Raw genomic sequence first — 115343 nt, 5'->3', positions numbered from 1 at the left:
TGACGCCAGCTTTGCTGGCGGCCATTAATAACGCCGACAGTAAAACTCGCCTAGAAGATCTCTATCTGCCTTATAAGCCTAAGCGTCGTACCAAAGGGCAAATTGCCATCGAAGCGGGTATCGAGCCTTTGGTTGATCAACTATTGCAAGACCGTCAGGCCAATATCGACGCCGTAGCAAGCCAATATATTAATAGTGACGCCGGCTTTAGCGATGCCAAAGCCGTGCTCGATGGCGCGCGCTTTATCTTGATGGAACGCTTTGCCGAAGATGCCGAATTACTGCATAAAGTGCGCCGCCAATTGACCCAGCAGGCACAACTTGAGAGCCGCATGGTCAAGGGTAAGGAGAAAGAGGGCGCCAAGTTTAGAGATTATTTCGAGCACAGTGAAAAGCTGACTCACATCCCCTCGCACCGCGCCTTAGCTATGCTACGTGGGCGTAACGAAGGCGTATTAAGCCTAAGCATGAACGCCGACCCAGACACAGATGGGAAACAAGGCAGTTACTGTGAAGTGATCATTAGCGATCACTTTAACCTTAAACTCGGCGACAGCGACGTTGATCAGTGGCTCAAACAGGTTGTCACTGCGACTTGGCGGATTAAAATTGTCCTGCAGATGGAAACGGAGTTTATTGCTAAGCTGCGTGAGCAGGCCGAAACCGAAGCGATTAATGTGTTTGCCCGTAATTTAGGCGACTTATTGATGGCCGCGCCTGCGGGAGCTAAGTGTACATTAGGGCTAGACCCTGGTCTGCGCACCGGGGTGAAAGTCGCTATCGTCAACAATACCGGCAAGTTGGTCGCTCACTCGACCATCTTCCCACATGCCCCACAAAACCAGTGGGAAAAGTCGATTCGTACCCTGTCTAACCTAGTTAAAATGCACAAGGTAGAGCTGATCGCTATCGGTAACGGTACTGCGTCGCGCGAAACCGACAAACTGGCCGCCGAGCTGATCGCCGCTGTCAAAGCCGATATGCCAACCTTGACCAAAATTATGGTCAGTGAAGCGGGCGCCTCTGTTTATTCGGCTTCTGAATTAGCCGCCGAAGAGTTTCCCGAGCTGGATGTGTCGATCCGTGGTGCGGTGTCTATCGCCCGTCGCCTACAAGATCCTTTGGCTGAGCTGGTTAAAATCGAACCTAAATCGATTGGTGTCGGTCAATATCAGCACGATGTAAGCCAGAGCCAATTGTCACAATCCCTTGAGGCGGTTGTTGAAGACTGTGTTAACGGCGTCGGCGTCGACTTGAATATGGCCTCCATGCCGTTATTGGCGCAGGTGGCAGGGCTTAACAAAACCTTAGCGCGTAACATTGTCGAGTATCGCGATCAGCATGGTCAATTTACTAGCCGTAAGCAGCTGTTAAAAGTGGCTCGCCTAGGGCCTAAAGCCTTCGAGCAGGCCGCCGGATTTTTACGTATTGCCGGTGGCGATAATCCACTCGATGCCAGCGCCGTGCATCCAGAAGCCTATAGCGTTGTCGAGACCATCGCTAAGGCTCAGCAACAGGCGGTTGATGCTTTAGTGGGTAACAGCGAGCTGCTTAAACAGATTGATGCTAGCCGTTTTATTACCCCAGAATTTGGTTTACCGACGTTAAACGATATCTTGAGCGAACTGGAAAAGCCGGGCCGCGACCCCCGTGGTGAGTTTAAAACTGCGGTGTTTAAAGAGGGGGTTGAGCAGGTAAAAGATCTTAAACCAGATATGATCTTAGAAGGCGTGGTGACCAATGTGACTAATTTCGGCGCCTTTGTTGATGTGGGTGTGCATCAAGATGGCCTAGTGCATATTTCATCGTTAACTGACAAGTTTGTCAGCGACCCTCATACAGTGGTGAAGGCTGGTGATGTGGTTAAAGTGAAAGTGATGGAAGTGGATGTGGAGCGTAAACGGATCAGCTTGAGCATGCGACTCGATGAAAAAGCCGCCGACAAGGCGCCGAGCACCCGCCCGAGCAATACCAAAGCTCATAAAGGCAGCCAAGGTAAATCTCCGCAAAAAAGCCAGCATAAATCGTCCCAAGCCCCAGCAAACGCGGCGATGGGCAATGCGTTTGCCGATGCTTTTGCTAAATTGAAAAAGTAATTCTCATTAAACTTTCATCATAAAAACCGAGGCTTAAACGTCTCGGTTTTTTTGTGCCCGTTGATTTGTTAAAACATTGGCGAAACATTTGTCGAACCTATTTGTTACTTTTATGTCAGAGTATTGCCATGTCGGCTTTGGGCCGATGATAAGTGCTCCGTTAGAAGGGCATCAATATTAATGACATTTTGTTTGGGAACGCTATGAGTAACAAAGCGATAACTGCTGGGCCGTTTCGTGCCATTCTCTATTTTGGATTAATTGCCTTAATCATTACCACGTTAAGCCGCATTGGTTTGGGGCTGTGGCAGACCGAACGGGTCGCCGCCGTTGAGGGGTGGTCACACCTACTCATTCAGGGATTGCGAGTCGATATTGCCACCTTGTGTTGGTTGTGGGGCGTGGCGGCCTTAGGCACGGCGCTGTTGAGTGGCGATCATTTTGTTGGCCGTTGCTGGAAACCACTGTTACGAGTCTGGTTGACCTTAGGTTTGTGGTTGCTGATTTTTCTTGAGCTTTCTACCCCCTCTTTTCTTGAAGAGTATGGCGTGCGTCCCAACCGTCTCTTTGTTGAATACCTTATCTACCCTAAAGAAGTGTTGTCGATGCTGTGGACGAGCCGCAAAGGCGAAATTTTCTTAGGCCTGTTAGTGAGCAGTGTCAGTTTGTGGGGCGGCTGGCAACTGAGTGGCCGCTTATTGCGTAATGTGCAATATCCGCGTTGGTTTTGGCGTCCGGTACTGGCAGTACTGGTTATTGCAATCACCCTATTAGGGGCACGTTCGACCTTAGGGCACCGTCCACTTAACCCCGCGATGGTGGCTTTTGCCGATGACCCATTAGTTAACTCCTTAGTGGTTAACTCCGCCTATTCGTTGGTATTTGCTATCGATCAAATGTCCAATGAGGCCAAGGCATCAGCAAGTTACGGTAAACTCGACGAGCAAACCATTATCGATACCATTCGCCGTGAGAGTGGCCGTCCCCTCAGCGCTTTTAGCTCTGATACCTTGCCTAGCGTGACGTATAACCAAGCCAGTTATCAAGGTAAGCCTAAAAACCTAGTGATCATCTTGCAAGAAAGCCTAGGGGCTCGCTTTGTGGGCTATTTAGGTGGATTACCCTTAACTCCCCATATTGATGCCTTAGCTCAAGAGGGTTGGGCCTTTGATAGGCTCTATGCCACCGGAACGCGTTCGGTGCGCGGCATTGAGGCTGTGACTACCGGCTTTACGCCAACACCAGCGCGCTCTGTGGTTAAGCTGAGTAAGAGCCAAACCGACTTTTTTACCATCGCCGATCTCCTGAAATATCATGGTTATGAGACACAATTTATTTATGGCGGCGAGAGCCACTTCGATAATATGAAAAGCTTTTTCTTAGGTAATGGTTTTAGCCATATTGTCGAGGAGAAAAACTATACCGATCCTATGTTTGTCGGTTCATGGGGCGTGTCAGATGAAGATTTGATGCATCGGGCTAATCAAGAGTTCGAGCAGTTTCACCAGCAGGGCAAGCCGTTCTTTAGTTTGGTGTTTAGCTCGAGTAATCACGAACCATTTGAGTTTCCCGATGACCGCATCGAACTGTACGAGCAACCTAAGCAGACGCGCAACAATACCGCTAAATATGCCGACTTTGCCATTGGTGAGTTCTTTAAGTTGGCCAAGCAGTCCAGTTACTGGCAAGACACCCTGTTTGTGGTGGTCGCCGATCATGAAAGCCGCGTGGGTGGTGGGGCGTTAGTGCCAATCTCTCATTTTCGTATTCCGGCGGTGATTGTGGGCGAGGGCATTGCGCCTAAGCGTGATAGTCGAGTGGTTAGCCAGATTGATCTGGCACCGACCTTGTTGTCACTTATGGGAGTTTCGGCCAGTTATCCTATGTTGGGCCAAGATCTCACCTTAGCCGCCCCCAATTGGCCGGGACGCGCCTTGATGCAATACGATAAAAATATGGCGTATTTGCGTGGCGATGATGTGGTGATCTTGCAACCCGATCGCGCCCCAAGTGGCTATATTTATGATTTTGAAAATAAAAAGCTTGTCCATAATGAGCAAAGTGATGAGATGAAACAGGCTGCGCTCTCTTGGGCGTTATGGGGCAGTTTGGCTTATCAAAAGCAGTTTTATCAAACTCCGCCCCAAACTCATGAGCCAATTACCCCCACCTCACCTGTATCTGCGGCGGTGCAAGCGCCCTAATAACAGTGCGACTGACTCGAGTAAAATTTGCCCGTGTCGCTAGATGCGGGTTTTTTATGGATGTTATTTAGCTTGAATGAGAGGAGGAACTAGATATAAGTCGACAAGCCGGGTTCACTTTGGGGGAGTGTTTGGGTTTGATAAAAGCTGGCAATGTGAGCCGAGACACTTTGATAAAACGCCGGCGCCTCATTCGTCAGGCGATGAGTGCTTTTTGTGACTGCAGTGGGATGCGAGAGTTGCACATTGCGAATATCGCTGCGCGCCAGTGCCGGTTTAAACAGTAATGGTCGTAACAGCGCCGCGGTATTGGGACGTTGTTGCTGTTGTTGCTGTTTACCTTCATGTTGCTGCTGCCCATCGCCACCTTGCTGCTTGGGCTGCACTTTTTCATTTAGCTTAGATTGAATATGGGTCTGATCGGCAGCACGTTCATTTTGGGGGGTAAACGGGCGCTCTTCATTGCTGCGTGCTAGCTGAGGTGCGGGGACTATGGGGGGACGTTGGTGGTTTTCTACCCGCGCGCTATCGGTGGCAACATTGGTTGTCGCGATAGGTACTTGGGGATAGTTGGTCACCACTAACATTTGATAGACTCCAGCTGTAATGGCTAAATAGTAAACATTTCCCGTCAATAGTTAAAGAGATTGTTACTTTATGTTATCAAGCCAGCTCAGCACGCCGTCAGCAAAGGGCGCTGGATGAGATAAAAACGGTGCATGAGCCGCTTTGGGTAAGATCAGATCTTCGATGCGGGGCGACCCCTTGGGCAGTAAGGGGGGCACTCGACGCGATACCAATCCATCTAAGCGCCCCCACACTCGCAGCCATGGCAAATCTAATGTTGCCACAGCTTGGCGTAAGTCGACGCTGCTCAACATCTGTAGCCCCTGTTTGAGGGCAAGCGCATCGGGCAAAGGTTTAGCCATGACTAAGTCGCGAAGTTGCTTGATATCTTGCTTGGCCGTGGCGCTGCCCATGGCTTGGATGGCTAAAAATCGGTCGACTAGCTTAGCTAAGTCTTGCTCGAGCTGACTGGCAAACTGGGCCAGCACCTGTGGAGCAATGCCGGGCCAAGCTTCACTGTCACGCGCCATAAAGCAGGGGGAAGAAGCTATGGTCAATAAGGCGATGACCCGTGCGGGGTAGCGTATGGCGGCTCGTGTGGCAATCAGCCCCCCCAGTGACCAACCTGCCCAGATGGCTTGCGTGGGTACTTGGGCGGCAATGGCATCGACCCAAGAGTCGATGTCGCCCGCTAAAGGGGCGCTGTCGCCAAAGCCTGGCAGGTCGACATAATGCACGCAGTAATTCTGAAAAATGGGGTGTAACGGCTGAAATACCGCGTTGTTAACGCCCCAGCCATGCAGCATGACGATAGGCGTACCTTGACCTATAGTTTGAATATGCAAGGATTGCTGACTCACAATATGCCCTCATTATTACCAAAATTACTTCGCCCACTGCTATTGCGCCGCGTCATCGCCACGTGCCAGCAATTATTGGCGACTAGTTTACCCAATCGCTGTTTGATGTGCCATCAGACAGTGGCAGCCCCTTACCGGGGGATCTGCGCCTGCTGCCTAGAGATAAGCTTGTACCAAACGCCAACGTGCTTAGGTTGTGGCCGAGCGTTATTGCTACAAAGTTGCTATTGCGGTGCATGTCAGCATAGCCAGCCGTTAGTGGTCATAGCACCGGCCAGTTATCATCAGGGGCTCGGGGATCTGGTGGCGGGCATTAAATACCGCGCCGAATTAGCGGCGCTCGATATGTTAGTGCTGTCCTTGGTTGAGCGGATTAAGCAATTACAACGCTTGGGATTAATACGCTTGCCTCAGGCGATGATTGCGGTGCCGCTGCATCCAAACCGTTTACGTCAGCGAGGCTTTAATCAGGCATGGTTAATTGCCGATACCCTTAGCCGCCAACTAGGGATCCCCTTGCTCGATAACGTGTTGGTGCGCCGGGTCGATACTCGTCCGCAAGCAGGTTTAACTGGTAAACAAAGGCGGCGTAATCTTGCCGATGCCTTTGTGTTAACGGAGCCGATTAATTATCAGCGTATCGCCCTGATCGATGATGTGGTTACCACTGGCACTACGGTGCAATCGATAGCCGAGCTGTTTGCCGCTCACTATATTCACCTGCAAGTGTGGTGCCTCGCAAGAGCCGAAGCCCCAGGGTTACTCGAGTGAGTGCATACGTGTTGGCTTACTGTGTAGTGGCAAAGATATCCTATCGCCTCATCTAACGGCGTGACGCGAGATCTCGACCGTTTGATAATGAGATAGTACCTATCAGCGGCATAAAAAAGGGCGCTGCAACAGCAGGCGCCCCTATGTATAGCTAGGTAAGCTTATCGCTTACGCTGTCTTATCTTCGGTGTATTTGTCCATGATTAACGCACAAGCGGCATCGCCAGTAATGTTGAGCGAGGTTCTGATCATGTCGAATACTCTATCTAAGGCAAACAGTAGTGGTAGGCCGTCGATAGGAATGCCTGCGGCCAGTAATACGGCAACCACTAAGAACGAAGGCCCCGGCACACCGGCTTGACCAATCGCCCCCAGCGTCGAGGTGAAGACAATCGCTGCATAGGCGGTCAGCGACAGGTCGATGCCATACATCTGCGCAAAAAACATCGCCACTAGGCCGTAATAGATAGCATTACCACTCATGTTAATCGTGGCGCCTAATGGCAGCACGAAAGAGGCAGTCGCCTTAGAGACCTTAAGCTCTTGCTCACAGGTTTCCATGTTGACCGGCAGCGTTGCCATCGATGACGCGGTCGAGAGTGCCATCACCTGAGGTTTTTTCATTGCGCTAATAAATTGTTTGGCACTGACCCGAGAAAACAGCTGCACTAGTAGTGGGAAAAACACAAACCCAAACAGCAAGATAGCCACGACAAATACCGCAAATAACTTAAACACCACTTCTAGGGCATCGAAACCAAAGGTGCCGACCGAATCTGCCATCAGGCCAAATACCCCGATAGGTGCGATGATCATCACGCAGTTAATCATCCACACGAACGCATCGACTATGGTGTTAAGCACGCTCAAAATCGGTTTAGCGCCATCGCCCTTGACCTTCGTCAGTGCAATGCCGAAGAAGATGCTAAAGACCAATATTTGTAAGATGTTGCCGCCAGTGAGCGACTCAAATACATTGGTTGGGATCATGCCTATAAAGGTATCCATCACTCCCGGCAGTGCGCCATGCTCTTCGGTGACGGCCATCAGCTTACCACTGCTATGAGCGGTGAAGTCGACGCCTTGGCCGGGCTTAAACAGGTTTCCCATCACTAAGGCTAAGCTAACCGCTGCACCCGAAGTGAGAATAAAGAAGCCAAATGTGCCGACACCGATTTTACCTGCCGACGGGCTGTCGCCGAGACTGGCGGCGCCAGAAATAATGGAAACTAAGACTAGAGGTATCACTAACATTTTGATGAGGTGAATAAAGATGGTGCCTAACGGCGCAAAAATGCTCGCGTCTTCGCCCATTAAAAAGCCGACGATCGCGCCGATAAACATGGCGATCACGACCTGTACGCCGATATTACGCATGAATTGATTAGTTTTATTTGCCACTGTGGCCTCGTTTTTATCGTTATGTTGGTGAATCGATTGGGTGTAAGTAAAGCCAGCCAAGCTTTACCGCGGGAGCAGAGTCTAGCATTAGAGTCGTCATCGGGCTGTGAAATATTTCTCGGCTTGGTGAGTAAATAGCCAAACTTGACTTCAAATTAGATGTTTATTATTAAAAGTGCAATTTTAACGGGGTTAAATTGATGATTGTTCAAAATGGTGGCTATATTTAGCCCCGCGATTGATAAATCCATGATGTTGCAGGTTATGTGCGCGATATGGTGCCAATGGTATGCGCGGAGCGATATTGCTAAGGGTGAATAAATTACACGACTTACCGCGATAAAAGGTCATAAAAATGGCTCCAAGGGGAGCCATTTTTGAATCAGAGCAATGGGTTTAGGCTTTAGGGCCCGCTTGTTTTATTGCATCCGAGACATGGTATTTTATGAAATTGGCGGCAAACTCTTCGGCTAACTGCTGAGCATAACGGTTATATTCCACCGGATCTGACCAGGTATTAACGGGATTAAGCAGTTGGGTGTCGACCCCTGACACCGCGACGGGCACATCGAGGTTGAGTTTATCGATATGCTGGGTGTCGACCTCTTTTAGTTCACCGCTGACGATGGCGTCAATGATGGCGCGTGTGGTGGGGATGTCGAAACGTTTACCCACGCCGTGTGGGCCGCCAGTCCAACCTGTATTAACAAGGTAAACTTGGCTGCCAAATGATTCGATACGCTTCATCAACAGCTCGGCATACACGCCCGCTGGACGAGGGAAGAACGGCGCCCCAAAACAGGTGGAGAAGGTGGATTGAATCGCCGACGTCGAGCCCATTTCGGTAGAGCCGACTTTAGCGGTATAGCCCGACAAAAAGTGATAAGCGGCTTGCTCTTTGCTCAGCTTAGACACTGGCGGTAATACCCCTGAGACGTCACAGGTGAGAAACACCACGGCATCTGGCTCGGCGCCACAGTTGTCTACTTTGCGCTGGGCAATATGCTCCAATGGATAAGCGGCGCGGCTGTTTTCGGTTAGCTCGGTATTGTTGTAATCGGGTACGCGTTGCTCGTCTAACATGACGTTTTCAAGCACGGTACCAAAACGGATAGCATCCCAAATGACTGGCTCATTTTTCTGACTAAGATCGATACATTTGGCGTAGCAACCGCCTTCGATATTAAAGACCCCGCCAGGTGCCCAGCCGTGTTCGTCATCGCCGATGAGGAAACGCTTAGGATCGGCCGATAAGGTGGTTTTGCCGGTACCTGATAGTCCAAAAAACAGCGTGGTGTCGCCATCGACGCCGACATTGGCCGAGCAGTGCATCGGCAGTACGCCTTTGGCGGGTAAGAGGAAGTTTTGCACCGAGAACATCGATTTTTTCATTTCACCGGCATATTTAAGTCCGGCTAATAGCACTTTGCGATCGGCAAAGTTGATAATAACCGTCGCATCAGAATGGGTGCCATCACGCTCGGGGTCGCATTCGAATCCTGGCGCGTTCATGATCTGCCATACTGGTTTGTTCGCGGCGTTGAACTGCTCTGGGACGATAAACAGGTTACGAGCAAACAGTTGATGCCATGCGGTTTCGGTGGTGACATTGATCGGTTGGTAATACTGAGGATCGGCGCCCACTTCCAGCTCAGACACAAAGGTTTCTTTATCTGACAAATAGTGGCTGACACGTTCCCAAAGGGCGTTAAAGTCGTCCATCGCGAACGGTTTGTTCACCGAGCCCCAGTCGATCTCATTTTCACTACTGGCTTCTTTAACAATAAAACGGTCGTTAGGTGAGCGTCCTGTGCGTTCGCCCGTTTTCGCCACTAAAGCACCATTGGCCGTGAGTACGCCTTCGCCACGTGCCAGTGCAAACTCAACAAGTTGCGCCGTTGAGGGGTTTTTATGAGTTTGCTTAGATCCATCCGCCATCAGTAAGGTCTCCATCTTTCTTTAGTTGGGTTGAGTGTGCCGATCTGTGCCTGCTTGTTGTTAATTTGTTGCTACTTATGGTTGTAGGCGGTCGATTGTAGCTTATGTGTAAATAAATGTGTGAGTAACATCGCGAAATAGACAAAAAAAAGGGCGCCTTGCGGCGCCCTATTAAAAATCGTGTTAGGTAACAGTCAGTTTACTGCTGAATGTCAGAGTGCTGTGCATTGCTAAACAAGGCTTCAATATCGATAGAATCGAAGCTGTAGTTGCTGTTGCAGAACTCGCAGCCCATCTCTATTTTACCTTGTTCTGCCAAGATAGCGTCTAACTCCTCACGAGGAATAGTGCGTAATGCTTGGCCGCTGCGTTCGCGCGAGCAGGTGCAGCGGAAAGTCACATCGATAGGGTCGAACAGGCGCACCTCTTCTTGGTGATACAAGCGATGTAATACCTCGGTGGCTTCGAGTTCAAACAGCTCTTCGGCTTTAACTGTGTTAGTTAGTTGCTCAAGGTGTTCAAAATCTTGATTGTTTTCACTATCACCTGGCAGCACTTGCAGTAAAATGCCCGCGGCTTGTTTACCATCGGCAAATAAGCGGATAGCGGTTGGCAGCTGTTCTGACTGGTCAAAATAAAGCTCTAAACATTCGGCCAGGGTCGGACGTTCTAAGGCCACAACGCCTTGGTAACGCTCGCCATTAGCAGGGGTGAGCGTGATAACCATATGGCCTGTACCCATCAAGGTGGCGAGAGTGGCATCATCGGCTAAGTCACCATCCCAGCGTGCGACGCCGCGTAATTGCTGCAGGTTATTGCCGTTAACAACGGCCAGTGATACCGGGCCATTACCTTGTACTTGCACGCTAATATCACCATCGAGCTTGAGTGTGGCAGTGAGCAGTGATGTCGCCGCCATCAACTCGCCGAGCAGCGTTTGAATCGCTTTCGGGTAGTCGTGAGCAGATAATACCTCTTGGTAACTCTTCTCTAGTTGAACGACTTGACCACGCACATCGGCGTTGTCAAATAGGTAGCGGTTTAATGTATCTTTACTCATTTCAATCTCACAGTTAGCTTGCTTTAAAGCGTATTAGTTGACGGCGTTGCTTTTTATCCGGTTTGGTATCTGGAGCCGGATTATTCAGCACATTTAAGCGCCTCGCTTCGGCGTAAGTCTCGCGTTTGGCGATACTCTCAGGCGTCTCTTCATATAAGGTTTGGGCGATCACCGCCTGTTGGCGTTGTTCGGATATCTTGTTAATAATGACTTCTTTTTCGTCATAGCCCTGACGAATTCTGACCATAGCTCCCACTTCGGCCATTTTGCTCGATTTGGTGCGTTGGCCATTATAGTGTACCTTGCCGCCATTGATCATCTCTTTGGCGATGGCTCGAGTCTTGTAAAATCGCGCCGCCCATAACCATTTATCCAGTCGGACTGAAATTTGCGGTTCAGATGCCATGGTTATAGTGTCTCCATCTAGGTAGAACAATAGATTGTGGTGCATAAAGATGGGCGAGTTCACATGCTGGATAATAACTCTCATCCTAAACAGGATGATAGGCTAATATAGCGACTCACTTCACACCCTTTATTGGTGCGTAAAGTTAGCATAATTAGCCTTTATAGGCTAATTTAGCCACTGTTATGGGCTTGTTGCCAAATGCTGTGTAGGTTAGCATGAGTCACGAACATAAATTATCATAATCAGAACAGAGACCTGCATCGAGGGTCCGTATAATATGGATTTATTAGACAAAGTAATATCTAAGGCGAATGATATCCCCCATAAGCCGCTGAGCACGGCCGTGTTTTGGCTGGGTATGATCATCGCTATCTATCTCTTGGCGCATATCTCATGGAAGTTAGTGCCAGTTTCCCAGTCGCCACTGACATGGCAACCCACGCCGACGAATATTTCTACTTCATCTAGTTTGATTAATATCTCAAACTTGGAAAAGTTAGCCCTTTTTGGTCAATTAGATGCCAACGCCAATAAGCCCAGTGTGGCACCTGTCGAAGAGAAAATTACCGATGCGCCAAAAACCTCGTTATCTATTCAGCTAACGGGTGTCGTGGCGTCAACCTCTGAACAAAAAGGTTTGGCGGTAATAGAGTCTGCTGGCAGTCAAAATACCTATAGTTTAGGTGACAAGATTAAAGGCACTTCGGCCTCGCTGAAAGAGGTGTATGCCGACCGTATTATTATTTCAAACAGTGGTCGCTACGAAACGCTGATGCTTGATGGGCTCAAATATGATGCGCCAAGTGAGGCCAATCAACAGTTACAGCAAGCGAAACGAGATCGCAATGTGCGTCAGGTGGATCAGCGCGATAACCAAGCGGTAGCGCAAGAGTTACAGGAGTCGCGCGATGAGCTGTTAGCCGATCCGAGTAAATTGACCGATTACTTAGCCATTTCGCCCGTCAATCGCGATGGCGAACTGCAAGGCTATCGTCTTAACCCAGGTAAGGATAGGGCGTTATTTGAACAGGCGGGATTGAAAGCTAACGATTTAGTCAAATCAATGAACGGTTACGATGTGACTGACATGAGCCAGGCACTGGAAGTGATGGCGCAGTTGCCCGAATTGACCGAGATCTCTTTGATGATAGAAAGAGAAGGTCAATTGGTTGAGATCATGTTTAGTTTGCCGCAATAAAAAAGGGTTTAGGGGAAGTCATTAAATGAATAATAAGAATATTCGCCGCAATCTCATCGCGGGTGTTGTCATGGGGGCGTCGTTATTGGCGCCTTCGCTCGCATGGTCTGAGCAATATGCGGCTAATTTCAAGGGCACAGACATTCAAGAATTTATCAATATTGTTGGTAAAAACTTGAATCGTACCATCATCGTTGACCCAACCGTGCGCGGCAAAATTAACGTTCGCAGTTATGATTTACTCGATGATGAGCAATATTATCAATTCTTTCTTAATGTGTTGCAGGTCTATGGTTATGCTGTCGTCGAGATGGACAATAACATCATCAAAGTCATTAAAGATAAAGATGCCAAGACCTCGGCGATTCGCGTAGCCGACGACGCTAGGCCAGGCCTAGGCGACGAAATGGTCACCCGCATTGTGGCTCTGTATAACACGGAAGCGAAACAACTAGCGCCCCTGCTGCGCCAGCTTAACGATAACGCCGGCGGCGGTAACGTTGTTAACTATGACCCTTCTAACGTATTGATGATCTCTGGCCGCGCCGCCGTGGTCAACAAACTGGTCGAGATAGTGCGCCGCGTCGATAAACAAGGTGATACCGAAGTGCAAGTGGTGGCACTAGAATATGCCTCAGCGGGTGAGATGGTGCGGATTATCGACACCCTTTATCGCTCGACCGCTAACCAGTCACAGCTGCCAGGCCAAGCTCCTAAAGTGGTTGCCGATGAGCGTACCAACGCCGTGCTGGTCAGTGGCGACGAAAAGAGCCGCCTACGAGTAGTGAGTCTCATCAGAAAACTCGATGCCGAGCAAGCCACCACTGGCAATACCAAGGTGCGTTATTTGCGTTATGCCAAGGCGGAAGACTTAGTCGAAGTCTTGACTGGTTTTGCCGAGCAACTTGCCAGCGCACAAGATGGTGGAGCGCAGCCCCAAGGTGGGCGTAGCAAGCGTCGCAACGAAATTAATATCATGGCCCATACCGACACTAACGCCTTGGTGATCAGCGCCGAACCCGATCAGATGCGCACCATTGAGAGTGTGATTAATCAGCTGGATATTCGCCGCGCTCAAGTATTGGTGGAAGCTATTATTGTTGAAGTCGCCGAAGGTGACGATGTTGGCTTTGGTATTCAATGGGCAACCGAAGCGGGTGGCGGTACCCAGTTTAATAATTTGGGCCCCACCATAGGGGAAATTGGCGCCGGGATCTGGCAAGCACGAGAGCAAGATGGCACTAAAGTGTGTACCGAAAATGGCACTTGTACAGAGAATCCCGCGAGTCAAGGAGACATCACCTTACTCGCCCAAGCACTAGGCAAGGTCAATGGTATGGCATGGGGCGTGGCTATGGGCGACTTTGGTGCGCTGATCCAAGCGGTATCGAGTGATACCAAGTCAAACGTACTGGCGACGCCATCTATTACCACCTTAGATAACCAAGAAGCATCGTTTATCGTCGGTGATGAAGTGCCGATTTTAACGGGCAGCCAAAACTCCAGTAACGGTAACAGTAATCCCTTCCAAACGGTTGAACGTAAAGAAGTGGGGGTCAAGCTTAAAGTGGTGCCACAAATTAACGAAGGCAGCACAGTGAAGCTGACCATCGAGCAGGAAGTGTCGGGCATTAACGGTAAAACCGGTGTCGATGTGACTTTTGCTACGCGCCGTTTAACCACCACTGTGATGGCCGATTCGGGTCAAATTGTCGTGCTAGGTGGCTTGATCAATGAAGAGGTGCAAGAGAGCGTACAGAAGGTGCCTTTCCTAGGGGATATCCCCATCATTGGTCACCTGTTTAAGTCATCATCAAGCGGTAAGAAAAAGAAAAACCTGATGGTATTTATTAAGCCGACCATTATCCGTGACGGCATTACTATGGAAGGCATTTCAGGGCGTAAGTATAACTACTTCCGTGCCTTACAACTTGAGCAGCAACAGCGTGGCGTTAACTTAATGCCCAATAGCGATGTGCCAGTATTGGAAGAGTGGAATCAAGAAGATTACCTGCCACCAGAGGTGAATGACGTCTTGCAACGTTACAAAGACCGCAAAGGGTTAGAGATGCAGATGCGTGAAACCGATCCTGCACTTAAACAGATTTCTGACAACAAACAGCAAGATGCCGCCGATGAGTGATCTGCAAGCCGCTCAACATGATGAGCTAGCCCAAGTATCGAGTGAACTTGGGTTGGTCTCAGAGGCCGAATCCGATGAGGTGTTTCACTCCAACAGCCGCGAGCGTCTGCCATTTGCATTTGCGCATCGTTTTCAACTGCTATTAGCCAAAGGCGATGATGAGCGATTAACCCTGTATCATACCGAGAGCACGCCGCTTGAGGCGATGTTAGAGGTGCGCCGGTATGCGGGACAAGAGCTCGCATTGTCGACATTAGCGCCAAATGTATTTGAAGCTAAGTTAACTCAGGTCTATCAAGCCAACTCATCAGAGGCGCAGCAGCTGATGGAAGATATTGGCAACGAGATGGATCTGTTTACTCTTGCCGAAGAGCTGCCACAAACCGAAGATCTGCTCGAAGGCGATGATGATGCGCCCATTATTAAGTTGATTAATGCCCTGCTATCGGAGGCCATTAAAGAGGAAGCATCCGATATCCATATCGAGACCTACGAGAAGCAACTGGTGGTGCGTTTTCGCGTCGACGGTGTGCTCAAAGAGGTGCTCAAACCCAATCGTAAGCTCTCGTCACTGCTGGTATCACGTATTAAGGTGATGGCACGTTTAGACATTGCCGAGAAGCGAGTGCCGCAAGATGGGCGTATCTCGCTACGTATTGCGGGTCGTGCGGTGGATGTGCGAGTGTCGACCATGCCATCAAGCCATGGTGAGCGTGTAGTGATGCGTCTGCTGGATAAAAACGCTGGCAACCTTGACCTTAAACAGCTCGGCATGACAGATGCTATCCGGCATCAATTTGATGAGCTTATCCGTAAGCCTCACGGCATTATCTTGGTCACGGGCCCGACTGGTTCGGGTAAGAGTACCACTCTGTATGCCGGCTTGACCGAAATTAACTCTATCGACACCAATATCTTAACGGTCGAAGATCCCATCGAATATGAACTCGCGGGCATAGGCCAGACGCAGGTGAATACTAAGGTGGATATGACCTTCGCCCGCGGTCTGCGCGCCATTTTACGTCAAGATCCTGATGTGGTGATGATAGGTGAGATCCGTGATCTTGAAACTGCGCAAATTGCCGTGCAAGCCTCGTTGACTGGTCACATGGTGATCTCCACGCTGCACACGAATACGGCCTCGGGTGCCATCACGCGTTTGCAAGATATGGGCGTTGAGCCTTTCCTCGTCTCCTCGAGTCTGCTTGGGGTGTTAGCCCAGCGATTGATCCGCACCTTGTGCCCTAAGTGTAAGATTGAGCACGTGCCCGATCAGCGTGAACGCGAACTGCTGGGGATTAGCACCGACGATCCACGCACTATCTATCGTGCCAAGGGGTGCGCCGCTTGTGGCCATAATGGTTATCGTGGCCGCACGGGGATCCATGAACTCCTGCTGGTGGATGATAAAATTCGTGAGCTTATTCATAGCGGCCGCGGCGAATTGGCGATTGAAAAATATATTCGCCAATCGATACCCAGTATTCGTCACGATGGCATGAGTAAAGTGCTTAGCGGCATCACCACCTTAGAAGAAGTGCTGCGCGTCACTCGCGAGGAGTAAGCCATGCCCGCATATGAGTACAAGGCGTTAAATGCCCAAGGCAAACAGCAAAAAGGGGTGGTGGAAGCCGATACCGCCCGCCATGCCCGAGGTCAGCTTCGCGAATTGCGCTTAATGCCACTGGAGATCACCCCTGTGGTCGACAAGGAAGCCAAGGCCAAACGCCAAGGTTTTAGCTTTAAGCGCGGTATTTCGGTGGCAGAGTTAGCCCTGATCACTCGCCAAATTGCGACTTTAGTTGCCGCCGGTTTACCTGTGGAAGAGGCGTTGAAGGCCGTTGGTCAGCAGTGTGAAAAGGATCGCCTCGCCAGTATGGTGATGGCAGTGCGCTCACGGGTGGTTGAAGGCTACAGTCTGGCCGACTCCATGGCCGAATTCCCGCATATTTTTGATGATCTTTATCGCGCCATGGTGGCATCGGGTGAAAAGTCAGGTCACCTCGAAGTGGTGCTTAACCGCTTGGCCGATTACACCGAGCGCCGTCAACAGCTGAAAAGCAAAATGACCCAAGCGATGATCTATCCTGTTGTGCTGACCGTGGTGGCCATTAGCGTCATTGCTATCTTGCTTGCTGCTGTCGTGCCTCAGGTGGTGGGGCAGTTTGAGCACATGGGGCAAGAGCTACCATGGACTACGCAATTTTTGATCGCCGCATCTGACTTTATCCGTGATTACGGTCTGTTAGTTGTTGGGGTCGTTGTGATGTTAGCCTTTGGTGCCAAGCAACTGTTGAAAAGTGCAGCCAATCGCATGGCCTTCGATAGTGCCCTGCTGAAAATGCCGGTGATCGGTCGTGTTAGCAAGGGGCTCAATACGGCGCGATTTGCGCGTACCTTAAGTATTTTAACGGCCAGCTCAGTACCACTGCTCGATGCGATGCGCATCGCCAGTGAGGTGTTGATAAACGTCAGAGTGAGAGCCGCAGTGGAACAAGCCACTGCACGAGTGCGCGAGGGGACCAGTCTTGGGGCTGCGCTGGCTAACACTAAACTTTTTCCGCCTATGATGCTCTATATGATCACCTCAGGCGAAAAAAGTGGTCAGCTCGAACAGATGCTCGAGCGCGCTGCCGATAACCAAGACCGTGAATTCGAGTCGAACGTGAATATTGCCTTGGGGGTATTTGAACCCTTATTAGTGGTCAGCATGGCAGCCGTGGTGCTGTTTATCGTACTGGCGATTCTGCAGCCGATATTAGAACTTAACAACATGATTAGTGGTTGATGCCTCAAGCATCTCCCTAGCGCGGCAGCCTAACCTTTTCCTGTTAGGCATTTTTTATAGAGGATCTATTAATGCAAGTAAGAAACAAGCAACAAGGCTTTACCCTGTTAGAAGTGATGGTGGTTATCGTAATTTTGGGGATCCTTGCCTCTATGGTGGTACCTAACTTGATGGGTAACAAAGATAAGGCCGACCTGCAAAAAGCGGTGTCGGATATTGTGGCGCTGGAAAATGCATTAGATATGTACCGTTTGGACAACAGCATCTATCCCACGACCGAGCAGGGGTTAGAAGCCTTAATCCAAAAGCCAACCATTTCACCAGAGCCACGTAATTACCGTGAAGGGGGGTATGTTAAACGCTTACCACAAGATCCATGGCGTAATGAATACCTGTTATTGAGTCCAGGTGAACAAGGCAAAATCGATATCTTCAGTGCCGGCCCAGATGGGCAAGTGGGGACTGAAGATGATGTCGGTAGCTGGAATCTACAAGATTTCCAATAAGCCGAGCGAAGAGTGATGAGCCTCTTGCGCCAACGCGGGTTTACCCTGATGGAAGTGTTGCTGGTGGTGTTACTGATGGGGCTCGCGGCCTCCGCGGTGACCTTAACCATGCAGGGCACCGACCAGCAGCAGGCGCTCGATCGAGTGGCGCGGCAATTTATGGCGTCAACCGAGTTAGTGCTCGATGAAACTGTGCTCAGTGGCCATTTTATCGGTATCGTTATCGAAAAAGACCGTTATGAGTTTGTGGTTTATGACGAGGGTAAGTGGCATCCGCTACAGCAAGACCGCTTGCTGGCGGCGCGCGAGATGCAACAGGGGGTGCAGCTTGACCTGATACTCGATGGTTTACCCCTGTCTCAAGAAGATGAAGAGCAAGACTCATGGTTCGACGAGCCGCTTATCGAGCCGTCCGCCGAGGATAAAAAGAAGCATCCAGAGCCGCAGGTGATGCTGTTTCCCAGTGGCGAGATGAGCGCCTTCGAATTGACCTTTATCAGTGAAGATGCCATGGGAAATGAGTTAGAAACTGTGGTTGTGGGCGATGTGTTAGGGCGATTAAGGTTGGGAAGAGACAATGAACTCGATAATTGATTGCCCCACTTTGGGCTCTATATTCCTATCTTGTCATTTAGCGGGCACTGCTGGGTATAAGCATGAGAGTTAATCAGCAAGGGATGACATTGCTAGAGGTGATTGTCGCCTTGGCGGTGTTTGCCGTCGCTGCAGTGTCGATCACTAAGAGCCTAGGCGAGCAGATCGCCAACATGCCCATTTTAGAAGAGCGCACTCTGGCGCAGTGGGTCGCCAGTAACCAGATGGTCGAGGCCAAGCTAGTGGCCGGCGGCAGCGATTTAGGCAAAAAAGAGGGCCAAGTCGAACTGGCCGATAAGACCTGGTATTGGCGTAAAGAGGTGGTTAAAACCACCGATGATAACTTTCGGCTGATCCGCATCAGTGTCAGTGACGATGAGCGCTACACTCGCACCATAGCCCAGGTGAACAGTTATGTACTTAAAGCATCATAAATTCAATCAGGGTTTTACCCTGTTAGAGATGCTGGTGGCCATAGGTATTTTTGCCATGTTGGGCTTAGCGGCTAACTCTGTGCTCAATACCGTGATGAAAAATGATATTGCCACCGAGGAGTTTGCCACTAAGTTAAAATCCTTACAGCAAGGGTTTGGCGTTCTCGAGCGAGATTTTGGCCAGATGGTGGCACGCACCCCAAGGTTGCTCGAAGGTGGGCGGGGTAGCACTGTGATACAAACGGGCAGCGACTTATTTGACTCAGAATCAGAAGCGATAGTGTTTTATCGTATTGGTTGGCTCAACCCCGACGGCCTATTGCCTAGAGGTAGCCTGCAGTCGGTGGCCTATGTGGTGCAAGATAATAAGTTAGAGCGCTGGTATTTTCCCTATCCAGAGCCTGAGTTTGGCGCAGAGCCGACTAAAAGCTTAGTGATGGACAAGGTGTTATCGGTGGAATACTCCTTCTTTGTCGAAGACAGTTGGCAGCGAAAAATTGAGGCCACGACTCTGCCCAAGGCCATCGCCATGGCGGTTGAAGTGGAAGGGCTGGGGAAAATACAGCGGAAGTTTTTACTGCCGCTAGGCGCGCAGCCCAGCAGCAGTAGCAATGATGCTGACGATAACGACAGTAATAAGGGTAACGATAGCGGCGCCAATGATAACGACAATAATGCCGATGAAGATGACAATAACAACGACCCGGACCGAGGGCTGTAAGGGTGAATAAGCTGGCGCAAAAGCAGCGCGGAGTCGCCCTGATCGTGGTATTGCTGATCGTGGCGATGATCGCCATTATCGCCACCAATATTAATGGCCGTAGCCAGATAATGGTGCGGCGGACCATCAATTTAGCCCAATATGATCAGGCTTATTGGTACGCACTTTCGGCCGAAGAGTTAGCCAAAAAGGTGCTGCAACAAGATTTAGACGACGCCGACGAAGGTAAGATCCACAGGCAGCAGTATTGGGCGCAAGCGGACGTGGTATTGCCAGTGGAGCAAGGAGAGATAGCCGGGCGTATTAGCGATATGCAGGCCTGTTTTAACGTGAATGCGTTATCGATGCAGACTAAAGAGGTTGAGAATGGTCAACCCAAATTGCCATTGCCTGCACAGCAGTTTAAAGGGTTATTAGTGGCCTTGGGCATGGATGATTTTGCCGCCGAGCGTTTGGCGCATACGGTGAAAGATTATATTGACGAGGATAGTGTCGCCAGCCCATTTGGCGCCGAAGATGCCGATTATGAATCACGCACCGTGCCTTATCGCGCCGCGAACACCTTAATGAGTCATCGCAGCGAGCTGCGCGCGGTCATCGGGGTGAGCCAAGAGGTGTACCTTAAGCTGGCACCTTATGTATGCGCTATCCCAGGTTACGATCGACAGGTATTGAATGTTAATACCATTGAGCTTGAGCATGCGGCGTTATTGGCAGGCATGTTCGACAATAAAATTAGTGTTGGCGAAGCAGAAAGTATTATTAATCAGCGCCCAAGTGATGGCTACGACACTATTGAAGACTTTTGGGCCAATGGCTCAATCGCCAGTTTGCGTGGTGAAGAGAATTTAGCGTCCAGTTTTAGCCTAAAGAGCCAATATTTTTTATTGCAAGCTGGCGCCAAAGTCGACAGTGCCACTTTTCGTATGGAAAGCGTGTTGCAAGTGGCCGGAAATAATCAGTTAGCTGTGTTGACGCGCCAATATGGTGGTCAACGATAACGGCCCGGCGGGGCGGTAACCCGCAGTGGTTAACAGGCCTAATACCCATAATGAATGCGATTGAGATAATACAAGTTTATTTTGCGCAACTTAATGAGACTTGTGGAGAACGACATTGAGTGAACGATTATTTATCCGCTTAGGAAGAAGCCAAGATCAGCGCTGTACTTGGCTAGTGTGGTCCGAGCAAGAGCAAGAGATCATCGCTTCGGGTGACCTGCCCGATGCCCATGCCTTGTCGAGCCTAACCGAACGAGCGGGTAACCGTCCGGTCGATATCTTAGTGCCCGCCTCGGCGATCACGCTCACCTCGGTGCGCTTACCAGAGAAAGGCCAGCGTCAGGCGATTAAAGCTTTGCCGTTTATGTTAGAAGAAAACTTGGCCGAAAATGTCGATAAACTGCATTTTGTCACCGGCCCGCGTGATGGCGAGTCCCTCAGTGTTGCGGTTGTTGCCCATGAACAGATGCAAAATTGGTTATCTTGGTTAAGCGAGGCAGGCATTAAAGCGCGCCAAATTGTGCCTGACTGTTTAGCCTTGCCACTGCAGGAGTGTCAGTGGGCGGCCATGCAATTTGGTTCCGATTATCTGCTGCGCACCGGCGCTGGCCATGGTGCCTGTCTGGATGCCACTTGGTTTAACGCCACGCTGCCTCAATTTGTCGCCAAAGCGGCTGACAACACCACGGCGAGCGCCCCGCTCACGGTGGCTGGTTATAGTGAGCTGAATATCGATGGTGCCCAGGTACAGCCCCAGCCGCTGGATCTGCCGATGTTAGTGCTGGCCAAAGGTATTTTACATGCGCCGCTCAATTTACTTTCAGGCATTTACACCCCTAAACGTGAGTACGGCAAACACCTGTTGCTGTGGCGTAATAGTGCCATAGTGATCGCCATCGCCTTGGTGTTGGCCTTAGTGAATAAAGGGCTCTCCATTCATCAGATGAACGTCGAGCGTGAGCAGTTACAAGCGCAAAGTAGCGCGATATTCAAGCAAGTGGTGGGCAGCTCGCGGGTGGTCAATATTCGCTCACAGATGGACAGTAAATTACGTAGTCTGCAAGGTTCGGGCGATGGCACCGTCTTCTTTACTATGCTCGACGGCTTATCGACTGCATTTGCAAAGGTGCCGCAATTAAAGCCCACTAGCTTGCGTTTCGACAGTGGTCGTAATGAGTTACGCATGCAAATATCAGCCAAGAGTTATGCGCAAATTGAAGAGTTCAAAAGCCTCATCGCCAAGCAATTTACTGTTGATTCTGGTGCAATGAACAGCGGTGAAGATGAAGTCACCAGCACGTTAACTCTAAGGAGTAAGTAAGATGGATAACCTTAAGACGTGGTGGAACGGATTAATTTTACGAGAGCAACAGTTGGTTGCCACCTGTGGTGTGGTCTTGGTGCTTGGCGTGCTCTATTGGGGACTTTGGACGCCAATAAGTGATGCCGAGCGAGATGCTGAGCGCGCATTGCAAGCTCAACAAGCCACGTTAACTTACGTAAAACAGACCGCCAATAAGATAGTGGCACTGCAGAGTGCTGGTGGCGATAAAGGCTATTCGGGCAGTTTGAGTGCCACTGTGACTCAGACCGCCAAACGTTACGGCTTAGCCATCACGCGTATGCAGCCACAAGGGCAAAAAATTCAGGTATGGATGGACGAAGTGCCATTTAACAGCTTGCTCAGCTATTTGAGCGATCTGGTGCAGCAGCAAGGGTTATCACTGGACAGCATCGATTTGGCGCAAGCGGATACCCCAGGTTTAATTAAAGTGCGCCGCATCCAATTCTCTCAGTAAACAAGGTTTTAAGGTGTTGTAGTGAGTCTAGTGAAAAAGATATTTATAGGTGTGATCTTATATTGTGGCTTTATGCTTGCCCTGTTTCCGGCCAGTGTGGCTTTGCAGCTGGCGCCGTTGCCTCAAGGGATCAGTGTCAGCGGGGTGTCGGGCACCATTTGGTCGGGCAAGGCCAGTTTAGTGGCGTTGCAACAGCGCCAACTTGAGTCGGTGCAATGGCAATTAAGCCCGTGGGGACTGTTGTCCGGCAAGGCCAATATCGATTTTGCCATTGGCAGCCGAGCGACGGCGGTTAACGGTAAAGGCCAAGTGTCTTTGGCTATGTCTGGGATCAATGCCCAAGGGCTGCGTTTTGAAGCGCCAAGCGCTTTTCTTATCGGTAAGACCCGCCTACCGTTTCGAGCCGAAGTGGATGGTCACTTTAGTTTAATCGTGCAGCAGCTGGAACAAGGCTTACCTTGGTGTGAGCAGCTTAACGGCAAGTTGTTTGTGCAGCAGTTGCAGGTGAATAACCAGTTTGGCAAATATCCGCTAGGCAATATTGAGCTGGGGTTAAGCTGTGTGGATGGCAATATTCAATTAGCCACCGATGAGACCATGAATGCGCTTGGGCTTACAGGTAATGCGTTACTTAAAGACAATAAGCAGATCACGCTGAGTGCTAAGATAAAAGAGACGCCCGCACAACCTGAAGATCTCAAGCAGGCGCTAAGTTTCTTAGGTAAACGTGACAGCCAAGGGTATTATCCGATTAGCTTTCAAGGGCGCATCCCAGGGATCTAGCGCTCATGGGTCAATAAAAAAGCACCTTAGGGTGCTTTTTTGATCGTCTATGGGTTTTTAGCGATTAGCCATCTTGGTCAGCACGCGCTGACGATAGTCTAATAAGCTAAACACGCCAAACAGCAACACGGCGCCATAGTCGACCTTACCCAGCGGCAACAAGGGGCTAAATAGGCGATGAAAAATCAGTAGCTGCACGCAATGCATCACCACTGTGAGCAATAATAACAGTGATAGCAGTTGGCTTATTGCACCGTCTATTGGCATCAGCAGGTTATACAGCATCAGCAACCAGGTGCACAAAGTGATGGCTTTACCCGCTAAAATCAATGCTTTCATTATGCGTCGCTCACCTCAGGCTGATACTGGTATAGACGGTAGATCACTTGTCCGGCTTTTTTTTCTTTTAGCTGTACCCAGTCGCTAGGCACAGTGAGGGCGCTTAACTCGCTTTCGGTTTCGACATAAATTTGCGCATTATTATTCAGCCATTGGTGCTCACTGAGTCGCGTAATGGTCTGTTGGGCTAACCCTTTGCGAAATGGCGGGTCGATAAAAATAATATCAAACCCTTGGCTCGGCGCTTGTTGCAGTAGCGCAAGCGTATCGCCCTGCACGACTTCGGCGCAGTCACATTTGAGAGTGTGCAAATTTTGTTGTAGTTGCTTTGCGGCACTCGTTTGTAACTCAAACACTCTAGCGTAGGCAGCGTAGCGTGATAGTGACTCTAAGCACAGCGCACCACTTCCACCAAAGCAGTCGAGTACCCGAGCACCTGCAATATCGCCCGATAACCAGTTAAATAAGGTTTCTCGTACCCTGTCTGTCGTGGGACGCAATCCCTCAAGATCGTGAATGGGTAAACGTCGTGAACGCCATTGGCCTGCAATAATGCGTACTTGCCCACTTAAGGGTTTATTTTTAGCCATCTTATACCTGTCAATTTACGGATAGCTTTAGCGATGATTTGGCCTCACCGGAGAAAGTGATAGACTGTGACGCTAAATTGAAGTGGCCATTTTAACGCAAAGCAGTTAAAAATGGTGAAAAGCCGCCGACATTAGCTAAAAATGCCGCACTTTGCTGCGTATTTGGACTCGCTATCTGGTTATAATAACGAGCACAAAACGACTTCATACCGAATTTTAAATCAGTTAGTTGAGTACTGGTATTACCCATGGCAAAAAAAGGTTTTTTTTCTTGGTTCCGTAAAGACAAATCGAAAGAGGATGTCGCGGCACCCGAAGCAGAAGTAACATCTCAAGTTGAAGCTGAGGCGACACAGCCCGAAGCCGAGCGCATCGAAGCTGATCGCCTTGCTGCAGAGCAGGCTGAACTCGCTCGCATCGAAGCCGAGCGCATCGCTGCCGAGCAGGCTGAAGAGGCGCGTATTGAAGCCGAGCGCATTGAAGCAGAACAAATTGCACAGGCATTAGCCGCCGAGCAGGCAGAACTTGCTCGTATCGAAGCTGAGCGTATTTTGGCCGAGCAACAGGCGCGTTTAGCCGCCGAGCAGGCAGAACTTGCCCGTATCGAAGCTGCGCGCATTGAGGCCGAGCAACAGGCGCGTTTAGCCGCCGAGCAGGCAGAACTTGCCCGTATCGAAGCTGCGCGCATTGAGGCCGAGCAACAGGCGCGTTTAGTTGCCGAGCAGGCAGAACTTGCCCGTATCGAAGCTGCGCGCATTGAGGCCGAGCAAGAGGCGCGTTTAGTCGCCGAGCAGGCAGAACTTGCCCGTATCGAAGCTGCGCGCATTGAGGCCGAGCAAGAGGCGCGTTTAGTCGCCGAGCAGGCAGAACTTGCCGGCATCGAAGCTGCGCGCATTGAGGCCGAGCAAGCCGCTCCCGTCGCAGATGGACCCGAGCAGCAACCTGAACCGCAACAAAAACCGACCAAAGAGGGCTTTTTTGCCCGCCTTAAGCGTGGTTTGAAGCGCACCAGTGAAAATATCGGTAGTGGGTTTGTCGGCCTGTTCAAAGGCAAAAAGATCGATGACGAGTTGTTTGAAGAACTTGAAGAGCAGCTATTGATCGCCGATGTCGGGGTTGAGACCACGACGCGCTTAATCTCCAGCCTCACCGAACAAGCGAGCCGTAAGCAACTTAAAGATGGCGAAGCCCTGTATGAGTTGATGCGCGAAGAGATGCAAAAAACGCTTGAACCCGTGAGCGTGCCCTTAGTACCAGAAAACCCCGATGGGCCGTTCGTCATCTTAATGGTTGGCGTTAATGGTGTGGGTAAAACGACCACTATTGGTAAGTTGGCAAAACAATATCAGAAACAGGGCAAATCGGTAATGCTAGCAGCGGGCGATACCTTCCGCGCCGCCGCCGTTGAGCAACTGCAAGTGTGGGGCCAACGTAATAATATTCCGGTTATCGCCCAGCACACGGGGGCCGATAGTGCCTCGGTATTGTTTGATGCCTTACAGGCGGCTCGCGCCCGTAATGTCGACGTGTTGATTGCCGATACCGCTGGTCGACTGCAAAATAAAGCCCACCTGATGGATGAGCTGAAAAAAGTCGTGCGGGTGATGAAAAAATTAGATGAATCAGCACCTCACGAGGTGATGCTGACCCTAGATGCTAGTACGGGCCAAAATGCGATCAGTCAGGCTCAATTGTTTAAAGAAGCCGTTGGTGTCACGGGTATTACCATTAGTAAGCTAGATGGCACAGCAAAAGGTGGTGTTATTTTCGCTATTGCCGACAAATTTGGTATTCCTATCCGTCACATTGGTGTGGGTGAACAGATCGACGATTTACGTACGTTCGATGCTAAAGATTTTGTCGATGCCCTGTTTAGCCAAGAAAGCGAAGAGTCGTCATAACCGCCACCGCGTCTCTAAGCGAGAGTGATTTATGTCTGCAAAAATGTTGCATTAATAAATTACGCGTTGATTGGCTTGGTATAAGATAACGTATCGCCGTCAAGGATTGGCGGCATCAATAATTGGGTAACTATGATTCGATTTGAGCAAGTTAGCAAAATTTATCCAGGTGGACAAAAGGCACTCACCGATGTGAGTTTTCATTTAAAACGTGGAGAAATGGCGTTTTTAACCGGACACTCGGGTGCCGGTAAAAGCACTTTGCTCAAGTTGATCAGTGTGATCGAGCGCGCCAATGGCGGTAGAGTGGCCATTAATGGCCACGATATCGCCAAAGTTAGGCCTAAAGATGTGCCTTACTTGCGGCGTGATATCGGCATGATCTTTCAAAATCATCACTTATTGATGGATCGCAGTGTGTTTGACAACATCGCCTTGCCGTTGGTGATTGAAGGCTTTGCCCTGCATGAAATTAAAAAGCGGGTATTGGCAGCCTTAGATATGGTGGGCCTTTACGGCAAAGAGCGTCACTATCCTATTATGCTGTCGGGTGGGGAACAGCAACGTGTGGGGATTGCCCGTGCGATTGTTAATAAGCCGCCCTTGTTATTAGCCGATGAGCCCACCGGTAACTTAGACCCTAAGCTGTCGATGGACATTTTGCGTCTGTTCGAGACCTTTAATGATTCGGGGACCACAGTGTTAATCGCGACCCACGACCTTGGTCTTATTGCCCGCATGAAGTACCGCACCTTAACCCTGAAACAGGGGCGGGTGATTGGTGGTGATGAGCTGGCAAGGCCTCAAGCCTTTAACGGATAAGCGGACAATCGAATATGGATAAGCAACCTCAATTAGTCCGCAGCAAACTTCCCTTTACGGGCCGTATCGTGATGTTTTTTATTCGTCATATTCAACATGCCATGGGTAGCATGGGCGAGTTGTGGCGTAATCCTATCTCGTCGTTAATGACCATGGCGGTACTGGGGGTGAGTTTAAGCTTACCGGCGGCGTTACAAGTGCTGGTTAAAAATGCCGAGACCATTACCCAATCGTGGAACAGCGCCGCCGAGATCTCACTCTTTATCGATGAAGGACGCAGCGAGCGCTCTATTCAAAGCTTGATCACCCGTATAGGTGCGTATTCTGAAGTCAGTGCGGTCAACTATATTAATCGCGATCAAGCACTGGAGGAGTTTCAGCGGTTATCTGGTTTTGGTGAGGCGATAGCTTATCTGGATGATAATCCGCTGCCAGCTGTGGTCACGGTAACCCCAGATATCAAGCACGCCAGCCCCAATGGTGCACGCGCCTTATTAAAAAAGCTGGAGTTAGAGCCTGAAGTGAGCTTTGGGCGGCTCGATATTGAGTGGCTAGAACGATTACAAGCGGTGGTGAGATTGCTTGAGCGAACCGTCTTGGCTATTGCGCTATTATTAGTCTTAGCCGTGGTATTAGTGATAGGCAATACCATACGTTTGGCCATTATGAATCGGCGCACCGAAATTGAAGTGATGAAATTAGTCGGCGCCACAGAGAGTTTTATTCAACGGCCCTTTTTATACACCGGCATCTGGTTTGGTGTCATCGGCGGCATCTTGGCCTGGATCATTATTAATCTGTTGGTGTGGTATCTCGATGGCGCTCTAGCTGAACTACTAGGGCTTTATGGCAGTACATTAACGATGCAATCGCTGACGCTTACCGAATTAGGCCAACTGGTCTTATTGGCGTCCTTCTTAGGCTGGTTAGGCTCCTATCTGTCGGTAAGACAACATCTGCGCGCCATCGAACCTTCTTGAGTGACATCCCGCTGAGCTTGTGGCTTTTATGAACTAAATTTCACTTGAACTGTCTATAGTTCCGGGTGAAATTAGCCCACGTTAAGCGGTGGTATTGACATATACTGTCAGATAGTGAATAGTTCGTCAGCTTGCCTCTGCGTCAAAGCTTACTGTGTATCAGAGCGACCAGAGACGGCAGCCTGCAATAGGTATTCAAGCGTCATAAAGCATTTATAGCGTTAAATTTTTGCAAGATAAGAGGTAGGAGAGCGTTAATGACAAGTCAAACGCAATCAATGTCACTAATGGTTCCGCAAAGCAGCGGTAGCTTAGAGGCTTATATTCAGTCTGCGCATAACATTAGCATGTTAGAGCCACAGGAGGAGTATGAGTTAGCCAAGCGTCTGCAAGAGACGGGTGACCTTCAGGCGGCAAAGCAATTGATTATGTCTCATCTTCGTTTCGTTATTCATGTGGCCAAAGGCTACTCTGGATATGGTTTGCCACAAGCAGACTTAATTCAAGAGGGCAACATTGGCTTGATGAAAGCGGTGAAGCGCTTTGACCCTGATGTGGGTGTGCGTCTTGTCTCGTTTGCAGTGCATTGGATTAAAGCTGAAATCCATGAATATGTGCTTAAAAATTGGCGCATCGTTAAAGTTGCGACCACAAAGGCACAGCGTAAATTGTTCTTCAATCTACGCAAAGCCAAAAAGCGTCTTGGTTGGTTTAGCGATGAAGAGGTGACTATGGTCGCCGAAAATCTGGGGGTATCTAAAGCCGATGTGACCGAAATGGAATCACGTATGGCGGCGCAAGACCCAGCATTCGATCTTGCCAGCGATAACGACGACGAGCAAGATTATTCACCTGTGCATTATCTTGAAGATCACTCTTCAGATATAGCCTCACAGGTTGAAAATGCTAATTTAGAAGCCGATAACCAAACACGCCTGTTGGCGGCCATCAAAACCCTTGATGAGCGTAGCCAGCATATTCTACAGGCGCGTTGGTTAGACGACCAAAAAACCACGTTGCAAGAGCTTGCGGCGACGTATCAAGTGTCTGCAGAGCGTATCAGACAACTTGAGAAAAACGCCATGAACAAGCTTAAAGCGCGCATGGAAATGTAAGCTGAGACCTGACGTGATAAAAACCTGCCACTTGGCAGGTTTTTTTATGCCTCAATGTTGAGCTCAGGTGTCTTGTCTTCATCCCATGATTTATCTGGTTATGCTCGGTGAAACTATGCCCTTGTAGCGACTTTAAGTCATCTCTGCCTATCACGCTGTGAAGATCTCCCACCGATTTAAAACAGGCTATTAATAGTATTGCTATGAATTATTGCCGCTTTATTTAGAGCTTAATTGTTTAGGCTTGGATTATGCAGGCTGTTTTTTCGATAAGAGATCATCTTAATAATATTATTTTTGCTGTTTTAACGCTCATGCTTATGATATTCATTCTCATTTATGTTTTTTTAATTTAATTAAATGGTGTTGTGTAGGGTTAAAATAGTTCAATTATACGAGGGATTATTGTCAAATTTAGATCTGGTTCAAACACACATATATAGTGCACCTTAACGCTTGTAACTTACAGCTAACCATTCAATATCAACTCAAATATCATGATGTAACGCGATTAAATTTAAGTTGTTGTTTATTACCTTCTTTTTATCTATCTCATCGCCTGCTGTTAATAAGATTCATTCTCGATAATAGAGTGTTGTAGATCACATAACCAACCTTTTTTAGAGTTTATTAGCGTTTTTCAATTGCTAATTTTAACAACTCACATATTCGACTAGGCTTTAATTATATTGGCTATCTTTGCAATAACGATAGCACCATAAAAATTAACTCATGGTTAATTAGGGTAGGGTCATATAAATATGAAAAAAATAATCACCGCATTCACTGTTGGGATTATTTCAATATTGAGTCTGGTCGCAAGTGTCCAGGCCACTCCTTGGGATAATTTATCGAGTGAACAGCTTGAAGCAACATTAGTAGACAAGTTTTCTGCTGGAGAGTATTCCACCAAAGGGGCGGATTCTTGCCTGATGTGCCATAAAAAAAATACTAAGGTGATGGCCATTTTTGATGGTGTTCATGGCGACATGAGCAACAGCACATCGCCTATGGCAGGTTTGCAATGTGAAGCCTGTCACGGCCCCATAGGTAAGCATAATCGTGGCGGCAAAGAGCCCATGATCCATTTTGGTCCCGATAGCAAGTTGTCTGCTGCTAGCCAAAACAGTGTGTGTCAGGGCTGTCATAACGATCCTAAGCAGATGGCGTGGCATAACAGCACCCATAACCTTGAAGAGGTCGCGTGCAGTGATTGTCATAATGTCCATGGTGCTAAAGACCCAGCCTTAGATCGCCTCACGGTCAACGATACCTGTACTTCGTGCCATACCCGCGCCAAAGCCGATATGCATAAGCGTTCATCACACCCAATGAAATGGGATCAGATGACCTGTATTGACTGTCACAGCCCCCATGGCTCCATGACGGAAAGCGCATTAATCAAGCCAAGCCTGAATGAAACTTGTGCCGAGTGTCATGCCGATAAACGCGGCCCATTCCTATGGGAACATGCGCCAGTGATGGAGGACTGCTCAAGCTGTCATTCGGCCCATGGCAGTGTCAACGAAAACTTACTTAAGTCTCGTGCGCCGCAGTTGTGCCAGCAATGTCACGCCGACGATGGTCATGCCAGTCGCGTTAGCTCTCAGGCAGGTCTCGATGCATTTAGTGCTGGTAAAAGTTGCCTCAATTGTCACAGCAAGATCCATGGTTCTAACCATCCTGCTGGCAGCAACTTTGCCCGTTAAGCTTTGGAGTGAGTATTATGCGTTCAATTAACCCTTTTTCATTAAACCTGATCACTCTGGCTTTGCTTTGCTCGGGTACTAGCGCCTTTGCGGCCGATTTTGGTATTCAACATGCCAATACCAGCGCCATCAACCAAGCCAGTTATCAGTGTAAACGTTGCGTAGAACCTCAAGGTCACAGTGGTAGCGTTGGCGTGAGCGTGGGTGTTATCGATGCCGATGACAACCATGCAATCAACCAGCTTGGCACTGATACCGATGGCGCTGTCGCTGGTGTTAACAGTGATGTGGCCTATCAAGGCAGTGGGTACCGCGCCAATATACAGGCGCACCAGCTCGGTATGGATAACGGCTTTATCCAGATGCAAGCGGGCAAGCCTGGGCAATATAAATTTGACCTAGATTATCAAACGATCACCACCAATCATGGCAGCAATGCAGCCACCAATCTTTGGCAAAACAACGGCATGCTGACCCCAAGCGAGCAGACTCGAATACTGGATCTTGAGCTGCAAAGACAGCGCAGCGGCATCGGCTTTGAGTATGACTTTGCCTCTGTATTGGGATTAGGGCTAAGCAGTTATGCTCGCTATAACCATGAAGAGAAAACCGGGCATCGCAGCGCCAGCTTAACCAGCCCAAGTCCCATCAATTTTGCGAACGCCGTCGATGAAACCACAGATAAATTCAGTGCTGGCGTGGTGCTTGATGGCAGTAACTGGTTGTCAGAGCTGAGCTATCACGGTTCACGTTACGACAATAATCTTGGCGACCTTAGCTTGCCTTATGCCCCCGATGTGTATAGCGCCACCCCAGATAACCAAGCCCACCAAGTGGCGTTATCGGGCCAGTACCGCTTGGCATCGAGTGTCTTTAGTGGCCGTGTGGTGACGGGTCGTATGATCCAAGATCAAGATTTAGTGCAGATGAGTGGCAACCCCATCCAAAACTGGGATGGCCAAGTCGACACCCTCAATACTCACTTGGCGGCCACCACCCGAGTGAGTAATCGCTTACGTCTGGGCGCCAGTTACGATTACAGCCAACGTGATAATCGCTCATCGGTATTTGATTTTGCCCAGTATGAATACAACCCAGTATCGGGGGCGTTTAAGCAAAATACCCCTATGGATATCGATCGCCAAACGCTGAAAACCGATGCCAGTTATCGCATTGCTAGCGGCTATCGCCTGCAAGCGGGTTACAACTATAAGCAGGTTGAGCGCAGCTACGGAGAACGCGAAGAGACCCGTGATAACGAGTTGTGGAGCAAGTTAAACATTCGCGCTATCGACAAGCTTATCCTTGACTTTGGTGTGAGCTATAGCGATCGAGGCGGCAGCGATTATCAAGCCAATGAATTGACCAGCGAAGAGAGTGAGTCGCTGATGCGCAAGTATCATCTTGCCGACCGTAAGCGCAGTGAAGTCAACGCCAGAGCCAGTTACACACCGCTCACCTGGCTAACCTTCGATGCAAGTACGTACTATGCCAATGATGATTACAACGCGACCGACATCGGGCTGACTCAAGCACAAGATTATGGTTATGACGTTAATGTGCATGCTCAAGTCACTCAACCGTTCGCCGTGTACGCCTTTGCTGGCCAGCAGTGGATTGATTCAGACCAAAGTGGCGATCAAGCCTCTGTTTGGCAAGCCGAAATTAAGGATGAATTCATCAACTTGGGTCTAGGTGCGACCTACTCAGGCTTGATGCAAGACAGATTAACCTTAGGTGTCGATTACCTATTTGCTAACTCTGACAGCAATACAGGCGTCAATGGCTATAGCAGCGACAACTATGGTGAGTATTACTCCTATAACCACAGTGTGAGCTTATATGGGCAATACCTGTTATCGCCACAAATGGCATTAAAGCTGGCTTACCAGTACGAACGTTATTTCGATACCGACAGCGCTTCGGTCACCCCCGATAGCATTGCAGGTTTAATCACCTTGGGTGACCTGAACCACAACTATAACGCCCATCAACTGATGTTGACCTTCAGCTACAAGTTGAAGTGAGTTGATTCAGTTATTTAATAAGTTTGAGGAAAACAAGATTATGGAACGTAGAAGTTTCTTAAAAATGAGCGCTGCACTGGGCTGCGCAGCAACCGTAACCGGCTGTAATTCCAGCTCTGATGATGCCAATGTAGTTCCGCCAACGCCACCAGTGGGTGATGAGCAAATCACTTGGTCTTCATGCTTGGTTAACTGTGGTTCAAACTGCCCAGTCAAAGTTTTCAGTCGCGATGGTGTGATCACCCGCGTTGAAACCGATCATGACATTACTGATGGTGACGACATCTATCAAGTACGCGCCTGTGCACGTGGCCGTTCACTGCGTCAACGTACCTATGCGGTTGACCGTTTAAAAACCCCAATGAAGCGTGTAGGTAAGCGTGGTGAAGGTAAATTTGTGCCTATCACCTGGGATGAGGCTGCTAAGACGATTGGTACCAAATTAACCTCAGTGATTGCCGAGCATGGTAACAAAGCCATTTTCCGTAGTTACGGTTCGGGTGCTTACTATGGTTTTGCCTCCAATGCCTGTTTTAACCGTTTATTCAACTTAAACGGTGGCTGCCTAAATGCCTATGGTAACTACTCTTGGGCGCAGCAGATGGAAGCTGCGAAGCACACTTTTGGTACCGGCAGTACCAGTGGTTCTTCCACTGTGACCTTGTCAAACAGTGACTTTTTATTAGGTATCGCTTACAACCCAAGCGAAATCCGTCAGTCTGGTTCGGGCGAAGGGTATGATTACTTAAAAGCCCTGCAAAAATCGAACGGCTTAAAAGTGGTGATGATTGACCCACGTTATACCGACTCCATGTTAGGTAAAGAGTCGAAGTGGTTACCCATTCGTCCCGGTACCGATGCCGCACTGGCCGAAGCGATTGCTTACCAGATGATAAGCACAGGTTGGGTCGATGCGAATTCACTCGACTTTATCAATCAGTTTACCGTCGGTTATGACGCCGCTTCGATTGCGGCGCAACAAGCGATATTTGCCGCCAGTAGCGATAAAGAAGAGCAAGAGTACGCCCAGGTGATGAACCCTGACGACAACTACCGTGACTATATCTTAAGTGCAGGCATTTATGCTGGCCAACCGTTGAAAACGCCGGAATGGGCAGAAAAGATCACCGGCATTCCGGAAGCGCAAATCAAGCAAATTGCCGATGACTTAATGGCATCGCAGCGCCCCTATATCGTGGTTGGCGCTGGGGTTAACCGTCAAGCTAACGGTGAGCAGAGCATGCGCGCACTTTACATGCTATCGGTATTAACCGGCAAATTGGGTAACTTGGGTGCCTCTAACGGTGAGTTGCCATTTATGAGCGGCATGTACCGCGCGGGCATTCCTGCGGGCTCAAATCCAGTGAAAGAAAGCATCTCCTTCTTTACGTGGAGTGAGGCGATTCACAACGGCAAAAACATGACGGCGCGGACCCACGGTATTCGTGGTACTGACGACTTAGATACTCCACTTGGCACTAACATCAAGGTGATTATCTCTGCTTCAGACAGCTCGCTACTGAACCAGCACGCCGAGATCAATAATACCGCCGACATCTTACGTGATGAATCGGGTGTTGAGCTGATTGTTAGCTGTGATTGTTGGATGACGCCGGGCGCTAAATTTGCCGATATTATCTTGCCTGATACCAGCTGGTTAGAGTCAAACGATCTGGTGAACGACTCTTATGCATCAGGTGCCTTGGGTTATATCACTGCCATGAAGTCGGCTATCGATCCTATGTGGGATTGTAAATCTATGTACGAAGCGGCAGCGTTAATTGCCAAGTACATGGGCTGTGAAGCCGAGTTTACCGAGGGTAAAACGGAAGCCGAGTGGCTTGAAGAGCTGTATCAAAAAACCAAAGACAGCAGCAGAAACTTAGGCGTGGTCCCAGCGTTTCCAGCCACTTACAAAGAAGCCCAGGCGATTGGCTTCTTCCGTAAAAACATGAACGACAACCACGTGGCACTGCAAAGTTACATTAAGGGTGGCGAAGCACTCGGCACCCCAAGTGGCAAAATTGAGATCTACTCTGCCGAGCTTGCATGGCGCGCGGCTAACTGGACTCAAGAGAACAGTGCGCAAAATCCGACTGGCATCAAAGGTGACGTCATCACGCCTATCCCGCAGTACACAGTGACTTGGGATGGTTATGAAGATGAAGACACTAAGGTGGATTATCCAATCCAGTTAGCGGGTTATCACACTAAGGGGCGGACACACTCAAGCTATCACAATGTGCCTTGGCTGCGCGAAGCGGTAGAAGATGCGGTATGGGTTAACCCCATGGACGCTGCTCTGCACGGCTTAAGCTCGGGCGATAAGATTGAGATGTACAACCAGCGTGGGTCGATTGCCGTGAAGGTACGCGTGACTCCACGTGTGGCACCAGGGGTATTTGCTCTGGGTCAAGGCGCTTGGTATAGCCCAGGTAACACTGTCGGTAGCACAGGCCATACGCTAGACGAAGGCGGTGCAATTAACTCGCTGACCCGTTATCAGCCGAGCCCTGTTGCTAAAGGTAACCCACAGCACACCATCCGTGTTGCCATTAAAAAGATTTAAGAGAGTAGTGAATTATGACTGAATCAACTCAATACGGTTTTTATGTAGACAGCACTAAATGTACCGGCTGTAAAGCCTGTCATGTCTCTTGCAAAGACCGTCAAAGCAATAACATTCGTAATAACAGTAATCCACAAGATAATAGCTTGCCTGCGCTAAATGGGGTCACTTGGCGTCGTGTTTATGAATACGGCGGCGGCGATTGGACTGTCGGCAACAACGGCAGTTTCGAGCAAAATGTCTTTGCTTACTACATGTCGATCGGCTGTAACCATTGCTCTGAGCCGGTATGCGTTAAGGCGTGCCCAACCGGTGCCATGCATAAGCGCCGTGAAGACGGTCTGGTACTGGTGGCTGAAGATATCTGTATCGGTTGTGAAAGCTGTGCTCGTGCTTGCCCATATGACGCGCCGCAGATCGACCGTGAGCGTAAAGTGATGACTAAGTGTGATGGCTGTTTTGAACGCATCGCCGATGGCCGTAAGCCTGTGTGTGTTGAGTCTTGCCCGCTGCGTGCGCTAGACTTTGACACCATGGATAATTTACGCGCTAAGTATGGCGATGGTGACGGGCATATTGCGCCACTGCCATCACCGTCAATTACATCACCTAACCTGATCATCAAGGCCAATGTTAACGGTCGTCCCGCAGGCAGCGGTGAAGGTAGCATCTTAAATCCATCAGAGGTTTAAGCGTTACATTTTAGTCTTTAAGTGGTATTTAAGCGGCGGGCAATTTAAGCCCGCTTAGCTTGTAAGGTAAATCATGTCTTCAAAAGTAGAGTCTGTCAGTAAAGCGCCTTTAGCCTCAATCGATTTAGAGGCATATCAAGGCTTAGCGCGCATCTTGCATCATTGTTTAATCCGTTATCCAGATGCCGAATTGGTGCAAGGATTAGCAGAGTGTGATGTCGCTGCTAGCTGGCCGGTATTTGCGCAGCGCCCGCAAAATACCCAAGGGCGAGCCTTGCTAGGTGAGTATTTACAGCGCTGGGTGGCTGCGCAGTCAGACCCGAGTGACGAAGCACAACTGGTTGACCTTAAACTGGATTATGGCCAGCTATTTTTTGGTCCGGGTGAGCCTAATGCCGTGCCGCAAGGGTCGGTCTATTTGGGCGAGGAGCAGTTGCTCAACGACAAATCGACCATGGCGCTAATGGCGTTTTATCGTGCTCACGGGGTAGAGGTTAAGGTGGATTTTCCACAGCCTTTAGATCATATCGGTCTGTTTTTTGCGGTGTTGGATCAAACCTTTGGTCGCCTAAGCCAAGAGCCTGAAAATGATGCACTGGTGCGTTTTACCCAAGTGTTACTGCAGCAACACCTGTTGCCGTGGGCACCGCGTTGTTTCGCCTTAGCTTATGAGTACGCCACCACAGATTTTTATCGTGGCTTAGCCTTGCTTGGCAGCGACTTCTTGGTGCAGTTACAACAAGATTTTCAACTACTGCCGAAAGAGACCCGCTTGTATCGTTAAGCATGGGTATCGTTATGCATCTGTGGCGATAAAGGTATTGATAATGCCCGCGTTGGCTCACGAGTGAGTTAACGCGCTCGTCGCCGAGTGCAATACAAGGTCAGACGAACAAGCCCGCTCTCGATAAGAGAGCGGGCTTTTTATTTAGCTGGGGTTGCGGCCCATATTGCGGCTCACCTGACGCTGTTGGCTGCGCGCCAGCTCTAACTGAGTATGAATAGTTTGCAATAAGTGGCATAGCTGCTTGCCATTATCGCTGAGCTCACTTGCGCCTAACAGGTGATGCTCAACGGGCTCATCGCGTGGCTCGCTAAGCGTGTTGGCCTGTTTGGCAGGACTTTTTTGCAGCTCGACACTCCACTGGTTGGCGATGGTAAGGATCAGGTGTTCGGCTTGGCTCAGTTGGCCCTGCTCTAACTCTTTGACAAACAGCAGACGGCTGGCTTCGAACAAGCAGTGCAGGGTTAACTCAGGCGACAAGGCATGCTCTGCGGCATCTTCCATCGGCGGCAACCACACTGGTTGGCCTTGGGTAAAAACCAATGCGGATATGGTATGGGCGACCGTCTTTAATGAGGTGGCGCCACCAAACAGTTGCTGCACGTTAACTGATTGCAGCAAACTTAAACTGAGGCGATGGGCCAAGGTGGACTTAGTCCACTGCTGACCGATAGAGCGTATTAGTGTCATAGTGTAGCCAGTTTAGTGTCGGTTTAGTGTCATAGCTAAGTGACATAGTTAAGTGACATAGTTAAGTGACATAGCGTTTTAGCGTGAGTCAGTCATTCGCTACTGGGCTTAGCCCTGTCACATAGTGCGTATTATGCGCCTAGCGCTGTGGGGCAACAAGCCTTGGCGGCCAGCGCTTAAGCAGAGTGTGACTTCAGTGTGGCAAAGGTGACCGGCTAAAGGAGACAAGCCAGGCTGTTAACGTCGGGCCGTTAAAGCCAGGCTGAAGTGAAGCCGTTAAAACTGAGTCTGCTGAGCCAGCGCCGCCTCAATCAGCTGCTTACGTGGCACCTTTAAACTGGTGCTGGTGATATCAGGCCAAGGGTAATAACGGCGCGGGCGTTTAAAGCTGGCAATATACTGGCGCACAAAATCATCCAGCGGGGCGACATCGCTAATGCTGCCGTTGATAATGGCCGCTGGCAGGAAGCCAAATTCACTGTCTGGTATTGGAAATACAATTGCATCGGTGATTGCAGGGTGGCGCTTAAGGGCGGCCTCAATCTCTTCGGGTTGCACATTTTCGCCGCCACAGACAAACATGTTGTCGGCGCGGCCGCTGATCACCAGATCGCCATCCTTATCCCAATAGCCCAAATCTTGGGTATCGAACCAGCCTTGCTCATCGAGCGGGCGCCATAAACTGTTACCGCCATCATGGGTTAGATAGCCTAAAAACAGGGTGTCTCCCTTAACCAAGATCTTGTGGTCAACAATAGTTAGCTCGCGCCCATTTAATAACTTGCCGCTACTGCCTTTGCTGGTGGCGAGCCCGGTGGTAATTTGCGATGCCATCTCGGTCATGCCGTAGCTGGTGTAGGCGTTAATGGCTAGCGGCGCCAGTTGTTGTAGTAACGATGGCGCGATAGCGCCGCCCCCCAGTAGCAGGGCTTTGACGTGGCGTAGCGCCTGTTTATCTTGCTGTAGCAGCCGCACCAGTTGGGTGGCGACCAGTGACAGGTGAGTCAGGGGCTGTTGCTGCAATTGTTCCGTTAAGGTGAGCTCGGCTGTCGGCAGCGTGATGGCGGCGCCAGCCAAGACGCAGCGATTGACGATGGCGAGTCCGCCGATATGAAATAGTGGCAAAGACAGTAACCAGTTATCACCTTGAGCAATTGGGATCACCTCGCGAGCGCCCTGTGCGCTGGCAATATGATTGGCCAAACAATGCACCGCCGCCTTAGGCTGGCCACTGCTGCCTGAGGTGAGAATAACGTTGCAGGGTCGCTGGTGGTCGATAGGCTGAGGAGCCGTGGCTGCGCGGGCGCTAAAGTCCACGACTAATCCCGCGCTTGGCAGTAGATGCTGATAAGCAGCTTGAGCCCAACTATGGCGCAGGCCATATTGCATGCTCAAACTGGCGATTTGCTGTGCAGGGAAACGAGGTGATAAGGGACAAAATATCACGCCAGCGTCGACGCAAGCCCAATATAAGATAACCAGTTCTAGCGAGTTATTATCGATACAGCCGAGGCGATCGCCAAGCCTTACTCCTTGCTGGGTGAGTTGCCGCGCGCAGGCGCAAACCGCCTGACTGAGCGCCTGATAACTGATGCTGTGATACTGGTTTTGCGCCCAATAATAGAGTGCCACCTGCTGTGGATAGTGTTTGGCGGCAAGATGCAGTGGCGAGTGTACTTGGGGCATCTGAGCTCCTATACGCTGTAAAGCAAGGTTAAATCGTCGAGATTGAGGCAGCGCGCCTTATCACTGGGCTCGAGTAAATCGCAGCTAAAGGCACGCAGGGTGTCTAGTCCGGGCACTTCATCTGGAGTGCATGCTTGGCTAATGCAGCGCAGTGCATTGATGCCTAAGCTCGCCTCTAAACTGGAACTGATGATCACCCGCACGCCGTGCTGCTGGGCGGTGTCGATGATCGTCTGTAAGCGGCTTAAGGTGCCCAGTAACATAGGCTTAATCACTAAGGCACTAAGGCCCGCCTGCATGGTAAATTGATAACGCGGATCGTTAAGGCTCTCATCGAGGGCATAAGGGATCCCTAATGTATTGAATAACAGCGGATTGTGGTTCGGATCGCGGCATGGTTCTTCAATATATTCAATGGCATCTAAGGGCAAGCAAGCTAAAAAGTCGATGGCATCTTGCAGTTTAAAGCTGCGATTGGCATCGAGGCGCAGTTTGAGATCGGGGCGGATCGCCAAAATTTGATGAATTAATTGGATCTCCTCCATCATTGAGGTTTGCCCCACCTTCACCTTAACCGCATGCACCTGACGGTCGAGTAGAGCGACTCGCTGGCCAACCTCGGCTATGGGCTCATCTTGATGACGGTAGATAAGCGGCACTGTGCGAGGTAAAGCTCGGTGCGCCAACAGGCTAGGGAGTAGCCCCGACAACTTGGTGTGTAACAGGCTTAAACCATAGGCGAGTGAGGCCATGGTCGTGTGCTCGGCAAGGTCAAGCAGGGCATCAAGCGGTTGGCCCGGTAGCGATGGCATGGCGGCGACGAGCGCGTCAATCACCTGCTCGAGTCGCTCTTGGCTAAAGCCCGTTAAGGGTTGACCGTCGACATCGACACCCGACAACGGCGCAATTTCAACTACCTCGCAGCCCAGCGCTGTGCTGGCCTGTAACACTAGGCCTTCGCGGCTATCGATACGTTGATTACCCACAGGTAATAGGGTTTCGAGTGGAATATGGTAGCGATACAGGTTAAGGGTTAACAGTGTCATGTACGATCCTTTTGGGGGGCAAAGGCGCTTTAATTGGCAAACAAATGCGTGCTCAGCTTATTGTGCTACGGGCGCGATTTCAAGTGCGGTGCCATCTCACTGGGCTGCCTAGGTGTCTGTCATGGTGAGTTGCTCAATTAAGGTGGTGCAAAAGGCATCACAGCAACTTAGGTGAATATTGTGGCCGCCATGCTCAAAGCGATGCAGAGTGAGGGGCGCGCGTTGTTGCCATGCTGTGGCTAACGCAGCAAATTTATCATCTTGGCCACCGACATAATAATGCCAAGGCACGCCAAGTTGATGGGGTAAGCAGGACAGATCTTGCTGTAAGCCGAGTGAGGTCGGCAGGTAAATCTGTTGCAGCGCCGCCAACTTATTGTGGCTGCGACGTTGAATGAGCTGCGCGCGCGCGCTATCACTCAGATCGCTAAAGACGGTTTGGCGATACCACAAGTTAAGAAACTCGTTGAGCGACATCTGTAGCATGCGCTCATGCCACTGTTTATCACTGTGCAAGCGCTGCTCGCGTAGCGCCTGACTGGTCAGCCCGGGGTGGCACGACTCTAAGTTGACACTTAAGATCTGCTGCGGCATGAGCTGTGCCAGATGCAGGGCGATGCGCCCACCGAGGGAGTAACCTAGCAAGTGAAAGGTCTCGATATTAAGCGCTGTGAGTGTACGGCGGATCAAGCTGGCGACCTGCATAAAGCCCGGCGACGGCAGCGCTAGACTCGGGCTATCGCCATGGCTAGGCAGATCGAGACAGACACAGTAAACATGCTGGCTCAGACGCGGCATCAAGTCTTGCCAGTCCTGTTTATCGCCCAGCAGCCCATGTAGCAATACCAAACAGGGATTAGTGGGCTGGCCATAACAGCGCGAGGCGAGCATTAGCTTTGCTTGATCCATGAGGCGAGCTGCGCTATCTGCGAGCTGGCTTGATCTTGAGCCACGTTGACCTCAATCACCGAAGTGCCCTGATGGTTAATCGCCTCTTGATAGACCTCATTAAAGGCGTTGATGTCGTCAACTTGGTTATAGGCTAAGCCAAACATGGCCGCGGCGTAACCAAACTCTAAGCCATGGGCAAGGCGGTAATATTCGCTGCGCAGCTTTTCGTCGGGTACAGGCAATAAATTAAAGATATTGCCGCCATCATTATTGAGGATCACGATAACCAGTGGGCCGTTATGTTTGGCGGCAATGGCGAGTGAATTAAGGTCGTGCAGTTGCGATAAGTCGCCAATAATTAAGGTGGTCGGTTGTTTTTTATGGGCCGCAATGCCGCAGGCGGTCGCTAATAAACCGTCGATACCCGACGCGCCGCGGTTAGTGTAAATACTTGCCATGGTGGCCGTGGTGGGGGCAAACATATCGTACAGGCGCACCGGTAAGCTATTACCAATAAACAGTTGCTTATCGGTGTGCATCGCAATGGCGCGTACCACCTGAGCTTCGCCAAATTCCCCTTGATCGATCTGCTGCTCAAATAGGCTAGCCAAGCGTTGATTTAACTCGATTAATTGCACCGCCCAGTTGGCCTGTGACGAGCGTGGCCAAGCTAATTGGCTAAAGGCTGTTACCGGGCAAAGCCAAATCTGTTTTGCAGTATGGCTAGAGTCTAACCGCTGCTGGTGGGGTAGTACTTGCCAATAGTTCTTCCATTTCTGTTCGGCTAAGTAGTTAATTAAGCGTTTTGACAGTAGGCGCCCACCAAACACCAGTACTTTTTCAGCCTGTTGTAACAGTGATTTAGCCTTAGGTTGCAGCAGCAGTTGGTCGATATTGCCTATGGCAGCGCCATGTTGTCTCAATTGAGATTGGGCATCGGTGAGGATCGGCCAGCCCAACTTGTGCGCCAGCTCGATAATTAATTCGGGCTGCTCATGGGGCGCTAAGGTGCCCACCACAATGACGCCTTTACCATGGACAAAGCGCGCTAAGGCATCGCTACTGGGCGTGCTGTGCAGCTGCGCCTTAGCATATTGGCTAAAGGGCTGCGAAGTATGCTGCCAATTACCCAGCGTACTCAGGTAGTGAGTAAAATCGGCGCTCATGGTGCCAGGGTACAGCGGCTCGCGATACATGCAATTGATATGCACTGGCTGAGTCTGGTTGGCAATGGCGCTATCGATAGTGGTCAGCAGCGCCTCTGGGCGGATCTGTAGATCTGGCGTCGGCAGGTTAATTTGCTCAGCGTAATGACCAAAAATAGCGGGTTGGATAATGGCTTGATTCGCGCCGCAATCGAGTAATTCTGGCGGTCTATCGCCCGATAATACGATCAGTGGCACATGGGTGAGCCAAGCTTCAACGATGGCAGGATAAAGGTTAGCCACAGCCGTGCCGGAAGTGGTAATAATGGCCACGGGAGCACGACTGGCCTTGGCTAACCCTAGCGCCATAAAACCTAATCCACGCTCGTCGAAATGCAGATGCTGCTTCAGTTTAGTCTGCTTTGCCGCCGCTAAGGTGAGTGGCGTAGAGCGAGAACCCGGCGCCATGCAGACATGCTGCACCCCAAGGCGTGCTAATTCTTCGAGGAGTATCGATCCCCACAATAAGTTGAGCTCGGCTGTTTTATCCATTGATCACGATGAAGTTTTTAAGATTTCGATTAAGGTTAGTGTAACGCGATTTAAGGATTAGGAGTAAGGCTTAGCTCGCGATATCACACTTTAGCGCAAAAGGCGTCTTGCGAGTGATGTTAATCGCGTCATTGATAGCGCATTAATACAAGTCGTTAACTTTGTAATTGAATTGTTTTGATTGTGAGTTTGATGAAAGTTATTGGCGTTTTAATCATCAATTGTTTGGTGGTTTTATGCCCTAGTGCGCATAATTGCGTTTCACTATGCGTAATCGACAAATGTTTGATTTAGCCGAGCAATAACCTAAATTTAACTGTGATAATCTTAGCCGATATGGATATGGGCTAGGATTAAGGTAATGATTAAAAAGGAACTTTGTAAACTCGACTATTTTACACTTAGGGTCCTCATCGGCTTATTCGAATATCAAAATGGTTCTGTGGTGGCCGAGCAATTGAATACCACTCAGCCTAAGGTGAGCCGTGCCTTGAGCTGTCTGCGCGAATGGATGAAAGATGAGCTATTTGTACGCCAGCAATATGGTTTGCAGCCTAACGCCATGGCCGAAAAACTCTATCCTTTAGCCAAGGCGATAGTGGCCGCTTATGATGAGATGAGTATTGCCATACATCATAGGCAGCCCCAGCAGAGTGAATTGACCATCGCAGCGCAAGAGCATCAAGCTGGTTTGTTTACCGAGGCGGTGCAAGAGGTGTGTCAGTTGTTAGAGCGTAATGTCACCATCAATATGCAGCAGTGGAGCGATAATGCGCCTAGCCTTATTGCCCAAGGTAAAATTGATTATGGCGTGGGGATTAATGCGGACCTGCATCAATCGATTGAAAGTGTCGATTTGGGTGAGGTGAAATACCGTTATATTATCGCTAAAAAAGATCACCCCATCTTTAGTCAAACCTTGTCGCTGCCTACATTATTTACTCATCGTTTTGTGTTTATCAATTATTCATTGATTGGCGGCAAGCGTCATTGGCTCGAAGATCTGGCGCAAAAGTTAGGCGTCAATCTGGCGGTTAGCTTGAAAACATCGAGCCTCAATGTGGCACTGGATCATGTCGCCCATTGCGATGATATTTGTTGGATTGCATCGGCGCTCGCGCCGCAGTTTGTTCGCCAGCGTCCGGAGCTGGCTATGATGAATGTGTCTACATTTTTTAATCGTGAATGCCGTGATTCAAATCGGTTTGTGCCTTACCACTATTACCTACAATTTCATCATGGTAACGATAAGTTATTCACCTCTCATCTGTTGGCTAATCTGCAAGATAAAGTGGCTAAACTCCATCAGCACTGCCATCAACAGCAACAAGAGGCTGGCCAAAGTTAAGCTGCGCTGCAGAGGGATGCGGTTGACTACTGCTTTGGTGATAGGTATCGATAATGCTGTTGATCATCCATTGTAGTGGTTGACCATTATCGTCACTATTATAAACCAGCGTCAGCATGGGCGGTGCGATGCGGCTATAAACGCGGTTGGTTTCAAACTGAGACAGCTCACATGAATGCAAGCCATTAATATTTTCAGTGATCTCTGACTTCTCGTTGAATGGCAGCAGGGTGAGCGCTTGGCTATTTCTAAGGTAATCGAACAGGAAGTTGATATTCTTGGCTTCAACGTCACTGTGTAGCGCCAGTCCGCTAATATTACAGTACTCTTGAAATGGCGAAATCGCATTTTTGATACCACCGATATTGGGGTTAGCAAAAGGGTATTTTGCAATGGTTTCCAAGGTGATCTCTTGATGGTAAATATCATGATGCTCGTTAGCGATAAGCAGCAGTCGATTTAATGGCGACAGTGCGATGCTGTTAATATTGCTGAACTCATTGAGTTGAGCATTATTTCTGCTATAACATAAACCAATATCCACTTTGCCTTTGCTAATTTCATCCAGTGTTTTTGTACTCCAAGACTTAGATGAAACCGAAATTTGTTTACCCGCATCTCTAATATTATCTAAGATCCCTTTAGATAAGTTTAGATATAGCGGTGTCGGAATGGCTATATTAAAGTGTGTATTATTACATTCTACACTTTCATTTTTAAATGACTGTAGCGCTTTAGAACATTCGACAATTTCTTTGGCGACAGGATATATTTTGCTGGCGTAATCGTTTGGGATTAATCCATATCTTTTTCTAATAAATAATTCGTTGCCAAATATTTCGCGAGCATGTTTTAAACTGCGGCTTATTTTAGGTGCAGGTATGTTGAGCTTTTGAGATACAAAGGTGGCCGATTGATTTTCGTATAGGTGTACGAAAATATTTAGACATAGTAGATCCAGGTCGCTGAATATTATATCTCTCATTTAATATACCCCTTAAACATAAGTGTTCCTTTCCACATCATAAGGAACTTTATTTGTTATTTGTCTAAATCTATTAACTATTTTTGCTAAATGACACCTGTGTCACTTAATGGGTTATGCATATTATAAAATTGAGTTATTCTCATATTTAAATTCTTGCCGTTTTGATTTATTTTTATTTATACAGTGGCCGTGGCTTAAGGTTTTTATGTTTTTTGATGTTACACCACTGGTGTATATTATTATCCAGTTATCTAAATCTTATATTTGGCTTATATATGCTTTATATTTCTGTTTTCTATATTTTTAAAAATGGTATTATGACACCGCTTGTAATTGCTTGAAATAAGTATTGTTAGTTTTTCTTGTGTGATCCAGGTCAAGGTTTAGATTTTCTTGTTTATAAATAATGGCCATGCGTTAAAAATAATAACTGTTAGAATGTTGGAGATAATTATGAATGCTTCAGTTGTTTTTAGTTATGCCTTTGTTTATTTTGTTTTATTCGTGGTCGTGCCATTTGTATTAGTTACATTTGCAATGACCTGTATTAAATTTTTTAAATCTGAGGGCAAATCTGAGGGTAAAGCTTTTAAGTTTAAAGGAAGTAAGGTAAGTGCTAAGGCTCAAGTTTTTCTATCTAAACTAAGCGGTGCATTTAAAAATAAATACAGTGTGCTTTATGGTACCTGTTTAGACAGTATTTTGGACATTGATAATAATAAGGATGAGCAGGCACATGAATATTTAAGAGCCTGCCATTTAGATTATGTATTAGTGGACCCAGAATCGTCAGCGGTTAAGTTAGTTATTACCGATCCTGAGCATAACTCTCCCGAGAGAAACGCGTTTATTGATCACTCGCTAGCCGAAGTGGGCATCAAAGTACTTCACCTAGACACTAATGTGCCCTGCGATGAAGCCTTATTAACCCGCTCGTTGTCGATGGCTGCATAGCGTGTAGCGTGCTGAGGCAACGCTTCAGCACGTATTTTTCAGTTGTTAATTCAATTATCACTCTCATCTCGTGAGGACTCATTATGTCCATATTCAGCAAAACAGCGTTTTGCGCGGTGTCGATATCAGCTCTCTTATTGCTGAATATTGCGCCAGTGAAAGCCGAAGTGAACCGTCTGCAAATCAATCAAGATAAATGTGTTAAGTGCCATAAGCGTAACGGTTTAATGGCAGGTGTGCATGGTAATGATGCGTTGGCACTAACCTGCCAGAGTTGCCATGGCGAAAAGGGGAAACATCCTCGTCAACCGTCATTGATTATCGGTTTCAATGCCGAATCGAGCAGTAAAGTGACTACACAAGTGGACAGTTGCTCGCAATGCCATGATCACGATGTCCTCTATCAAGCCGATTGGACCCATGCCGTGCATTCAAACAAGGTTAGCTGTGCCAACTGCCATCAGCTTCACAGCGACTCCGATCCTATGATGACCCTAGCGACTGAAGAGCGCAGCGCCTTATGTGGCAAGTGTCATGGTGTTACCCCTAAGGAGAGTGATGATGAAAAACTCTAGACGTTTGTTTTTGAAATCCGCTTGCGCCTTAGTGGTGGGTGCTTCTGGTTACACCCTGGCGCAGGGCCCATTAGGTGAGGCGCAACAGGCGACTAAAAAATATGCCTTAATCCATGACGAAACTAAATGCATTGGCTGCGATGCTTGCCGTGTGGCGTGCCGCGAGGTTAATGATGTTCCCGAAGGGGTAACACGGCTGCGCATTGAACGTAAAGGCCCCTATGGCGAGTACCCAGAGCAATATTTTAAATTTACCCGTCACTCTTGCCAACACTGTGAAGACACCCCTTGCGTTAAGGTCTGCCCCACAGGCGCCGCGTATAAAGATGAGGCGACGGGCATTGTCAGTGTCGATGCGTGGAAATGCGTTGGCTGCCAGTACTGTATCGCGGCTTGCCCCTATCAAGTGCGTTTTATCAACCCTGTCACTAAGGCGGCCGATAAGTGTGATTTTTGTAAGGAGACGCGCTTAAAAGAGGGCAAATTGCCAGCCTGTGTTAGTGCCTGTCCGACCCAAGCGCTGACTTTTGGCGATCTGCAAGACCCCGATTCACAAGTGGTGCAGGTGTTAAAGCATACGCCTAACTATCGCACTAAGACCGAACTTGGGACGCGTCCTAAGTTGTTTCGTATTGGCTCACAAGACGGCGAGGTAAGGTTATGAGTCCATTCCATTTTGACGGCCTAGTGTGGCATTGGCCGATTGCGATTTACCTGTTTTTAGCTGGGGTGTCTGCCGGCGCGGTGTTTTTTGCCATTTTGCTAAAACAGTTCCGCTTAGGTGATGATGCCTATCGGTCTCCTTTCGTGCAGGCAGCGTGTATTATCGCGCCACTGAGTGTGTTTGCCGGATTGGGTATCTTGGTGATCGATCTCACCAAGCCGTTTGATTTTTGGAAGATATTGGTGTTTTACAACCCCACCTCAGTGATGTCGGTTGGGGTGGCGGTGTTGATGTTTTATCAAGCCATGCTATTTGCCTGGCTGGCATGTGTGTTTAAAAAACCCTTGCTCGCGTTTTGTGAGCAGCGCTGGCCACGTGTGCAACGCCTATTAAAGTGGCTGGTGAGTGCCGAAGCCAGCATTACCGGTATCTTGGCAATTTCGGCGGTGGCACTGGGGGCGTATACCGGCTTCTTACTGTCGGCGTTAACGACCTATCCCATGCTCAATAATCCGGTATTGCCCTTGCTGTTTCTGTTCTCTGGTCTCTCCTCTGGTGCGGCAGGTACACTGCTCGGTGGCGTGCTGATGAAGGGGAGTCCAGATGGCAAAGAGGTGCACTTTATCCACAATATAGAGATCCCGATTATTTTGGTGGAAATGGTGTTGATTTTTACCTTCTTTGTCGGATTGATATTGAGTGGCGGAGCCAGCAAGTTAGCCGCCTTTAGGGCGATAGGCGAAGGCTTCTGGGGCTGGGTATTCTGGGGAGGAATTGTGTTTGTAGGCTTGAGTCTGCCGCTGGCCTTTAACCTCTTTATGAAAGCCTCGGCTAAGCGTAAGTTTTCTTATGTAGCGGTTACGGCCATGTGTAGTTTGATGGGCGTATTATTGCTGCGCAACTTCATTCTTTACACCGGTCAAATGACAGTGGCCTAGCCGTTGGAGAGCTGCGATGTACAAATTGGGATTAGGAGCGCTACTGCTGTGTCTCGCCTTAATGGTACAGGCGCAATCGGTGGTCGATACTCATATGCTTAATGGCGATTGTGAAACGTGCCATGAAAATGGCGAGCCATCGATTAACAATGAGGTTGAAAACCGTGCCTGTATTGAGTGTCACGGCAGTGTCGATACCCTTGATGGCCCTTATCATCAGTCACATTCCTATTTGATGATGTGCAGCGATTGTCATAAGGTACATGCCTCTACGCCAGTCACTGACAGCTGCATGCGCTGCCATCACTGATAAGGCTTATCGGTCCCATTAGTCGCTCGCCACTCGGTGATTGACTAGTGGGGTTGCCCCAACTATTTATTGCGCGCGGTTGTCTATCCACTCACTCATCACCACGTGGGTTTTAATTTTAATGATGTTGTTTTGGGCATCGATATGTTCACGAATTTCATGTAAGCGTTTCATCGAACTGGCCTGCACATACACCAGCAGATCCATGTCGCCGGTGATCCCGCGGCATGTGACCACTTCGGGTATCGACTGAAACACATGCACCACATCGGCACTCTGACGGCATTGATGCTGGATCTCAAAATAAGCCGACACCCCCTCTTTTTGTGACTCACTGAGCAGAACCTGATAACCGCGAATAATGCCGCTTTGTTCCAGTTTTTTAATCCGTTCAGATACGGCGCTGCGCGACAGGCTGACTTTGTCGGCAATATGTGACACGCTCTGGCGTGCATCTTGGCGTAATGCGCTGATGATTGCTTTATCAAATTTATCCATCGAGTGTCTCTTATGCGGCGGCGACGATTTGTCGGTCAAAAGGCAAAATGACGTCAAAATGGCGGTCGCCATAGGAACATCGACGCAATGCTATGACAGTTTGTTGCGTCACACAAGTCTATACTAATGGCCATTAACCACCTTTACAGATAACAAGATGACTCATATTCAAGGCAGCATAGGGCGTTGGCAGGGGGCAGGTTTAATGGCCACCACTTTGCTGGGTACCGGGGTATTTATTTTACCGCAGATGACGATTGATACCGCGGGCACGGGCGCTATATTGGCGTGGATATTACTGACCTTAGCCATTATTCCGGTGTCGCTGGTCTTTGGCCGATTAGCCGGCGTCTTTCCTCATGCGGCGGGGCCAGCTTACTTTATTGAAAAGGCGTTTGGCCGCACCGCTGGGCGCACCATAGGCTTGATCTTTTTGTTGGTGATCCCTTTAGGGGCACCAGCGGCGGTGTTAATGACATTTCAGTTCGTTAATGAATTGGTGGCCCTGTCTGGCTGGCAGCAAGTGTTTACTGAGTTGGGGTTACTCTTGTTGCTTTTGGTCTTGAACCTTAGGGGGATCCAAGTCTCGGCTAAGTTGCAGTTTGCACTAACGCTGGCCATTGTGACCGTGGTGGTGGTGATGTTTGGCGCCGGTGGCAGTCACCTTGGCGAATTTGAATTGGCAGCCCATCAAGCGGGTGGCGATATGAGCCTAGTGATGGCGGCCGCCGGTATCGCGTTTTGGAGTTTTTTGGGTATCGAAGCCATGACCCACCTAGCCAATGATTTTAAAGATCCTAAGAAAGACATGATGGCGGCGATGATTATCGGTACCGTCTTGGTTGGCTTAGTCTATGTGGCGTGTACGGCATTGTTACTGTTTGCGCCGCCCACTGATGGCCTTGCGATGGTAGCAGCATTTGATCAATTACTGGGAGGCTATGGCGCACAAGTGATTGGCATACTAGGTATTGCCGGTGGGTTGTCGACCGTTAATGTGTATACCGCCAGTGTGTCTAGGTTGATCTGGAGCTTTAGCTGTGAAGGGGTATTACCACGTTATTTTATGCAGTTAAATACCCATAGAGTGCCAGTGCGCGCACTGATAGCGGTATTGCTGACCATGGCGCTAGTGATTGTCCTTACCTACCTTTCGGGGCAAGAGCTGGAACACCTGATTGCCTGGACCAACGGCGTATTTGTGATTATCTATCTGGTTTCTATGATGGCAGCGGTTAAACTGCTGAGTAAGCGTTACCTGCCACTGGCAATGATGGGGATACTGTTTTGTTTGCTGATGATGCAGGCACTGGGCAATAACATGTGGTACGCCACAGGCTTAGTATTACTGGTGGCGCCTCTATTGTGGTGGCAAAAAAGCCATCTGGCACGTAAGTTAGCCCTTAGCTTAAATAAGCCATAGGTTATTCAAGCTAAGGGCGATTAAATCAATGGGGGTTATCGAGTCACCGCAAGGTTATCTCAAGCACATGTTACCAATGCTTATTGCGGCAGCTGGTTTATCGCCGCATTGCGCATCTGGATGAGCTCGCTGTGTTTGAGGTGCAGCAGATCTGCGGTGCGGCGTACTATCTGATCTTCATAACGGCACAGGTGGCCATCGGCATAGGCCAATTTCCACATGGCTAAGATCAGCTGCTGTTTTTCCGCTAAGTCGAACTGCTGGTTGATCTCGGCGGTGAACTCATACAGTGAGGTGGCATCTTGATGATTCGCCTTCGCCGTTGCTATCAGCTCATCAACCTCGCCCGGCGCTAACGACAGTGTGGTGGTCAGCAGGCTAGGCAGCAAGTGTAGCTCTTCGTCGCTCAGAGTGGCATCGGCATAGACCACCTCTAGCAGTAAACTCACTGCTGCAAGGTTAAGATGTTTGGCTTTTTCTTGCGGCGATACCGCTTGGCGCTCAGAAGCGAGCAACTGTTTTAGCTTTGCTATCATCATGATTCTCTTTTACTGCCTCGATATCGGTTAGAGCCCGATAAGAGGCAAGAGTTCACTATAACAGCAAAGCTGGATGTGGGCGTGGAGTCACTGGCTACAGGATTGCACCCAGTCCTTGTAGCAGCAGGTCGCTGGTACCAGCGCCGGCATTGGTGTCTAAATAACCTTTAATAATATCTACCATCGGCATGGCCAGCTGTTTAGAAATACCTAACTTTTCAAAGGCATCATAAACCTGCGCGCCACCTTGCAGCGAGGCCCCCAGATCGCCAGCCTGTGATAATAAGCCTGACATGCCCGAGCCGCTATCGGTTTGAGGTGCGGCGCCAAGTAACATATCTGCGCCCGGGATCGCCGCGGCAATCGGCGCAAAACTGTCGTTACCTAAAGTGGATTTCGCTAAGGAGAGCAGGCTGCCAAGGCCGCCTTCTGCTTGGTTTTGGTTGAGCCCGAGCTGCGACATGACAGTGCCAACCAGATCGTTATTTTGGGTCTGTGGCGCCGTTACTTGGGGTTCGGTTTTGTTGCTTAAATTATCGAGCCAGCCAGCGTGAACCGGGGCGTTGAAAGCGAGGGTACTGAGCAGTAACGGTATAACCTTGAAGAGCTTCATCACTTACCATCCTTTGGTAAATCAATTTAATGTGGCGCTAATATTAGCCTAAGTCGGCCAAGATTTCGTCGCTATTTTTAGACATCAGTTGTGCATTAGATAGGAAATTTCGGTATCCTGTGCGACCTAATTAGTTGGTTTATCATTATCTATTGGAACGACCTATGTCATTATCAGCGATTTTGACCGAAGCATATAACTTCTTTCGCAATCATATTAGTCAGTTAGCTATTTTAACCGTGCCTATTTTGTTTATTCAGGTGAGTATTCAATTATGGCTGGGAATGGAGATCAACAGTGCCGATTTAGAGAACCCACAGTTTGGTGCGTCTCATATGGTCGCTATGATGGTGTTGCTATTGGTATTTTCGGTGTTGATTGCATCGTTAACCCTGTTTATGGAAGTGAGATCCAATGGCCATGAGCCATCTAATGCCCTGATTTTAAAAACCAGTTTAAACTTTGTGCCGGGATTATTGCTGGCGGGTGTGATGTCAGGATTACTGATTTTAGCCCCGGTGATGTTGTTTGCCGCCTTTGGTCCCTTATGGCTAATCGGCTTGACCTTGAGCATCTATGTATTTGCGCGCCTCGCCTATGTTAACTTCATGGTGGTGGTTGAGCGATTAACGCCGCTTGAGGCGATTAAAGGCAGTTTCAAGTTTAGCTCTGCTATCGCCTTTAAAACGTTACTGGTATTAATGCTGTATATTCCCTTGTCTCTGCTGGGTGGCACCTTGTCGCAACTCGCCTCAGCAGTAGGCTTTCCGCTGATGTTGGTGGTCGAGGTGAGCGTGGCATTTATTGGGTTATTTGTTAACGTTGCGCTGTTTCGCTTATACATGGTGTCGCGTCCTAGCGTCGATGAGCACGTGTAGCGAGTGTTTATATAAGGGCCTGATAGGCCCTTTTTTGTAAGTTTTACGGAGTGTATGCCGTGCTGACCGATATCGAACTCGTGAGCGAATTTTCTCAAGTGCTTGGCGAAGATTATCGTATCGCCAAGAGCTACGTACGTGATGTACCTACCCAAGCCTTGCTGCATATCCGCAGCTTTACTCACAAATTGACCGACCAGTTAGCGCAGTCGCAGCAGATTATTTTTGATAGCCCTAACCTCTATGATCATATTGAGACCTTGAATCGGCAGCGGGTGATCAATGTGCGCATCACTCGAAGCCTGCATCGGCTGCGTGGTGATGGTAATCGAGGTGCTCATCCAGAAAAATATCACCTAACCGCCGAGGCGCTGCAAGAGTTGGCGCAGCGCTCAATTGAGCGTTTACTCAAGCTGGTGGTTGAGCTGTTTCCTATAGTGCACCAACGGCCAGCCCCTGAGTATCAATTTGAACCATTTGATTCGATTGCTGGTCGCGACTTATGTTATCGGGCGATCATGGAAAATGACCATCAGGCCCAGTATTTGGTGGGCATGTCGTTAAAAACTCGCGCGCTGATGCAGCGTGAGCAAGAGCAAGCACTAGCCGAGCAAGATGATGAGCCCAAGGTCCAGCATCAACGCAGTACCGACAGCTTTAAGCAAGCCGCCTATTGGTTTGCCCAAGCGGCGCCTCACCACCCCGAGGCCTTGTATGAACATGGGGTTAGCTTGCTGCACGGTTATAACGGCGAGCCAGATGCCAGCGCTGGCGAAACCGCGATCATCGGCGCTGCCAAAGCGGGTGTCGCCAATGCCATGGCTTTGTTAGGTTATTTTTACTTGGTGGGGGGCGAGCATATTGAGGTTAGCCATAGCGATGCCTTGCACTACCTGCAGGCGGCTGCGGCGCTGGAGCAGTCGGAAGCGATGGCCAATCTTGGGGTACTCTATTATCAGCAAGGCGATTATAGCCAAGCCTATCATTACATTTCGACTGCTGCTAACGCAGGTTTCCCCCATGCGCAGTATCATTTAGCCTTGATGTTGGCCCGAGGCGAGGGGTGTGAGCCCGACGCATTAGCCAGTCAGCATTGGATGGCCGAAGCGGCCGAGCAAGGTCAGCTCGACGCCATGTTGAATCGAGCACAGCAGATGCTCAACAACGATAATGCTCTGGGTGACGATTACAGTGTGGCCGAGCGTTATCTGCGCCAAGTGGTTAAATATGGCCACAGTGTCCCGGCCATGATTGAACTGAGTATCGCCTTAGCCGATGGTGTTTTAGGGCGTATTGATGTCGTGGGATCGGCGGCACTGCTTAATATGGCGCGCGCCCGTGCTAATGAACAGGAACTAGCGGTGATCGCGCCGTTATGGCGCTCATTGGTGGCGCAAATCGACAATGTGTTGGCGGTAACGGATAATCAGGCCGAGGTCTCGGCGCTAGAGCGGGCGAAAGAGTTGTTAGCTGAACCGATTTAAGCGGGTTTGCTTGCCCTATATAATCTAGCTGAGGCCAATGGCCTCAGCTAATACAAGCTTACTCGTTGGGGTTGTGGTCGAAGGTGCGGCCTTGGCGCGGCGTGGTAAATGGCGCCTGTTGCTCAAAGTATTCCGCTTGGGTATGGCGGCGCTGAGCCTGATGAGGCATCTCATCTTGTGCTGGCGAATACTGGCGAAACTTAGCCAGTTGGCGCTTTAAAAACAAGCGACCAAATACGCTGAGCAACACCAAGCTCACCGCCGCGATTAAGATGATAAAGGGCAGCGCTAGCAAGACCAATGTCATCACCACTAAACCGATAGCAAATGCCAACCACCCTTTGATTCCAGTGAACCTATGTTGCAAAGGTGTTTGCTGAAATTGATGATAAATCATAGTTTCTCCTGAATTTGCTGTGGCTTGATTCTGCCTACTTAGGCGGCAGAGATCACGTTAAATTAGCTTAATCTTAGTGTCAGCCACACATCGGTATGTTGGCTTGCTCGCTAAAAAACTGATGATAAACTAATCAGGCTTAACCGTTGCTGAATTATCCTCATTGGCTTGATTAAACGCCTGCGCCACACTCTTACAGATGGTTTCTCGTATCCATTTGTGTCCCGGCTCCTCATTATTACGCTCATGCCAAAGTAAGACATAGGCTAAAGGAGAAAATGCCACAGGTAGGGGTAATTCCACCAAGGGATAGAGTTTCTGGGCGTGACTGGCAAAGCTCGATGGTAGGGTAAAAATAAGGTCGCTATGGGCACAAACGCTGGCGGCACCATAAAAGTCCGGCACTGTGGTACTTAGGTGGCGACGATGGCCTTTTTTAGCTAAAAAGTAGTCGAGAGCCCACCACTCATTGCCCTCACAGCGCACCTGCACATGCGACATCTCTAGATAGACGGCCAAGCTCCAGGCGTTACTGTTGACCAGTGCGAGAATCGGATGTCCTTGGCGTACAAGGCAAACCTGATGATCTTTAAACAGGGTTTGATAGGCGATACCTTCGGGGAGGCGGTCGATAATCAGATCCGATTGCGGATTAAGGTCGCGGCCAGTAATGCCAAAATCTATCTGCCCTTGTTGCAATGCCGGCAGCGATTTTTCCAGCCAGAGGTAGGAGTCGAGCCGTAAGTTGGGCGCATTATTGAGCAGCGGGCCGATAAAATAGGGGATCAGGGTTTCGTAGGCGCTTTCGACCATGGCGAAGGAAAATTGTCGATTACTGCTAGCGGGCTCAAAATTGGGTGGCTGAGTCAGTTGATAAAGGCCTTGCAACATAGTGGGCAGTTGCTGACCTAGGTGCATCGCATGGGCGGTGGGTTTTAAACCGTGAGCGGTACGAATAAACAGTGGATCGCCTAAGGCATCTCGTAAGCGATTTAAGCTCTTACTCAAGGCCGACTGACTCACATGTAACCGATTAGCGGCGCGGGTAACACTGCGCTCTTCGAGCAAGACTTGCAGCATCACCAATAAGTTAAGATCGATACGGGCCAAATTGTCGAGATTCATAAGATATTCCTTAAAGGAAATTAGCTTTTGAAATTATACCATTTCTATTCATAACATCACTCGCTTAAAATGCTCGGCTTGCATATTTCCGATTAACTTACAGAGATTAAAGAAAGCTCATGCGTCGTAATTTGTTACCTATTTTAATGATGATGGTGGTGCTTAGCCCACTGGCCATCGATATCTACCTGCCTTCTATGCCAACCATGGCGGCAGAATTCGCCGTGTCGGCTAGTCAGGTGCAATCGACCTTAGTGCTGTTTTTATTTGCCATGGGCGTGGGGCAGATCCTCATTGGCCCGTTAGCCGACCGCTACGGTCGTCGCCCTGTGGCGCTGGGCGGTATTTTGCTTTATATCGCCAGCAGCTTAATGGCTGTGGTGGCGATGGAGTTTCATTGGTTGCAACTGGCTCGAGTGCTACAAGGGTTAGCCGCCTGTTCAACCTCTATTGTGGTCTTTAGTGCGATCCGCGATTGCTTCACTCCCAAAGAAGGAGCGCGTTATTACAGCTATATTAATGGTGTTATCTGCGTGATCCCAGCGTTGGCCCCGACCTTAGGCGGCTTGCTGGCCTTACAGTTTGGTTGGCGTTCGACATTTCTATTTATGACCTTGTATGGCTTATTGATGATGGTGCTGGTGAGCTATCGCCTGCCAGAAACTCGTCCTGCTAACACGGTCACCACAGGACCACTGTATCGTTGGGCTCGTTATAAGCCGATTTTACGCGAACCCCATTTTCTGTTTTATGCGGTGGCTTGTATGGCGGGGATGGCCTCAATTTTATGTTATGTCTCCTATGCCCCGGTGTGGCTTATCGAGCGTTTAGGCGTATCAGAGTTGACCTTTAGTGGTCTGTTTGCCCTCAATGCCGTGGTCAACATCATTGCCTGTTTTGCTGCCCCAGCGGTGATCAGCCGTTTGGGTAATCGCCCCACCGTTATCCTGGCGCTATTGGCGTTATTAGCTGCTGCGGTATTGGAGTTGGCGATGCAGTTTGTTGGCCCACAAACCGGCTTGCCTGCGGCGTTTGGTTTTATGTTACCCATGATGATGTTGTGTATTGGTTTTGCCCTATTACTGGGCCCAGCTACCAGCATGGCACTCTCGGCGTTTGGTGAACGTGCAGGGACAGCCGCTGCGATGTTAGGTTTTATTCAGATGAGTGGCGCCTCGGTCATCGCTGGACTGGTGCAGCAAACAGACTTAAGCGCGCCATATGCGGTGATTGTGGTGACCGGCGGGTTGTCGATCTTACTGCTAGGCATGATGGCGATGAGTCGGTTCGATAATTGCCATCAAGAGCAGCACGCCCACTAATGTGTCTATGTCCGTGGCGCCAAAAGTAGCCAAGGGCAGATAACGAATAATGATAACCTAACCCTTTTGCCTGCGCTGAGTGACCTAAAGCGCAGGCTTTTTTTATTATAGAACCTGCTAAAGGCGCGTTTTGAGCGTGGGTTTGGTAAACTTAGCGTTTGTGTGATGACTGAAATAGAGCCTGTTGTGAGTCGAGCCCTGTGTGAGCAATGCCAATACCCGCTAAATGCCTGCCTGTGCGCCCATATTAGGCCCATGTCGACTGAGCTCGAGCTGATTGTGCTGCAAGATCCCAGCGAAGTTAAGCATGCTAAAAATAGCGTTAAGTTAATGAAAGCCGTGCTTCAGCCGCTGCGTGTCGAGGTGGGGGAAACACCAAGTGATTTTGCCGCGCTTAAGGCCTATCTCGACAGTGTGGATAAGCCGATATATTTACTCTATCCCTCTGAGCATAGCCAAAGTATGACTCAGCAGAATATCGCACCTGATGCTGTGCTGTTACTGCTCGATGGCACCTGGCGTAAAGCCTATAAGTTATTGCAGCTCAACCCTTGGTTGCAACAGTACCCAGCGCTGCATCTGGAGCTGGATTCGCCCTCCCATTACACTATTCGAAAAGCGAAGCGTGACGACAGCTTATCGACCCTAGAAGCGGCGGCGTTGGCCATTAAAGCGGTAACGCCTCATGTTGATGTGTCGCCCCTTAGCGATGCATTGGCGGCATTAGTTGAGCAACGTCTCAATGCCATGCCAGTGGCTGTCAGGGCGCGTTATGGTCAAAATGACTAATTGACCTAAAAATGTGTGATCTATCGCCGTGGCTACGCTAACAATTTAGCACTGGGTCACGATAACAGGATTGGAACTGATGTTTAATGATGCCATCACTTGTGTGCAAGTGGTGAGATAGTTGTGTCAGTCATTGTCCATGCAGGGAGGCAGTGACTGACACGGCTGTCGGTTTCTTATTGCGCCCTGTATTTATCCCCTTAGAGCAAGCGGCGAGCATGGCTTTATTGCCGGTATTGCCCACCCCTTGCTTTATAAAGTGGCCTGGTTGCCATGACTCGATTTACATTTGCTCTCTTCTCGCATACTCAACGCCTAAAAATAAGCCGCTATCATCACGGGCAAGCAGCAGGTAATATCAGCATGCCATACTGCAAGTCAGTGATTTATCCTTGGCTAAATGGGCGCTTGGTGAACACTGGGATACATAGTATTGATACTCATCGTTTATCACACATAGGATTTGAGGAAAAAATGATGTTTCGTAAACCGCATTGCATCACATCGATATTCATCGGCTGCGCTTTGCTGTGCAGTGGCGCCGTAGTGGCCAAAGATGACCCTAGCCGAAATGAAAAAACCGCAACGACCGAGGCGCTATCGCGACAAACCGAGCAAGATCAATTAGCCAAGGCGCGCCAAGCGGCGAGCGAGACCGAGCAGCGTCAGCAAGAGGTATTGCAGCGCCAAGAAGCAGGCGAATGGCAAGCAGAGCAACGGGCTAAAGCGCAAGCCGACTTTAATCAGCGCGAAACCCGTGAACAAAAATATTTACGTGAAGCGGCCGAAGCGGCGGCAAAAACGCGTAAAATCCCGCAACCTTAGGATGAATTCGCATACCTAGTGTGCAAATGACCCTTAACGTGGATCATTGAAATAGGAAATACCGTGAGTTGTTGTCCTTTATGTAAGAGCCCGTCGTTATCTGCATTTCATCAAGATAAGCAGCGCGCCTATTTTATCTGCTCAGTGTGCCAACTGGTCACTGTGCCCGACGAGTATTTGCTCAGCGCCGCCGACGAGAAAGCGTTTTACGATAATCATCAAAATAATAGTGACGATTTGGGCTATCGCCGTTTTTTAAGCCGCACGTGGAGCCCGCTATTGCCGCGGCTGACACCCGCCATGCAAGGGTTAGATTTTGGTTGTGGCCCAGGGCCAACCATCAGTGTGATGGCTGACGATGCTGGCATCACTATGGCCAATTATGATCTGTATTATTTTAACCATCCTGAGCTGTTAGCCCGCCAATATGACTTTATTACCATGACCGAGGTGATTGAGCATGTTGCCGATAGCGCGGCATTGTTGCAGCAATTGGATGCCTTGCTCAAGCCCAATGGGGTGTTGGCTATCATGACTAAACGAGTCTTGGGCGCCGAGGAATTTGCCCGCTGGCACTATAAGAACGATTTGACCCATATCCGTTTTTACAGCATTGCCACCTTTGAGTGGATAGCTAAGCAGTGGCAGTGGCAGCTAGAAGTGATTGATAACGATGTGGTATTTTTTACCAAAAGTGCCCGTTAAGGATTAAGCGGTTACAGCAGGCGCTAATGCTACCTGCTGGCAAAGAACTTTTTACTCGGTTTTATCTCGCCTATTGCTGCGCTATTTGGCTGCCTGTTAGGGCCATTGCGCGGCTTGCGTCCTCATTTTTTAATATCAAAAAAGCAATACGTTACAATTAAGTTATGTAGATTTTACGCTCTGGCACTTGATCTTAATCCTGGTTTCACCGCTTAATAGTCAGCTAAATATCGATATCCTCATATCTTGAGTGTCTCGGTAACATTTAAATGTTTTTAGCTGCGCAACGAGAGGGAACCACTGATGATGCGAACAATTATCGCGCTGGGGGTGTCGATAGCAGTGTTATGTACTGCAACGGCCGCACAGGCGACACAAGTCGACGATATACAAAGCTTTACACTCGATAATGGCATGAAGATCATGGTGTTAGAAGATGCTTCTATCCCCAATGCCAACATGTACCTATTTTGGAAAGTCGGCTCGCGTAATGAAGTCCCCGGCATTACCGGAATTTCTCACTTTTTCGAACATATGATGTTTAACGGCTCAAAAAAATATGGTCCTAAGATGTTTGACAGAACCATGGAAGCCGCGGGGGGAGCCAATAATGCTTACACCACAGAAAACGTCACTGTGTATACCGACTGGTTTCCTGCCAGCGCGCTAGAGACCATTTTTGACCTCGAAGCCGATCGCATTGCGCATCTGGATATCAATGCTGAAATGGTAGAAAGTGAGCGCGGCGTGGTGACCTCTGAGCGCACCACAGGGCTAGAAAACTCTAACTGGCGCACCATACAAGAAGAGCTCAAAGGTGTCGCGTTTAGAGCGCACCCTTACAGTTGGTCGGTGATAGGCCATGAATCGGATATCGCCGCCTGGACCCTAGACGATTTAGTGCAATACCATAAGACTTACTATGCACCTAATAATGCGGTGGTGGTGATTGCGGGCGATGTGAAGCTCAATGAAGTGAAAGCCTTAGCCAATAAGTACTTTGCGCCAATTCCAGCTCAAGCGCCGCCGCGCGAAGTGAAAACCGTGGAGCCGCTGCAAAAAGGCGAGCGCCGCACCTATGTGCACAAGGCCTCGGTCAGTACGCCTAACGTGATGCTGGGCTATCATGTGCCCGCCACGACCCACGCCGATTACTATGCACTGGATCTCTTGTCCTCTATTTTGACCTCAGGCAATAGCTCGCGTCTCTATCAAGGCTTGGTAGAGCAACAAGTGGCGATAGAAGTCGAAACCTATATGCCGATGAGTTTTGACCCTAACTTGTTTTACGTTATGGGGGTGGCAAACCCTGGGATCACCGCCACGGAACTCGAAAAAAGCATGATTAGCGAAATTAACCGCGTTGCACGTGAAGGCGTTAGTCAGCACGAATTAGACAAGGTTAAAAATATCAAATTGATGGACTTCTATCGTTCGATGGAAACCATCAATGGTAAAGCCAACACCCTAGGCACCTATGAGCTTTATTTTGGCAATTATGCTCAGTTATTTAATGCGCCTGGGTCCTATAACAAGGTCACCCCAGATGATATTCAACGTGTAGCGCAAACCTATTTACGTCGTGCCAACCGCACCGTTGCCGTATTGGCGGCCACAGAGGAGAGTGACCAATGAAGCAGTTTATTAGCCAAATGCCCGCCAAGTTGTCGACATTAGCGCTGACCGCGCTGCTGGCGGCCACGCTAGGCTTATCTGGTTGTACGACGACTCAAACGCCTGTGTCTGACAGTGCCAGTTTTAAGATGCCCGCTTATGAGCGTTATCAACTCGACAATGGCTTAACTGTCTATTTAATGCCGCAGACGGAGGTCCCCTTAATTACCGTTAATGCCGTGGTGCGTGCGGGCGCCGTTAACGATACAACTTCCGGTGTGGCGCTGATGACGGCGCAGTCTTTACTGCTTGGCGCTAATGGTCAGTCAAAAGCCGACATTGAACAGATGGTCGATTTCCTCGGGGCGTCTATTGGGGCCAGCGCTGGCAAAGAGGGCACCTATATTGGCGCCGACTTTATGGCGAAAGATAGCGATAAGATGTTGCCATTGGTGCGAGACTTATTGGTGACGCCTGATTTTTATGCCGAAGAGTTTGATAAGTTGCGTCAGCGTGAAATGGCCGCGTTAGCGCAAGCGAAAGAGAGCCCACGCAATGTGATTGGTCGCTATTTCGATAAGCTAATATTTGGTCAGCACCCTTATGGTAATCCCACTTCTGGGACGCGTACCTCGCTGGAGCAGCTTACTATCTCTCAGCTTAGAGCGTTTCATAAAAGCTATTACCAACCACGCAACGCCGCCATCACTGTGGTGGGAGACTTTTCCCCAGCAGTCATGAAAGCCAAACTAGCCAGCTTGTTTAGCGATTGGCAAAATGGTGAAGCGATTCAAATGCCCGCTTTAGCCCAAGGGCAGCCAGCGTTAGACCAGAGTAACGTCTTGCTGGTGAATAAGGGCGATGCCATTGAAACTACCTTCTTGATCGGTGGCAAAGGGGTCACGCGGGATAATCCTGATTTGGTTGGCTTACAAGTGGTGAATACCATATTGGGCGGTCGCTTTACCTCATGGTTAAATGATGAATTAAGGGTTAACGCCGGCCTAACCTATGGTGCTCGCTCAGGTTTTAGCGCTTATTCTCAGGGCGGGGTGTTTAAAATTAGCACCTTTACCAAGAGTGAAACCACCAAAGATGCCATCGATTTGGCCTTAAAGACCTACGCGAGATTATGGGAGAAAGGGATCGATCAGGCCACCTTAGACTCGGCCAAAGCCTATGTTAAAGGGCAGTTTCCGCCTAAATTTGAGACCAGCGGTCAATTGGCAGCCCTGTTGTCCGACATGTATTTGTACGGTTTCGACGACAGTTATATTAACGAGTTTCAAGCCAAGGTTGATGGCCTGACCATTGCCGAAAGCCAGCGCTTAATCAGTCGCTACTTCCCGCAGGATAAGTTGCAATATGTGCTGATAGCTAATGCCAGCAAGATTGCCGATGTTGCGGCGCAATATGGCGAGGTTAAGCAAGTTGAAATTGATGCCGTTGGATTTACTCAGTAAGTCCACATCCTAGCAGTGCAGACCTTGCTGTTAAATAACCAGCCCCAGTAACCTTAAATTACTGGGGCTTTTTTATGATTAACGATTAGCGCTGCTTATAGGCGCTCAAGTGTTAAAGCGCGCCTTCGTAGCCAATTTGTCGCCAAGCCTCGTAACTGATGATCGCTACCGCATTAGACAGATTTAAGCTGCGACTGCTGCCTGCCATGGGGATTTTTAGGCGCTGTGTGGTCGGTAAGGATTCGATGATCTCCATCGGTAAACCGCGGGTCTCAGGGCCAAACAACAACACGTCATCTTTCTCAAAACTCAGTTCGCTGTGTGGACGGCTGCCTTTTGTGGTGCACGCCATTATGCGCTTACCTGCCATTGCCTCGAGAAAATGGGCAAAGTCTTTGTGGCGAGTCACCCGGGTTAAGTCGCTGTAGTCTAAACCCGCGCGGCGCAGCTTTTTCTCTTCTAAATCAAATCCAAGTGGCTCAATTAAGTGCAGTTGGCAGCCATTATTAGCACATAAGCGAATGATGTTGCCTGTGTTAGGGGCGATTTCGGGTTCATAAAGGGCGATATGGAACATGCTGGCCTACCTTTGGATTGATGAGCGGCGATTATACGGTAAAAGTCGATGGTGGAAAACGTCACTGTGAGTGGGATCGTGAATCTCATCATCGTCATCAACATGGTCGGCATTTAGGTTTATATTACCTAGGACTGTCATTAATTGCTGAGATAGATATGGAGCTGGCTAAACTTTCACGTATTAGCATGAAACACTTAATCACGTTGCACGTGATGCTGGACACCTTGAGTGTGACTGACAGCGCTCGGCGGCTGTGCCTTAGCCCATCAACGGTGAGTAAGACCTTAAGCCAACTGCGCAATAGCTTAGATGACGAGTTGTTTTACCGTAATGGTAATAAGTTGGTTGCCACGCCTGTTGCCCGTCGACTTGGGCCGAGTGTGCATCAAATCATTAATGATATAAACCAGATGGTCAGCCAAGAGGCGTTTAATCCTGCCCTGTATGAGGGCTGCTTTTCGTTAGCTATGCGTGAAAGCACCTTTGAACTGCTCGCGGCGAAGTTAACCGCCACTGTGCTGAAGATGGCGCCCAACATTCGCTTAACCATCTGCGCCAAGGAGGGAATAGGCTTCGACGGTTTAGTGCAGGGAACACTGGATTTCATCATCTTGCCCCATGATCGCAGCCAGCCGCCTATCACCCAGCAAGACTTGGTGTGGGAAACCTTAATTGATGATCAGATGGTATGTTTAATGAGTCCGGCGCATCCATTGGCTCATCAAGAGACCATTACCATGGCCGATTACTTAGATTTTAGTCATGTGGGAATAAGCGATGCCGACTTAAATATTCCCTTTTTTGAGATGCAGTTAGCTCAGCAGTCACGCCAGCGGGCGACCCCTGTAGTGGTGCCCGACTTTGGCAGTGCGGCGTTAATGTGTCATCACAGTGAACTGCTGTTTACCTGCTCGCGTCATTGGGCCAATACCGCTTCTCAGGCCAAAGGGTTAGTCACTAAAGCGCTACCATTCGATTATGGCAAGGTCGCCTACAGTCTGGTTTGGCAGCGTCAGAGCATGAATGATCCCGCGCTGCGTTGGCTCTATCAACAGATAGTGGAATGCAGTCGAGTGGCGTTTGAGTGAAGGGGGGCGTTGGGGTTTTAGTGTTGGGCTTAATGGTTTTTTATTTGCCACTAAAGCAGATAATTCCAAAAATCCAGCCTAGTTCTTATGACTGATTTCATCAAGGATCGTAATCTGTATGGTTGATTTATTTTGTAAAAAAAAACGATTATGTAACGATGCTGAATCATAAATGCAACAAACAAAGGACTGTAAATGAACAAAAAATATATCGCTGCGCTGCTCACTCTGCTAGTCAGTTCGTCAGTGTTTGCGAATACTCAGTGTAAGACTGTCTTTAAAGTAACCTATGATGATGCGTTAACCTTGCAAACAGACAGCATTCTACAGGTTGACCCTGATTTTGATGTAAACCAAGCACTCACTCTAGAGTTAACTTCTACTAATTGCGCAATACGCACCAAGAACATTAATGAAGTACCGGACGTTTTCCTAGAGGGCGATAGTCGTACTATCATTCAAAAGCGTGAAAATGTGTTAACGACGTATGTTCAGATATATAAGGGCGCTAGGTGGGTAATCACTAGTTATAGTCAAGCGCTTATCGATCTTAATAAAGATGAACAAGAGCCGGTGTAGTACATTTCATTTTAATAATTTATCGACTAAATATAGATTTTGTACAAAAGGAACTCTCGGGTTCCTTTTTTTAATCTGGCTGACCTCGCTAGGGTTATGATTATATCTATAGTTATCTATTGTTTTTAAGCGTTATAGTTCAACAGTGATCAGCCAGATAGCTTAATTGGTTCGCATGCTCATCAGGGGGGAGTTCGTGATGGAAAACAGTGTCAGATTGCGGGATTTTATTCAGTCATTTACCCATTTAATCGAACACGTCGGCAGCGATGAGGTGCGTATTTTGGCTGATGGAAAAAACCTACTGTCAGCACTTATCCGTCATGATGATTGGTTGCCCGAAGCGTTTGCCCAGCCGAGCATGGACAGGTATCAACAGTATTTGCTCTATTGCGATCCGCTGGAGCGTTTTTCTGTGGTGAGTTTTGTATGGGCGCCGGGACAAACGACCCCAGTGCATGATCATACCGTATGGGGCATGGTTGGCGTTATGCGCGGCGCCGAGCTCTGTGAGGAGTTTGAACTAGACCCTGCAACCGCTCGCTTGCGTGCAATCGGTTCACATCATTTGCCCACGGGCGGCGTTGATCTCGTATCACCGCGCATTGGCGATATCCACAAAGTTTCAAATGCCCTTAAGGATAGTGTGTCGATCAGCATTCACGTCTACGGCGGCAACATCGGTGCGGTAAAACGCCATGTGTATGACCTCCATTCTGGGCAGAAAAAGCCATTTATTTCTGGGTATACCAGCAAGGTCATCCCTAATATATGGGATCATGAAGCCGAGTAGACTTCGGCGGTGCCTTTTTTGGGCAAGAGTGTTTTAAGGTCGCACCTTCATGGTTGTTACTTGCCTGCGGCGGTGATGCATATGGATATACGAATGTCGTGATCACAGGGATGTGACGGAACGACCTTATGTGCAGGTACGGCTTCGGGGCGCTGTGCGCCGTCCTGGCCGCTTAACGAAAACGTCCCTGTTTTCGATGCCCTCAGCCGTATCTACACTGGGTCATTCAGTCTCTTCGATTTAACTTTATTTGGTGTGAATTCAGAGTTAAAAGCTAAGAAACTTTTGCCCCAAAGTGTGCTGGTCTTGGAATGAAGAACGATGACATTTGTTTGAGTAGCGGCTGGCTGTATTTTCATTTATTGAAAGTGTTTGAAGGTCGAACCTTCAATGTGAGTTAATTGCTTGCAGCAGGCTAATGTGCAGATACTGCTTCGGGGCGCTTTTCGCCGTCCTTGGCCGCTTAACGAAAACATCCCTGTTTTCGATACCCTCAGCCGTATCTACACCGGTTATTCTGTCTCTTCGATTTAGCTTCACTTGGTGTGAGCCGCTAGTCCAAAAGCTAACAAACGTTCGCCATGTTCGATGCACGCTAAAAACAGAGCGAAAAACGTGTTTTTTATGCTCGATAAACAGCCTGCAATTTTATAATTAGTTGAATTGTTGTGATTTAATAATTTGTTGTAGAGACCTCTACATCAACTCGTTCTGTTTTGCGGGGAACTTATTCAACTTTTATGGATGCGATGTTCACTTTATCGCTTTATTTCAATGTATTAGCGTGTCATAGTTGCTGCAGGTTAAATTTTGGACAGCAGTTTGTTGAGCTGCTATTCAATAAGCTGTTATGTGTTTAAGAGGTTTTATGATTGATAGTCGATTGAAAAGGTATTGGTTAGCTGAGCTGAAACAATCAGCGACATCTCTTGAAAAACTTTATCGAAGTAATAACTGGAATGACGAGCTTGAATTTTCGGTTGAAAAATCCATTTTCCTCGGCTTCTACGCTATCCGTAAATTGAAAGAAAGCGGTTTACTTCCAAATAACGTCATAAGTCTTAACTGGAAAATTACGACGTATCCTAAAGCAGATAAGCCTAAACAAAATAAGTTCATAAATGACTACCAGCTTTTTTCTGGCGGTTCAAAGCAACTTAGTTTGAAGGTTTTATGTAATCAATTTGTACATAGTAATCATTTCTCACCCTTTCTTCCTGATGGTCATGTTTGTGTAGGGTTCTTCTTTGCTTCAGACAGAGAAAGTAAAAAAGAGTTGTATTATCTGCAGCTTGTAAGCGTGATTAATGTTTTTCTTAGCGTGGTTAATGAGAAGAGAATGACGTTAGAATTAGTACATAATGAAAGTGAATTCTCTGTCAAACTACCCAACACATAACAAGCACTTTAAACGGACAAAAACAGTTGGTTAGGTTCCGCTTTGCTTCACATTTTAACCCACTATTTTTGTCCGCTTAAGTGGGCGTTAACCCATAAAAAAATTAATCTGAAACATACCAATTAGAACATTAGTCCTAACAAGCTTTGTTCAAAAATAAGTTAGCTTTTGATTGTCCGAGTGACACTAGTAAGGTCAAATCGAAGAGATTAAGAACTCGGGTGTAGGTGCGGCTGTGACCTTCCGTGACATGGATTGTACTTGAACAACGTCCATGTCTAAAAGCCAGTTCGGCATCCATGCCTCTCGTTCGTTAGCGCGAAGCTGGGCTTCACTCACCGTGTCACAGAAGCACCTGCACTAAAGGCCTGCGGCAAGCAATTCAAAATGATGAAGGTTAACGCTACCATCAATCAATAAAAACCAACTCGACTAAATGCTACAAGCCAAAAAAAGCCAACACCTTGATTCGAAGGCCAAGATACTTTGTCCAAAAATAATTTAGCTTTTAACAGTTCTGTGGATATCAATTACGGCTAAATCGAAGAGATTAAGAACTCAGTGTAGGTATGGCGGTGGGGGTTGGTGGCATGGATGCCACCGTCGAGCTTATAGGGATATACTTGCAGCGCCCCACCGAAATACCTGCACGAAAGGCATGCTGCAGGCAATTGGTTGCCATGAAGGTTAACGCTACCATCAATAAATAAAAACTAACTCTACTAAATGCTACAAGCCAAAAAAAGCCAACACCTTGATTCGAAGGCCAAGATACTTTGTCCAAAAATAATTTAGCTTTTAACAGTTCTGTGGATACCAATTACGGCTAAATCGAAGAGATACATAACTCGGTGTAGGTATGGCGGTGGGGGTTGGTGGCATGGATGCCACCGTCGAGCGTATAGGGATATACTTGCAGCGCCCCACCGAAATACCTGCACGAAAGGCATGCTGCAGGCAATTGATAAACCATAAAGTCATGGTTTCAAATATCCTTTTAAATACCAAAGTCAGCTTGACGCTCAAAAACTAAAGATGGGCGATTGGCGTTATAAGCTCAAAAATCACCTTACAAATACACATTGGGCAAAACCAAATGCTGCACGCCTCGCTGCGACAGCTGTGTGGCGAGCTGCTGGATATTGGCTTCATGGCAGTTTGGCCAGTTCTTCGCTTCACCCGTAACGCCGTGATGATGAAAGGCGTTGAGTTTGATGCGCACCGACTCGGGTAGCTGGTTAAGGTAGTGGGACAGGGCAGCTATCTCGTGGTCGAAATCACTGATGCCGGGGATATGCAGTAGGCGCACTTCGTACAACTTTTCATGTTGGGCTAATAGGGTTAGCGATTGAAATACCCTGTGGTTATCGCGCCCGGTGATGTAGTTGTGGGTCTCTTGCTGCCAGGCTTTTACATCCACCATAGCGCCGTCGAGATAGGGCAATAGTTTGTGCCAACCTGTGTGGCTTAGGCTGCCGTTGGTGTCGAGCATACAGCTGAGGTGGCTAAGTTGCGGGCTGGCTTTTATCGCCTTAAATAACGCGATAACAAATGGCAGCTGTAAGCTGGCTTCGCCGCCGCTAATCGTGATGCCGTTGATAAAGGGGAGGTTAATGCGGATCTGCGCCAGTAACTGATCGACACTGTATTGCTGGGTTTTCGGGTTAGATTGTTTACTGCAAGCGGACAAACACGCATCACACTGGTTGCAGCGTTGGCTATCCCACACAATACGTGGTTTCACGCCGCTGCTATCTAAGGCGAGCGCCGCCTGTGGGCAGGCGGGAATACAGTCGCCGCAATGATCGCAGGGTGTGATGGTGTGGGGGTTATGACAGTTTTTACAGCTGTAATTACACCCTTGCAAAAAGATCACCAGCCGACTGCCCGGCCCGTCGACACAGGAGAAGGGCAAGATCTGGCTGACATTGGCCAATGGACTTACCGATGATCGATCCACATTAGCTCTACTTGCAGCTACTTTATTCACCGCTCTTTACTCACTGTAGCTGGGCGTGAGTTCAAGGGCGGCCACTCTCGGCTGACGCTTGAGTATGCCGGTATTCTGCGCTGCTTCGGCGCCTAGCCCTGTGGTATTGGTGCGTGAGCCTTGCTGTTTAAAGGCGGCGATATCGGAGAGTTTTATCATGTAGCCGGTAACGCGAATTAAGTCGTTAGAGGCAACATTGGCGCTAAACTCACGAAAGCCTAAGTTGAATGCGCCCTTGCAGAGTTGCAGCATGGCCTCGGGGTTTTGCTTCACGGTAGCATCTATGGTGAGAATATCGCTGATCCCTGAGGTGTAGTATTGATGGTGCGGCGCTAACGCTTGAATATGCGCCACGGGATTGGGCTCGGTGCCATAGGGAATACGCACGCCAGGGGTGACATCCACATCGAGGCTGATACCGCTTTGCGAATGCAGTAGGGCGCGGTCATTATAACCGTAAGTCACAGGCGTCGATTTAACTATGCTATCTAATGCTTTCGATATCCGGTAGCCCAGCTGATTGGCGCCGTCGTGATGGCCGTAATGTTTACTGGGTTTGGCGCTCATCTGCTCAGATATGGGCGCATTGCCAAGCAGAATATCCACCGCCTCGGCCATGCCGTAAATGCCAAACATGGGGGCGAAACGTGACGGCTCAATAAGCCCCTCTTTTACCAAGAAGCTGTCGAAAAAATGCGACTCTTGATGGAGGAATGTAGCCCGGGCTTCGATGAGCTCATAGGCGAGGGCACAGTAGGTTGGCAGAGTATGTTCAAAGAAGGCGTCGATGCAACTTGCCTGACGGGCCAGTTGCTTTAGATTAATCCTGACCAAGGTATTAGCGCCGCCGGCGAGGGGCAGCGCGTTATAACAGCTGACAATGCCGAACCCTTTAGCGTCAAAGGCGCTGGCGTGCAGTGGGTAGTTGGCTATATGGGGCTTATTACATTCACAAATATTGCTAGCTGCCATCAATAGCAGATCATCGGGCGTGGTGGCCGGGTCGTACATAAAGGTCAAGTTAGGCACCACCTGTTTAAGCTCGGCATCGATTTTAAGCAGGGTGCGGCAAACGATATTATCGCTTGGGCCGATATTAACGTGCACAAAGGCGTCGGGCAGGGTGCGATCGAGCATGATCCACACGTTTTTCAGCTTGCGATATAAGGTTTGTTCATCAACGCCGTCAACGTAGGGCATGAGTAGTTCATCTAGCTGACCCAGATACACAGGCATATTAGTGACCGATGGCACATGATGATAGAGGATGATCAGCGCGTTGAGCGCTTCATCTAAATCTGTCGCGGCGGCGAGTTCTAAGTAGGCGGAGCCTTGGCGCAGAAATTTAGCATAATCGGGCAGCACATAGCGTGGTTTAAAGGGGGCGTGGCCCTCAAACATGTCGCAAATAATCCCCGCTTGCATGGCCGTGGTTACGGCATCGGACACCGCGACATAGGGCAAGCTCGCTTCAGCCTCTAAGGCCAGATAGTTCGACTTTTGTTTGGGAGAGAGATGAGGGTCGCTAACTATGCTTGCCAGTGTATTGAGTCGGGTCATGATAGGTATCCACAAAAAGAATATGGATATAATTTACGTGGTTCGCGTTTGGGCTAACAGTGAAAAACCGCTAATAGAGCGTTTCCAATCTGGAAATCCGCGGGGTGATATCTTAGTTTTTATTGAAGGTGAGATCTCGATTGACGCTGTGAGTTTGTAGGTAGGGCTTGATAACAACCAGGCCAAACCCTCAGAATGAGAGGATTTGGCCATGGCTGAGTGAGATTAGAAGAAACCTAATGGGCTGGTCGAGTAGCTAACCAACATGTTTTTGGTGTTTTGATAGTGGGCTAGCATCATCTTATGGTTTTCACGACCGATCCCCGACTGCTTGTACCCCCCAAAGGCCGCATGGGCTGGGTAGGCGTGGTAGCAGTTTATCCACACACGGCCTGCCTGTATGCCACGGCCCATACGTTGGGCGCGATTCATATCGCGGGTCCATACGCCGGCGCCTAAGCCAAACTGCGTATCATTGGCGATAGCCAGCGCCTCAGCCTCATCTTTAAAGGTGGTCATTGAAATAACCGGGCCAAAGATCTCCTCTTGGAACACGCGCATATTATTGGTGCCTTTGAGAATGGTTGGATTAACATAAAAACCATTGCTCTGCTCACCGCTGAGCTGGCAAAGTTCACCGCCAATGATCACTTCGGCGCCTTCGTTGCGGCCGATGTCGATGTAGCTCAGAATTTTATCGAACTGCTCTTTAGAGGCTTGTGCGCCCACTTGGGTGTCGGTGTCGAGTGGATTGCCCTGCTTGATGGTTTTAGCTCGGGCGATAACCCGCTCGATAAACTTATCGTAAATCGATTCGGCCACTAATACCCGCGATGGACAGGTGCAGACTTCGCCTTGGTTAAAGAAGGCCAGTAACATACCTTCGATCGCCTTATCTAGGTATTCATCTTCATGATCCATCACATCGGCAAAGAAGATGTTAGGGGATTTACCGCCCAGTTCAACAGTCGATGGGATTAAGGATTCGGCGGCGCATTTTAAGATGTGGTGGCCTATTTGGGTCGAACCGGTAAAGGCCAATTTTGCAATGCGTGAGCTAGTAGCGAGTGCTTGGCCCGCTTCTTTACCAAAACCGTTAACCACGTTAAGTACACCTGCGGGAAGCAGATCTTCAATCAGCTCAAGCATCACTAAGATAGAGGCCGGTGTCTGCTCTGCAGGCTTAAGGACGATGCAGTTACCGGCGGCGAGTGCGGGGGCGATTTTCCATGCGGCCATCAGTAGGGGGAAGTTCCAAGGAATAATTTGTCCGACCACACCTAATGGCTCAGGAAAGTGGTAGGCCACCATGTTGTTATCAATGTCGGCCGCGCTGCCTTCTTGGGCGCGAATACAGCCAGCAAAGTAGCGAAAGTGATCAACAAACAGCGGCAGATCGGCGTTTAGGGTTTCGCGCACCGCCTTACCGTTTTCCCAGCTTTCGGCTACCGCAAGGTATTCGATATTTTGCTCGACGCGATCGGCGATGCGCAGTAATACGTTTGAGCGTTCGGTCGCCGAGGTCTTACCCCAGGCGTCTTTGGCGGCATGGGCAGCTTCGAGCGCTAATTCAATATCTCTCGCATCTGAACGTGGCACTTGGCAAAACGCTTGGCCATCAACTGGCGAGCTGTTAGTAAAATATTCACCGCTTACAGGTGCGACCCATTTACCACCGATAAAGTTATCGTACTGACTTTTGAAGGTGACGAGTGAGTCGGCGCTACCCGGTTTTGTATAAATCATGCTGCTTCCTTGTATTGATTTGAGTATTGATTCGAGTCTTATTTCGTGCCGCCATCTTGTGCGCGGTTGGTATAGTGAGCGACTGACTTATCGCTCGATAAAATAGGGTTAAGCAGGTACTTGCCTGTCGCTTGTGTGTCACTGACCTGCTGATGTGCCCTACTGCATTTGGTCTATTACATAGAGCACGTTACAAGGTGCGCGCCAAACTGGCAGGAGTTGTGTTGATTGTTTGGTAACAGTATGATGAAAAGCTAATTTTTGATGTCTGAATGTGCGTGTTCCAGTAAGAGGTAGCACTGGAAGGGTCGTCGCACTGTGACATAAGTGCACAGCCGCTGTGCCAAAATGGAACACTGTTATGACGATTGCTCCACAGACAGAGGCTTGGTTATCTGACTCTTGGTCACGCAGCCAAGGTGCAGGATTATCAGAAACCCAGCTGCCACAAGCCGTGCGTTTAGAAAGCGACGCGCTCGCCGAACGCCACGAGCTATATCGCAAATTAATCGCCCTGATTGAACAACACGCTTTACCCTTGTTTCATCAGCTCATGGCGCATACTCAGAGCCGCCTTATTTTGTCTGACAACGAAGGTTATGTGCTGCGCCATTGGGGGGTAGCACAATACTCTAATAAGTTGGCCAATGTGGCGCTGGATATCGGGGTCAATTGGCATGAGCAGTACCGAGGCACTAACGCCATTGGTACGGCGCTAACCTCAAAGCAAGCGGTATCTGTGATTGGCGATCAGCACTTTATTCGTCAGCATCGCTTTATGAGTTGCACCGCTACGCCCATTTTTTCGCCCACGGGGGAGATGCTCGGCGCTATCGACATCACCAGCGAACAACAACGCCATAGCCAGCAGACCCTGTTGTTGATCGCCAGCTTAGCGCAACAGATTGAAACGGCGCTATTATGCCATCTGCCCGGTAGCCACTATCGTATTGACTTAGCTGAGCAAGCTTCGCTTATTACCTCGGGATGGCAAGGTATAGTGGTCGCTAATGCCGAGGGTAAAATATTGGGCTGTAACCCGATGGCCCACAAACTGCTGCAGAGCGCCAAGGTGGGTGACGATATTCATCAATATTTGGGGCAGCAATGGCATCGCCCCGAACAGTTATTACAGCATCAAAGTTTACACCTTAAGACCCAAGAGTTAGTGCCCAGTAGCCGCTCTCATCTGGTGAGTCAGCAGATAGGCGTGCGTTTTCGTGACCCGCAATTGGAGCGCGCTTGGCAGCAGGCCAACAAGGTGGTTAAACGTAATATTCCGTTATTGGTGTGCGGTGAAACTGGGGTCGGTAAAGAGCAGTTTATTAAAAAGTTGCATCATCAGAGCAGCCGTAGCCAGCACCCATTAGTGGCGGTCAATTGCGCCGCCTTACCGAGTGAGCTGGTGGAATCAGAGCTGTTTGGTTATCAGGGGGGCGCATTTACCGGTGCCAGTCGCAGTGGTTATTTGGGCAAGATCCGTCAAGCCGATGGCGGCTTTTTGTTCCTCGATGAAGTGGGCGAAATGCCCCTTGCGGCGCAAGCGCGCTTGTTGCGGGTATTGCAAGAGCGCGAGGTGGTGCCTGTTGGCAGCAATCACACCTTCAAAGTCGATATTCAAGTGATTGCCGCTACCCATATGGATTTAGCGTCTCTGGTCGAGAAAGGCTTGTTTAGACAAGATTTATATTATCGACTCAATGGCCTGCAAGTGGAGCTGCCGCCGCTGCGCGATCGCCTAGATAAGGCGCGGATCATCGATAAATTACACAAGCGTTATCGGGTGGCGCCGCAAGCATTATGCGCTGAACTGTTAGCGCGGCTGTTATGTTACGCCTGGCCGGGTAATTTACGTCAGTTAGATAATGTGATGCAGGTGGCGTGTTTGTTGGCCGAGGGCGACGAGGTATTAGCGTGGCATCATCTGCCTGATCATATGCAGCAACAGCTGCGTGTGGCCGATCATCTATTGCCGATAGAGTCAGTGCTTGAAGAGAGCCAGTCAAAAGCGGGTCAATCCCTCAATGCCACCATTAATGCCAATGTCGCCGCCTTGTATCATGAGTGTCAAGGCAATGTGAGTTTGTGCGCCAAACGTTTGGCGATCAGCCGTAATGCGCTGTACCGTAAATTAAAGGCCTTAGGGCTGAAGTAAGCTTGGTTACATGGTCTGATTTGAGCGAAATATGTGACTGACCGCGCTAAGCTAAATATGATGTAAATGCGCCAGCTCACGAAGCTGACCTGAGACAATATCACCACTTGCTTGTGTGGCGTTATCACCATTAAGGTAAGCGCCAATGAGCTTGTACCATCAATAATCACTGATTTAAATCAGTTGGGAGAGAAGCATGTTTGATGCATTAGTGTTAACTCAGCAAGATAAAGTGACGCACGCCAGCGTGACGCAATTGAGCGAAGATCAGCTTCCGGCTGGCGATGTGGTAGTTGATGTCGCCTATTCCTCTCTCAACTATAAAGATGGCCTGGCGGTGACAGGCACTGGCAGAATTATCCGCCAGTTTCCTATGGTACCGGGCATCGATTTTGCGGGCGTGGTGAGCGAATCGGCAGATCCACGCTACCAAGTGGGTGATGAGGTGATCCTCACTGGTTGGGGCGTGGGTGAAAATCATTGGGGTGGTATGGCGCAAAAAGCACGCGTCAATGCCGACTGGTTAGTCCCCATGCCAGCAGGATGTGATGCCGCCAAAGCCATGATGATAGGCACCGCCGGGCTTACCGCCATGTTGTGTGTACAGGCATTGCAACGCGCCGGAGTGACGCCAGAGCAAGGTGAGGTGCTCGTCACTGGCGCCAGTGGTGGTGTCGGCTCGGTTGCGGTGACCTTGCTTGCCAGTGCGGGTTATCGTGTGGTGGCCTGCAGTGGCCGCGTTGAACAAAATGGCCCTATGCTTAAACAGTTGGGCGCGGCAGAGGTGATGGATCGCGCCGAGTTACAGCAAGATGCGAAACCCTTAGAGGCCCAGCGCTGGGCAGGTGTGGTCGATACCGTTGGCGATAAAATTTTAGCGAAAGCATTGGCGCAAATTAACTATGGCGGCGCCGCGGCCATTTGTGGTCTTGCGGGCGGATTTGCACTGCCCACCACAGTGATGCCCTTTATTTTGCGCGGAGTTAGCCTACTGGGTATTGACTCCGTTTCTTGCCCATTTGAGAAACGCCAAGCCGCGTGGCAAGAGGTGATTGCACGTTTACCTGAGCAGTTCTATCAGCAGGCTTGTCAGCAAGTGAGCCTAGCTCAAGTGCCAGAATTTGCCGATAAGATTGTTAAAGGACAGGTGACAGGGCGAGTGCTGGTTAAACTGTGATCCGCTATTGATGGCCGCAAATGATGGCCGCAAATGGTGGCCGTCAATACCGTAGGGCTCAACGCTGCGTTGCGCTAACCAGAACTGGGTATCGGCAAGCTTGCGTTAGCTTCCTGCGTATCCCCCCATTTATTGAGTGGCCTAAGGGCCACTTTTTTTGTGCTTAAAATTTATCAAACGACTTTAATTCAATGGCTTGATTATGTGAGGGTACCGTTGATCTTGGTCACAATTTAGCCGTTAATAGCTTGTGACTGGTTTGCTGTTCGCCGTTGACATAGGCATACTGTAGCGCTGCTGGAGTGCAGCATTAAAGATGGTCTAAAGTTATTGTCCAATAAAATGGCTATGTGTTGTTTGAATGGGATTAGTCATTGCATCAATGTAGGTAGTGAGCACTGCATATATTGACCCAACGACTCGGCATTAACTTGTGTTGTCACTCAACCTTAGCCTTTAATTTAATGAATTAGGCTAGCACAGCGACAGGTGATTTGACTCAGGCTCGGTGGTTTCCCCATTACATTAACTCAGTAATTTATGGATGGGTATCACTTAGGCTGGTTAAATCAAAACTCCTCTTATGTCACTATCACTACACAAACAAGTTGGTTGAATGATGAACATTTCCAAAGCATTACTGTTGGCGCTGTTAGTGCCAACCTCCCTCGTCATCACAGATGTACAAGCAACGGGGGCTGAAGATGGTATTAACGTCTCTGGTACCGTCAGAGTCAATTATGCCTACAAAGATTATGATCAAGCCTCTAAAGACAAGTTGGGTGATTTTACTTTCGATATGGCTGCCATCAAGTTTGACGGCAAGTTAGGCGATTGGGGACTGGCCAGCGAATATCGCTTTTTAGATGGCTGGAATATGTTGCGTTACGGCTATGGTTTTTATGATGTAAATCCACAATGGCAATTGCAATTGGGTGTCACCCAAGTGCCTTTTGGTAACCCAGGGTTTATTTCAAATAGCTTTTGGTTTGGCGTGCCATATTACCTGGGTTTCGAAGATGATTATGATTTAGGGGTTAAGGCTGCCTATTCTAGCGGCGCGTGGAACACTGAAATGGCATTCTTTAAAAATGCCGAATATGCCGCCAGCAACAATCAGCGCTATGCGACCGATCTGTATTCGGGTGTGGTTAATGGCATCGAATATGTTAACCAAGAGACTAATCAGCTTAATCTACGTCAGATGTATGAGATAACCTATGCTGGTGGTCAAACTCGCCTAGGTGGTTCAGTCGAATTCGGTCAAATCTATAACAGTAATACTGGCAATAATGGCGATCGCTACGCTGTCGCGTTACATATGGATAGCAGCTATAACGGCTGGAACCTGCAACTGCAGGTGATGCAGTATGAATACGACGCTGCCGATGCGGTTGATAGCAATAAGATTGCGGTGTCCGCTTATAATTATCAGTATGAAATTGCAGCTAAAGCGCAAGCGTATAGCGTCAACGTCGCCAAGACGTTAGATACCGATTGGGGCAGCATTAAGTTATATAACGACTTTGGCATGGTCACCCCAGATGTCGATGACGACAGCTATGACACCAGTTATCAAAATGTCACTGGCGTCGCCCTTGCTGCGGGCCCGACTTACACCATGATTGACTTTATTTTGGGTAAGAATATGTACGCGTCGACTGGCGATAACAGCCATGTCGGCCTGCCTGAGATGGGCGATAGCTGGGATAAACGAGTTAATATTAACTTTGGTTACTATTTTTAAGTTTTAAGTTTTAAGTTTTAAGTTTTAAGTTTTAAGTCTTGAGTCTTAAGAGCTAAACCATAAGGTTTAAGGTCTTAAGGCGCTAAACTCAATTAGCTGTTAGCCGCTCAAAGCCCAATGCCAACTTCTGTTTGGTATTGGGCTTATTATTTTCTGGCCCCGCCAGCCAGATGGATCCTAGGTTGGCTTTTATCCTGTTTTGCAATGACTGAGCGTGACGGCTGAGCTTAGTCATTTTTTATTCATGCTTATCTAAGATGTTCTCTCATACCGTGATTGCTTAACTTGGCTGTTGACAATGATGACGCCTCATTATGCTTGGCTTTTCTGCTGCGTCGCCACCGATAGTCGGATTTGGAATCGATTCCAAAAGACTGCCAAAGTAGTGGTTTCGATTAAATTTGAAGCCAGTTACCACTTTTAAAATGTTGCTAGCTTGTTTTAAAGGTAACTGTTGATTAACTCCCGTTTTGGAACGGATTCCAGCCCTATGATGATGCTGTCGAATAAATCATAAGGGTGATAACAGATGAGTAATGTAGATCTGCTAGGACGCCGTAATTTCATTAAAGGGCTGGGTGCCGCGGCGGGTGTCGCAATGGCAGCGCCTGCAATGGCGGTTTCTGAGAAAGCTGACGGTGTGACATGGGACAAAGAAGTTGAAGTGCTGATCATAGGTTCAGGCTTTGCTGGCTTAGCGGCGGCGATCGAAGCCACCCGCAAGGGCGCTAAAGATGTCCATATCTTTGAGAAGATGTCTTACTTTGGTGGTAACTCCGCCATTAACGGTGGTCTTTTTGCTGCGCCTGGTACGCCGATGCAGAAAAAAGAGGGTGTACAAGATTCGGTCGACCGCATGGTCGGCGACCAGTTAAAGTCTGGCCGTGGTATTGCTGATGAAGCGCTGTTACGCCATGTGGCCTCTCATGCCGTTGAAGCCTTACAGATGACGATTGATGCTGGCGCTGAGTATCATCCCTACCTTCAACAGCTCGGTGGTCACTCCGTTGCGCGAACCTATCAGACCACGGTGAGCTGCGGCGCAGGTATTACCCAACCGCTTTATAAAGAGTGTCAGCGCATTGGTGTTAAAACTCATAACCGTTCTAAGTTTGAAGGCTTTTTAGTGGGTGAAAAAGGGAAAGTGGTTGGCGTTAAAATGCGCCAGAACTATCATTTTGGTGAAGACCAACCCGGTGATGTGCTGAATATTCGTGCTAAGCGAGGCGTTATTATGGCCACAGGTGGCTTTGCGCAAAACGTTGACTTACGTATGGCGCAAGATCCCACTTTAACCTCTGAAGTGGGTTGTACTAACGCACCGGGCGCAACCGGTGAAGGGATGTACGAGATGTTCCGTTTGGGCGCTATCCCTGTGCACCTGGCACACATTCAGTCTGGTCCTTGGGCATCGCCTGATGAAGGTGGTTTTGGTTATGTATCGAATTATTCTATTTATAACTTCCCGCATTCAATGGCGATTAACCGCCTAACCGGTAAGCGTTTTATGAACGAAATTGCCGACCGTAAGACCCGTGCCGATGCTGAGCTGGCTTGTCGCGATGAAAAGGGTAATCCACTGCCGCCAATTTTGATCACCAGCTATAAGGATTCTAAGCAGCATCCCAATACTAAGAAGGTGATCAAGTACAACGTGGGTTGGAAGTTCGACACCATTGAAGAGTTAGCCAAGCATTTCGATGTGCCGTTGCAACCGCTTAAAGCACAGATTGAAGAGTACAACAGTTACGTTAAGTCTGGCGACGATAAGCAGTTCGGTAAAAACATGACCAAAGCCAAAGATAAGTTTATCGAGGCGCCATTTACCGTGGTTCGTCTATGGCCAAAAGTGCATTACTGCCAAGGTGGTGTGCAGGTCAATGTTAATGCTGAAGTCAAAGATAGCTTTACGGGCCAATCAATTCCTGGCTTATACGCAGCAGGTGAGGTGTGTGGCGGTATTCACGGTGTGAGCCGTTTAGGCAGCTGCTCGATCCCTGAGTGTATGGTAATGGGCATGACCGCTGCACGCACCATGATGCAAGCTTAAGTCGATCGGTTAATTAGAGGAATCAATAATGAAAAAATTTAATATTGTACTCGCACTGGTCTTAGGTGGCTTGGTGAGTCTCTCTGCTCAAGCGATCGAGCAGCGTGCTTGGCATAAAGAGGTGATCGGTAAAGATTGTAAGGTGTGCCATGACAAGGGGATTAAGCAGTTCCCGTCTGATCAAGCTTGTTTGCAGTGTCACGATATCGACGACCTAGCCGAGCAAACGGCGCGCAGTGAAGAGGATAAGTGGCAGAATCCCCATAATAACCTGCACTATGGCAAAGACTTACCTTGCCAAGAGTGTCATGGCGAGCATAAAGCTAAAAAGCCATTATGCAGCAACTGTCATACCTTCAAGTTTGATAAGCACCAAGAGTAATATTGGCCCAGTGACTCATTGAAACATGGGTCACTGTTCTATCTCTATTCCCCCCAATAATTTTGGGTCGCAGCACAGAGAGTATTCTCCTGGTAAGCTGTGACTTTCTGAGGGGGAAATCGCAGTGTGACTCCAGCAGCAATGATGTTAAAGTTAATTAAGCCTCTTGGTCATTTCCTTGCCTAAGAGGCTTTTTCTTTGTCTAAACGATGCCAATAGTGGTTGCTTGCTAGTGAGCGCATGCCTCTGCCAAGTTTTCAACATTGGCCTTAATTAGGGTAATAAGTTGCAGCGTGGCATCGGTTTGCGTATCAGGGTTGAGGTACAGAGCCTCATTGAACACAGGCAACACGGGTAGGCCGTGTTCGAGTGGATCTAATATCTGCATATTGTCGTTGATGCGAAACTCGGCAATAGGCGCGATAGTCAGATCGTTCTCTACCGCCATGCACAAGGCTTGTGGCGAGGGCGTTGATAACAATACATTGATAGGCCGCATGGTGAGCTGATGATTGGCAAAAACCTGTGCCCGGATGGGGCAATTTTCGGGGTACAGTGCCATCGGAATCGTCGCTCGTTTATGGGCATTACCATTTTTAGCGGCGGCCCAATGAAATCGACGCTCAAATAACAGCTCGCCTTGAACGGGTGGCTGCCAGTGTGTAGCGACGATGAGATCAAACTCCCCTTGTTGCAGGCGTTTATACAGGTTGCCACTGACATCGGTATCGATGACCAGTTCTATGCAGGTAAATTCGCGAATAAACTCGAGCAAACAACTGCTGAGGTAGCGCTTAATATAATCGGTCGGCACCCCAAGGCGAATAATTTCACGGTTTTGGCACTCTTTAAGCTCATCCAACGCCTGCGAGTTGAGCTGCATCATCTTGTAAGCGTAGTTGAGTAAGGTATTGCCCGACTCAGTGAGGGTGACTCCTTTGTTATCGCGCAGCAATAGTGGCTGGCCGACACTCTCTTCCAGTTTTTTAATCTGTAGGCTTAAGGTTGACTGGGTGCGGCAGATCTTATCGGCAGCTTTAGACAAGTTGCCGCATTCCGCCACCGCGATAAAGCTCTCGAGTAATTCGATTTTTAACATGGGGTATTGGCTTTGCTCATAGTGGTATCAGTATTACTCAATATCGAGTTGCCATAAACACTGTTATCGTTTGATTGTGAAGTTGCAATGTTTATGTTTGTCGAAATGTGATGGGGTCGCTATGAGTAGCTGGGAACAAAGAGAGGATTATCTTGTTGAGGTTGCACAGCGCAGCCTTAGGGGGCATCAGAGCTTTGATTTGTGTCGCTCTCATCTGGTTGCTGCGAGTCAGATATCCAAGGGTACCATCTATAACCATTTCACCACAGAGGCAGATTTAGTGGTGGCAGTGGCTTGTGCTCAATACCAAGATTGGTTGCTCGCGGCCGAGCGTGACCAACAACAATATAGCGATCCCTTTGAATGCTATCTGTTTCATCACTGCCAGCGCCTACATGATGTGTTAGCTCAAAAGCGTTTTGTGATAGAGCGAATGATGCCTAATCAAGAGTTATTACAGCAAGCCTCTGAGGTTTATCGGCATCGATTTAATGATTTGCTTGAGCAATATTGCCATTGGAATCAAAGTACGATTTTGGCTGTTGGTGAGCGGCCGGGGTTCGATCGTTATGAATTGGTTAAGAACTATATTCGTGGCACCATGATCAACAGCGATGATGGCACCAAGGCATGTGACGATGTACAGACCTATTATCAGTTTAGCTACGCATTGAGCCAACTAATGGGGCACTCGAACAAGCGGATCCCCACTAAACAACAATTTACCGACTGGCTTGCGCAGCTACATGAGCAAGCGACTAGGTCGGCAGCTTGATGGTGACTTTTAAGCCGTGAGGCGCAACATTGCTCGCGCTGATCTCTCCTTTATGGGCATCAATGGCTGCCTTAGCGATTGCCATGCCTAACCCCCAGCCCCCCGATTCGCGCTCTCTGGCCGATTGTGGTCGATAGAAGGGATCGAACACTGTCTGTAAATCGCTTTCTAACTCAATCCCTGGGCCATCATCAATAATCTCAATGCATACATGGTCCCAGTGTAAACTCGCGCAGATACTCACCTGTTTTTCAGCGTAACGTATGGCATTTCGCAGCAGGTTTTCAATTGCGCGCGCTAATGGCCTTGGGGTAATAGGTAGGCAGAGCTGTTCATCGATATCGATCAATAGACGTTTATTTTGTTGCTCGGCTTCAAATTCGGCATCATCTAATACCTGGCCTAAGGTTTCATTGAGCGATAGTAGGTGCCGATTCTCCGCTAGGTTGAGCTTAACCCGCGACAGCTCCAGCAGTTCGGCAATCATGGCCTCGAGTTGCTGTGCTTCATAGCCAATGCGCTCCAGTTCTGTCGAATCTTGACCACGCTTGCGGGCTAAGGCTAAGGCAAGTTGTAAGCGCGTTAGCGGTGTGCGTAGCTCATGCGACATGTCGCTAATGAGTCGTTGTTGGCAGTTGACCATAGACTCGATTGAACCTGCCATGGCATTAAATGCCACGGCGAGCTGGCCTATTTCATCTTTGCGTGCGGTGGTGCTGTTATCGGCGCGATGGCTTAACTCGCCTTTGGCTACGGCTTCGGCACTCTCTTTTAAGGCCCGAAGCGGTTTGCCTAGATGCCACGCTAATAGGCCACATAATAGGCCCGATAACACAATGGCAAGCACTAGGGTGAAGATGATGTTATCGGCGAAGAAAATAAACCAAGGCCGGGGGCGCACCTCAGCCATTCGGCCATAGAGGCTAAATTTACTGCCATTGACACTAAACTCATGGGGGCCAAAAAAAATCTCACTCTTAAATTGATGGCTTATGGGGCGTGCGGCCTCTTCTGCCAATAACATAAAGCGCCGCATGCCGCGAGAGACTCGCTCGGTATTGACCACTTGGCCTTGCTCATTCACCAGGTAGAAACGCACCGGTTTATGTCCCATCTCTTTTATGCGATGCCAACGTTGGTCACGCTCGGAGGTGATGACCTCTGGGTGAGTTTGAATATGATTGGCCACGCGTTCAAGTAGCTCTTGTAGGCGAGGGGTCATGCGAGTTTCATCGTGATTTTGCTGCAGTAATGGCAGCAGGCCAACAATGGCAATGATTAAACTGCTACACAGCCAAAAGCTGAGTAACAGTTTGATAAAAATACGGTTGGGGAGACTACTGAGCTTCATTTAAGTTAACCAGATATACCCTTTGCCACGCAGGGTTTTGATCCTTGGGCGGCCGTCGGCACGCTCGGGGATTTTTTTGCGTAAGTTAGATAAGTGCATATCTAGGCTGCGATCGAAGGGCATCAGTTTTTTGCCGAGCACCTGTTCGCTCAGTGTTTCTTTAGTTATCACCTCGCCATTATGTTGGATCATGTAATACAGCAGGCTGAACTCGGTGCCCGTGAGGATTAACAGCTGGTCTTGGCATGTCACTTCTTGGCGGCTGGGGTCGAGTTTAATGTCGGCAAATTCAATGATGCCGGGCAGCTGTTCATCTGCTTGATGGTTGGTGCGGCGAATAATCGCCTTGATGCGTGCGACGAGTTCGCGGTCATTAAAAGGCTTTGGCAAATAGTCGTCAGCGCCAATTTCGAGCCCGACCACTCGGTCTATTTCATCACCGCGGGCGGTGAGCATTAACACGGGAGTTTGTTTCTTGGCCCGTAGCGCCTTAAGCACTTCAAAGCCGTTGAGTTTAGGCAACATGACATCTAATAGGATTAAGTCAAACTCTTGCTCCAGCGCGAGGTTAAGACCCGACTGACCATCGTTTGCCACGGTTAAGCTGAATCCTTCTAGCTCTAAAAACTGCACTAGCAGTTCGGCTAGACCTAAATCATCGTCAACTAACAATATGTGATTCATATGCGCCTTAATCTCTGTTGAATATTGATACACAGCTAACCGCCTGAGTATACCCGTTTGGGTGTCAATTGCAGTCTACCAATGTAAGTCTACGTAAAGGGGCTGATGCAGGCTATTTTAGCGTAACAGCGCAATAACTTTACAGAGGTTTACCTTGCTGTCGAGCAGCATTACATTGCAGGGCGTACACTATTGATGTTGGAACTCTGTTTGAGTTTAATTGATCATTCACTCGCAATAGCGTGTAAGAGGCAGACTATGAATAAGTTAACCCTAAAATCTGGATTATTGGCACTAATGACCACGGCCACTTTATTGTCATCAGCGGCGTTTGCCGAACCTCCAGCTAGTGATGCAGCGCCGTATCATCACAAGATGCACGGCGAATATCGAGCGCATCATGGTGGTATGCATAAACTCTTTCGTGGTTTGGATTTAACTGAAGAGCAGCGTGGCCAAGTTAAACAGATAATGCAGCAACATAGAGATACCATGAAGCAAAATCGTCCTTCAATCGAAGAGCGTCAGGTTCGTCAGGCGAAAATGTTAGATCTGCTGAGTGCAGATAGCTTTAACGAGAGCGAGGCGGTCGCGTTAGTACAAGCGAAACAGCAACAACGTCAAAATGCGGCCATCGCTAAGTTAAAAGTACAGCATGATATCTATCAGATGCTTACGCCAGAACAGCAGGCGACATTTAAAGCTAACCTAGCTAAAGGGATGGGACGTAAAGGAGATCGCCGCTAAGCATTAACTAAGTTACAATGGGTCATGTTTCTTCCCCTACTTTACTCAGTAGTAATGTGACCCTATGAAAGACACTTCTCAATACGATTTTTGGGTGAAGCTGGCGAGCCGCGCCGCTGTGGCAACAGCTTTCACCCTTATTATTATCAAGCTTACAGCCTGGATGTACTCAGGTTCTGCCAGTATGCTGGCCTCGCTCACCGACTCATTTGCTGATGCGTTAGCTTCAATCGTTAACTTTATCGCGATACGTTATGCCATTGTGCCTGCCGATAAAGATCATCGCTATGGTCATGGTAAGGCAGAGCCTTTGGCGGCATTAGCACAGTCGGCATTTATTATGGGATCGGCTTTTTTACTCCTGTTTCATGGTGGCGATCGCCTCATCAACCCCACGCCAGTCAATCATGCCACTATGGGGATCATTGTCTCGGTTATCGCTATAGTGCTAACTTTTGCCTTGGTGATGTTGCAAAAACGTGCGGTAGCGGCAACCTCTAGTACCGTTGTAGAGGCCGACGCACTGCATTATAAGTCGGATTTACTCCTCAACTCGGCGGTATTGCTTGCCTTGGTATTATCACAATTTGGCTGGTGGTGGGCCGATGGCTTATTTGCCATACTGATCGCGCTATTTATTGGTCGCCAAGCGTTAGACCTAGGTTATCGCTCGGCGCAGTCACTGCTCGATAGAGAACTTGATGCCGATAAGAAGCTCCTTATCGTACAAGCCCTAGAGCAAGATCCACGTATTAATGGTTTCCATGACTTACGTACGCGCGAGTCGGGCAAGACCACCTTCGTGCAGTGTCATTTAGAGCTCGATGGTCAACTGAGTCTGCATGAGGCCCATGCTATTGCCGATGCGGCTGAGGCTAGGGTGCGTAAGCTGTTTGAAGATGTGGAAGTACTGATCCACCAAGACCCCATTTAAGGTCAGTGTCTTGCCTTTACATAAGCCGCCCATTGGGCGGTTTATTATTAACCGGTATCGTTTAACGGTCGATATTGCTTGGTTGAGAGGGTGACGGTGCTGCTTGTTGCGCTTGCTGGCTCAAGTGTAACAATGCCGCAGCAGCAGGCGTAAGAGGCAGATCTTTACGCCAAATTAAGGCTAAATCCCAAGTCAAATTAGGTATTATGGGTTTAAACACTAAGCGGCTATTGCTGAGGCGAGCGCAGATAGGCTCGGGAAGAATGGCCACTCCCATATCGGCTTCAACCATAGTGGCTAAAAAATCCCATTGGCCGCTGCGAAAAGCGATATTCAACTGCACCCCTGCCTTGGTACTAAGCCGCCTGATCAGTTTTGCCAGCGAGAAATCTTCGTTATACAAGATAAAGGGAAAGGCTTCAAAGTCTTGCCAAGTGATCGCGGCTTTATCTGCCAGCACATGGCCTTCGGGGAGGCAGGCGAGCAGAGGGTAACGTGTCAAGGGGTGATGAGCGAGCTCGGTCTCATGTGTCGTGGGCAGCGCGGTAAAAGTAATATCTAAGCTGTTGTTAAGCAGAGCTTGTTCGCAACCAAAACCGCCGTACTCATACATTTGTAACTCGATTCCCGGGTAACGCTGTCGAAAGTCGGTCAGTAAGCCGATCAGCAGGCTACTCATCATGGGGCATACCCCTAAGCGTAAATGTCCCGATTTTAGCCCACTTAAATTGGTTAAATCTTCCTGTAATCTGTGCCACTGACCGAGGATTTCTCGGGCGCTACGCTCCAGTAGTATACCAGCCTGAGTGAGTTCAACTTTTTGATTATTACGATGCAGTAACTGTTGGCCTAGGTTGTCTTCGAGGCGCTGGATGATTTTACTGAGCGTCGGTTGGGTGATAAAGCACTTTTCGGCGGCGCGGGTAAAATTCGCGCTTTCAACTAAGGTTAAATAATACTGTAACGTCTTGATTGGTATATTCATTCTTTTTTGGCATTCATGGCATGGTATATATTCATTTTACTAATAGATGCCAGCATATTACTTTGAACTGGTCAGCAAAAATGGAGCAAGATAATGAAATTTAGTAAAAATTTATGGGTAGGCGCCTTATGGCAAGCGGCAATGCCTGTCGAGGCCTGTGAGTGTGATAAGACACCTGAGTCATCGGCATCTGTGGTAAGCAATGCGCCTACCGAAGAGCTACAACATAGCCCAGCCTAAGCTGGGCTTTTTATTATTTGGCGGTAGCTAATATGGGGCTAGTCCATCTCTAAGTCTTTTAGTTTACGGGTTAATGTATTCCTCCCCCAGCCTAAACGCTTAGCCGCTTCCTGTTTGTGTCCGTTGGTATGTTTGAGTGCCGTTTCGAGTAAGATGCGCTCAAAAGCTGGTTGGATCTCGGTGAGTAAGTCGCTATCCCCTGCGCTTAACCGTTTATCTATCCACTGGGTTAAGGCTTGCTGCCATGAGCCCCCAGATCCTGCCGCGCTATGGTGACTGATTACGGGGATTAATAATTCCGGTGGTAAGTCTTGGGGTAAAATCTCTTGTCCCGATGCCATCACCATTAGCCAGCGACAGGTGTTTTCTAATTGGCGTACATTACCTGGCCAAGGTAGGCTAGCTAATAGCTCTGCGGTCGCTTGGGTGAGTACCTTGGGTTCTACACTGATCTCTTTGGCCGCAGTGGCTAAAAAGTGGCGTGCTAACTGGGGAATATCTTGTCGGCGTTGTGATAGCGGCGGCAGATGCACGCGGATCACGTTTAAGCGATGAAATAGATCCTCGCGAAACTCCCCCTTACTCACTTGTTCCTCCAAGTTTTGGTGAGTCGCGGCGATGATCCGCACATCAACCTGCACGGGCGAGTGGCCACCAATACGGTAAAATTGACCATCGGCCAACACCCTGAGCAACCGCGTCTGGACATCCAGTGGCATGTCGCCAATCTCATCGAGAAATAAGGTGCCACCGTCGGCTTGCTCGAAGCGGCCTTGGCGAACGCTTGCCGCACCAGTAAAAGCTCCCTTTTCATGACCAAATAGCTCAGATTCAATCAACTCTTTAGGAATGGCGGCCATATTGAGCGCAATAAAGGGTTTGTCTTTACGTGGGCTATGTTTATGCAACGCACCAGCGACCAGCTCTTTACCTGTGCCCGACTGACCATTGATTAAGACACTGATCGAGGAGCGCGATAGTCGACCGATGGCGCGAAACACCTCCTGCATGGCAGGGGCTTCACCGATAATTTCTGGCGCCTTTACTTCTGGCTCTGGTTTAGCTTTAGGCGACTGCTCCTTGGCATGATTGAGCGCGCGTTCGACTAAACCAATCACCTCATCGATATCGAAAGGTTTGGGCAGGTATTCGAATGCGCCAGCCTGGTAGGCGCTAACAGCGCTGTCGAGATCGGAGTGCGCTGTCATGATCAACACCGGAATATGCGGGTAATGCAGCTGTAAACGCTCCAGCAACGTCAAGCCGTCGGTGCCCGGCATTCTAATGTCTGAAATGATCACTTGAGGCTGTGCCTGCTCTAGTGCTTGCCAGAGTGATTCGGCCGCAGCAAAGCTCGCACAGCTAATTTTGGCCCCTTTTAAGGCACGCTCTACGACCCAGCGTATGGAGCTGTCATCATCGAGAACCCACACTTTTTCTGTCATACGCTTACTCTCTTAAGTTGAATACTCATTATGTGGCGTCACGCGCGTGTCTCTAACTGATTGGGCACAGTTTAGCCTTTGACCGGCAGTAAAATGGTGAACTCGGTTTGCCCTGGAACCGATGCACAATCAATGCGCCCGCCGTGTAATCTGGCAAAGTTATGGGCTATGGAGAGCCCTAGCCCCGAGCCATGTTCGCGGCCCGTGACCATAGGATAAAACAGGGTGTCCATTAGCTCAGGCTTGATGCCGGGGCCGTTGTCTATGATAGATAAAGCCAGCACCAGTTTGTGTCTGAGAGTTCCTATGGTGACCTGGTGCTGAGTGCGCGTTTTAATGCGGATCTCGCCGCCAGTTTCTAATGCTTGTATCGCATTTTGCACAATATTGAGCACCGCCTGTTGTAGTTGCTCTTGATCCATTTCGATATCGGGAATAGATGGATCATAATCTTGGATCAAATGGATAGTGCTGGGTAAGGTGACCTGCACCAGTTTCAGCACTTTTTGGATCACTTCATGGATATTATGTAGGCTGTGCTGTGTCGGTTTTTGTGGCCCTAACAGTCGGTCGACCAAGTTACGCAACCTATCGGCTTGCTCAATAATCAGATCGGTAAATTCGCGCTGCTCATCATCTTTTAACTCGCGAGCGAGTAATTGCGCTGCGCCGCGTAGACCACCGAGTGGATTTTTAATCTCATGGGCTAAATTACGCACCAGATACTGCGCGGCTTGTTGCTGGGCATCTAAGGTTAACTGCTGGTGGATGCGTCGTTGTTGATCCACCTGACGCAACTCTAACAAGCCTTGAGGGGTGCCATTGTCAGCTTCGATGGGAGTTAGGGTGAGGTCGAGGATATGCGCGTGACCATCTAAGGTGGTGATATTAGCACTATTGACCGTGAGCCCTTGGTGCTGTTCTATGGCGCTCATCAGCAGTTGAGTGTCGACACTCAGCTCCTGATAGCAATCGCCTAGGCTATGTTCTGTGAGTCGGTGACAACCTAAGCCTAATAGTTGCTCCGCTGCACTGTTGGCATAGCAGAGTGTTAGGTCGTGATTTATCACTATGACCGCAGTCACTAGGTTGTTGAGCAAAGGGTCTGTGTGCATTTACGACTCCCTGAAATAGATCGCACCAACATGGTGCACCAATTTGGTGCATGGTGCAAGCTAGCTTCATCGAGACGAATAATGTTGAAATATGCGCTAAGCCAATAAAAAATAATTAATTAATATTTATTGGCCGCCAGCGGGTTTAGGCTTTGGTATCGCGTTGACCCTAGCTCGATGAAGAAATACGGTTCTTGGAGGAGTAGATGCAAGTTGTTTGCCGTTTTGTGCTAACGCCTTAATTTCAAAAATATGTTCACCGCGATCGACGTTCTCTAGGTTAAATACAGCTGTAGTTTGCGCTGGGCCTATTACTTTGCCATCCATTAGCAGCACTAACACATGGTTGCTGGCAAGATCGGGGCTTATCGAGCCAATAATGGTGATGTTACCGTTATTATCGCGAATGGTTTCCTCTTCCGATGGACTACTGATCCGCATCTGATAGCTTGGCATATCGACTGGATCAGGTTGCTTGCTTCCTGACTCTCGTACCACCACTGGCGGCAACTTAATTTGATTTTGGGTGTTTTCTTTAAGTTCGACCGCTTGGGCATTTTCCATCGGACTGTCGGAGTAGTGAACCTTGCCGTCTTTATCGACCCACTTATAAATGGTCGCCTGGGCGAACGCTGTTAGAAGTAGTAAGGTCAAAAGTAGTAGCGTGCGCATAAGCGATCCTTTGTTATACGATGGTATCTTGCTTAGATTAGTCTGTTTTTGCATAAAAATCATCGCGTAAATTGCCCGCATGGCACTGTCGAGATGTGTGGTGAGCAAGAGTTGTGATTAAGGTCAGCCGCCATTCACGGCCGACCTCAACAGGTGGTATGGCGCTAATAGGCCTAGCGGGAGAGGGTGTTGGCTGTCCACTCGGCGCGACTACGTAATTAGCGGCTTAATCTAGGTATTGGCAACAATATTGAGCAATATCATGGGCGCGCATGGTAAAACTCACCTCGGCTGCCAGCTGAAATTGGCTGCCCGCAGCAAAGCTTTGCCATGTGTCGCTGCCGGGAAGTAATACTGACAGGGTGCCATCGAGTACGTGCATGATCTCACCTACAGCGGTACTGAATTCATATTCGCCGGGTAACACCACGCCTAATGTTTGTTTACTGCCATCACTGAAGGTGACGGTGCGGCTCATCACTTTGCCATCGAAGTAAACATTAGCCAGTTTATCGACTGAAACCTGTTGAAATTGACTCATATATTTATCCTTAAAAAATACCGATAGATGAATATATAATTAATAAATGGAAATATCTATTCTTTACTGGCGCCATCATAGTATCGATTTAGATTGAGCTGATGCTAGACTATTGTCTCGCAATGACCTGCTCGATAAAGGCTTGCATCATGGCGCTATTGGCCAAAACGCGTTGATCGAAATTCTGCTTACCTGGTGTTTCACTGCACACGCCTACATTGGCGCCTAAACGAACCAAAAAAGCTTCAAAGGAGAGGTCAAAATGGTTAAAGATAATGCCATCTTTTACCGGGCAATCATCGATAAGGCTATCAGGTGCGATGGGAAAAAATTCACCTAAGGTATCACGCAGTGTGCGGCTGAAATGCCCTGGTGTTTGGTTAGCTTCAAACGAATAGATATAAGTATCGTTTTGCAACACATCTTCGTGGCAAGTTAAAATACCTTCTTTACTGGCCGCCAGTAATAATTGTGAGTGCTCAAGCAGTATTTGACCTTCGATAGAGGTGTCATCATTACTTTTGCCACGACCATTGTCGACCAAAAAACCTCGATTAGGATTTTGACCTAACTTATTGAATCTATGGCCGCGCTTGAATCCTGTCGGATTGACAAGCGGCAGTAGACTAAGATTGATGCGTTGAAATAGTTCGGGTTCTAGTTCATTGAGGAAATGTAACATTCCCCATGGGCCTGCGGCTTCTTCACCGTGAAATCCTGCGCTAATTAACAGTGAGGGTTGCCCCGATTTTTGTGCCGGAGATTGGTACAGATTCAGTGGGTAGCGTCCCGCGTCGCCAAGCTTGCGCTCCAGTAAACCTAATCGAGTGACTTGCTCTTTTAAGCTCGTATAAAAGGTGCTGATATCGTTACTTTCGCAACTAAAAATATCGCTCTTCCAAGTGTAACTGGCAAACGGATCGCGGCTAGACATAATTGATTCTACTGTAAATTAACGGCCTGCTCATCATAGCAGTTTACCCATAAAGATAAATCATTTTAAAGCAGATTAAAGTCTAATGACTGATAGTCTAATTAGGTTGGGATGTGGCCTGCAAAGATGGATAAGAATGAAGGCATTAAAGTCTACTGCCTATGTTGTCTGGCGACTAATTCAGTGTATTGCGAAGAATGCATTTTTAAGCATTAATTGTGTTTGTGGCTGTGTGAATGCGCCATAGCAATATAAATAAAAAAAACCGCCTATGATAAGGCGGTTTCATTATCTGCAGCGCAGATTACAAGCTGTAGTAAAGCTCGAATTCAACAGGGTGAGTCGTGCGCGCCACCCGCTCTGCTTCACCTTTCTTCAATGCGATATATGAATCGATGAAGTCATTACTAAATACGCCACCTTTAGTAAGGAACTCACGGTCAGCATCGAGGTTTTCGAGTGCATTTTCCAGTGAGGTTGCCACTTGTGGGATCTCAGCGGCTTCTTCTGCAGGTAGATCGTACAGATCTTTATCCATCGCTTCGCCTGGGTGGATCTTGTTTTGAATACCGTCAAGACCGGCCATTAGAAGCGCAGCAAAACCTAAGTATGGGTTTGCATGTGGATCGGGGAAGCGTGCTTCGATACGGCGCGCTTTCGGGCTTGGTACCACAGGGATACGGATTGAAGCTGAGCGATTACGGGCAGAATATGCCAGCATTACAGGGGCTTCAAAATGTGGCACCAAACGCTTGTAAGAGTTAGTGCTTGGGTTGGTGAAAGCATTCAGTGCGCGAGCGTGCTTGATGATACCACCAATATAATACAAAGCGGTTTCACTCAATCCACCATACTTGTCACCAGCAAATAGGTTAACACCGTCTTTAGCTAGTGATTGATGTACATGCATACCGCTACCGTTGTCGCCAACAATTGGCTTAGGCATAAAGGTGGCTGTTTTGCCATAAGCATGCGCCATGTTGTGGACTACATACTTAAGGATTTGAATTTCATCGGCCTTTTTTGTTAGCGTGTTGAAACGTGTGGCAATTTCGTTTTGACCCGCAGTCGCCACTTCGTGGTGATGTGCTTCAACGACTTGGCCCATCTCTTCAAGCACAAGACACATAGCGCTACGCAGGTCTTGTGAAGAGTCAACTGGTGCTACTGGGAAATAACCGCCTTTTACAAATGGACGGTGACCTGTGTTGCCATCTTCATAATGGGTACCAGAGTTCCAAGCCGCTTCTTTGGCATCAAGCTTGACGAAACAACCTGACATGTCGGTGCCAAATTTTACATCATCAAATAGGAAGAATTCTGGTTCTGGGCCAATCAATACGGTATCGGCGATTCCCGTAGAGACGAGATACTCTTCTGCTTTCTTGGCAATAGAGCGTGGGTCGCGGTCATAACCTGTCATGGTGCCAGGCTCAAGAATGTCACAGCGGATAAGTGCAGTGGTTTCTTCTGTAAAAGGATCTAATACAAAAGTGGTTGGATCTGGCATCAATACCATGTCTGATTCGTTAATGCCTTTCCAACCTGCGATTGAAGAGCCATCAAACATCTTGCCGTCTTCGAAGAAATCGGCATCAACTTGGTGATGCGGAATAGAAACGTGCTGCTCTTTACCTTTGGTATCGGTAAAACGCAAATCAACAAATTTGACTTCAAGTTCTGCTATTTGTTGTAAAACTGATTCTGCTGACATTCTTAAATCTCCGTGTAGGGTAGAGGGGATGCCCTTCTTATAACATTCAACTTACGCTTAACGCGGTACTGACCAAGATAAAGCGAGACTCGTGCCAATATTTTAAGCTGTTGAATAATAAAGGGATGCAAATAAGTGGAAGGAGTGGTGTAATCTGGCCTGCACCATATTGGTGCGTCCCTTGCCTTTTTATGGTGCATTCACCATCTTGGTGCGCACTGTGATGATCATGATTATTCATAGCTGACTAAAAAATAATCCTGTGCGAGAGTCCTCGTCTAGAGTAGAATGGCACGTTTTTTATTGCAATAGCTATTATTGAAGCTGTTAGTAATACCCTATTTTTTTGATGGTAAGAGGTTTATTTGTGTTAGAGAATTTACGTAACATCGCCATTATTGCACACGTTGACCATGGTAAAACTACCCTTGTTGATAAGTTGCTGGCACAGTCTGGAACCCTGGAGTCTCGGGGAGAAGCCGCTGAGCGGGTGATGGATTCGAACGACATCGAAAAGGAACGTGGCATCACGATCCTTGCAAAGAATACTGCCATCAAGTGGAACGATTACCGTATCAACATCGTTGACACCCCTGGCCACGCCGACTTCGGTGGTGAAGTTGAGCGTGTTCTTTCGATGGTTGACTGTGTATTGCTACTGGTTGATGCGGTTGATGGCCCAATGCCACAGACGCGTTTCGTCACCAAAAAAGCATTCGCACAAGGCTTAAAGCCAATCGTTGTTATCAACAAAATTGACCGTCCAGGTGCTCGCCCTGATTGGGTTATCGACCAAGTATTCGATCTATTCGACAACTTAGGTGCGACTGATGAGCAACTAGACTTCCCAATCGTTTACGCATCTGCGTTAAACGGTTACGCAACTTTAGATCCAGACGAAGAGGGTGTCGACATGACGCCACTGTTTGAAACTATCGTTGAAAAAGTATCATTCCCAGATGCTGACTCGGAAGGTGACTTCCAGATGCAGATCTCGCAACTTGATTACAACTCATATGTAGGTGTTATCGGTGTAGGTCGTATCAAGCGTGGTAGCGTTAAGACTAACCAACAAGTCACTGTCGTTGGTGCTGATGGTAAGACACGCAATGGTAAAGTCGGCCAAGTATTAGGTTACATGGGTCTAGACCGTACCGAAGTTGAAATTGCTAACGCTGGTGACATCGTAGCAATCACTGGTCTTGGTGAGCTTAAGATCTCTGACACTATCTGTGCAGTAGGCGCTGTAGAAGCACTACCACCACTGTCAGTTGATGAGCCAACATTGACCATGACTTTCCAAGTCAACACCTCTCCATTTGCTGGTAAAGAAGGTAAGTACGTGACTTCACGTAACATCCTTGAGCGTCTACAGCAGGAATTAGTGCATAACGTTGCACTGCGTGTTGAAGAAACTGAAAGCCCAGATCGTTTCCGCGTATCGGGCCGTGGTGAGCTTCACCTGTCAATCTTGATTGAAAACATGCGTCGTGAAGGTTACGAGTTAGCCGTTTCGCGTCCAGAAGTGATCATGAAAGAGATCGATGGCGTGATGTGTGAACCATTCGAAACCGTAACCGTTGACGTTGAAGAAGAACATCAAGGCGGCGTTATCGAGAAGCTAGGTACCCGTAAAGCTGAAATGAAAGATATGCAGCTTGACGGTAAAGGCCGTGTACGTATCGATTTCGTTATTCCAAGCCGTGGTCTAATCGGTTTCCAAACTGAGTTCTTAACAGCCACTTCTGGTACCGGTCTGATTTACCACACTTTTGACCACTATGGTCCATTTAAAGGTGGCGATATTGGTCAACGCGCTAACGGCGTGCTGATCTCTAACGCAACAGGTAAGGCGTTAACCTTCGCACTATTTGGTTTACAAGATCGTGGTCGCCTGTTTATTGGCCACGCGGCCGAAGTATATGAAGGCCAAGTCGTTGGTATTCATGCGCGTGCTAACGACCTTACAGTGAACTGTTTGAAAGGTAAGCAGCTAACCAACATGCGTGCATCGGGTACCGATGAAGCACAAGTACTGACTCCACCGATCAACTTAAGCCTTGAGCAGGCGCTTGAATTTATCGATGATGATGAATTAGTTGAAGTAACGCCGCAGAGCATCCGTGTTCGTAAGCGTTTCTTGACAGAAAACGAGCGTAAGCGCCACAACCGTGGTTCAAAAGACGCTTCTTAAGCCTGTGCTAGCACTTACGAGTCGCTAGCCCTTAAGCTTTAAGTATTAAAAGCCCTGAACATGCAAATGTTGAGGGCTTTTTTATCTCTATAGGTTCTTTAGTCCATGAGCTAGATGATGCCAATCAAATAAAGGTTTCGGTTATCACGGCTCGCTCATCGATCACCCCAGCTAGTGCGGCAAATTTAATCGCAGCATATTCACCACCGACTTGATATGCCGCTATAGGCAAATGGGTTTCCTGTCTCAAACGGCTGATCACATCTAAGTATGGGGTTCCTGGTTTGACCATCAGAATGTCGGCGCCTTCGGCTTCGTCTAATGAGACTTCAAGTAGCGCTTGACGACCATTAGCATAATCGAGTTGGTAGGCTTTCCTATTGCCACTGAGTTCACAGTTTACAGCGGCTCTAAATGGACCATAAAAAGCAGAGGCAAATTTTACCGAATGGGCCAAAATGGCGACGTGTTGAAAACCCGCGTCATCGAGTTCTTGGCGAATGGCTTTTATTTGACCATCCATCATCGCTGACGGGACTAACATATCGGCGCCTGCTTTAGTTGAGGTTATCGACTGTTTAACTAAATTTTCTACGGTGACATCATTATCAACTTCGTTGTGGTGCATCACGCCGCAATGACCGTGATCGGTATATTCACAGAAGCAGATGTCTGGAACCACCATCATGTCGGGGACGGTAGATTTTATGGTGTTAATCATGCCGGCAAGTAGGCCATTTTCATCCCAAGTATCGCTTCCTTAGGCGTCTTTGGTGTGTGATATACCAAAGGGCATCACATAGCGAATGCCAAGGCATATAACCTACGAACTTCATCGGCTAGGTGACTTTCGGGAATACGGCTGATACCAGACAGGGTCGAAATCGGTATGGTCTGCTCGATCTGCTCTTCAATAAAAATAGGGTGGGTTAAATCGGTGAGTGATTGGGTTTATTACAGGAGAAAATCTTCATGCATTAGCTGCTCGGACTCTGCGTGGGATGGATGGTTTCACATTCAATTATATTCGATCTGTTTATGTGATCGATTTAGAGCATTTATTGTTTTTAGTCTAATCCAAAGTTAGTTCAATGAGTTAATCAAGGTGTTTTGCGGTGGGAATTTTGGGTTATATCACTCATTTTACGCATGCTTATCGTGAGATTTCGACGAATGCCAAAGTCAGCTTTTTAAAGCGTGGCTAACGATGAGTATAAAACGCAGCACGTCAAAGTTACGTCAAAACTTGGGGGGAATTTATGTTTTTGTTGTGCAGTTAGAAGTTCCACACCATCAGCGTTTATCCAATATCATTAATTGCGTAGACTTATCGTCATCAGTTTAACAATTGTAACAAAGTTGTTTAATGCGGTGCATGCTAAGTGCCGCCGTAGTGGTTTCTGATAGCGCGTATGTGGTGTAAAAATGGAACGTTTAACTCAGCTGCCTATAACGAAAGCGGAAGCAACCCCAGCGATTGCCAGTACTGTACTCGATGATATCAAGCGGCCAATAGCCTCACATGGCTTTGGTGGCTTCTGGTTCCAAGGCATAGCTAACAGTGCTTATGAAGACTATCGTGAAAATAATCGCGGCAATTTACTGACACGGCGCACGCTACAAAGTGCTGCTGGCGTATTGGCTTCATCACCGACGGTGCAACAACTGCATCAACAATATCTGGCTCGTGTCGCCGCAACAGACATTAACTTTGGCGAAGCTCTGTGTCTAAAGTCTCCCTATTGCTATGTGTTTGACGAAGGTGGACGGCCAAATAAAGCTAAAAAACTCTTTAATCGATATGGTGTTAATACGGTCGTCAGCTGGCCGCTGAAAAACTTTGCTTCGAATGCTTGGAGCGGTCGATTCACTTTACTTGCTAAACATGATTATAAGGATCTAAATCTGACTGGGTTAGAGGTTACTCTTAAGCAAGCCCAAATGAATTTATTTGAACATTTTCATGATCAAATAAATCCCTACCGTCAATATAAGTTATTTAATCAAACCGCGATTAAAGCATTGAAAATGGCCGCTACAGGTTTACATAATCATGAAATATCACAAGAATTACACATTACCGTTCGTGGCGTAGAATATCACCTAGAATCTATGCGGAATAAGCTGTCAGCTAGCAATCGTGCTAATTTAGTACACATTGCACATCAACTGGAAATTATATAATTATGTTAGTGCTTCTTGTCGAAGATAACCGTCTACTTGCTAAAAATATTATTCATTATTTAGAACTGAATGATATCGAAACGGATTATTCTGAGACGCTCGCACAGGCTGAGCAGGCGATAATAAAGCGTAACTTTGACGCTATTATTCTCGACCTTAATTTACCCGACGGTGATGGTATTAGTGCCTGTAAAAAATGGAAAGCGCAGTGCATCATTGCTCCCATCATTATGCTGACAGCGCGCAGTAACCTGCAAGATAGGCTGTCTGGTTTTGAAGTGGGAGCCGATGATTACTTGGTTAAACCTTTTGCTATGGCTGAATTAGTGGCTCGACTCAAGGTGGTGTCGCAGCGGCGCCCGTCGCCGAATTTGCTTACAATTGGCGATCTTGAATTTGATTTTGCTGGACATAGCGTACATCGACAAGGGCAGCGATTAGTGTTGACACGTACAGGCTGGCAGATCCTGGCGCTATTGGCGAGAAGAAGTCCTGAAACAGTAGAGCGAGATGAAATTGAGAGATTACTCTGGCCCGATAGCTTGCCAGATAGTGATAGTCTTCGAAGTCATATTCATCTACTGCGTAAAATTGTCGATAAGCCTTTTGAGCAAAAACTGCTGCATACTATCCGTGGCGTAGGCCTATGTTTAAAGGTCGATGACGATGAAGCCTAAACTCAGTTTAAAGCGTGTCTATCAGGTTTATGGTTTAAGCTTTTTGGCGATCACTTTACTAATTAACAGTTTTATCCCGCTGTGTATGATGTGTACCGGCATGTTTAGCATGCATGAGATCACCATGAGAAATGCGGCTCAAGCTGCAGTGCAATACGCTAGTGCTGGAAATAGTCCCTTTCACACCGAAAATCTGAGCGTATTTAATAGCTGGGAGTCAGTACCAACCAAGATAAAGGCGATAAATAATGGCGTGCCCCCCGAAGAGCCTAATGACGTAAAGCACCAACATACCGATGGTAAATTCATCGATGCTTTGATGCTACATCAAGATGAGGCGGGAAAATCTAGCTATGTATGGCTGCACTATAATGCCACCCATGAGTTAGAGTTTGCCCCAAAGAATATGGCCGCCATCTGCTTATTGGTTATCATGACTTTCACTGTGAATGCTATTTTGGCATGGTATTTACAAAGCCGAGTCATTTCGCCAGTGCATCAGATCAGTCGGGCAATAAAGCAGCATGATTGGCAAAAGATGGAACAACTTCGATTTCCAAAACAGTGTTATGCCGAGCTTCAATCTATTGTCGATGCCTTAGACAGCTCGATTAAACAGCTTAAAGAGGCGCAGCAACGTGAGCTATCATTTTTGCGTTTTGCCAGTCATGAACTCCGCACGCCCATCGCTATCTGTCAGTCTTCGTTTGATATTTTGACCTTACAACAGGGCCAGTTAACGGGACCGACATTGCATGCCAGTCAAGCGACGACTCAAATGAAATCGATCACCGAAACCCTGCTGTGGTTAATGAGCTCTGATTGTAGTCCGATGGATAAAAGCCAGGTAAAGTTAGCCGACTTGTTGCAGAGCATTGTTTATGATCAACAATTTGCTCAAGGCAGCGAGGTCGAGGTGGAGTTATCCTGTGATGACACCCAATTATTAGTGCTTCAAGAGCCGCTGAGCATAGTGTTAAATAACTTGGTGCGTAACAGTTTAGAGCACGGTGCTAAAGGTATTAGCATCACTCAACGAGGTAATAGAATCGATATTGTTAACCCGTTGTCACGGCATAACTCCAGTGGTTTCGGGCTCGGTTTGATGTTGGTTGAACGTTTAACGGCACAGCTTAATTGGCACTATTCAACCAGTTACGATGATAACTTTTTTAGAGCAAGCCTCATCATACATTCAGCTTAACCTTTAATAACAACTCGCTGTTTAGTGATGGCAATAGTTGCATCGCTAATACAGCGCTTTGTTGTTTAAGTTGTATTTTATCTGTTCAATTAGCTCTCTTGTTTAAAATCTCTTACATCTACATAAAATAGTAAATAGAATGGTTAACCTACTCTGTTTTAATCACTATTCATCATGAGTTTGAATAATCTATTGATGATAACTACTCATGCTTTTTGCATTAGTCTCTGCTATCAATATTTTAGGGTTATTTTTATTTATATCTCATTTATATTTTGACGTTATTTTCACGAATATAATTTGTCAAATTTTCTAGATTAAATTTTTTATTTTTTTGCTGTTTTAAATTGGTGCTTTTACTTCTCTAATCCACACACTTTTTACTATTCAAAATTATTACACGAGCTAGCTCACAAAGAATTTTGCTTATTTATTTATCATGTCGAGGAATTTTAAAATTAAGGAATGTTTAAATGAAAAAGCAACTTGTCATAGCCTTGGCTGCGCTTGTCGTGGCGCCAGCCATGTCGGCTACATCAGTCGATTTGGGCTATAAGGCGTACACCTCTGATACTAAATCCGATAATGGTGGCGCATACGATCAGCCTTTTGTGAAGTTAACTCATTTCAACAAGGCGGATTGGGGCACTTTACTGGCCTATGTGAAGTTAGAAAACCCTGGCGAAATCGAAGATGCTCAACAGGGCAAAGACGGTAAGCTGACAGTGAAGTCATTACTGGTGCTTGATAAGCAGATTGCTGAAAGTCAGTACAACTTTTGGGTTCAAAACTTCTTAGTTAGTAATCGTACCGTAATGGAAGACAACTTCTATTTGGGGGTCACGACTAATCGTAAATATGGCGATTTGTTCATTAACGCGGGCTTAGGGGTTAACTATTCTGCAGCACACTTTGATCCTACTGGGGCCAGTTTCGATGGCATAAGTGGTTACGCAGCCGTGATAAACGCACGTTACCCTTTTGCTTTTGCGGGACTAAAACATTCATTGTCTGTCAATTATGAAGGCCAAATCGATCGTGATGACGAGCATATGAGCACGCTGGGTTATGACAGTTATGGCCATCAGATCATCACAACGTTAAAAACCAGCGTTACCGATTCTTTCTACACCAAATTGCATCTTACTCATTTCGACAGCTGGGGCTCAGTGCCTAATGACGGTATCGAATATGGCGTTGCCCTTGGTTTTACTTTCTAGTATCGGTTTGAGTTAAAAAGGAATAAACAATGATTAAAAGAACGATTATCGCCAGTGCAATTCTAGCTCTGGCCATGGGATGCTCTACACAAGAGAGTCAACCTATAGTGAAAAGTGAAGGTGCTGCTTTTGGTAAGCACGGAGAGATCCAGGTCCAAACTGCTACTAAAGGTGGTCAGTTGGTCGATATTAGTGTCATTAAGCAAAATGAAAACAAAGTATTAGCCGCATCGGTATTTACCGAAATGAAAGATGCCATGCTTGCTAGTAACAGCACTCAGGTAGATGGTATCAGTGGTGCCACAATCACGAGTAATGCTTTTAAAGAGGCGGTTGAAGGCTCTCTTGCTGCTGCTGGCGTGACCTTGGTTGCGGGTATGGCTAAGGGTAATACCCAAGCAGATGAGCAGCTGGCCAGTGAGCAGAATTTTGATGTGGTAGTGATTGGCTCAGGAGGCGCAGGTTTTAGCGCGGCAATCACCGCTAAAAATGCCGGTGCCAATGTGGTTATCATCGAAAAAATGCCAACTGTAGGCGGTAACAGCTTAATCACGGGGGGCCAGATGAATGTGCCAGGCAACTGGGTACAAAAGAAAATGGGGATTGAAGACAGTATCGAGTTATTTGTACAAGATACGCTTAAAGGGGGCGATTATCTTGGCGACCCTGAAATGGTGCAGATCTTAGCCGAGCAAGCGTTGCCTGCTGCCGAGTGGTTAAGGGACTATATTAAGGTCGACTTTTACCCAGATCAGTTATTTCAATTCGGCGGTCACAGCGTTAAACGTGGTCTGATCCCACGCAATCATACGGGAGCAGAGTGGATCAGCAAGTTTATGGCAAAAACCGATGAGCTGCAGATCCCCATCCATACCCGTACTACCGCCAAGGCATTGATTAAAGATCAGCAAGGTCGTGTGATTGGTGTTGAAGCAGAGAAAAATGGCCACAAGATAACCTACAACGCCAAGCGTGGTGTGGTCATTGCAACTGGCGGATTCGGTGCTAACGTGGCGATGCGTACCAAATATGTGCCTGAGCTAGATAGTCGTTATGGCACCACTAATGCGCGTGGGATCATGGGCGATGGCATTGTTATGGCCGAAAAGTTAAATGCTAAAACCCATAATATGGAGTCGATTCAGACTTATCCTATCTGTCATATCGATACTGGGGTGATCTCTTTAATTGCCGATTCTCGTTTCTTTGGCGCCATCGTGGTGAATAAAGAGGGCCATCGTTTTGTTGAAGAGTTAGAGCGTCGTGACGTTATCAGCCGTGCGATCCTAGCGCAAACTAATCAGCAGGCTTATGTACTGTGGGGCGCAGAGATCGAAGAGGTTGCCGATGTGGTTAGCGTACATAAAGATGAATTCGCTGAGCTTAACCGTAAAGGCATGATGTTTAAAGCTGACTCAATCGAAGAGTTAGCCGACAAATTCGGCGTCGATGAAAAAGCGCTTATGGCACAAGTTGACCGTGTGAATCAGTTTGCTAAAGCGGGTGATGATAAAGAATTTAATCATCGTGGTGGCCTGAAAACGATTATGAAGCCACCTTTCTACATGCTAGTAGCCAAGCCTTCTGTGCACCACACTATGGGTGGTTTGATGACAGATACCCATACCCGAGTGTTAGACACCCAAGGTAAGCCGATTGCAGGACTGTTTGCTGCCGGTGAAGTAACTGGTATGACGCACGGTTCGAACCGTCTTGGTGGTAACGCCATTACCGATATTACCGTATTTGGACGTATCGCAGGTCAAGAAGCTGCCGCGCAATAAGCGTTAATGCAGCAATATCATGCCGACCAGCCAGCTGGTCGGCATTTTTAATTCTCAATCATGAATTACTTGGCGGCGCATTGACTCGGAGCTGATTATTTCATCTTGCCCCACCCGTAACTGTCACCGTCTAATGTTACTTTTTATACGGCGTAAACTCGCTTAACGTGACAGGTTAAAGTTGCTTACTTTATGATTTCAAAGACATTTTAAGCAATACTACGAACTATTGTACAGCTATCGGCTCTGGCCGCTGCCGTATCTGCTACTGCGTTCATTGTTGTGACCATGTTGAGTTAATTGGTTGGCGCGCTGTCAGAAGAAGCACTGTGCCGACTTGGTTATTGTTAACGTTTTACTATTTTTTAGCTATAGGAAGTGCACAGTTGTTGAATTTTAAAAACATTAATCTCCTCATCAGTCATATTACTGGCGCTTAGCCTGTTGGTGTCTAATTGGCTGTCATATACCCATATTAGAGATCTCACCATTAGCAGTGTTAATCAGAAAAGTATCGCTTTAGTGGATGCCGAGTCGAGTAAACTCAGCACTTGGTTTGACAGCCAAGTATTAGCGGTTACCTCAGTGGTCAATAATTATAAAAGCGGCTTGCTTCATCAAGATTTTGCTGCGGTTGCTCGGTTAGCACAAAGCGGCTGCCATCTGACTAATATCTGCTTAGGATTTGAATCCGGCATTGCGTACTCTTCTAGTAGCGATCATGGCTGGACCGATGGGATTAGCCCCCGCAGATTATGATCCGCGTCAACGCCCTTGGTACAAGCAGGGGCGCAGTGCCGATGGGTTAGACATTACCGATGTTTATATTGACAAATTTATCGGTGAACAGGGCGTTTCAATTGTCACTGGTTTAGGTGACGGTGCTATTTTTGGCAGTATCGAACTCTCAAGGTTACATTCAAGCGTTGCCAATATCGCCTTTCCAGGTGCGGTGGCTGTTATCACCGATGGCACAGGTAAAATCATGGCATCGAGTGCGACAGAATATCCCATCGGTCAGCATTTCTCGGCAATGGGGCTAGGTCAGGTTGAGCAGCAGATGTTGTCCAATCAGGCCTCGCAGCAAGTATATCAATTTAACGGTATCGAAAAGTTAGCATTTTCTAAAGCGATTGAGTTGCTTAATGGTAAGCGATGGTATCTGTTTATTGGGGTGGATAAATCGGTTGCGTATGCGGAGGTGGAAGACGCACTGCATGATGCTATCACTGTTGGTGTTAGTCATGGCTATTTTGGCTTCCCTTGTCATATTAAAAATTCTCTATCGTCCTATTTTGGCGCTTAAAGAGATGGTGGAGGATCTGGCAATGGGTAATGGCGATCTAACCCGCCGCTTAACGGTCAATAGTGATGACGATCTTGGGCAGATCTCTGCCGGCATTAACCGCTTTATCGCTAAGCTGCAAGAGATGCTATTAGAGATAAAAAGCGCAGCAGCACATAGCTCTCACAGCGCGCAGTCGTTAAAGGCGATGCTCACTGGCAAGATGGGCATAGATGGCGTTCAGGCTGCCTTTGCACGATTGATGACAAACCAGCACCACATTAAGGTGATCATCAAACCGTGGCGAAGTGGGGCGCTACAAATGTTGGAATAAACGGTGTTATAACGTCTTACTATCATAAAAATCAGCTCTCAAGCCTGCGCTTTGAGGCTGATTTTTTATGCGATATTGAGTGCCTACTCGTTCTGTCTTGGGGTTAATGACCAATGGCGTTAAGATGTTGAATCAGGTACATCCGCATTTCAGTTGGGGTCTGGCTGACCCAAAAACCGCTCACATAGGCGATCAGTGGCAGCATAAATAGCAGCACGAATAACATGATGGTCAAGCCACGGGCAGATAGTGTGATGCCATTACGAGTACTTAAGTGCAGTGCCTCTTTTTTAGGGCAAGCGGATACACAACGCATACAGGCTTGGCATTCGTCTGAGCGAATATGCTTTTGGGTGTGCACGCTGATGGCCGCTGGGCAGGCGCGGGTGCATTTGTCACAGTTCATCCCTTTAGATTCGATAAGGCAGTGTTGGGTATTACGGCGTATTTTAAATGGGCTTAAAAAACTCAGTAGCCCAAGTAGTGCACCATAGGGACAGATGTAGCGACAGAAGCCTTGGCGTCGCCAAGCGACTATTGCCAAAATAACCCCGAAGCAAATTAAGGTGACCAGTCCTGGGGTGATAAAAAATAGCGCCATTTTTAGGTCGGCAACTTTATGGTAGTTACCGTTGAGGTAATGGGGGATCGATGCACTAGGCATACCGATCACAATGTAGAGTAAGGCGGCCAATAGTAGGTATTTGAGCATACGAAGTGGCCAGTCTAGCCATGCTGGTGGCAGAAATTCACGTTTAATGACGCGTTTTCTGAGTTTGTACAGGTATTCACCCGCCAAGCCCAGTGGGCAAGCCCAGCCGCAAAATGCTCGCTTACACAATAGCCCTGTCAGTAGTACCACGGTGAGCATCACAGCTGCAGCAGGGTGGTTTTGATCCCAAATGCCTAAACTTAAAATGGCCTTTAGCTCGATCCCCCCCGCGATAGGTAAAAATCCATCACCTACATCGGGGCGCATTAACCAAGGCGTTATGCCCATTTTTAGTAGGGCGGCATTAGCGGCAAACTGTAAACCCACCAGCAACATGGACAGTGCCAGCAGGTGTTGGCATACCTCCCTTAGGGTGTTGGCTCTCACAGTGCCTTTAATCAGCTCAGGGTGATAGCGGTTGGCGATAGCCAGTCCAGTGACGGCGATAAATAGCGCTAATAATAGCGGCCAGTAAAGGGTGATTGCCAAGGCGCCAATGAGTAGGCCTCCCGCCAGCAGTGCCCCCCATTTTTTGCCGCTCCAATAGAGCAAACTGATGCTATACACCAAGGCTAACATTAAGGTTACAGATTCGATTATTGTCATTGTGGAAATACCAACTAATAGCTTGTATCTATAAGAGGAGATGGGATGATCTTAGTTCTTCTATGCTATCGATAGTGTGGTGTGAATCGCGAAATTAAGCCCTTATATGCCCGGTTTGATGATCTGTATCGCCTTGTTAGTAAGGTGTAATACGGCTAAAGCAGCATTGATGTTCGCTTAAATTAGTTCACTGTATTTGAGTTGGTGTGCTGAAAACAGAAGACACAAAAAAGCCCTCAGACGTGAGGGCTTTTTTGAATAGGCAGTTAATTTGCCCCTTCGAGGGATTCGATAAACTGGGTCGACTCGGCTATCGATTTATTCATTTCGTTAATTAGGCTAGAAATATCGGTTTGCAGGCTGGCAAACTCGCCCTTAATGGCGCCTATGGCTTGGGCATTAAGGTTATGCTTGAGATAAAGCATGTTGTCTTTCATCGCCGTTAAAATGGGCGCCATTTTGCCCTCGGCGCGGCGCATGGTGCGCATCAGTTGGGTGTATGAGCGCTGGGTGTCGCGCAGTTTAGCCTCGCTATTGCGTCGTAGGCTGGCTTTACTTATCTCACCAATCTCTGTTTGCCACTCATCAAAGAGTGCTTCGGCGACATCTTCTACTTTATTGATACGACTGCTGACCTCGTCGGCGGCCTCTTGTGAGGCTTCGTACTCATCTTTGGCCTTGTTGTAAGCGCTTTGCAGATCGCCGCCATCATGATTGAGCAGTGCCTGCATCTCCTCTAATGCCGAGCTAAATTGTTCTTGCGCCTCTTGCTGCGACTCTTTGGCATCGCTTACTCTGTCAACCATGATGTCGCGTTTATGGTAACCCACTTTTTCCATCGCACCGTAATAGGCACTTTGGCAGCCGCTGAGTAGCATCACCGAGGTGATGATGGCTGCAAATAGTCTGTTTTTCATCCTAGAAGTATCCTTGTGTGAGTTTAGTCAGCTCTAAATTTGGCCGCGTCGATAATGCTCCATAGATGGGCGATACCGCCTATAATTGCCGGAACAATCAGCCACCATAAAGCGTAACCAACGATGGTGATGATGCAAAAGAGTAAGGCTGCCAAGATGCGTCCTTGCACTAATTGTCCCAACCCCGGGAAAAAGAAACTTGCGATAGCGGCAATCACATTGCCTGCAGAACCTTGTTGAGACATGAATTTATTCCTTACACTTGTATCTAGTGTCTTTAAACTTGTAATCTAGCTTACGCAGTTAACACTACTTGAATCAAGAGAATACCGTGATAAATAGAATCGACATAAGCCTGTTTCGTTCCATTATGCTAGGTATCTGGGCATTTATGATACATCTAAAGCAGCGTGTGGCGGAAGATCAGATCAACATGCGCGCCGGTCATTTGGCTTACGTGACCCTATTATCTTTGGTGCCTATGGTGGCGGTAACCATGTCGATGCTGTCGGCTTTCCCTGTGTTTAAAGGCATTAGAGTGCATATCGAGGCCTTTATTTACAATAATTTCATCCCCTCGGCAGGCGATAGCGTACAAACCTATATTAATGAATTTGTGGCTAATGCATCCAAAGGCACTGTGGTGGGGATTGGCGCCTTGGTGGTGGTCGCGATTTTACTGATATCTAATATCGATAAATCGCTTAATGGTATTTGGCGCACCACACAGCAGCGCCCATTTGCGGTCTCCTTGTCTATGTATTGGATGGTGCTGACCTTAGGCCCTGTACTGATGGGCGCGAGTTTAGTGGCGACCTCTTATGTGGTCTCGCTGCAACTGTTTAATGATACCGAGTTTGGCGACGTGGTACCTTGGTTAGTCGAGCGCTTACCCATGCTGTTTTCTGTGGCGACCTTTTTACTCATCTATATGGTAGTACCCAACACTAAGGTGAAGTTTTTCCATGCCTTATTAGGCGCAATTGCTGCCGCGTTGCTGTTTGAACTGGGCAAAAAAGGCTTTGCATTATACCTCACCGAATTTCCGGCCTATGAAGCTATTTATGGTGCATTAGCCACTATCCCTATTCTGTTTATGTGGGTCTATCTGTCGTGGATCATAGTATTGATTGGCGCCGAGATCACTGCCGCCATGCCTGAATATTTAGATAAACGCCTTTTATCACTTGATGATAGCGATGAGCCAGCAGCCGATGCCGTCAACCATGACGAAAGTGACACTAGCAGTAAGTCTAAAGATAACGCCGCTAAATCATGAGCGTGTTTGATGCCTTTGCGCTGATCCGCCAAGATTGGTTAGATGTCGGCGATGGTCATCGATTATTCTTAGCCCAATATGGCGATGCCGACGGCATTCCTGTGCTTTATCTGCATGGTGGCCCTGGGGCGGGGTGTTGCGTTGATGAGCTTGCTCTGTTTGGCGTCGAGGGCTTACGTATTTATATGTTAGATCAACGCGCCGCAGGGCGCTCTAAACCCTATGGCCGCTTAGATAATAATGATCTCCACAGTTTATTAACCGACATTGAGAAGGCCAGACAATGGGCTGGAGTGGCGCGCTGGTGTCTGCTGGGGGGCTCATTTGGGGCAACGCTAGGGTATCTATACAGTTGCATCTATCCGCAGCGGGTGCAGGCTCTGGTGTTGTGGGGCCTGTTTATTCCATCGGCGGCTGGTGTCGACTGGCTTTATGGCCGCCGCGGCGTCGCGCAAATTTTTTCCTGCCAATATCGCCAGTTTGTTCGTCGGATCAATGATGATATTGAGCAACTCTTACAGCAATTTGAGCAGGACTTTAATAGTCAAGATAGTGATATTCGGGATGAGGCGATACAACGTTGGCTAGCTTGGGAATTGGCGCTCGCCGCCCCAGGTATGAGTGTCGATAATCTTGAGCAAGGCAGGGTGTTGGCCCGCATCGAGTTGCACTATGCTCGCCACGACTATTTTGGGGCTTATCCATTGATGCAACAGGTTGGGGCCCGATTACAATGCCCCACCGTTATCTTGCAAGGTGAGCTGGATTGGGTGTGTCCGCAGCGGTTAGTGGATGACTTTTTAAACCAATTTGGCCCGCCATTATTACGCTCTCGCCTAGTAAAAAGCGGCCATCATACTCTTATCGATACCAAGATGCGTCAGGCGGTCAGCGATGCGGTTGCGCAAATGACCCGTTACATTAAACATCAATAAAACAGATCGACAACTCGTGCTGCTTAGCTGAGCTAAGCCATAGACAAGTGGTTTTCGCCGACAGGGCGGTAATACAGACGTAGATAAGGAGAACAAGGGTTGTGATAGCCTTAATTCAGCGGGTAAAACAGGCGAAGGTCGAGGTGGCAGAAGAGACCATTGGCGCCATCAATCAAGGCTTATTAATTTTGCTTGGTGTAGAGCGTGAAGATGATATCGCTAAGATGGAAAAGTTGGCCGCTAAGGTGATGAACTACCGCGTTTTTGCCGATGATAATGGCAAGATGAACCTCAATGTGCAGCAAGTGGGCGGAAGCCTGCTGGTGGTGTCGCAGTTTACTTTAGCTGCCGATACTGGCCGTGGTTTGCGTCCCAGTTTTTCAGGGGCAGGCACCCCGCAGCAAGCCAAGGAGTTGTATCACGCCTTTGTGGATTATTGTCGAGCGCAAGGTATGGCGGTCGAAACGGGTGAATTTGCTGCCGATATGCAGGTCAGCTTAATTAATGACGGCCCTGTGACCTTTAATCTGCAGGTGTAGCCTATGCCCCTTAAGATCGCTGAACGATTAACGCAATTGGCTGAGATCTGGCATAACACCATTCCGGTGAGTGAGTTTATGCAGATAACGCCATTGTCATATCATGACGACCTCTTTAGCGTATCGGCACCCTTAGCTCCCAACATTAACCTGCATAACACTATGTTTGCCGGCAGCATCTATACCTTGATGACATTAACGGGTTGGGGAGTGGTTTGGCTTAATCAAAGTCTGTGTCAGGTTGCAGGGGATATAGTGCTGGCTAAGGCGGATATTCGTTATCTGGCCCCTGTTGATGCGACGCCTGTCGCCAAGGTGCGCTGGCCAGATGCTGATTTAAGTGATTTAGCTAAGGGACGTAAGGTGAAGGTGACCTTACAGGTCGCGCTTTATTGTGGTGACAAGTGTTGCGCCGAGTTTGAGGGGATATATGTGAGTTTGCCGCATTTATCCTTGGCATAACTATCGATCCATAGAGAGGGGTTGGCATCAAATAACAAAAAAGCCTCATTATTGAGGCTTTTTTTGGTTTTCATCGTCCGGCTGGTGCTGAAAATCTATGATTATCCTTTTGGATAAACGTGAGCAACGCCTTTGTGACAGTCAACACAAGTCTTACGCTTGTCAGCGTCTTTCTTGAAGTTGTTTTCGTGCATTCTCTTGGCCATCTTCTTCATGGTTTCTGGCTGGTTCTCGTAAATACGAGTGTGACAATGCTGACAGTTAGCGCTGTCGTTAGCGCGGAAATATTTAAGTGCAAGGTCTGCTTGCTCTTTACGGTTTTCGTCTAACCATTCTTGCGTGTTAAAGCCATCGATAGTCAAGAAACCATAAAGGTCTTTAGACACGATGATCTTTTTAATCAGGTAATCAACTGGACCGTGAGGTAAGTGACAGTCTTGACACTGTACTGTGATCCCTGCGCTACCACCACCATGGGCAGAGGCTAACACTTCATCCTTAAGTGAATGATTGCTATGGCAAGACATACAGAATTCATCTGTACTGGTTGCATGTAATGTTTGCTGTGTCGCGAAATAACCCACAACACCGATGACAACACCGACCACAATGAGGGCTAGTATTGAGTATTTCGCGCTTGGTTTGAATAGTGCACGCCAGTTCATCGCTGTATCTCCAAAATATAGTTGTTTTATCTAATATTTACTTCATCTCTGACACTGAGTATAACCAGAAGCAGACGGTGGATCTGGGTTTATAACTGTAAAATGAGAGCTAGCTCTAACTCTAATTTACATTAATGAGAATATCGTAATTTGATTAATATATATGCGTATTAACTAAAGTTACTGCAAACTGAAGGATGTAGCAAGGTTGATCACGTCTTTGCGTTAACGTTGTTCTTGTTGTGAATAGTTTGCTAGGTGTTCATCTGTGACGGTGGCTAAATATTTCTGGAGCAGGGATGGAACCTATTGGTGGTTATGCCGGTCTATTGCAACAGGTGGGCATTGATAAGCATAATTTAGTGCCGGCCTCGATAAACTTATCTTGCTGAAAGGCATATTGAAATAGGCAGGTTATTACCTTTAGATATCACTGATGTTTGTCAGGAAATTGTGAATTCAATCAAGGTTGTTTAAAAATTTCGTGATAGACTGACGCTATCTCATTGTTAGGAAAGTTCATGCGCAACGTATTTCGCCACCATACATTAGTTATCTTTACTCTGTTCGCCATGTTGGGACAGGTAATGCTATCTAATGGTTTTTCTATGGTGCCCAATGCCCAAGCCCATGATTTATCCATGATGATGCAGATGAGCAATAGTGAAGTGTGTCATCCATCCGAAATAGTGCGTCAAGCTCACTGCTGCGATGCCGAGCAAAATATGCTTCCCGCGGCTCAGCATTGCTGTGAAGGCAATGGATATTGCGAGGGAGATTGTACCCACTGCTTAGTGATTTCGATGACAGGCACTCTATTTAGCGTCACGTCTTGGCCAGACTTTCGCGGCTCAGAATCTATCTTGGCTACTCAAATGCCTCATTTCCACTCCATCTCGTTAGGGTCAGAACTTAAACCTCCGATTGCGTAACATTGTCGGCTATTGCCGACGCTAGATGTTACCTGCAATGTCAGGTCTGATTTTTAGCTTTAATCTTTTATATATTTTTAGTCGTTAACCCCTGCTATGTGCATGGCGATAGATTGTGCGATGTCACCATAAGCTGACTTGTCAGTGTGATGCGCCTTCTCTACCGTCGTTTTATGCAGTAACGGGATATTAACGGTGATTATTTTATATTTAGCCGTCAATTACTTAAGCCATATTTGGCTATAACAAGGCTCAACGCCTAGTAATACGGCCACCATTACGATGGAGTCAATCAATGAAAACCCTTATCAGTTTAGTGCTCACTGCTTTTCTTTTTGTTATCTCGGCGCCGATGGCATCTGCCCATCAGCACGCTCATGGTGAGCAAGCCGGGCAACATTACGATTGCCCTATGCATCCTGAAGTTGTTGGTGAGAAAGGTGATACTTGCCCAAAATGCGGTATGAACCTCACACCAGTTAAAGGTGCTGCTGAACATAAGAAATGCCCACACGGCGAACATCAGGCAAGTGCGTCAGCACACCATGGTCAGCATGATGCCAGCAAGTGTGATAACTGTCCGAAACATAAAAATGATGCTAAAGCGACTGTAAAATACGACTGTCCAATGCACCCAGAGGTCATTGGTGAAAAGGGTGATACCTGCCCCAAGTGTGGAATGAACCTCACGCCAGTTAAAGATGCTGCTTTGAGTGCAAAATACGACTGTCCAATGCATCCTGAAGTGGTTGGTGAAAAAGGGGATACCTGCCCTAAATGCGGTATGAACCTCACGCCAGTTAACGCGGCTCATGGCGCAGCAACGCATAAACATCACTAATTACTGAGTGGGACTGAGGCATTATGAGTTATTTCAATATGAGTGATAAGCGTAAACCATTGACGTATTTCGTCAGTGTATTACTGATAGCAACGCCGCAATTGAGTGCGGCCCAAGTGGAGTTAAGCGGCAGTGATAGTGCGGCGCAAATCCAACATCAACATCTTGGCGAGCAAAAAACCTATGTGTGCCCCATGCATCCAGAGGAAACCAGCCATGAGGCCGGCAGTCGCTGCCCGCAGTGCAATATGTTTCTGGTTGAGCAACAACATGAGTCGGCATTAAAAGATAAGGCCGCTAGCGCCGAGCAAAAAACCTATGTGTGCCCCATGCATCCAGAGGAAACCAGCCATGAGGCCGGCAGCCGCTGTCCGCAGTGCAATATGTTTCTGGTTGAAGAGGAGGAGGAAGAGGCCGTCGATACCGCCCATGCCGCGCATCAAGCTGCCAGTGCTGAGGCGTTTGATCCCTTAGCCCAAGCCAAACCCGCTCCTTTAACTGGTGAGCCTTCGATCAAATATGTCTGCCCAATGCATGCGCATATCATCAGCGATGTGCCGGGTACGTGTCCTATCTGCGGCATGAACCTTGAAAAAGTTGAAGTGGGCGGTGGCCAGTCTGAAATCGAGATCCAAGTCTCCGGTGGCATGCAGCAAGCCTTAGCGTTAAAAGTAGCGCCAGCGACACGGGGCACTATGTGGAAGTTTGTCAGAACCGTTGGTCAGATAGGCTATGACGAGAGTGAAATTAGCCACATTCACGCTAGGGTCAACGGCTGGATAGAAAAGCTCGCCATTAAGTCTGTCGGCGATAAGGTGACGAAAGGCCAGTTGCTGTATGAGATCTACTCGCCAGACTTGATCAACGCGCAAGATGATTATCTGTTGGCGCTGGGCAGTTTACGCAGCTCGGGCAACAGTAAAAACTATCAAGATTTAGTGCGCCGTGCCGGATTGAGGCTTGAGCTGTTAGGCATGACTCGCGGCCAAATTGAGCGCCTAGCCAAGACGGAGCAGACCCAATATCGGGTGCCCTTTTATGCACAAACCGATGGCATAGTGAAACAGCTGTCGGTTAGAGACGGTATGTATATTCAGCCTGCCACCGAGGTGATGTCATTAGCGAACTTGTCTAAGGTGTGGGTGATTGCCGATGTGTTTGAGAATGAGCAGAGTTGGATTGCTTTAGGGCAACATACCGAAGTGTCAGTGCCTGCGATGGGACTACAAGATATCGAGGGCGTAGTCGATTATATCTACCCCGAACTTGATCCTGTGACCCGCAGTTTACGGGTCAGAATCGTGCTCAATAGCAGCGACGTGGCACTGCGCCCCAATACGCTGGCCAATATTGCCATTTTTGGCGGTCCTAATCGTAATGCCTTAGTGATCCCGCAAGAGGCTTTAATCCAAACTGGGCATGAAAACCGGGTGATTGTTAAGCAGAGCGACAACAGTTTTGTGGCGCGCCAAGTCACTGTGGGCATGATGTCTCAAGGTAAAGCGGAGATCCTCAGCGGCTTAAGCGAAGGGGAAAACGTGGTGATCTCGGGGCAGTTCTTGCTGGATTCAGAAGCCAGCCTAAAAGGCAGTTTAATGCGCCTTAGCAGCGGCCATCAGCACTAGGGGACATTATGTTAAGCAAAATTATTCAACTGGCCATTCAGCAAAGGCTGATGGTGCTGATCATCACCATCATGATTGGCGTGTGGGGCGTACAAGAGCTCAGAAATACTCCGTTAGATGCCTTACCGGATCTGTCGGATGTACAGGTGATCATCAAGACCCCTTTTGCGGGGCAGGCCCCTCAACTGGTCGAGGAGCAGGTCACTTACCCTTTATCGACCGCGATGCTCGCGGTACCGGGTGCGAAAACCGTGCGTGGTTATTCGTTTTTTGGTGACTCTTATGTGTATGTCATCTTCGAAGATGGCACCGACATCTACTGGGCCCGTTCACGGGTATTGGAATATTTAAGCCAAGTAAGTAGTCGCTTACCGCCTGGCGTTCAGCCGTCATTGGGGCCTGACGCCTCGGGGGTGGGCTGGATTTTTGAATACGCCTTAGTGGATCGCTCTGGCAGTTTAGACCTGTCGCAATTAAAAAGTCTGCAAGACTGGTACTTAAAATTAGAGCTGCAAAGTGTGGCGGGAGTGTCAGAAGTCGCCACCGTTGGCGGTATGGAGCAAACCTATCAAATCGTCGTAGAGCCAGACAAGCTGGCCATCTATCGTTTAGATATCGCCACCATTAAAAACGCCATCGCGAAATCGAACACCGAAGCTGGCGGCTCGGTGATTGAGATGGCCGAAGCAGAATATATGGTGCGGGCTAAAGGTTACCGACAAACCTTAGATGATTTTCGTGAAATCCCACTGGGGATCACCAGCCCGTCGGGAACGCCTCTGTTACTTAAGGATGTGGCGACGGTGCGTAAAGGCCCTGCGTCGCGCCGTGGCATCGCCGAGCTCGACGGTGAAGGCGAAGTGGTGGGCGGCATTATCGTGATGCGCTACGGTGAAAACGCCTTAGCCACCATTGAAGCGGTTAAAGTCAAGTTAGAGCAGCTTAAGGCCGGTTTGCCCCAAGGCGTCGAAATTGTGCCCACTTACGACAGATCGCATTTGATTGAAAGCTCGGTTGACAACTTGTTCAACAAGGTGATTGAGGAGATGGTAGTTGTCGGCGTGGTCTGTTTGCTGTTTTTGCTGCATGCGCGCTCGACATTGGTGGCGGTGATCACTCTACCTTTGTCTATTCTCATCGCCTTTATCGTGATGAATAAGATGGGAGTGAACGCTAACATCATGAGTCTGGGCGGCATCGCCATCGCCATTGGTGCCGTGGTCGATGGGGCCATTGTGATGATAGAGAACATGCACAAACATCTGGAGCACTTTAGGCAGGAGCATCAGCGTGGCCCAGATAATAAAGAGCATTGGCACATCGTGGCTCAAGCCTCGGTCGAGGTGGGGCCGGCGCTATTTTTCTCACTGCTTATCATTACCTTAAGCTTTGTGCCGGTATTTGCTTTAGAGGCGCAAGAGGGACGGTTGTTTAGCCCGCTGGCTTACACTAAAACCTTTGCGATGGCGGCTGCGGCCGTGCTGTCGATAACTTTAGTCCCCGTACTCATGGGCTTCTTTATTCGCGGCAATATTCCTAAAGAGAGCAGTAACCCCATTAGCCGGGTATTAATTGCCCTGTATAAGCCGTCGCTGACGCTGGTACTGCGCTTTCCTAAAATCACCTTGTTAGTGGCATTAGTGGCGCTGGGCAGCGCTTGGTATCCGGTGACGCAAATGGGCAGCGAGTTTATGCCTGAACTGGAAGAGGGCGATCTGCTGTATATGCCCACCGCCTTACCGGGGATCAGTGCCAGTAAAGCGGCCGAAGTTCTGCAACAGACCGACAGATTAATTAAAACCGTGCCTGAGGTTAAGCGGGTGTTTGGTAAGGTGGGGCGCGCCGAAACCGCGACCGATCCGGCGCCGCTCACCATGTTAGAGACCACCATTATGCTTAAACCCAGAGCCGAGTGGCGCGAGGGTATTGAGTTAAGCGACATCATAGATCAGCTGCAAAAAACCGTTAAAGTGCCCGGTTTAACCAACGCCTGGGTGCAGCCGATTAAGACCCGTATCGATATGTTATCGACGGGGATAAAAACCCCGGTAGGGATTAAGATCACTGGCGCCGATGTCAATGAGTTGCAGCAAGTGGGCGCCGATATCGAGGCGATACTCAGTCAGTTGCCACATACCAAATCGGCTTATGCCGAGCGGGTTGGCGGCGGACGTTATATCGATATCACCCCTAAGTTAGATGT

General features: G+C 48.4%; 106 protein-coding genes and 1 pseudogene (2 of these 107 running past the window's edge). 69 read left to right on the top strand and 38 right to left on the bottom strand.

The genetic code is table 11. From position 1 onward, the window contains the following. Nucleotides 1-2096, top strand: partial view of a Tex family protein gene (locus tag AC5YBX_RS16745; protein ID WP_494524115.1) — the 3' portion only. 241 nt of this gene lie to the left of the window's left edge; the window shows 2096 of its 2337 coding nt (coding positions 242-2337); its start codon lies off the left edge, out of view; the stop codon is at nt 2094-2096. Nucleotides 2097-2299: 203 nt separating this feature from the next. Further along, on the top strand, nt 2300-4300 hold the full coding sequence (locus tag AC5YBX_RS16740) for an LTA synthase family protein (RefSeq protein ID WP_494524114.1): 2001 nt from the start codon (nt 2300-2302) through the stop codon (nt 4298-4300). 89 nt (nt 4301-4389) lie between these two features. Here the strand turns inward: AC5YBX_RS16740 and AC5YBX_RS16735 are convergent, their stop codons facing one another. After that, the gene (locus AC5YBX_RS16735) at nt 4390-4887 is read right to left on the bottom strand and encodes a hypothetical protein (protein ID WP_494524113.1); all 498 of its coding nucleotides are present in this window, start codon (nt 4885-4887) and stop codon (nt 4390-4392) included. A 63-nt stretch (nt 4888-4950) separates the two neighbouring features. Next, the gene (gene bioH / locus AC5YBX_RS16730; protein ID WP_494524112.1) at nt 4951-5727 is read right to left on the bottom strand and encodes a pimeloyl-ACP methyl ester esterase BioH; all 777 of its coding nucleotides are present in this window, start codon (nt 5725-5727) and stop codon (nt 4951-4953) included. A gap of 3 nt (nt 5728-5730) precedes the next feature. Between bioH and AC5YBX_RS16725 the strand changes: the two genes are divergently transcribed. Beyond that, entirely contained in the window at nt 5731-6498 is a 768-nt protein-coding gene (locus AC5YBX_RS16725) for a ComF family protein (protein ID WP_494520607.1), read from the top strand. A gap of 168 nt (nt 6499-6666) precedes the next feature. On the opposite strand, the gene AC5YBX_RS16720 is transcribed toward AC5YBX_RS16725, so the two are convergent. From AC5YBX_RS16720 to hslR, 4 genes are all read right to left on the bottom strand, one after another. Next, a complete protein-coding gene (locus tag AC5YBX_RS16720) occupies nt 6667-7875 on the bottom strand; it encodes a dicarboxylate/amino acid:cation symporter (protein ID WP_494521566.1) in 1209 nt (402 codons plus the stop codon). Between the two features lie 420 nt (nt 7876-8295). After that, nucleotides 8296-9837 (bottom strand): phosphoenolpyruvate carboxykinase, encoded by a 1542-nt coding sequence (locus tag AC5YBX_RS16715; protein ID WP_494524111.1) that lies wholly within the window; start codon nt 9835-9837, stop codon nt 8296-8298. A 199-nt stretch (nt 9838-10036) separates the two neighbouring features. Continuing rightward, the gene (hslO, locus tag AC5YBX_RS16710) at nt 10037-10897 is read right to left on the bottom strand and encodes an Hsp33 family molecular chaperone HslO (protein WP_494520609.1); all 861 of its coding nucleotides are present in this window, start codon (nt 10895-10897) and stop codon (nt 10037-10039) included. A 13-nt stretch (nt 10898-10910) separates the two neighbouring features. Next, nucleotides 10911-11303: a ribosome-associated heat shock protein Hsp15 gene (gene hslR, locus AC5YBX_RS16705; protein WP_494524110.1), complete on the bottom strand. Its 393-nt coding sequence runs from the start codon at nt 11301-11303 to the stop codon at nt 10911-10913. 280 nt (nt 11304-11583) lie between these two features. Here hslR and gspC point away from each other — a divergent pair, with 280 nt between their 5' ends. The 12 genes from gspC (at nt 11584) to AC5YBX_RS16645 (ending at nt 23273) form a co-directional block, all read left to right on the top strand. Beyond that, nucleotides 11584-12504, top strand: a complete 921-nt coding sequence (gspC, locus tag AC5YBX_RS16700) for a type II secretion system protein GspC (RefSeq protein ID WP_494524109.1) — start codon at nt 11584-11586, stop codon at nt 12502-12504. A gap of 25 nt (nt 12505-12529) precedes the next feature. Further along, the gene (gspD, locus tag AC5YBX_RS16695; protein ID WP_494524108.1) at nt 12530-14647 is read left to right on the top strand and encodes a type II secretion system secretin GspD; all 2118 of its coding nucleotides are present in this window, start codon (nt 12530-12532) and stop codon (nt 14645-14647) included. Then, nucleotides 14640-16211 (top strand): type II secretion system ATPase GspE, encoded by a 1572-nt coding sequence (gene gspE, locus AC5YBX_RS16690; protein WP_494524107.1) that lies wholly within the window; start codon nt 14640-14642, stop codon nt 16209-16211. Before gspD ends, gspE begins: the two co-directional genes overlap by 8 nt. Nucleotides 16212-16214: 3 nt before the next feature. Then, nucleotides 16215-17435, top strand: coding sequence for a type II secretion system inner membrane protein GspF (gene gspF / locus AC5YBX_RS16685; protein WP_494520614.1), 1221 nt, complete (start codon nt 16215-16217; stop codon nt 17433-17435). A 71-nt stretch (nt 17436-17506) separates the two neighbouring features. Continuing rightward, nucleotides 17507-17941 carry a type II secretion system major pseudopilin GspG gene (gene gspG, locus AC5YBX_RS16680; RefSeq protein WP_494524106.1) on the top strand — a complete coding sequence of 145 codons (435 nt, stop codon included), beginning with the start codon at nt 17507-17509 and terminating at the stop codon, nt 17939-17941. A 15-nt stretch (nt 17942-17956) separates the two neighbouring features. Next, nucleotides 17957-18535, top strand: a complete 579-nt coding sequence (gene gspH, locus AC5YBX_RS16675; protein ID WP_494524105.1) for a type II secretion system minor pseudopilin GspH — start codon at nt 17957-17959, stop codon at nt 18533-18535. A 62-nt stretch (nt 18536-18597) separates the two neighbouring features. Next, nucleotides 18598-18969 carry a type II secretion system minor pseudopilin GspI gene (gene gspI / locus AC5YBX_RS16670; protein WP_494524104.1) on the top strand — a complete coding sequence of 124 codons (372 nt, stop codon included), beginning with the start codon at nt 18598-18600 and terminating at the stop codon, nt 18967-18969. Next, the gene (gene gspJ, locus AC5YBX_RS16665; protein WP_494524103.1) at nt 18950-19690 is read left to right on the top strand and encodes a type II secretion system minor pseudopilin GspJ; all 741 of its coding nucleotides are present in this window, start codon (nt 18950-18952) and stop codon (nt 19688-19690) included. The genes gspI and gspJ overlap by 20 nt, the downstream gene beginning before the upstream one ends. A gap of 2 nt (nt 19691-19692) precedes the next feature. Then, nucleotides 19693-20691, top strand: a complete 999-nt coding sequence (gspK, locus tag AC5YBX_RS16660; protein WP_494524102.1) for a type II secretion system minor pseudopilin GspK — start codon at nt 19693-19695, stop codon at nt 20689-20691. Between the two features lie 115 nt (nt 20692-20806). Beyond that, nucleotides 20807-22012, top strand: a complete 1206-nt coding sequence (gspL, locus tag AC5YBX_RS16655; RefSeq protein ID WP_494524101.1) for a type II secretion system protein GspL — start codon at nt 20807-20809, stop codon at nt 22010-22012. A 1-nt stretch (nt 22013) separates the two neighbouring features. Then, nucleotides 22014-22490 carry a type II secretion system protein M gene (locus AC5YBX_RS16650; RefSeq protein ID WP_494524100.1) on the top strand — a complete coding sequence of 159 codons (477 nt, stop codon included), beginning with the start codon at nt 22014-22016 and terminating at the stop codon, nt 22488-22490. 21 nt (nt 22491-22511) lie between these two features. After that, nucleotides 22512-23273, top strand: coding sequence for a type II secretion system protein N (locus tag AC5YBX_RS16645; RefSeq protein ID WP_494524099.1), 762 nt, complete (start codon nt 22512-22514; stop codon nt 23271-23273). 57 nt (nt 23274-23330) lie between these two features. On the opposite strand, the gene AC5YBX_RS16640 is transcribed toward AC5YBX_RS16645, so the two are convergent. Together AC5YBX_RS16640 and rsmD are read right to left on the bottom strand one after the other, a co-directional pair. Continuing rightward, nucleotides 23331-23612, bottom strand: a complete 282-nt coding sequence (locus tag AC5YBX_RS16640; protein WP_494524098.1) for a DUF1145 domain-containing protein — start codon at nt 23610-23612, stop codon at nt 23331-23333. Further along, on the bottom strand, nt 23612-24202 hold the full coding sequence (gene rsmD, locus AC5YBX_RS16635) for a 16S rRNA (guanine(966)-N(2))-methyltransferase RsmD (protein WP_494524097.1): 591 nt from the start codon (nt 24200-24202) through the stop codon (nt 23612-23614). The genes AC5YBX_RS16640 and rsmD overlap by 1 nt, the downstream gene beginning before the upstream one ends. 248 nt (nt 24203-24450) lie before the next feature. On the opposite strand from rsmD, the gene ftsY reads away from it, so the two are divergent. From ftsY to AC5YBX_RS16590, 9 genes are all read left to right on the top strand, one after another. Then, nucleotides 24451-26103: a signal recognition particle-docking protein FtsY gene (ftsY, locus tag AC5YBX_RS16630; RefSeq protein ID WP_494524096.1), complete on the top strand. Its 1653-nt coding sequence runs from the start codon at nt 24451-24453 to the stop codon at nt 26101-26103. Between the two features lie 132 nt (nt 26104-26235). Continuing rightward, nucleotides 26236-26925 carry a cell division ATP-binding protein FtsE gene (ftsE, locus tag AC5YBX_RS16625; protein WP_475515583.1) on the top strand — a complete coding sequence of 230 codons (690 nt, stop codon included), beginning with the start codon at nt 26236-26238 and terminating at the stop codon, nt 26923-26925. A gap of 14 nt (nt 26926-26939) precedes the next feature. Then, nucleotides 26940-27905 (top strand): permease-like cell division protein FtsX, encoded by a 966-nt coding sequence (gene ftsX / locus AC5YBX_RS16620; protein ID WP_475515584.1) that lies wholly within the window; start codon nt 26940-26942, stop codon nt 27903-27905. 257 nt (nt 27906-28162) lie between these two features. Then, entirely contained in the window at nt 28163-29020 is an 858-nt protein-coding gene (gene rpoH / locus AC5YBX_RS16615; protein WP_494524095.1) for an RNA polymerase sigma factor RpoH, read from the top strand. A gap of 761 nt (nt 29021-29781) precedes the next feature. Next, the gene (locus tag AC5YBX_RS16610) at nt 29782-30729 is read left to right on the top strand and encodes a DmsE family decaheme c-type cytochrome (RefSeq protein ID WP_494524094.1); all 948 of its coding nucleotides are present in this window, start codon (nt 29782-29784) and stop codon (nt 30727-30729) included. 17 nt (nt 30730-30746) lie between these two features. Continuing rightward, nucleotides 30747-32756: an MtrB/PioB family decaheme-associated outer membrane protein gene (locus AC5YBX_RS16605; RefSeq protein ID WP_494524093.1), complete on the top strand. Its 2010-nt coding sequence runs from the start codon at nt 30747-30749 to the stop codon at nt 32754-32756. Nucleotides 32757-32796: 40 nt separating this feature from the next. Continuing rightward, complete coding sequence (locus tag AC5YBX_RS16600; protein WP_494524092.1) at nt 32797-35325, top strand: DMSO/selenate family reductase complex A subunit; 2529 nt, start codon at nt 32797-32799, stop codon at nt 35323-35325. A gap of 14 nt (nt 35326-35339) precedes the next feature. Continuing rightward, nucleotides 35340-36017 (top strand): DMSO/selenate family reductase complex B subunit, encoded by a 678-nt coding sequence (locus AC5YBX_RS16595; RefSeq protein WP_494524091.1) that lies wholly within the window; start codon nt 35340-35342, stop codon nt 36015-36017. 73 nt (nt 36018-36090) lie between these two features. Further along, nucleotides 36091-36801: a TorD/DmsD family molecular chaperone gene (locus tag AC5YBX_RS16590; RefSeq protein WP_494524090.1), complete on the top strand. Its 711-nt coding sequence runs from the start codon at nt 36091-36093 to the stop codon at nt 36799-36801. Nucleotides 36802-36945: 144 nt separating this feature from the next. Here the strand turns inward: AC5YBX_RS16590 and AC5YBX_RS16585 are convergent, their stop codons facing one another. The 5 genes from AC5YBX_RS16585 to menD form a co-directional block, all read right to left on the bottom strand. Next, nucleotides 36946-37491, bottom strand: a complete 546-nt coding sequence (locus tag AC5YBX_RS16585) for a hypothetical protein (RefSeq protein WP_494524089.1) — start codon at nt 37489-37491, stop codon at nt 36946-36948. Nucleotides 37492-37767: 276 nt separating this feature from the next. Continuing rightward, the gene (gene menE / locus AC5YBX_RS16580) at nt 37768-39177 is read right to left on the bottom strand and encodes an o-succinylbenzoate--CoA ligase (RefSeq protein ID WP_494520629.1); all 1410 of its coding nucleotides are present in this window, start codon (nt 39175-39177) and stop codon (nt 37768-37770) included. 8 nt (nt 39178-39185) lie between these two features. Further along, nucleotides 39186-40223, bottom strand: a complete 1038-nt coding sequence (gene menC / locus AC5YBX_RS16575; protein ID WP_494524088.1) for an o-succinylbenzoate synthase — start codon at nt 40221-40223, stop codon at nt 39186-39188. A 108-nt stretch (nt 40224-40331) separates the two neighbouring features. Next, nucleotides 40332-41132, bottom strand: a complete 801-nt coding sequence (menH, locus tag AC5YBX_RS16570) for a 2-succinyl-6-hydroxy-2,4-cyclohexadiene-1-carboxylate synthase (protein ID WP_494524087.1) — start codon at nt 41130-41132, stop codon at nt 40332-40334. Next, entirely contained in the window at nt 41114-42811 is a 1698-nt protein-coding gene (gene menD, locus AC5YBX_RS16565; RefSeq protein ID WP_494524086.1) for a 2-succinyl-5-enolpyruvyl-6-hydroxy-3-cyclohexene-1-carboxylic-acid synthase, read from the bottom strand. Before menD ends, menH begins: the two co-directional genes overlap by 19 nt. A 361-nt stretch (nt 42812-43172) precedes the next feature. Between menD and AC5YBX_RS16560 the strand changes: the two genes are divergently transcribed. Next, nucleotides 43173-44159, top strand: a complete 987-nt coding sequence (locus tag AC5YBX_RS16560; protein ID WP_494520633.1) for a LysR family transcriptional regulator — start codon at nt 43173-43175, stop codon at nt 44157-44159. Here the strand turns inward: AC5YBX_RS16560 and AC5YBX_RS16555 are convergent. Then, nucleotides 44107-45144, bottom strand: a complete 1038-nt coding sequence (locus tag AC5YBX_RS16555) for a LysR family transcriptional regulator (RefSeq protein WP_494520634.1) — start codon at nt 45142-45144, stop codon at nt 44107-44109. The two genes, AC5YBX_RS16560 and AC5YBX_RS16555, sit on opposite strands and share 53 nt — an antisense overlap. A gap of 456 nt (nt 45145-45600) precedes the next feature. Between AC5YBX_RS16555 and AC5YBX_RS16550 the strand changes: the two genes are divergently transcribed. The 5 genes from AC5YBX_RS16550 (at nt 45601) to AC5YBX_RS16530 (ending at nt 48588) form a co-directional block, all read left to right on the top strand. Next, a complete protein-coding gene (locus AC5YBX_RS16550) occupies nt 45601-46101 on the top strand; it encodes a DUF2726 domain-containing protein (RefSeq protein WP_494520635.1) in 501 nt (166 codons plus the stop codon). A gap of 83 nt (nt 46102-46184) precedes the next feature. Continuing rightward, the gene (locus AC5YBX_RS16545) at nt 46185-46676 is read left to right on the top strand and encodes a cytochrome c3 family protein (protein WP_494524085.1); all 492 of its coding nucleotides are present in this window, start codon (nt 46185-46187) and stop codon (nt 46674-46676) included. After that, nucleotides 46663-47340 carry a 4Fe-4S dicluster domain-containing protein gene (locus tag AC5YBX_RS16540; RefSeq protein WP_494524084.1) on the top strand — a complete coding sequence of 226 codons (678 nt, stop codon included), beginning with the start codon at nt 46663-46665 and terminating at the stop codon, nt 47338-47340. The genes AC5YBX_RS16545 and AC5YBX_RS16540 overlap by 14 nt, the downstream gene beginning before the upstream one ends. Further along, entirely contained in the window at nt 47337-48278 is a 942-nt protein-coding gene (nrfD, locus tag AC5YBX_RS16535; RefSeq protein WP_494520638.1) for a cytochrome c nitrite reductase subunit NrfD, read from the top strand. The genes AC5YBX_RS16540 and nrfD overlap by 4 nt, the downstream gene beginning before the upstream one ends. A gap of 16 nt (nt 48279-48294) precedes the next feature. Then, nucleotides 48295-48588, top strand: a complete 294-nt coding sequence (locus tag AC5YBX_RS16530; protein ID WP_475515599.1) for a cytochrome c3 family protein — start codon at nt 48295-48297, stop codon at nt 48586-48588. A 66-nt stretch (nt 48589-48654) separates the two neighbouring features. On the opposite strand, the gene AC5YBX_RS16525 is transcribed toward AC5YBX_RS16530, so the two are convergent. Next, on the bottom strand, nt 48655-49086 hold the full coding sequence (locus AC5YBX_RS16525; RefSeq protein WP_475515600.1) for an Lrp/AsnC family transcriptional regulator: 432 nt from the start codon (nt 49084-49086) through the stop codon (nt 48655-48657). 157 nt (nt 49087-49243) lie between these two features. Between AC5YBX_RS16525 and yjeH the strand changes: the two genes are divergently transcribed. Then, nucleotides 49244-50509 (top strand): L-methionine/branched-chain amino acid transporter, encoded by a 1266-nt coding sequence (yjeH, locus tag AC5YBX_RS16520; RefSeq protein WP_494520639.1) that lies wholly within the window; start codon nt 49244-49246, stop codon nt 50507-50509. 80 nt (nt 50510-50589) lie between these two features. On the opposite strand, the gene AC5YBX_RS16515 is transcribed toward yjeH, so the two are convergent. Together AC5YBX_RS16515 and AC5YBX_RS16510 are read right to left on the bottom strand one after the other, a co-directional pair. After that, nucleotides 50590-51045 carry a tellurite resistance TerB family protein gene (locus AC5YBX_RS16515; protein ID WP_494524842.1) on the bottom strand — a complete coding sequence of 152 codons (456 nt, stop codon included), beginning with the start codon at nt 51043-51045 and terminating at the stop codon, nt 50590-50592. 97 nt (nt 51046-51142) lie between these two features. Further along, nucleotides 51143-51661, bottom strand: a complete 519-nt coding sequence (locus AC5YBX_RS16510) for a DUF2780 domain-containing protein (RefSeq protein WP_494524841.1) — start codon at nt 51659-51661, stop codon at nt 51143-51145. A 164-nt stretch (nt 51662-51825) separates the two neighbouring features. On the opposite strand from AC5YBX_RS16510, the gene AC5YBX_RS16505 reads away from it, so the two are divergent. Together AC5YBX_RS16505 and AC5YBX_RS16500 are read left to right on the top strand one after the other, a co-directional pair. After that, nucleotides 51826-52539 (top strand): hypothetical protein, encoded by a 714-nt coding sequence (locus tag AC5YBX_RS16505; RefSeq protein ID WP_475515602.1) that lies wholly within the window; start codon nt 51826-51828, stop codon nt 52537-52539. A 59-nt stretch (nt 52540-52598) separates the two neighbouring features. Then, a complete protein-coding gene (locus AC5YBX_RS16500) occupies nt 52599-54023 on the top strand; it encodes a DUF4145 domain-containing protein (RefSeq protein ID WP_494524083.1) in 1425 nt (474 codons plus the stop codon). Between the two features lie 58 nt (nt 54024-54081). Here the strand turns inward: AC5YBX_RS16500 and AC5YBX_RS16495 are convergent, their stop codons facing one another. Both AC5YBX_RS16495 and AC5YBX_RS16490 read right to left on the bottom strand, forming a co-directional pair. Then, nucleotides 54082-54420, bottom strand: a complete 339-nt coding sequence (locus tag AC5YBX_RS16495) for a hypothetical protein (protein ID WP_494520641.1) — start codon at nt 54418-54420, stop codon at nt 54082-54084. A 129-nt stretch (nt 54421-54549) separates the two neighbouring features. Further along, nucleotides 54550-55545 carry a LysR substrate-binding domain-containing protein gene (locus AC5YBX_RS16490; protein ID WP_475515605.1) on the bottom strand — a complete coding sequence of 332 codons (996 nt, stop codon included), beginning with the start codon at nt 55543-55545 and terminating at the stop codon, nt 54550-54552. 119 nt (nt 55546-55664) lie between these two features. Here AC5YBX_RS16490 and AC5YBX_RS16485 point away from each other — a divergent pair, with 119 nt between their 5' ends. The 6 genes from AC5YBX_RS16485 (at nt 55665) to AC5YBX_RS16460 (ending at nt 62263) form a co-directional block, all read left to right on the top strand. Then, nucleotides 55665-56867, top strand: coding sequence for a multidrug effflux MFS transporter (locus AC5YBX_RS16485; RefSeq protein WP_475515606.1), 1203 nt, complete (start codon nt 55665-55667; stop codon nt 56865-56867). A gap of 186 nt (nt 56868-57053) precedes the next feature. Continuing rightward, complete coding sequence (locus AC5YBX_RS16480) at nt 57054-57656, top strand: tRNA-uridine aminocarboxypropyltransferase (RefSeq protein WP_494520643.1); 603 nt, start codon at nt 57054-57056, stop codon at nt 57654-57656. A gap of 474 nt (nt 57657-58130) precedes the next feature. Then, nucleotides 58131-58481, top strand: coding sequence for a hypothetical protein (locus AC5YBX_RS16475; protein ID WP_494520644.1), 351 nt, complete (start codon nt 58131-58133; stop codon nt 58479-58481). Nucleotides 58482-58544: 63 nt separating this feature from the next. Continuing rightward, complete coding sequence (locus tag AC5YBX_RS16470) at nt 58545-59186, top strand: class I SAM-dependent methyltransferase (protein WP_494524082.1); 642 nt, start codon at nt 58545-58547, stop codon at nt 59184-59186. A gap of 303 nt (nt 59187-59489) precedes the next feature. Next, nucleotides 59490-60821 (top strand): M16 family metallopeptidase, encoded by a 1332-nt coding sequence (locus tag AC5YBX_RS16465; RefSeq protein WP_494524081.1) that lies wholly within the window; start codon nt 59490-59492, stop codon nt 60819-60821. Nucleotides 60822-60838: 17 nt separating this feature from the next. Continuing rightward, the gene (locus AC5YBX_RS16460; protein ID WP_494524840.1) at nt 60839-62263 is read left to right on the top strand and encodes a M16 family metallopeptidase; all 1425 of its coding nucleotides are present in this window, start codon (nt 60839-60841) and stop codon (nt 62261-62263) included. Nucleotides 62264-62375: 112 nt separating this feature from the next. Here the strand turns inward: AC5YBX_RS16460 and trmL are convergent, their stop codons facing one another. Further along, nucleotides 62376-62840 (bottom strand): tRNA (uridine(34)/cytosine(34)/5-carboxymethylaminomethyluridine(34)-2'-O)-methyltransferase TrmL, encoded by a 465-nt coding sequence (gene trmL, locus AC5YBX_RS16455; protein WP_494524080.1) that lies wholly within the window; start codon nt 62838-62840, stop codon nt 62376-62378. 158 nt (nt 62841-62998) lie between these two features. Here trmL and AC5YBX_RS16450 point away from each other — a divergent pair, with 158 nt between their 5' ends. From AC5YBX_RS16450 to AC5YBX_RS16435, 4 genes are all read left to right on the top strand, one after another. Continuing rightward, nucleotides 62999-63931 (top strand): LysR family transcriptional regulator, encoded by a 933-nt coding sequence (locus AC5YBX_RS16450; RefSeq protein ID WP_494524839.1) that lies wholly within the window; start codon nt 62999-63001, stop codon nt 63929-63931. A gap of 195 nt (nt 63932-64126) precedes the next feature. Further along, complete coding sequence (locus AC5YBX_RS16445; RefSeq protein ID WP_494520648.1) at nt 64127-64510, top strand: hypothetical protein; 384 nt, start codon at nt 64127-64129, stop codon at nt 64508-64510. Between the two features lie 199 nt (nt 64511-64709). Further along, on the top strand, nt 64710-65303 hold the full coding sequence (locus tag AC5YBX_RS16440; protein ID WP_494520649.1) for a cysteine dioxygenase family protein: 594 nt from the start codon (nt 64710-64712) through the stop codon (nt 65301-65303). A gap of 868 nt (nt 65304-66171) precedes the next feature. Continuing rightward, complete coding sequence (locus AC5YBX_RS16435) at nt 66172-66702, top strand: hypothetical protein (protein WP_494524079.1); 531 nt, start codon at nt 66172-66174, stop codon at nt 66700-66702. A gap of 1069 nt (nt 66703-67771) precedes the next feature. Here the strand turns inward: AC5YBX_RS16435 and AC5YBX_RS16430 are convergent. From AC5YBX_RS16430 to exaC, 3 genes are all read right to left on the bottom strand, one after another. Further along, nucleotides 67772-68662, bottom strand: a complete 891-nt coding sequence (locus AC5YBX_RS16430) for a YjjW family glycine radical enzyme activase (RefSeq protein WP_494524078.1) — start codon at nt 68660-68662, stop codon at nt 67772-67774. 36 nt (nt 68663-68698) lie between these two features. Continuing rightward, entirely contained in the window at nt 68699-70252 is a 1554-nt protein-coding gene (locus tag AC5YBX_RS16425; RefSeq protein ID WP_494524077.1) for a YjjI family glycine radical enzyme, read from the bottom strand. Between the two features lie 225 nt (nt 70253-70477). Continuing rightward, the gene (gene exaC / locus AC5YBX_RS16420) at nt 70478-71998 is read right to left on the bottom strand and encodes an acetaldehyde dehydrogenase ExaC (protein WP_494524076.1); all 1521 of its coding nucleotides are present in this window, start codon (nt 71996-71998) and stop codon (nt 70478-70480) included. A 361-nt stretch (nt 71999-72359) separates the two neighbouring features. Here exaC and AC5YBX_RS16415 point away from each other — a divergent pair, with 361 nt between their 5' ends. From AC5YBX_RS16415 to ardB, 5 genes are all read left to right on the top strand, one after another. Then, nucleotides 72360-74153, top strand: coding sequence for a sigma-54-dependent Fis family transcriptional regulator (locus AC5YBX_RS16415; RefSeq protein ID WP_494524075.1), 1794 nt, complete (start codon nt 72360-72362; stop codon nt 74151-74153). A 196-nt stretch (nt 74154-74349) separates the two neighbouring features. Further along, nucleotides 74350-75330 carry an acrylyl-CoA reductase (NADPH) gene (gene acuI / locus AC5YBX_RS16410; protein ID WP_494520655.1) on the top strand — a complete coding sequence of 327 codons (981 nt, stop codon included), beginning with the start codon at nt 74350-74352 and terminating at the stop codon, nt 75328-75330. A gap of 616 nt (nt 75331-75946) precedes the next feature. Beyond that, the gene (locus AC5YBX_RS16405) at nt 75947-77077 is read left to right on the top strand and encodes a hypothetical protein (RefSeq protein ID WP_494524074.1); all 1131 of its coding nucleotides are present in this window, start codon (nt 75947-75949) and stop codon (nt 77075-77077) included. 529 nt (nt 77078-77606) lie between these two features. Continuing rightward, nucleotides 77607-79127, top strand: coding sequence for an acrylate reductase flavoprotein subunit ArdA (gene ardA / locus AC5YBX_RS16400; RefSeq protein ID WP_494524073.1), 1521 nt, complete (start codon nt 77607-77609; stop codon nt 79125-79127). A gap of 28 nt (nt 79128-79155) precedes the next feature. After that, the gene (ardB, locus tag AC5YBX_RS16395; protein ID WP_494520658.1) at nt 79156-79509 is read left to right on the top strand and encodes an acrylate reductase cytochrome subunit ArdB; all 354 of its coding nucleotides are present in this window, start codon (nt 79156-79158) and stop codon (nt 79507-79509) included. Nucleotides 79510-79738: 229 nt separating this feature from the next. Here the strand turns inward: ardB and AC5YBX_RS16390 are convergent, their stop codons facing one another. After that, on the bottom strand, nt 79739-80608 hold the full coding sequence (locus AC5YBX_RS16390) for a LysR family transcriptional regulator (RefSeq protein WP_494520659.1): 870 nt from the start codon (nt 80606-80608) through the stop codon (nt 79739-79741). Between the two features lie 121 nt (nt 80609-80729). Between AC5YBX_RS16390 and AC5YBX_RS16385 the strand changes: the two genes are divergently transcribed. After that, the gene (locus AC5YBX_RS16385) at nt 80730-81383 is read left to right on the top strand and encodes a TetR/AcrR family transcriptional regulator (protein ID WP_494520660.1); all 654 of its coding nucleotides are present in this window, start codon (nt 80730-80732) and stop codon (nt 81381-81383) included. Here the strand turns inward: AC5YBX_RS16385 and AC5YBX_RS16380 are convergent. Then, nucleotides 81367-82734 (bottom strand): ATP-binding protein, encoded by a 1368-nt coding sequence (locus AC5YBX_RS16380; RefSeq protein ID WP_494524072.1) that lies wholly within the window; start codon nt 82732-82734, stop codon nt 81367-81369. The genes AC5YBX_RS16385 and AC5YBX_RS16380 overlap by 17 nt on opposite strands. Beyond that, the gene (locus AC5YBX_RS16375; protein WP_494520662.1) at nt 82735-83418 is read right to left on the bottom strand and encodes a response regulator; all 684 of its coding nucleotides are present in this window, start codon (nt 83416-83418) and stop codon (nt 82735-82737) included. Nucleotides 83419-83676: 258 nt separating this feature from the next. On the opposite strand from AC5YBX_RS16375, the gene AC5YBX_RS16370 reads away from it, so the two are divergent. Continuing rightward, entirely contained in the window at nt 83677-84165 is a 489-nt protein-coding gene (locus AC5YBX_RS16370; protein WP_494520663.1) for a Spy/CpxP family protein refolding chaperone, read from the top strand. A 64-nt stretch (nt 84166-84229) separates the two neighbouring features. Further along, on the top strand, nt 84230-85099 hold the full coding sequence (gene fieF / locus AC5YBX_RS16365) for a cation efflux pump FieF (RefSeq protein ID WP_494520664.1): 870 nt from the start codon (nt 84230-84232) through the stop codon (nt 85097-85099). 61 nt (nt 85100-85160) lie between these two features. On the opposite strand, the gene AC5YBX_RS16360 is transcribed toward fieF, so the two are convergent. After that, nucleotides 85161-86084 (bottom strand): LysR family transcriptional regulator, encoded by a 924-nt coding sequence (locus AC5YBX_RS16360; RefSeq protein ID WP_494524071.1) that lies wholly within the window; start codon nt 86082-86084, stop codon nt 85161-85163. A 93-nt stretch (nt 86085-86177) separates the two neighbouring features. On the opposite strand from AC5YBX_RS16360, the gene AC5YBX_RS16355 reads away from it, so the two are divergent. Beyond that, nucleotides 86178-86324 (top strand): hypothetical protein, encoded by a 147-nt coding sequence (locus tag AC5YBX_RS16355; RefSeq protein WP_494520666.1) that lies wholly within the window; start codon nt 86178-86180, stop codon nt 86322-86324. Between the two features lie 38 nt (nt 86325-86362). Here AC5YBX_RS16355 and glnG read toward each other — a convergent pair whose 3' ends face one another. The 6 genes from glnG to glnA form a co-directional block, all read right to left on the bottom strand. Next, entirely contained in the window at nt 86363-87769 is a 1407-nt protein-coding gene (glnG, locus tag AC5YBX_RS16350; RefSeq protein WP_494524070.1) for a nitrogen regulation protein NR(I), read from the bottom strand. A 71-nt stretch (nt 87770-87840) separates the two neighbouring features. After that, nucleotides 87841-88884, bottom strand: coding sequence for a nitrogen regulation protein NR(II) (gene glnL / locus AC5YBX_RS16345; RefSeq protein ID WP_494520668.1), 1044 nt, complete (start codon nt 88882-88884; stop codon nt 87841-87843). Between the two features lie 126 nt (nt 88885-89010). Next, a complete protein-coding gene (locus tag AC5YBX_RS16340) occupies nt 89011-89556 on the bottom strand; it encodes a DUF4124 domain-containing protein (RefSeq protein ID WP_494520669.1) in 546 nt (181 codons plus the stop codon). A 226-nt stretch (nt 89557-89782) separates the two neighbouring features. Next, nucleotides 89783-90097 carry a pyrimidine/purine nucleoside phosphorylase gene (gene ppnP, locus AC5YBX_RS16335; RefSeq protein ID WP_494520670.1) on the bottom strand — a complete coding sequence of 105 codons (315 nt, stop codon included), beginning with the start codon at nt 90095-90097 and terminating at the stop codon, nt 89783-89785. 109 nt (nt 90098-90206) lie between these two features. Then, nucleotides 90207-91031, bottom strand: coding sequence for an N-acetyl-ornithine deacetylase (locus AC5YBX_RS16330; RefSeq protein WP_494520671.1), 825 nt, complete (start codon nt 91029-91031; stop codon nt 90207-90209). 304 nt (nt 91032-91335) lie between these two features. Then, entirely contained in the window at nt 91336-92745 is a 1410-nt protein-coding gene (gene glnA / locus AC5YBX_RS16325; protein WP_475515132.1) for a glutamate--ammonia ligase, read from the bottom strand. Between the two features lie 367 nt (nt 92746-93112). On the opposite strand from glnA, the gene typA reads away from it, so the two are divergent. Beyond that, a complete protein-coding gene (gene typA / locus AC5YBX_RS16320; protein WP_475515131.1) occupies nt 93113-94939 on the top strand; it encodes a translational GTPase TypA in 1827 nt (608 codons plus the stop codon). Between the two features lie 127 nt (nt 94940-95066). On the opposite strand, the pseudogene hemB reads toward typA, so the two are convergent. Next, nucleotides 95067-95884, bottom strand: a pseudogene (hemB, locus tag AC5YBX_RS16315) (porphobilinogen synthase); the annotation flags it as partial. A 480-nt stretch (nt 95885-96364) separates the two neighbouring features. Between hemB and AC5YBX_RS16310 the strand changes: the two are divergent. The 8 genes from AC5YBX_RS16310 to AC5YBX_RS16275 all read left to right on the top strand — a co-directional run bounded on the left by AC5YBX_RS16310 (nt 96365) and on the right by AC5YBX_RS16275 (nt 103627). Further along, nucleotides 96365-97123: a helix-turn-helix domain-containing protein gene (locus AC5YBX_RS16310; RefSeq protein WP_494524069.1), complete on the top strand. Its 759-nt coding sequence runs from the start codon at nt 96365-96367 to the stop codon at nt 97121-97123. 2 nt (nt 97124-97125) lie between these two features. Beyond that, nucleotides 97126-97800 (top strand): response regulator transcription factor, encoded by a 675-nt coding sequence (locus AC5YBX_RS16305; RefSeq protein WP_220062291.1) that lies wholly within the window; start codon nt 97126-97128, stop codon nt 97798-97800. Next, entirely contained in the window at nt 97790-99004 is a 1215-nt protein-coding gene (locus AC5YBX_RS16300; RefSeq protein WP_494524068.1) for a sensor histidine kinase, read from the top strand. Before AC5YBX_RS16305 ends, AC5YBX_RS16300 begins: the two co-directional genes overlap by 11 nt. 473 nt (nt 99005-99477) lie before the next feature. Next, nucleotides 99478-100224, top strand: a complete 747-nt coding sequence (locus AC5YBX_RS16295) for an outer membrane protein OmpK (RefSeq protein ID WP_494524067.1) — start codon at nt 99478-99480, stop codon at nt 100222-100224. A gap of 29 nt (nt 100225-100253) precedes the next feature. Beyond that, nucleotides 100254-102008: a flavocytochrome c gene (locus tag AC5YBX_RS16290; protein ID WP_494524066.1), complete on the top strand. Its 1755-nt coding sequence runs from the start codon at nt 100254-100256 to the stop codon at nt 102006-102008. Nucleotides 102009-102455: 447 nt separating this feature from the next. Further along, nucleotides 102456-102767: a hypothetical protein gene (locus AC5YBX_RS16285; RefSeq protein ID WP_494524065.1), complete on the top strand. Its 312-nt coding sequence runs from the start codon at nt 102456-102458 to the stop codon at nt 102765-102767. Next, nucleotides 102730-103314: a cache domain-containing protein gene (locus tag AC5YBX_RS16280; protein WP_494524064.1), complete on the top strand. Its 585-nt coding sequence runs from the start codon at nt 102730-102732 to the stop codon at nt 103312-103314. The genes AC5YBX_RS16285 and AC5YBX_RS16280 overlap by 38 nt, the downstream gene beginning before the upstream one ends. Beyond that, a complete protein-coding gene (locus AC5YBX_RS16275; RefSeq protein WP_494524063.1) occupies nt 103253-103627 on the top strand; it encodes a HAMP domain-containing protein in 375 nt (124 codons plus the stop codon). The genes AC5YBX_RS16280 and AC5YBX_RS16275 overlap by 62 nt, the downstream gene beginning before the upstream one ends. Nucleotides 103628-103730: 103 nt before the next feature. Here AC5YBX_RS16275 and AC5YBX_RS16270 read toward each other — a convergent pair whose 3' ends face one another. The 3 genes from AC5YBX_RS16270 to AC5YBX_RS16260 all read right to left on the bottom strand — a co-directional run bounded on the left by AC5YBX_RS16270 (nt 103731) and on the right by AC5YBX_RS16260 (nt 106107). Continuing rightward, entirely contained in the window at nt 103731-104945 is a 1215-nt protein-coding gene (locus AC5YBX_RS16270; RefSeq protein ID WP_494524062.1) for a 4Fe-4S binding protein, read from the bottom strand. A 266-nt stretch (nt 104946-105211) separates the two neighbouring features. Then, nucleotides 105212-105862, bottom strand: coding sequence for a DUF2959 domain-containing protein (locus AC5YBX_RS16265; protein WP_494524061.1), 651 nt, complete (start codon nt 105860-105862; stop codon nt 105212-105214). 23 nt (nt 105863-105885) lie between these two features. Beyond that, nucleotides 105886-106107, bottom strand: a complete 222-nt coding sequence (locus AC5YBX_RS16260) for a hypothetical protein (RefSeq protein ID WP_475515128.1) — start codon at nt 106105-106107, stop codon at nt 105886-105888. An 86-nt stretch (nt 106108-106193) separates the two neighbouring features. On the opposite strand from AC5YBX_RS16260, the gene AC5YBX_RS16255 reads away from it, so the two are divergent. The 4 genes from AC5YBX_RS16255 to AC5YBX_RS16240 all read left to right on the top strand — a co-directional run bounded on the left by AC5YBX_RS16255 (nt 106194) and on the right by AC5YBX_RS16240 (nt 109077). Further along, entirely contained in the window at nt 106194-107141 is a 948-nt protein-coding gene (locus AC5YBX_RS16255) for a virulence factor BrkB family protein (protein WP_494524060.1), read from the top strand. Then, nucleotides 107138-108076 carry an alpha/beta fold hydrolase gene (locus tag AC5YBX_RS16250; RefSeq protein WP_494524059.1) on the top strand — a complete coding sequence of 313 codons (939 nt, stop codon included), beginning with the start codon at nt 107138-107140 and terminating at the stop codon, nt 108074-108076. Before AC5YBX_RS16255 ends, AC5YBX_RS16250 begins: the two co-directional genes overlap by 4 nt. Nucleotides 108077-108177: 101 nt before the next feature. Beyond that, nucleotides 108178-108615, top strand: coding sequence for a D-aminoacyl-tRNA deacylase (dtd, locus tag AC5YBX_RS16245; protein WP_494524058.1), 438 nt, complete (start codon nt 108178-108180; stop codon nt 108613-108615). Between the two features lie 3 nt (nt 108616-108618). Then, nucleotides 108619-109077 carry a thioesterase domain-containing protein gene (locus tag AC5YBX_RS16240; RefSeq protein WP_494524057.1) on the top strand — a complete coding sequence of 153 codons (459 nt, stop codon included), beginning with the start codon at nt 108619-108621 and terminating at the stop codon, nt 109075-109077. A 101-nt stretch (nt 109078-109178) separates the two neighbouring features. Here AC5YBX_RS16240 and AC5YBX_RS16235 read toward each other — a convergent pair whose 3' ends face one another. Beyond that, the gene (locus AC5YBX_RS16235) at nt 109179-109742 is read right to left on the bottom strand and encodes a NapC/NirT family cytochrome c (protein WP_494520676.1); all 564 of its coding nucleotides are present in this window, start codon (nt 109740-109742) and stop codon (nt 109179-109181) included. Between the two features lie 521 nt (nt 109743-110263). On the opposite strand from AC5YBX_RS16235, the gene AC5YBX_RS16230 reads away from it, so the two are divergent. The 4 genes from AC5YBX_RS16230 to AC5YBX_RS16215 all read left to right on the top strand — a co-directional run. Further along, a complete protein-coding gene (locus AC5YBX_RS16230) occupies nt 110264-110674 on the top strand; it encodes a hypothetical protein (RefSeq protein ID WP_494520677.1) in 411 nt (136 codons plus the stop codon). 295 nt (nt 110675-110969) lie between these two features. Then, nucleotides 110970-111515, top strand: coding sequence for a heavy metal-binding domain-containing protein (locus tag AC5YBX_RS16225; protein ID WP_494520678.1), 546 nt, complete (start codon nt 110970-110972; stop codon nt 111513-111515). Between the two features lie 23 nt (nt 111516-111538). Beyond that, nucleotides 111539-113140, top strand: coding sequence for an efflux RND transporter periplasmic adaptor subunit (locus AC5YBX_RS16220; protein WP_494524056.1), 1602 nt, complete (start codon nt 111539-111541; stop codon nt 113138-113140). Nucleotides 113141-113148: 8 nt separating this feature from the next. Then, a protein-coding gene (locus AC5YBX_RS16215; protein WP_494520680.1) for an efflux RND transporter permease subunit crosses the window boundary here: on the top strand, nt 113149-115343 show its 5' portion. The gene runs 952 nt beyond the window's last position; the window shows 2195 of its 3147 coding nt (coding positions 1-2195); the start codon lies at nt 113149-113151; the stop codon falls past the right edge of the window.

This window comes from Shewanella sp. 492, assembly GCF_059338445.1.
The sequence above is the reverse complement of the archived record's forward strand: the minus strand, read 5'-3'. Positions and strand labels throughout refer to the sequence as shown.

What these genes read in the sequence shown, in the direction of transcription:
- AC5YBX_RS16375 (WP_494520662.1), bottom strand. Translation starts at nt 83,418, where the DNA reads ATGAATCACATATTGTTAGTTGACGATGATTTAGGTCTAGCCGAACTG.
- AC5YBX_RS16460 (WP_494524840.1), top strand. Translation starts at nt 60,839, where the DNA reads ATGCCCGCCAAGTTGTCGACATTAGCGCTGACCGCGCTGCTGGCGGCC.
- AC5YBX_RS16305 (WP_220062291.1), top strand. Translation starts at nt 97,126, where the DNA reads ATGTTAGTGCTTCTTGTCGAAGATAACCGTCTACTTGCTAAAAATATT.
- ardB (WP_494520658.1), top strand. Translation starts at nt 79,156, where the DNA reads ATGAAAAAATTTAATATTGTACTCGCACTGGTCTTAGGTGGCTTGGTG.
- exaC (WP_494524076.1), bottom strand. Translation starts at nt 71,998, where the DNA reads ATGATTTATACAAAACCGGGTAGCGCCGACTCACTCGTCACCTTCAAA.
- AC5YBX_RS16715 (WP_494524111.1), bottom strand. Translation starts at nt 9,837, where the DNA reads ATGGCGGATGGATCTAAGCAAACTCATAAAAACCCCTCAACGGCGCAA.
- gspJ (WP_494524103.1), top strand. Translation starts at nt 18,950, where the DNA reads ATGTACTTAAAGCATCATAAATTCAATCAGGGTTTTACCCTGTTAGAG.
- AC5YBX_RS16490 (WP_475515605.1), bottom strand. Translation starts at nt 55,545, where the DNA reads ATGAATCTCGACAATTTGGCCCGTATCGATCTTAACTTATTGGTGATG.
- ftsE (WP_475515583.1), top strand. Translation starts at nt 26,236, where the DNA reads ATGATTCGATTTGAGCAAGTTAGCAAAATTTATCCAGGTGGACAAAAG.
- hslO (WP_494520609.1), bottom strand. Translation starts at nt 10,897, where the DNA reads ATGAGTAAAGATACATTAAACCGCTACCTATTTGACAACGCCGATGTG.
- gspG (WP_494524106.1), top strand. Translation starts at nt 17,507, where the DNA reads ATGCAAGTAAGAAACAAGCAACAAGGCTTTACCCTGTTAGAAGTGATG.
- AC5YBX_RS16405 (WP_494524074.1), top strand. Translation starts at nt 75,947, where the DNA reads ATGATGAACATTTCCAAAGCATTACTGTTGGCGCTGTTAGTGCCAACC.
- AC5YBX_RS16585 (WP_494524089.1), bottom strand. Translation starts at nt 37,491, where the DNA reads ATGACACTAATACGCTCTATCGGTCAGCAGTGGACTAAGTCCACCTTG.
- ardA (WP_494524073.1), top strand. Translation starts at nt 77,607, where the DNA reads ATGAGTAATGTAGATCTGCTAGGACGCCGTAATTTCATTAAAGGGCTG.
- AC5YBX_RS16240 (WP_494524057.1), top strand. Translation starts at nt 108,619, where the DNA reads ATGCCCCTTAAGATCGCTGAACGATTAACGCAATTGGCTGAGATCTGG.
- AC5YBX_RS16435 (WP_494524079.1), top strand. Translation starts at nt 66,172, where the DNA reads ATGATTGATAGTCGATTGAAAAGGTATTGGTTAGCTGAGCTGAAACAA.
- AC5YBX_RS16380 (WP_494524072.1), bottom strand. Translation starts at nt 82,734, where the DNA reads ATGAAGCTCAGTAGTCTCCCCAACCGTATTTTTATCAAACTGTTACTC.
- AC5YBX_RS16560 (WP_494520633.1), top strand. Translation starts at nt 43,173, where the DNA reads ATGATTAAAAAGGAACTTTGTAAACTCGACTATTTTACACTTAGGGTC.
- trmL (WP_494524080.1), bottom strand. Translation starts at nt 62,840, where the DNA reads ATGTTCCATATCGCCCTTTATGAACCCGAAATCGCCCCTAACACAGGC.
- AC5YBX_RS16725 (WP_494520607.1), top strand. Translation starts at nt 5,731, where the DNA reads ATGCCCTCATTATTACCAAAATTACTTCGCCCACTGCTATTGCGCCGC.
- nrfD (WP_494520638.1), top strand. Translation starts at nt 47,337, where the DNA reads ATGAGTCCATTCCATTTTGACGGCCTAGTGTGGCATTGGCCGATTGCG.
- ftsX (WP_475515584.1), top strand. Translation starts at nt 26,940, where the DNA reads ATGGATAAGCAACCTCAATTAGTCCGCAGCAAACTTCCCTTTACGGGC.
- glnG (WP_494524070.1), bottom strand. Translation starts at nt 87,769, where the DNA reads ATGACAGAAAAAGTGTGGGTTCTCGATGATGACAGCTCCATACGCTGG.
- AC5YBX_RS16425 (WP_494524077.1), bottom strand. Translation starts at nt 70,252, where the DNA reads ATGACCCGACTCAATACACTGGCAAGCATAGTTAGCGACCCTCATCTC.
- AC5YBX_RS16650 (WP_494524100.1), top strand. Translation starts at nt 22,014, where the DNA reads ATGGATAACCTTAAGACGTGGTGGAACGGATTAATTTTACGAGAGCAA.
- ppnP (WP_494520670.1), bottom strand. Translation starts at nt 90,097, where the DNA reads ATGAGTCAATTTCAACAGGTTTCAGTCGATAAACTGGCTAATGTTTAC.
- glnA (WP_475515132.1), bottom strand. Translation starts at nt 92,745, where the DNA reads ATGTCAGCAGAATCAGTTTTACAACAAATAGCAGAACTTGAAGTCAAA.
- AC5YBX_RS16385 (WP_494520660.1), top strand. Translation starts at nt 80,730, where the DNA reads ATGAGTAGCTGGGAACAAAGAGAGGATTATCTTGTTGAGGTTGCACAG.
- menE (WP_494520629.1), bottom strand. Translation starts at nt 39,177, where the DNA reads ATGCCCCAAGTACACTCGCCACTGCATCTTGCCGCCAAACACTATCCA.
- AC5YBX_RS16530 (WP_475515599.1), top strand. Translation starts at nt 48,295, where the DNA reads ATGTACAAATTGGGATTAGGAGCGCTACTGCTGTGTCTCGCCTTAATG.
- acuI (WP_494520655.1), top strand. Translation starts at nt 74,350, where the DNA reads ATGTTTGATGCATTAGTGTTAACTCAGCAAGATAAAGTGACGCACGCC.
- AC5YBX_RS16370 (WP_494520663.1), top strand. Translation starts at nt 83,677, where the DNA reads ATGAATAAGTTAACCCTAAAATCTGGATTATTGGCACTAATGACCACG.
- AC5YBX_RS16465 (WP_494524081.1), top strand. Translation starts at nt 59,490, where the DNA reads ATGATGCGAACAATTATCGCGCTGGGGGTGTCGATAGCAGTGTTATGT.
- AC5YBX_RS16720 (WP_494521566.1), bottom strand. Translation starts at nt 7,875, where the DNA reads ATGCGTAATATCGGCGTACAGGTCGTGATCGCCATGTTTATCGGCGCG.
- AC5YBX_RS16235 (WP_494520676.1), bottom strand. Translation starts at nt 109,742, where the DNA reads ATGAACTGGCGTGCACTATTCAAACCAAGCGCGAAATACTCAATACTA.
- AC5YBX_RS16390 (WP_494520659.1), bottom strand. Translation starts at nt 80,608, where the DNA reads ATGTTAAAAATCGAATTACTCGAGAGCTTTATCGCGGTGGCGGAATGC.
- fieF (WP_494520664.1), top strand. Translation starts at nt 84,230, where the DNA reads ATGAAAGACACTTCTCAATACGATTTTTGGGTGAAGCTGGCGAGCCGC.
- gspC (WP_494524109.1), top strand. Translation starts at nt 11,584, where the DNA reads ATGGATTTATTAGACAAAGTAATATCTAAGGCGAATGATATCCCCCAT.
- AC5YBX_RS16550 (WP_494520635.1), top strand. Translation starts at nt 45,601, where the DNA reads ATGAATGCTTCAGTTGTTTTTAGTTATGCCTTTGTTTATTTTGTTTTA.
- AC5YBX_RS16265 (WP_494524061.1), bottom strand. Translation starts at nt 105,862, where the DNA reads ATGAAAAACAGACTATTTGCAGCCATCATCACCTCGGTGATGCTACTC.
- AC5YBX_RS16610 (WP_494524094.1), top strand. Translation starts at nt 29,782, where the DNA reads ATGAAAAAAATAATCACCGCATTCACTGTTGGGATTATTTCAATATTG.
- AC5YBX_RS16280 (WP_494524064.1), top strand. Translation starts at nt 102,730, where the DNA reads ATGGCTGGACCGATGGGATTAGCCCCCGCAGATTATGATCCGCGTCAA.
- gspD (WP_494524108.1), top strand. Translation starts at nt 12,530, where the DNA reads ATGAATAATAAGAATATTCGCCGCAATCTCATCGCGGGTGTTGTCATG.
- AC5YBX_RS16270 (WP_494524062.1), bottom strand. Translation starts at nt 104,945, where the DNA reads ATGACAATAATCGAATCTGTAACCTTAATGTTAGCCTTGGTGTATAGC.
- AC5YBX_RS16220 (WP_494524056.1), top strand. Translation starts at nt 111,539, where the DNA reads ATGAGTTATTTCAATATGAGTGATAAGCGTAAACCATTGACGTATTTC.
- AC5YBX_RS16415 (WP_494524075.1), top strand. Translation starts at nt 72,360, where the DNA reads ATGACGATTGCTCCACAGACAGAGGCTTGGTTATCTGACTCTTGGTCA.
- AC5YBX_RS16555 (WP_494520634.1), bottom strand. Translation starts at nt 45,144, where the DNA reads ATGAGAGATATAATATTCAGCGACCTGGATCTACTATGTCTAAATATT.
- AC5YBX_RS16355 (WP_494520666.1), top strand. Translation starts at nt 86,178, where the DNA reads ATGAAATTTAGTAAAAATTTATGGGTAGGCGCCTTATGGCAAGCGGCA.
- AC5YBX_RS16445 (WP_494520648.1), top strand. Translation starts at nt 64,127, where the DNA reads ATGAACAAAAAATATATCGCTGCGCTGCTCACTCTGCTAGTCAGTTCG.
- AC5YBX_RS16545 (WP_494524085.1), top strand. Translation starts at nt 46,185, where the DNA reads ATGTCCATATTCAGCAAAACAGCGTTTTGCGCGGTGTCGATATCAGCT.
- AC5YBX_RS16605 (WP_494524093.1), top strand. Translation starts at nt 30,747, where the DNA reads ATGCGTTCAATTAACCCTTTTTCATTAAACCTGATCACTCTGGCTTTG.
- AC5YBX_RS16260 (WP_475515128.1), bottom strand. Translation starts at nt 106,107, where the DNA reads ATGTCTCAACAAGGTTCTGCAGGCAATGTGATTGCCGCTATCGCAAGT.
- AC5YBX_RS16295 (WP_494524067.1), top strand. Translation starts at nt 99,478, where the DNA reads ATGAAAAAGCAACTTGTCATAGCCTTGGCTGCGCTTGTCGTGGCGCCA.
- hslR (WP_494524110.1), bottom strand. Translation starts at nt 11,303, where the DNA reads ATGGCATCTGAACCGCAAATTTCAGTCCGACTGGATAAATGGTTATGG.
- menH (WP_494524087.1), bottom strand. Translation starts at nt 41,132, where the DNA reads ATGGATCAAGCAAAGCTAATGCTCGCCTCGCGCTGTTATGGCCAGCCC.
- AC5YBX_RS16340 (WP_494520669.1), bottom strand. Translation starts at nt 89,556, where the DNA reads ATGCGCACGCTACTACTTTTGACCTTACTACTTCTAACAGCGTTCGCC.
- AC5YBX_RS16495 (WP_494520641.1), bottom strand. Translation starts at nt 54,420, where the DNA reads ATGATTTATCATCAATTTCAGCAAACACCTTTGCAACATAGGTTCACT.
- gspH (WP_494524105.1), top strand. Translation starts at nt 17,957, where the DNA reads ATGAGCCTCTTGCGCCAACGCGGGTTTACCCTGATGGAAGTGTTGCTG.
- AC5YBX_RS16250 (WP_494524059.1), top strand. Translation starts at nt 107,138, where the DNA reads ATGAGCGTGTTTGATGCCTTTGCGCTGATCCGCCAAGATTGGTTAGAT.
- AC5YBX_RS16330 (WP_494520671.1), bottom strand. Translation starts at nt 91,031, where the DNA reads ATGTCTAGCCGCGATCCGTTTGCCAGTTACACTTGGAAGAGCGATATT.
- AC5YBX_RS16230 (WP_494520677.1), top strand. Translation starts at nt 110,264, where the DNA reads ATGCGCAACGTATTTCGCCACCATACATTAGTTATCTTTACTCTGTTC.
- AC5YBX_RS16515 (WP_494524842.1), bottom strand. Translation starts at nt 51,045, where the DNA reads ATGATAGCAAAGCTAAAACAGTTGCTCGCTTCTGAGCGCCAAGCGGTA.
- AC5YBX_RS16300 (WP_494524068.1), top strand. Translation starts at nt 97,790, where the DNA reads ATGAAGCCTAAACTCAGTTTAAAGCGTGTCTATCAGGTTTATGGTTTA.
- menD (WP_494524086.1), bottom strand. Translation starts at nt 42,811, where the DNA reads ATGGATAAAACAGCCGAGCTCAACTTATTGTGGGGATCGATACTCCTC.
- AC5YBX_RS16600 (WP_494524092.1), top strand. Translation starts at nt 32,797, where the DNA reads ATGGAACGTAGAAGTTTCTTAAAAATGAGCGCTGCACTGGGCTGCGCA.
- AC5YBX_RS16510 (WP_494524841.1), bottom strand. Translation starts at nt 51,661, where the DNA reads ATGAAGCTCTTCAAGGTTATACCGTTACTGCTCAGTACCCTCGCTTTC.
- AC5YBX_RS16740 (WP_494524114.1), top strand. Translation starts at nt 2,300, where the DNA reads ATGAGTAACAAAGCGATAACTGCTGGGCCGTTTCGTGCCATTCTCTAT.
- AC5YBX_RS16225 (WP_494520678.1), top strand. Translation starts at nt 110,970, where the DNA reads ATGAAAACCCTTATCAGTTTAGTGCTCACTGCTTTTCTTTTTGTTATC.
- glnL (WP_494520668.1), bottom strand. Translation starts at nt 88,884, where the DNA reads ATGCACACAGACCCTTTGCTCAACAACCTAGTGACTGCGGTCATAGTG.
- AC5YBX_RS16485 (WP_475515606.1), top strand. Translation starts at nt 55,665, where the DNA reads ATGCGTCGTAATTTGTTACCTATTTTAATGATGATGGTGGTGCTTAGC.
- AC5YBX_RS16290 (WP_494524066.1), top strand. Translation starts at nt 100,254, where the DNA reads ATGATTAAAAGAACGATTATCGCCAGTGCAATTCTAGCTCTGGCCATG.
- AC5YBX_RS16590 (WP_494524090.1), top strand. Translation starts at nt 36,091, where the DNA reads ATGTCTTCAAAAGTAGAGTCTGTCAGTAAAGCGCCTTTAGCCTCAATC.
- AC5YBX_RS16275 (WP_494524063.1), top strand. Translation starts at nt 103,253, where the DNA reads ATGGCTATTTTGGCTTCCCTTGTCATATTAAAAATTCTCTATCGTCCT.
- AC5YBX_RS16360 (WP_494524071.1), bottom strand. Translation starts at nt 86,084, where the DNA reads ATGAATATACCAATCAAGACGTTACAGTATTATTTAACCTTAGTTGAA.
- AC5YBX_RS16540 (WP_494524084.1), top strand. Translation starts at nt 46,663, where the DNA reads ATGAAAAACTCTAGACGTTTGTTTTTGAAATCCGCTTGCGCCTTAGTG.
- AC5YBX_RS16525 (WP_475515600.1), bottom strand. Translation starts at nt 49,086, where the DNA reads ATGGATAAATTTGATAAAGCAATCATCAGCGCATTACGCCAAGATGCA.
- menC (WP_494524088.1), bottom strand. Translation starts at nt 40,223, where the DNA reads ATGACACTGTTAACCCTTAACCTGTATCGCTACCATATTCCACTCGAA.
- AC5YBX_RS16735 (WP_494524113.1), bottom strand. Translation starts at nt 4,887, where the DNA reads ATGTTAGTGGTGACCAACTATCCCCAAGTACCTATCGCGACAACCAAT.
- rsmD (WP_494524097.1), bottom strand. Translation starts at nt 24,202, where the DNA reads ATGGCTAAAAATAAACCCTTAAGTGGGCAAGTACGCATTATTGCAGGC.
- AC5YBX_RS16505 (WP_475515602.1), top strand. Translation starts at nt 51,826, where the DNA reads ATGTCATTATCAGCGATTTTGACCGAAGCATATAACTTCTTTCGCAAT.
- gspE (WP_494524107.1), top strand. Translation starts at nt 14,640, where the DNA reads ATGAGTGATCTGCAAGCCGCTCAACATGATGAGCTAGCCCAAGTATCG.
- AC5YBX_RS16475 (WP_494520644.1), top strand. Translation starts at nt 58,131, where the DNA reads ATGATGTTTCGTAAACCGCATTGCATCACATCGATATTCATCGGCTGC.
- AC5YBX_RS16310 (WP_494524069.1), top strand. Translation starts at nt 96,365, where the DNA reads ATGGAACGTTTAACTCAGCTGCCTATAACGAAAGCGGAAGCAACCCCA.
- AC5YBX_RS16450 (WP_494524839.1), top strand. Translation starts at nt 62,999, where the DNA reads ATGGAGCTGGCTAAACTTTCACGTATTAGCATGAAACACTTAATCACG.
- AC5YBX_RS16595 (WP_494524091.1), top strand. Translation starts at nt 35,340, where the DNA reads ATGACTGAATCAACTCAATACGGTTTTTATGTAGACAGCACTAAATGT.
- rpoH (WP_494524095.1), top strand. Translation starts at nt 28,163, where the DNA reads ATGACAAGTCAAACGCAATCAATGTCACTAATGGTTCCGCAAAGCAGC.
- AC5YBX_RS16440 (WP_494520649.1), top strand. Translation starts at nt 64,710, where the DNA reads ATGGAAAACAGTGTCAGATTGCGGGATTTTATTCAGTCATTTACCCAT.
- yjeH (WP_494520639.1), top strand. Translation starts at nt 49,244, where the DNA reads ATGACTCATATTCAAGGCAGCATAGGGCGTTGGCAGGGGGCAGGTTTA.
- AC5YBX_RS16640 (WP_494524098.1), bottom strand. Translation starts at nt 23,612, where the DNA reads ATGAAAGCATTGATTTTAGCGGGTAAAGCCATCACTTTGTGCACCTGG.
- ftsY (WP_494524096.1), top strand. Translation starts at nt 24,451, where the DNA reads ATGGCAAAAAAAGGTTTTTTTTCTTGGTTCCGTAAAGACAAATCGAAA.
- gspF (WP_494520614.1), top strand. Translation starts at nt 16,215, where the DNA reads ATGCCCGCATATGAGTACAAGGCGTTAAATGCCCAAGGCAAACAGCAA.
- gspI (WP_494524104.1), top strand. Translation starts at nt 18,598, where the DNA reads ATGAGAGTTAATCAGCAAGGGATGACATTGCTAGAGGTGATTGTCGCC.